Source organism: Labrenzia sp. THAF187b (assembly GCF_009363375.1).
Taxonomy (GTDB): domain Bacteria; phylum Pseudomonadota; class Alphaproteobacteria; order Rhizobiales; family Stappiaceae; genus Roseibium; species Roseibium algicola.
On record NZ_CP045344.1, the window covers coordinates 2,658,471 to 2,771,987 of the forward strand.

General features: G+C 60.1%; 105 protein-coding genes (2 of these 105 running past the window's edge). 49 read left to right on the forward strand and 56 right to left on the reverse strand.

The genetic code is table 11. The annotated features are described in order from the left end of the window. The 5 genes from FIV03_RS12165 to FIV03_RS12185 form a co-directional block, all read right to left on the reverse strand. Positions 1-857, reverse strand: the 5' portion of a protein-coding gene (locus FIV03_RS12165) for a DUF6638 family protein (protein ID WP_152509718.1). It extends 511 nt beyond the left edge of the window; 857 of the gene's 1,368 nt are visible here — the first part of the coding sequence; the start codon lies at positions 855-857; its stop codon lies off the left edge, out of view. Then, positions 854-2,803, reverse strand: coding sequence for an ATP-binding protein (locus FIV03_RS12170; protein WP_152509719.1), 1,950 nt, complete (start codon positions 2,801-2,803; stop codon positions 854-856). Before FIV03_RS12170 ends, FIV03_RS12165 begins: the two co-directional genes overlap by 4 nt. Positions 2,804-2,812: 9 nt before the next feature. Further along, a complete protein-coding gene (locus FIV03_RS12175; RefSeq protein ID WP_152509720.1) occupies positions 2,813-3,946 on the reverse strand; it encodes a hypothetical protein in 1,134 nt (377 codons plus the stop codon). 11 nt (positions 3,947-3,957) lie between these two features. After that, positions 3,958-5,034 (reverse strand): hypothetical protein, encoded by a 1,077-nt coding sequence (locus tag FIV03_RS12180; protein ID WP_152509721.1) that lies wholly within the window; start codon positions 5,032-5,034, stop codon positions 3,958-3,960. Positions 5,035-5,170: 136 nt separating this feature from the next. After that, on the reverse strand, positions 5,171-5,884 hold the full coding sequence (locus FIV03_RS12185; protein ID WP_152509722.1) for a hypothetical protein: 714 nt from the start codon (positions 5,882-5,884) through the stop codon (positions 5,171-5,173). A 343-nt stretch (positions 5,885-6,227) separates the two neighbouring features. Between FIV03_RS12185 and FIV03_RS12190 the strand changes: the two genes are divergently transcribed. Genes FIV03_RS12190 through FIV03_RS12210 form a run of 5 tightly spaced genes read left to right on the forward strand, consistent with a single transcriptional unit; the run spans position 6,228 to position 10,815 of the window. Beyond that, entirely contained in the window at positions 6,228-6,626 is a 399-nt protein-coding gene (locus tag FIV03_RS12190; RefSeq protein WP_205838374.1) for an acyltransferase, read from the forward strand. Further along, the gene (locus tag FIV03_RS12195) at positions 6,623-7,465 is read left to right on the forward strand and encodes a 3-keto-5-aminohexanoate cleavage protein (RefSeq protein ID WP_152509723.1); all 843 of its coding nucleotides are present in this window, start codon (positions 6,623-6,625) and stop codon (positions 7,463-7,465) included. The genes FIV03_RS12190 and FIV03_RS12195 overlap by 4 nt, the downstream gene beginning before the upstream one ends. Then, on the forward strand, positions 7,455-8,786 hold the full coding sequence (locus FIV03_RS12200) for a glycosyltransferase (RefSeq protein ID WP_152509724.1): 1,332 nt from the start codon (positions 7,455-7,457) through the stop codon (positions 8,784-8,786). Before FIV03_RS12195 ends, FIV03_RS12200 begins: the two co-directional genes overlap by 11 nt. Next, positions 8,783-9,700: a Gfo/Idh/MocA family oxidoreductase gene (locus FIV03_RS12205; protein ID WP_152509725.1), complete on the forward strand. Its 918-nt coding sequence runs from the start codon at positions 8,783-8,785 to the stop codon at positions 9,698-9,700. Before FIV03_RS12200 ends, FIV03_RS12205 begins: the two co-directional genes overlap by 4 nt. Then, the gene (locus FIV03_RS12210) at positions 9,697-10,815 is read left to right on the forward strand and encodes a DegT/DnrJ/EryC1/StrS family aminotransferase (RefSeq protein WP_209009959.1); all 1,119 of its coding nucleotides are present in this window, start codon (positions 9,697-9,699) and stop codon (positions 10,813-10,815) included. The genes FIV03_RS12205 and FIV03_RS12210 overlap by 4 nt, the downstream gene beginning before the upstream one ends. A 31-nt stretch (positions 10,816-10,846) precedes the next feature. Here FIV03_RS12210 and FIV03_RS12215 read toward each other — a convergent pair whose 3' ends face one another. Next, the gene (locus tag FIV03_RS12215) at positions 10,847-12,820 is read right to left on the reverse strand and encodes a tetratricopeptide repeat protein (protein ID WP_152509727.1); all 1,974 of its coding nucleotides are present in this window, start codon (positions 12,818-12,820) and stop codon (positions 10,847-10,849) included. 49 nt (positions 12,821-12,869) lie between these two features. Continuing rightward, positions 12,870-19,181, reverse strand: coding sequence for a hypothetical protein (locus tag FIV03_RS12220; RefSeq protein ID WP_152509728.1), 6,312 nt, complete (start codon positions 19,179-19,181; stop codon positions 12,870-12,872). 411 nt (positions 19,182-19,592) lie between these two features. Between FIV03_RS12220 and FIV03_RS12225 the strand changes: the two genes are divergently transcribed. From FIV03_RS12225 to FIV03_RS12350, 26 genes are all read left to right on the forward strand, one after another. Beyond that, entirely contained in the window at positions 19,593-20,552 is a 960-nt protein-coding gene (locus tag FIV03_RS12225; protein ID WP_152509729.1) for an NAD-dependent epimerase/dehydratase family protein, read from the forward strand. Between the two features lie 190 nt (positions 20,553-20,742). Beyond that, positions 20,743-21,924 (forward strand): LacI family DNA-binding transcriptional regulator, encoded by a 1,182-nt coding sequence (locus tag FIV03_RS12230; protein WP_209009960.1) that lies wholly within the window; start codon positions 20,743-20,745, stop codon positions 21,922-21,924. Positions 21,925-22,149: 225 nt separating this feature from the next. After that, positions 22,150-23,469: an extracellular solute-binding protein gene (locus FIV03_RS12235; protein ID WP_152509730.1), complete on the forward strand. Its 1,320-nt coding sequence runs from the start codon at positions 22,150-22,152 to the stop codon at positions 23,467-23,469. A gap of 201 nt (positions 23,470-23,670) precedes the next feature. Continuing rightward, positions 23,671-24,618: a sugar ABC transporter permease gene (locus FIV03_RS12240; RefSeq protein ID WP_152509731.1), complete on the forward strand. Its 948-nt coding sequence runs from the start codon at positions 23,671-23,673 to the stop codon at positions 24,616-24,618. Then, complete coding sequence (locus tag FIV03_RS12245; RefSeq protein ID WP_023003182.1) at positions 24,615-25,556, forward strand: carbohydrate ABC transporter permease; 942 nt, start codon at positions 24,615-24,617, stop codon at positions 25,554-25,556. Before FIV03_RS12240 ends, FIV03_RS12245 begins: the two co-directional genes overlap by 4 nt. After that, positions 25,556-25,744, forward strand: coding sequence for a hypothetical protein (locus FIV03_RS12250; protein WP_035908047.1), 189 nt, complete (start codon positions 25,556-25,558; stop codon positions 25,742-25,744). The genes FIV03_RS12245 and FIV03_RS12250 overlap by 1 nt, the downstream gene beginning before the upstream one ends. A gap of 5 nt (positions 25,745-25,749) precedes the next feature. Continuing rightward, entirely contained in the window at positions 25,750-26,847 is a 1,098-nt protein-coding gene (locus FIV03_RS12255; protein WP_152509732.1) for an ABC transporter ATP-binding protein, read from the forward strand. Then, on the forward strand, positions 26,840-27,835 hold the full coding sequence (locus FIV03_RS12260) for an ABC transporter ATP-binding protein (RefSeq protein WP_023003185.1): 996 nt from the start codon (positions 26,840-26,842) through the stop codon (positions 27,833-27,835). The genes FIV03_RS12255 and FIV03_RS12260 overlap by 8 nt, the downstream gene beginning before the upstream one ends. Positions 27,836-27,846: 11 nt before the next feature. Continuing rightward, positions 27,847-29,493: a dihydroxyacetone kinase subunit DhaK gene (locus FIV03_RS12265; protein WP_152509733.1), complete on the forward strand. Its 1,647-nt coding sequence runs from the start codon at positions 27,847-27,849 to the stop codon at positions 29,491-29,493. Positions 29,494-30,056: 563 nt separating this feature from the next. Next, positions 30,057-31,097, forward strand: a complete 1,041-nt coding sequence (locus FIV03_RS12270) for a TRAP transporter substrate-binding protein (RefSeq protein ID WP_023003188.1) — start codon at positions 30,057-30,059, stop codon at positions 31,095-31,097. Between the two features lie 66 nt (positions 31,098-31,163). After that, complete coding sequence (locus FIV03_RS12275) at positions 31,164-31,751, forward strand: TRAP transporter small permease (protein ID WP_023003189.1); 588 nt, start codon at positions 31,164-31,166, stop codon at positions 31,749-31,751. Continuing rightward, positions 31,748-33,064, forward strand: a complete 1,317-nt coding sequence (locus tag FIV03_RS12280) for a TRAP transporter large permease (RefSeq protein ID WP_023003190.1) — start codon at positions 31,748-31,750, stop codon at positions 33,062-33,064. Before FIV03_RS12275 ends, FIV03_RS12280 begins: the two co-directional genes overlap by 4 nt. An 88-nt stretch (positions 33,065-33,152) precedes the next feature. Beyond that, complete coding sequence (locus FIV03_RS12285) at positions 33,153-33,917, forward strand: SDR family NAD(P)-dependent oxidoreductase (RefSeq protein ID WP_152509734.1); 765 nt, start codon at positions 33,153-33,155, stop codon at positions 33,915-33,917. 10 nt (positions 33,918-33,927) lie between these two features. After that, on the forward strand, positions 33,928-34,695 hold the full coding sequence (locus FIV03_RS12290; protein ID WP_152509735.1) for a crotonase/enoyl-CoA hydratase family protein: 768 nt from the start codon (positions 33,928-33,930) through the stop codon (positions 34,693-34,695). A 4-nt stretch (positions 34,696-34,699) separates the two neighbouring features. Beyond that, positions 34,700-35,185, forward strand: a complete 486-nt coding sequence (locus FIV03_RS12295) for a MarR family transcriptional regulator (protein ID WP_152509736.1) — start codon at positions 34,700-34,702, stop codon at positions 35,183-35,185. 25 nt (positions 35,186-35,210) lie between these two features. Further along, positions 35,211-37,025: a feruloyl-CoA synthase gene (locus FIV03_RS12300; RefSeq protein WP_152509737.1), complete on the forward strand. Its 1,815-nt coding sequence runs from the start codon at positions 35,211-35,213 to the stop codon at positions 37,023-37,025. Positions 37,026-37,041: 16 nt separating this feature from the next. Beyond that, positions 37,042-37,914, forward strand: coding sequence for an amidohydrolase family protein (locus FIV03_RS12305; protein ID WP_023003195.1), 873 nt, complete (start codon positions 37,042-37,044; stop codon positions 37,912-37,914). Beyond that, positions 37,911-38,366: a DUF3237 domain-containing protein gene (locus tag FIV03_RS12310; RefSeq protein ID WP_152509738.1), complete on the forward strand. Its 456-nt coding sequence runs from the start codon at positions 37,911-37,913 to the stop codon at positions 38,364-38,366. Before FIV03_RS12305 ends, FIV03_RS12310 begins: the two co-directional genes overlap by 4 nt. 213 nt (positions 38,367-38,579) lie before the next feature. After that, the gene (locus tag FIV03_RS12315) at positions 38,580-40,154 is read left to right on the forward strand and encodes an acyl-CoA dehydrogenase family protein (protein ID WP_152509739.1); all 1,575 of its coding nucleotides are present in this window, start codon (positions 38,580-38,582) and stop codon (positions 40,152-40,154) included. A 179-nt stretch (positions 40,155-40,333) separates the two neighbouring features. Further along, positions 40,334-41,242, forward strand: a complete 909-nt coding sequence (locus FIV03_RS12320; RefSeq protein WP_152509740.1) for a LysR family transcriptional regulator — start codon at positions 40,334-40,336, stop codon at positions 41,240-41,242. Positions 41,243-41,315: 73 nt separating this feature from the next. Continuing rightward, positions 41,316-42,137, forward strand: a complete 822-nt coding sequence (locus tag FIV03_RS12325; protein WP_152509741.1) for a putative hydro-lyase — start codon at positions 41,316-41,318, stop codon at positions 42,135-42,137. A 25-nt stretch (positions 42,138-42,162) separates the two neighbouring features. After that, entirely contained in the window at positions 42,163-43,200 is a 1,038-nt protein-coding gene (locus FIV03_RS12330) for a TRAP transporter substrate-binding protein (RefSeq protein WP_152509742.1), read from the forward strand. A gap of 17 nt (positions 43,201-43,217) precedes the next feature. Then, positions 43,218-43,766: a TRAP transporter small permease subunit gene (locus FIV03_RS12335; protein ID WP_023003201.1), complete on the forward strand. Its 549-nt coding sequence runs from the start codon at positions 43,218-43,220 to the stop codon at positions 43,764-43,766. Continuing rightward, entirely contained in the window at positions 43,766-45,049 is a 1,284-nt protein-coding gene (locus tag FIV03_RS12340; RefSeq protein WP_075281884.1) for a TRAP transporter large permease, read from the forward strand. The genes FIV03_RS12335 and FIV03_RS12340 overlap by 1 nt, the downstream gene beginning before the upstream one ends. 108 nt (positions 45,050-45,157) lie before the next feature. Further along, positions 45,158-45,643: a DUF992 domain-containing protein gene (locus FIV03_RS12345; RefSeq protein WP_209009961.1), complete on the forward strand. Its 486-nt coding sequence runs from the start codon at positions 45,158-45,160 to the stop codon at positions 45,641-45,643. A 120-nt stretch (positions 45,644-45,763) separates the two neighbouring features. Next, entirely contained in the window at positions 45,764-46,351 is a 588-nt protein-coding gene (locus FIV03_RS12350) for an exopolysaccharide biosynthesis protein (protein WP_152509744.1), read from the forward strand. A 158-nt stretch (positions 46,352-46,509) separates the two neighbouring features. Here FIV03_RS12350 and FIV03_RS12355 read toward each other — a convergent pair whose 3' ends face one another. Together FIV03_RS12355 and FIV03_RS12360 are read right to left on the reverse strand one after the other, a co-directional pair. Continuing rightward, entirely contained in the window at positions 46,510-47,439 is a 930-nt protein-coding gene (locus tag FIV03_RS12355) for a PRC-barrel domain-containing protein (protein ID WP_152509745.1), read from the reverse strand. Between the two features lie 127 nt (positions 47,440-47,566). Then, a complete protein-coding gene (locus tag FIV03_RS12360) occupies positions 47,567-47,752 on the reverse strand; it encodes a PLD nuclease N-terminal domain-containing protein (RefSeq protein WP_023003206.1) in 186 nt (61 codons plus the stop codon). Between the two features lie 158 nt (positions 47,753-47,910). On the opposite strand from FIV03_RS12360, the gene FIV03_RS12365 reads away from it, so the two are divergent. Further along, positions 47,911-48,081, forward strand: a complete 171-nt coding sequence (locus FIV03_RS12365) for a DUF1328 domain-containing protein (RefSeq protein ID WP_023003207.1) — start codon at positions 47,911-47,913, stop codon at positions 48,079-48,081. A gap of 145 nt (positions 48,082-48,226) precedes the next feature. Here the strand turns inward: FIV03_RS12365 and FIV03_RS12370 are convergent, their stop codons facing one another. From FIV03_RS12370 to FIV03_RS12380, 3 genes are all read right to left on the reverse strand, one after another. Next, entirely contained in the window at positions 48,227-49,537 is a 1,311-nt protein-coding gene (locus FIV03_RS12370) for a DUF2254 domain-containing protein (RefSeq protein ID WP_152509746.1), read from the reverse strand. A gap of 160 nt (positions 49,538-49,697) precedes the next feature. Next, positions 49,698-50,252 carry a sigma-70 family RNA polymerase sigma factor gene (locus FIV03_RS12375; RefSeq protein WP_152509747.1) on the reverse strand — a complete coding sequence of 185 codons (555 nt, stop codon included), beginning with the start codon at positions 50,250-50,252 and terminating at the stop codon, positions 49,698-49,700. Next, the gene (locus FIV03_RS12380; RefSeq protein ID WP_023003210.1) at positions 50,249-50,455 is read right to left on the reverse strand and encodes a NepR family anti-sigma factor; all 207 of its coding nucleotides are present in this window, start codon (positions 50,453-50,455) and stop codon (positions 50,249-50,251) included. Before FIV03_RS12380 ends, FIV03_RS12375 begins: the two co-directional genes overlap by 4 nt. Positions 50,456-50,640: 185 nt before the next feature. On the opposite strand from FIV03_RS12380, the gene FIV03_RS12385 reads away from it, so the two are divergent. Further along, on the forward strand, positions 50,641-51,441 hold the full coding sequence (locus tag FIV03_RS12385) for a response regulator (protein WP_152511916.1): 801 nt from the start codon (positions 50,641-50,643) through the stop codon (positions 51,439-51,441). 155 nt (positions 51,442-51,596) lie between these two features. Here the strand turns inward: FIV03_RS12385 and FIV03_RS12390 are convergent, their stop codons facing one another. After that, a complete protein-coding gene (locus tag FIV03_RS12390) occupies positions 51,597-51,794 on the reverse strand; it encodes a CsbD family protein (protein WP_023003212.1) in 198 nt (65 codons plus the stop codon). 179 nt (positions 51,795-51,973) lie between these two features. Between FIV03_RS12390 and FIV03_RS12395 the strand changes: the two genes are divergently transcribed. Further along, positions 51,974-53,776, forward strand: coding sequence for a PAS domain-containing protein (locus FIV03_RS12395; RefSeq protein WP_152509748.1), 1,803 nt, complete (start codon positions 51,974-51,976; stop codon positions 53,774-53,776). A 65-nt stretch (positions 53,777-53,841) separates the two neighbouring features. Here FIV03_RS12395 and FIV03_RS12400 read toward each other — a convergent pair whose 3' ends face one another. Then, positions 53,842-54,078: a hypothetical protein gene (locus FIV03_RS12400; protein ID WP_152509749.1), complete on the reverse strand. Its 237-nt coding sequence runs from the start codon at positions 54,076-54,078 to the stop codon at positions 53,842-53,844. A 112-nt stretch (positions 54,079-54,190) separates the two neighbouring features. Continuing rightward, entirely contained in the window at positions 54,191-54,706 is a 516-nt protein-coding gene (locus FIV03_RS12405) for a DNA starvation/stationary phase protection protein (protein ID WP_055656126.1), read from the reverse strand. A gap of 357 nt (positions 54,707-55,063) precedes the next feature. Between FIV03_RS12405 and FIV03_RS12410 the strand changes: the two genes are divergently transcribed. The 4 genes from FIV03_RS12410 (at position 55,064) to FIV03_RS12425 (ending at position 57,473) form a co-directional block, all read left to right on the forward strand. Continuing rightward, on the forward strand, positions 55,064-55,324 hold the full coding sequence (locus FIV03_RS12410) for a Rho termination factor N-terminal domain-containing protein (RefSeq protein ID WP_152509750.1): 261 nt from the start codon (positions 55,064-55,066) through the stop codon (positions 55,322-55,324). A gap of 200 nt (positions 55,325-55,524) precedes the next feature. Beyond that, entirely contained in the window at positions 55,525-55,869 is a 345-nt protein-coding gene (locus FIV03_RS12415; protein ID WP_023003218.1) for a DUF883 family protein, read from the forward strand. Continuing rightward, a complete protein-coding gene (locus FIV03_RS12420) occupies positions 55,869-56,297 on the forward strand; it encodes a hypothetical protein (protein WP_023003219.1) in 429 nt (142 codons plus the stop codon). Before FIV03_RS12415 ends, FIV03_RS12420 begins: the two co-directional genes overlap by 1 nt. A gap of 42 nt (positions 56,298-56,339) precedes the next feature. Next, the gene (locus tag FIV03_RS12425) at positions 56,340-57,473 is read left to right on the forward strand and encodes an AI-2E family transporter (RefSeq protein ID WP_152509751.1); all 1,134 of its coding nucleotides are present in this window, start codon (positions 56,340-56,342) and stop codon (positions 57,471-57,473) included. 327 nt (positions 57,474-57,800) lie between these two features. Here the strand turns inward: FIV03_RS12425 and FIV03_RS12430 are convergent, their stop codons facing one another. After that, positions 57,801-58,106, reverse strand: coding sequence for a hypothetical protein (locus FIV03_RS12430; protein WP_152509752.1), 306 nt, complete (start codon positions 58,104-58,106; stop codon positions 57,801-57,803). 186 nt (positions 58,107-58,292) lie between these two features. Between FIV03_RS12430 and FIV03_RS12435 the strand changes: the two genes are divergently transcribed. Then, on the forward strand, positions 58,293-58,655 hold the full coding sequence (locus FIV03_RS12435) for a response regulator (RefSeq protein WP_152511917.1): 363 nt from the start codon (positions 58,293-58,295) through the stop codon (positions 58,653-58,655). Positions 58,656-58,713: 58 nt separating this feature from the next. Here the strand turns inward: FIV03_RS12435 and FIV03_RS12440 are convergent, their stop codons facing one another. The 11 genes from FIV03_RS12440 to FIV03_RS12490 all read right to left on the reverse strand — a co-directional run bounded on the left by FIV03_RS12440 (position 58,714) and on the right by FIV03_RS12490 (position 68,481). Beyond that, entirely contained in the window at positions 58,714-59,460 is a 747-nt protein-coding gene (locus FIV03_RS12440) for a Crp/Fnr family transcriptional regulator (protein ID WP_152505682.1), read from the reverse strand. Positions 59,461-59,711: 251 nt separating this feature from the next. Beyond that, the gene (locus FIV03_RS12445) at positions 59,712-60,155 is read right to left on the reverse strand and encodes a DsrE family protein (RefSeq protein ID WP_286202288.1); all 444 of its coding nucleotides are present in this window, start codon (positions 60,153-60,155) and stop codon (positions 59,712-59,714) included. 87 nt (positions 60,156-60,242) lie between these two features. After that, positions 60,243-61,364 (reverse strand): c-type cytochrome, encoded by a 1,122-nt coding sequence (locus FIV03_RS12450; protein WP_152509753.1) that lies wholly within the window; start codon positions 61,362-61,364, stop codon positions 60,243-60,245. Beyond that, entirely contained in the window at positions 61,348-62,622 is a 1,275-nt protein-coding gene (gene soxC, locus FIV03_RS12455) for a sulfite dehydrogenase (protein ID WP_152509754.1), read from the reverse strand. The genes FIV03_RS12450 and soxC overlap by 17 nt, the downstream gene beginning before the upstream one ends. A 33-nt stretch (positions 62,623-62,655) precedes the next feature. Continuing rightward, a complete protein-coding gene (soxB, locus tag FIV03_RS12460) occupies positions 62,656-64,350 on the reverse strand; it encodes a thiosulfohydrolase SoxB (protein ID WP_152509755.1) in 1,695 nt (564 codons plus the stop codon). Between the two features lie 212 nt (positions 64,351-64,562). Then, entirely contained in the window at positions 64,563-65,393 is an 831-nt protein-coding gene (gene soxA / locus FIV03_RS12465) for a sulfur oxidation c-type cytochrome SoxA (protein ID WP_082809675.1), read from the reverse strand. A 173-nt stretch (positions 65,394-65,566) separates the two neighbouring features. Continuing rightward, a complete protein-coding gene (gene soxZ / locus FIV03_RS12470) occupies positions 65,567-65,893 on the reverse strand; it encodes a thiosulfate oxidation carrier complex protein SoxZ (RefSeq protein WP_023003230.1) in 327 nt (108 codons plus the stop codon). A gap of 97 nt (positions 65,894-65,990) precedes the next feature. Then, on the reverse strand, positions 65,991-66,440 hold the full coding sequence (gene soxY, locus FIV03_RS12475) for a thiosulfate oxidation carrier protein SoxY (protein ID WP_023014500.1): 450 nt from the start codon (positions 66,438-66,440) through the stop codon (positions 65,991-65,993). A gap of 23 nt (positions 66,441-66,463) precedes the next feature. Beyond that, a complete protein-coding gene (gene soxX / locus FIV03_RS12480; protein ID WP_152509756.1) occupies positions 66,464-66,943 on the reverse strand; it encodes a sulfur oxidation c-type cytochrome SoxX in 480 nt (159 codons plus the stop codon). Between the two features lie 177 nt (positions 66,944-67,120). Beyond that, positions 67,121-67,714 (reverse strand): thioredoxin family protein, encoded by a 594-nt coding sequence (locus FIV03_RS12485; RefSeq protein WP_152509757.1) that lies wholly within the window; start codon positions 67,712-67,714, stop codon positions 67,121-67,123. A 32-nt stretch (positions 67,715-67,746) separates the two neighbouring features. Beyond that, positions 67,747-68,481: a cytochrome c biogenesis protein CcdA gene (locus FIV03_RS12490; RefSeq protein WP_152509758.1), complete on the reverse strand. Its 735-nt coding sequence runs from the start codon at positions 68,479-68,481 to the stop codon at positions 67,747-67,749. Between the two features lie 92 nt (positions 68,482-68,573). Between FIV03_RS12490 and FIV03_RS12495 the strand changes: the two genes are divergently transcribed. The 3 genes from FIV03_RS12495 to FIV03_RS12505 all read left to right on the forward strand — a co-directional run bounded on the left by FIV03_RS12495 (position 68,574) and on the right by FIV03_RS12505 (position 70,641). Beyond that, on the forward strand, positions 68,574-68,948 hold the full coding sequence (locus tag FIV03_RS12495; RefSeq protein ID WP_152509759.1) for a transcriptional regulator: 375 nt from the start codon (positions 68,574-68,576) through the stop codon (positions 68,946-68,948). A 91-nt stretch (positions 68,949-69,039) separates the two neighbouring features. Next, positions 69,040-69,390, forward strand: coding sequence for a metalloregulator ArsR/SmtB family transcription factor (locus FIV03_RS12500; RefSeq protein ID WP_023003236.1), 351 nt, complete (start codon positions 69,040-69,042; stop codon positions 69,388-69,390). A 144-nt stretch (positions 69,391-69,534) separates the two neighbouring features. Next, positions 69,535-70,641, forward strand: coding sequence for a YeeE/YedE family protein (locus FIV03_RS12505; RefSeq protein WP_077291947.1), 1,107 nt, complete (start codon positions 69,535-69,537; stop codon positions 70,639-70,641). Between the two features lie 25 nt (positions 70,642-70,666). On the opposite strand, the gene FIV03_RS12510 is transcribed toward FIV03_RS12505, so the two are convergent. Then, on the reverse strand, positions 70,667-71,605 hold the full coding sequence (locus tag FIV03_RS12510) for an MBL fold metallo-hydrolase (protein ID WP_152509760.1): 939 nt from the start codon (positions 71,603-71,605) through the stop codon (positions 70,667-70,669). 125 nt (positions 71,606-71,730) lie between these two features. Here FIV03_RS12510 and FIV03_RS12515 point away from each other — a divergent pair, with 125 nt between their 5' ends. Then, complete coding sequence (locus FIV03_RS12515; RefSeq protein WP_152509761.1) at positions 71,731-72,837, forward strand: YeeE/YedE family protein; 1,107 nt, start codon at positions 71,731-71,733, stop codon at positions 72,835-72,837. A 50-nt stretch (positions 72,838-72,887) separates the two neighbouring features. On the opposite strand, the gene FIV03_RS12520 is transcribed toward FIV03_RS12515, so the two are convergent. The 4 genes from FIV03_RS12520 to FIV03_RS12535 form a co-directional block, all read right to left on the reverse strand. Further along, the gene (locus tag FIV03_RS12520; RefSeq protein ID WP_152509762.1) at positions 72,888-74,330 is read right to left on the reverse strand and encodes an SH3 domain-containing protein; all 1,443 of its coding nucleotides are present in this window, start codon (positions 74,328-74,330) and stop codon (positions 72,888-72,890) included. Between the two features lie 134 nt (positions 74,331-74,464). Further along, positions 74,465-75,910, reverse strand: coding sequence for a caspase family protein (locus FIV03_RS12525; protein WP_152509763.1), 1,446 nt, complete (start codon positions 75,908-75,910; stop codon positions 74,465-74,467). Then, the gene (locus FIV03_RS12530) at positions 75,907-77,511 is read right to left on the reverse strand and encodes a caspase family protein (protein WP_152509764.1); all 1,605 of its coding nucleotides are present in this window, start codon (positions 77,509-77,511) and stop codon (positions 75,907-75,909) included. Before FIV03_RS12530 ends, FIV03_RS12525 begins: the two co-directional genes overlap by 4 nt. 10 nt (positions 77,512-77,521) lie before the next feature. After that, positions 77,522-78,508: an OmpA family protein gene (locus FIV03_RS12535; RefSeq protein ID WP_173013830.1), complete on the reverse strand. Its 987-nt coding sequence runs from the start codon at positions 78,506-78,508 to the stop codon at positions 77,522-77,524. A gap of 220 nt (positions 78,509-78,728) precedes the next feature. Here FIV03_RS12535 and FIV03_RS12540 point away from each other — a divergent pair, with 220 nt between their 5' ends. Next, positions 78,729-80,000 carry a caspase family protein gene (locus tag FIV03_RS12540; RefSeq protein ID WP_152509766.1) on the forward strand — a complete coding sequence of 424 codons (1,272 nt, stop codon included), beginning with the start codon at positions 78,729-78,731 and terminating at the stop codon, positions 79,998-80,000. A gap of 147 nt (positions 80,001-80,147) precedes the next feature. Here FIV03_RS12540 and FIV03_RS12545 read toward each other — a convergent pair whose 3' ends face one another. Beyond that, entirely contained in the window at positions 80,148-80,816 is a 669-nt protein-coding gene (locus FIV03_RS12545; protein ID WP_152509767.1) for an OmpA family protein, read from the reverse strand. A gap of 182 nt (positions 80,817-80,998) precedes the next feature. On the opposite strand from FIV03_RS12545, the gene FIV03_RS12550 reads away from it, so the two are divergent. Then, positions 80,999-82,627 (forward strand): hypothetical protein, encoded by a 1,629-nt coding sequence (locus FIV03_RS12550; protein WP_152509768.1) that lies wholly within the window; start codon positions 80,999-81,001, stop codon positions 82,625-82,627. On the opposite strand, the gene uxuA is transcribed toward FIV03_RS12550, so the two are convergent. The 9 genes from uxuA to uxaC all read right to left on the reverse strand — a co-directional run bounded on the left by uxuA (position 82,624) and on the right by uxaC (position 91,535). Further along, positions 82,624-83,811 (reverse strand): mannonate dehydratase, encoded by a 1,188-nt coding sequence (uxuA, locus tag FIV03_RS12555; protein ID WP_152509769.1) that lies wholly within the window; start codon positions 83,809-83,811, stop codon positions 82,624-82,626. The genes FIV03_RS12550 and uxuA overlap by 4 nt on opposite strands. Continuing rightward, positions 83,808-85,262 carry a mannitol dehydrogenase family protein gene (locus FIV03_RS12560; protein ID WP_286202289.1) on the reverse strand — a complete coding sequence of 485 codons (1,455 nt, stop codon included), beginning with the start codon at positions 85,260-85,262 and terminating at the stop codon, positions 83,808-83,810. Before FIV03_RS12560 ends, uxuA begins: the two co-directional genes overlap by 4 nt. Further along, positions 85,252-85,980, reverse strand: coding sequence for a 2-dehydro-3-deoxy-D-gluconate 5-dehydrogenase KduD (gene kduD / locus FIV03_RS12565; RefSeq protein ID WP_152509770.1), 729 nt, complete (start codon positions 85,978-85,980; stop codon positions 85,252-85,254). The genes FIV03_RS12560 and kduD overlap by 11 nt, the downstream gene beginning before the upstream one ends. Continuing rightward, complete coding sequence (gene kduI, locus FIV03_RS12570) at positions 85,977-86,801, reverse strand: 5-dehydro-4-deoxy-D-glucuronate isomerase (protein WP_055656091.1); 825 nt, start codon at positions 86,799-86,801, stop codon at positions 85,977-85,979. Before kduI ends, kduD begins: the two co-directional genes overlap by 4 nt. 27 nt (positions 86,802-86,828) lie before the next feature. Further along, entirely contained in the window at positions 86,829-87,146 is a 318-nt protein-coding gene (locus FIV03_RS12575; protein ID WP_062487450.1) for a cupin domain-containing protein, read from the reverse strand. A 10-nt stretch (positions 87,147-87,156) separates the two neighbouring features. Next, positions 87,157-88,437 carry a TRAP transporter large permease gene (locus tag FIV03_RS12580; RefSeq protein ID WP_055656087.1) on the reverse strand — a complete coding sequence of 427 codons (1,281 nt, stop codon included), beginning with the start codon at positions 88,435-88,437 and terminating at the stop codon, positions 87,157-87,159. Position 88,438: 1 nt separating this feature from the next. Beyond that, positions 88,439-88,936, reverse strand: a complete 498-nt coding sequence (locus FIV03_RS12585; RefSeq protein WP_088665314.1) for a TRAP transporter small permease — start codon at positions 88,934-88,936, stop codon at positions 88,439-88,441. A gap of 152 nt (positions 88,937-89,088) precedes the next feature. After that, positions 89,089-90,069 (reverse strand): TRAP transporter substrate-binding protein, encoded by a 981-nt coding sequence (locus FIV03_RS12590; protein ID WP_023003254.1) that lies wholly within the window; start codon positions 90,067-90,069, stop codon positions 89,089-89,091. A gap of 23 nt (positions 90,070-90,092) precedes the next feature. Continuing rightward, complete coding sequence (uxaC, locus tag FIV03_RS12595; RefSeq protein ID WP_152509771.1) at positions 90,093-91,535, reverse strand: glucuronate isomerase; 1,443 nt, start codon at positions 91,533-91,535, stop codon at positions 90,093-90,095. Between the two features lie 92 nt (positions 91,536-91,627). On the opposite strand from uxaC, the gene FIV03_RS12600 reads away from it, so the two are divergent. The 3 genes from FIV03_RS12600 to FIV03_RS12610 all read left to right on the forward strand — a co-directional run bounded on the left by FIV03_RS12600 (position 91,628) and on the right by FIV03_RS12610 (position 94,095). Next, positions 91,628-92,320: a GntR family transcriptional regulator gene (locus FIV03_RS12600; RefSeq protein ID WP_055656081.1), complete on the forward strand. Its 693-nt coding sequence runs from the start codon at positions 91,628-91,630 to the stop codon at positions 92,318-92,320. Positions 92,321-92,322: 2 nt separating this feature from the next. Further along, positions 92,323-93,261, forward strand: coding sequence for a sugar kinase (locus FIV03_RS12605; RefSeq protein WP_209009964.1), 939 nt, complete (start codon positions 92,323-92,325; stop codon positions 93,259-93,261). 171 nt (positions 93,262-93,432) lie between these two features. Beyond that, entirely contained in the window at positions 93,433-94,095 is a 663-nt protein-coding gene (locus tag FIV03_RS12610; RefSeq protein WP_152509773.1) for a L,D-transpeptidase, read from the forward strand. A 396-nt stretch (positions 94,096-94,491) separates the two neighbouring features. On the opposite strand, the gene hpaI is transcribed toward FIV03_RS12610, so the two are convergent. Genes hpaI through FIV03_RS12650 form a run of 8 tightly spaced genes read right to left on the reverse strand, consistent with a single transcriptional unit; the run spans position 94,492 to position 102,192 of the window. Continuing rightward, complete coding sequence (hpaI, locus tag FIV03_RS12615) at positions 94,492-95,280, reverse strand: 4-hydroxy-2-oxoheptanedioate aldolase (protein ID WP_152509774.1); 789 nt, start codon at positions 95,278-95,280, stop codon at positions 94,492-94,494. 11 nt (positions 95,281-95,291) lie between these two features. Continuing rightward, the gene (hpaH, locus tag FIV03_RS12620) at positions 95,292-96,098 is read right to left on the reverse strand and encodes a 2-oxo-hept-4-ene-1,7-dioate hydratase (protein WP_209009965.1); all 807 of its coding nucleotides are present in this window, start codon (positions 96,096-96,098) and stop codon (positions 95,292-95,294) included. Continuing rightward, on the reverse strand, positions 96,095-96,949 hold the full coding sequence (locus FIV03_RS12625; protein ID WP_152509775.1) for a fumarylacetoacetate hydrolase family protein: 855 nt from the start codon (positions 96,947-96,949) through the stop codon (positions 96,095-96,097). The genes hpaH and FIV03_RS12625 overlap by 4 nt, the downstream gene beginning before the upstream one ends. Further along, positions 96,946-98,364 carry a pyridoxal-dependent decarboxylase gene (locus tag FIV03_RS12630; protein ID WP_152509776.1) on the reverse strand — a complete coding sequence of 473 codons (1,419 nt, stop codon included), beginning with the start codon at positions 98,362-98,364 and terminating at the stop codon, positions 96,946-96,948. Before FIV03_RS12630 ends, FIV03_RS12625 begins: the two co-directional genes overlap by 4 nt. Before the next feature lie 29 nt (positions 98,365-98,393). Next, positions 98,394-99,374: a 3,4-dihydroxyphenylacetate 2,3-dioxygenase gene (gene hpaD / locus FIV03_RS12635; protein ID WP_152509777.1), complete on the reverse strand. Its 981-nt coding sequence runs from the start codon at positions 99,372-99,374 to the stop codon at positions 98,394-98,396. A 20-nt stretch (positions 99,375-99,394) separates the two neighbouring features. Beyond that, a complete protein-coding gene (gene hpaD / locus FIV03_RS12640; protein WP_152509778.1) occupies positions 99,395-100,249 on the reverse strand; it encodes a 3,4-dihydroxyphenylacetate 2,3-dioxygenase in 855 nt (284 codons plus the stop codon). A 41-nt stretch (positions 100,250-100,290) separates the two neighbouring features. Beyond that, positions 100,291-101,802: a 5-carboxymethyl-2-hydroxymuconate semialdehyde dehydrogenase gene (gene hpaE / locus FIV03_RS12645; RefSeq protein ID WP_152509779.1), complete on the reverse strand. Its 1,512-nt coding sequence runs from the start codon at positions 101,800-101,802 to the stop codon at positions 100,291-100,293. Between the two features lie 3 nt (positions 101,803-101,805). Next, complete coding sequence (locus tag FIV03_RS12650; RefSeq protein ID WP_152509780.1) at positions 101,806-102,192, reverse strand: 5-carboxymethyl-2-hydroxymuconate Delta-isomerase; 387 nt, start codon at positions 102,190-102,192, stop codon at positions 101,806-101,808. Positions 102,193-102,294: 102 nt separating this feature from the next. On the opposite strand from FIV03_RS12650, the gene hpaR reads away from it, so the two are divergent. Beyond that, complete coding sequence (gene hpaR, locus FIV03_RS12655; protein WP_152509781.1) at positions 102,295-102,747, forward strand: homoprotocatechuate degradation operon regulator HpaR; 453 nt, start codon at positions 102,295-102,297, stop codon at positions 102,745-102,747. A gap of 174 nt (positions 102,748-102,921) precedes the next feature. Here hpaR and FIV03_RS12660 read toward each other — a convergent pair whose 3' ends face one another. The 6 genes from FIV03_RS12660 to FIV03_RS12685 form a co-directional block, all read right to left on the reverse strand. Further along, complete coding sequence (locus tag FIV03_RS12660) at positions 102,922-104,715, reverse strand: hypothetical protein (RefSeq protein WP_152509782.1); 1,794 nt, start codon at positions 104,713-104,715, stop codon at positions 102,922-102,924. Continuing rightward, on the reverse strand, positions 104,694-105,791 hold the full coding sequence (locus FIV03_RS12665) for a glycosyl hydrolase family 8 (RefSeq protein ID WP_152509783.1): 1,098 nt from the start codon (positions 105,789-105,791) through the stop codon (positions 104,694-104,696). The genes FIV03_RS12660 and FIV03_RS12665 overlap by 22 nt, the downstream gene beginning before the upstream one ends. Position 105,792: 1 nt before the next feature. Next, positions 105,793-108,075, reverse strand: a complete 2,283-nt coding sequence (locus tag FIV03_RS12670; RefSeq protein ID WP_173013831.1) for a cellulose biosynthesis cyclic di-GMP-binding regulatory protein BcsB — start codon at positions 108,073-108,075, stop codon at positions 105,793-105,795. 11 nt (positions 108,076-108,086) lie between these two features. Beyond that, complete coding sequence (bcsA, locus tag FIV03_RS12675) at positions 108,087-110,342, reverse strand: UDP-forming cellulose synthase catalytic subunit (protein WP_152509785.1); 2,256 nt, start codon at positions 110,340-110,342, stop codon at positions 108,087-108,089. A gap of 25 nt (positions 110,343-110,367) precedes the next feature. Next, positions 110,368-111,510, reverse strand: coding sequence for a LuxR C-terminal-related transcriptional regulator (locus FIV03_RS12680; RefSeq protein ID WP_152509786.1), 1,143 nt, complete (start codon positions 111,508-111,510; stop codon positions 110,368-110,370). A gap of 844 nt (positions 111,511-112,354) precedes the next feature. Continuing rightward, a protein-coding gene (locus FIV03_RS12685) for an aminotransferase class III-fold pyridoxal phosphate-dependent enzyme (RefSeq protein ID WP_152509787.1) crosses the window boundary here: on the reverse strand, positions 112,355-113,517 show its 3' portion. 193 nt of this gene lie beyond the right edge of the window; only the last 1,163 of its 1,356 coding nucleotides appear in the window; its start codon lies off the right edge, out of view; it ends in the stop codon at positions 112,355-112,357.

A 113,517-nucleotide genomic window follows, 5' to 3' on the forward strand; every position in this document is an offset into this window, starting at 1 on the left:
ATGACGATGAAGTCCAGTTTCTGTTTCAAAAGGCTCTTGGCGACGCTGCCGCCTGCATCGAGGATAGGCTCCACCAACTGGTTTCGATTGAGGAAATCGGCCACCTCGTAGCGGTCTTCCAGGCTGAAGAGGTGCTTCACGGGCAGGTCGACGACAATGTCCATGCGCCTGGAGGCGATGCATGCGGTTTCCTTCACATCGCGAAAGATGTAGAGGCCGCCGAAATGGGAGGTATGGAAATTTCCCTGCTCATAGCTTTTCGAACTGATCGCCAAGGGGGTGCGGATGATGTCGCCGGTGTGCTTGGAAAGCTCGATCATGTCCGCGATCAGCACATCGTCCCACCAGCCGTCGGGCTCGCTCATGAAGGCTTCGATCTTGTCGGCCAGTTCGTCACCTGCTTCGGAATGCCCGCCGACGGTGTCCGCCTCCACCTCGATCGCCCTGATATAAAACAGGTCCTGCGGCGAGGTGATGGAATAGATCGAGTTGACCAGTTCACCGACGACGCAATCGCGGATCGAAAGCGCAAAGAGCTGTTCCTCATTGTCCTCGATGAAGCGTTTCAGGATCGAACGCGACGTGGAGAACCGCGCGTTCAACAACGGTGCGGTCTTCTGTTCGATCGACAGCAGAATGAACTGCCGATTGCAGCCGTGCGGATTGAGGTAGTGGATGTCGTCCAGTTCATCGCCGATCTCCGGGGAAAATCCGGAGATGTCGACGTGAAAGGCCTCGAGCGCCGTTCGCTTGCCGGTCAGGTGCTCCAGCGCGCGGTTGTAGCGGGCCACCATGGACGGTGCGGAGACCTCGTAGAGGTTACCGAACATCAAGCCATGTTTGACGAGCCTCATCATATGCGCGTGATTTCCATGTAGCGGCGCTTGGCTTCTTCCATGCGCTGCATCTCGCGCACGGCATTCTCGATGGCAACCTCGTCCGACTTGTCCGCATAGCGGAATTCGCTGTCCGCGTAGCGGTTGATTTCCTGGATGACCATATCGACGGTGATCGGCTGCGCCAGGTCGGCGATCATCGCCTTCTTGGTCTCGTAGTCCTTGAACAGGAATAGTTCCGGATCTTCCATCCAGGCATCCGGCAATTCGAAGTCCATCGCCCGCACTTTCACGGCATCGGTGATGTTCTTGATCGCCCGGCCGGTGAAACGTTCGTCCGCTTGCTGGATGGCCTTCAGGTAGGTACCGAGCTTGGCGATCGTGTCCAGGTCACCGATTTCAGCCCGTACGTTGTCGAACACCTTTGTCAGCGCATCTTCCTGTGGCCGGGAGTGACGCTCGTAGGACGCCGCAACGGCCTTCTTCAGGGCCTGGGCCTCGAAAAGATCATGGTCGCCGACTGGAATCGAGTGGTTCTTGCCCATCAGCAGATGCAGGATGTCGATGTAGTCCTCGCGGCTTTGCGGGCCGTCGACCAGGAAGCGGGCACCGGCGCGCTGACGCAGGGCGTCATCGACGTTCTCCGGATAGTTGGAGAACATGCCGAACGTGCAGTTGCCGCGCACCACCGTGTTGGCACCGGCAAAGCTCTCCATCAGGACCGCTGTAATTTCCAGCTGTCCGGCGGAGGACTGGCGATCGCCGCGCTTGCCGGCAAGCTGGTCTATGTCGTCGATGGTGCCGAAACCGATCACATTCGGGTCGGTGACATTGCGGATGAAGGCCTTGGCATTCTGGGCAGACTTGCCCTGGTAGCTGTCGATGCTTTCCGTGGAGAGGTTCTGATAGCGGAACGGATAGCCGGCGACCTGACAATAGTCGTTGACCATGCCGGCCATCATCTGGATCAGGGTTGTCTTGCCGGTGCCCGGTTTGCCGTCGCCCATGAAGGTGAAGATGAAGCCGCCGAGTTCCGCGAACGGGTTGAGCTTGCGGTCGAAATCGTAGGCCATCAGCATCTTGGCAAGCTTCATCGCCTGGTATTTGGCGATGTGGTTGCCGACGACTTCTTCCGGCTTCTTGAACGCCATGGCGAGCGTGGTCGAGTGCGCGCGTGCGGAAGGCGTGAAGCCGGTGATCTCGAAATTGTCCGCTTCCACGCGGTAACGGCTTTCCGAGAATGCCTGCAGCACGCTGACGCCTTCCGCGCGAAGTGTCACCTTTTCCATCAGCTGTTCGCAGAAGGACGTCACCAGGCCGATCAACTGGGCATCGGTTTCAATCGCGGCGGCGGCAATTTCCTGGTCCAGCTCCCAGAGAACACCATGAAGGGCGAGCTGGTCGTTGTCGAAAAGGATTTCCTCGACGTCGCGGCACTGGACTTCGGTTTCACCGGTTTCGGCTGAGAGCCCCGACAGGAGGAAGTCCGTCATGTTGGCAAAGACGTGCAGCGCAATCATGGCCGTTGCCGACAGAAGATCCTGGAACCGCATCTTCTGCGAGGCGTCCAGCGTTCCGGCAAGATTGGCGCGCTTTAGCTCGGCAAGGCCGGTCTGGTCGGCAAACTGGTCGGACGCCACCTGGGCGACAGCCAGCGCCCGGCGCAGGGACCGCAGAACGCTCGCCTGAAGCGGGGTGGTCAGAGCATCGTCGTCGCATTCCAGAATGCGGTTTGAAAGTTGCACACCTTCGGGACGGGCCGTGGAGCGCGTGACGAGGCCGGGCGTCGTGGAGCGGAACCGCCGGCGGGCGCCGAGGCCGGGCGAACGGTCCTGTGCAACGGGTGCATCCGACTTCTTGGCGATACGCGGGGTGTGGTCGAAGCCCTGGAGCATTGCTTCCGCAAAGGCGTATTTCTCGCGGATCTTGTCTTCTTTCAGTTCCATGAGGTCGTTGGAAAGGGTCACGCGAAAAACCTATTTGTAACTGAGGATCTTGCCCGAAGGGCTGACGACATACTTGCGGATATTGGCGAAGCCCGGCGGGTTTCGCTCTTCCAGAATTTGGTAAGGCCGCTGCGGCAGGATCAGCGACCGCTGCTGGTGTGTATGGCCTGCGACTTCCTGTGACGCCGGATTGTGTGCCGACAGCGGATCGAGTTGGTAGATCTGCCGCTCGACAGACGAAAAGAAGCCTGCGGATTCGAACTCGGAGCCGGAGGCGACCAGGGTTTCGGTCGTCCAGGCCAGGGCCCAGTCTTCCCCAGGGCGACCGGTGGCTTCGGCAAGGACGTCGCGTAGCGGACCGGACTGTTGGGTAAAGGTGTGGCTGTACATCGGCCCCAGAAAGAACCGGCGCAGGCGCTTGGGATGCAGGTCATCGAAGTCGCGGTCGAAGCCGCGGGCGATGGTCACCAGCTTCAGGGACGCCGAGGATTGGGCGGTCAGATGGCTCTGGACGCGCGGCCAGCGGCGCTCGTCCTTGGCCAGAGGCCACTTGCCGCTGTCTTCCAGGTCGAGAATGTAGATCAGCGGAATGTTCTGCTGACTGTCATAGACGGCCCAATGCAGCCTGTAGAGGCGGCGGTTGTCGACGACGTTGCCCATCCAGGCCAGACGTGGATCGTTCCGTGCCCAGAACAGGTCGCCCTTGGCGAGCTCTTCGTAATACTGGCGCTGCGAGGCGGCAAACTGCAGGTTGGTCGGCGAGGACTGTTCACGCAGGATATGGTTGACCATCTCCAGCTTGAGTTCGCGCATTGCCGGCAGCGACCGTAAATGCTTGTCCGCCTGCATGGCGTCGTTCGCCATCTGCAGCAGCTCCTGATAGATCGGGAAGCCGCTGTCCTGACGGTCGATGTTCAGAAGCGAGGGCAGCATGTCCGACACGCGGCCCGCCAGCAGATATTTGTAGGAAAGCGCCGTGAAGGTTCCCGACAGCGCTTCCAGGTACTCTTTCAGAACCGGTATTTCCGAAGCGAGCGCGGTGTTCTCGTTGATGACGCTTTCCGCCACCCCTTGCAAATGCGAGATGATCCGCTCGAACTTGGCGAAGTAGCGCCGTGTTTCATGCGCTTCTTCCAGGGTTCTGTGGTCCAGGGTCAGATCCACGGTTCAGACCCTCAGGCCCCGTACGTGTTCTTGTCGTGCTTCTCGACGATCTGCTGGAACCGGCGCGCGAAACGCTCGTCCGACTTGGCCTTTTCCTCCAGCACCTTGCGGGCGAACACCATGTGGTCCTCATGGGCTTCCATCATGTCGGCCATGCGCTGGTTGGTTGCCGAGCCGATGGCGGCCATGGCGGACTGGGCTTCCTTGTCGGTGGCCACGCCGATCTCGTTGATCTTGTGGGCGATATCCTGCTGCTGGGCCGTCTTGAGGGATTTCACAAGCGCATCGTAAAGCACGACGCGCTGTTTTGTGTCCGTCTGCAGCTTGTTGATCAGCACCATCTGGGTGGCCGCCTGGTTCTGAAGGCTGTCGACCCAGGTCTTGCCCTTTTCGATGTAGCGTTCCAGCGTCTGGCTCTCGGCCAGCTTGACCTGCTCTTCCTGGGCCAGGCGGTTGTATTCGGCATTCATCTCCGCCAGCTGGCTCTCCAGCTTGGTGCGCTCGGAGGCATCGGTCTCCACGGAAATCTTGTTTTCCAGAGCAATCACATCCGGATCCATGGCCACAAGCTTGGCCTTGATTTCTTCCAGGGTGCCGACTGTCTGTTCGCGCTGGCTCAGCGTTTCGCTGAGGTTGGTTTCCACGCGCTGGGAATGTTCGTTCAGCGTGTTGAGCTGTTCCTGCAGCAGCTGTCCGATGACATTGGACTTGGTGATCAGGTCCTGAAGCTTGTCGTCGATGCTGGCGGAGCGCATGCGTTCCTGGCGGATGCTGTCGGAGCGCTGCTTGGAAAAGATGCCGATGAAGCTTTCCCATCCGGTCTTCGTGCGCATGGCATCGAAGTCCTTGGAGAAGGTCGCGGTAACATCGTCAAGACCCATGATGAGCTCGGCGATGTTGGCGCCCATGAGCTCGGTGTGCTTGTGAACATCGTCCAGGGACGCGTTCTCGATGTCGATGGAAATGTCCTGCCCGGTGTCCAGCTTGGACTTCGCGGTTTCGATCTTCGAGGTCAGCTCGTCGATCTTCTGCCTCGCGGCGGCAACTTCCTTTTTCGACTTTTCAATCTGAGCGCTGAAATCCGCCATGGGCCCCTTCCGGATAAAAATTTTTCAAAGTGATTCTTATTTAGCAAGTCTTCTTGGAAATACAATTACAACGCGCTTGCCGAAACGTCATGGTTCCACATGCTTGCGGCGTGTTTCGTGGACGGCGTGAAGCTGCTCAGTCTTGAAGACGGCCGGGAAAGCCGATGCTGGATGCCCGTTGTACCCGCAGCCAGAGTTGTCCGTCGAAGGCCTTCCTGTCTAGAAAATCCACACGAAGTCCGAGACTGGTGCACTCGGTGTCGATCCAGGACTTGCTGTGGCGAACGATCCCCGGTTCATCGGAAACATGGCTGGTGCCGACCCATGCTGTGCCGTTGTAGTCCTCTTCCGGGGACCTCGCAGGGAGATAGGAAACGAGGAAAACCGCATTCTCGCTCGAGTTCTGGAGAAAACCCTCCAGCATCGTGCGGATATGAGACTTGCTGCAATGGGTCCAGATGGACCCCGCCAGAACCATGTCGAACTTTTTACCGAACACGAACAGGTCGAATTCGGCATTGTGGTCGAAACGCGGCTGTCTTTGTCGAAGGACCTGATCATCAAACAACAGATCAAGTCCCCAACGCACCCTGTCGCGGTGCGGTTCGATACCACAGTAGTTTCGCTCTCCAAGAAAGGGAATCAGCCAGTAGGCGGTCCGCAGACAACCGCAGCCGATTTCCAGCAGGCTCGTTTCCGGCGACAAGCCTTCGCGCAGGAGCTCTGCGAACTGACGTCTGCCACCTTCATCGAAGGTCTGGGTCGGCACGCCAAGAAATCCGTGGTCGAGCGCCATCTTCTCGCCAAGGCGCTGGACGTTTGTCTTTTCCTGATCCGATGCTGTCTTCATTGCCCTGTCTGTCTGCCCGCAACACGTTCCGTGTGAAGGTGTCAGGTCTCGCGGTTCGTGGTGTTTTTCCTGTCTGCACAGGACGGGAACGGGCATGTGGACTACCGCGAAACAGCACCTGCGGCAAAGGCGTATTTGAAAGCTTTTGACCTTTCACGCCGTCAACGGCTATGCCATTGTTCCGCAAACCTGATCTTCAAAAACAACAACAACAGCCCCGTCAAATCACATGAGCCAATCCGAAACGCCAGAAGAACGTTTTCCCGACGTGCTTTTTTACAATGCCTCACTCACGGAGGTGCAGGAAAACGTCAAAATAGGACCCGGTACACGTGTCGGTTCCATGACCATAATTCACAAGAATGCAAGCATTGGTTCTGGAACTACTATCGGGTCGCATTGCAATATTTGCGAATGTGTCATTGGCGATAACGTCTCCATTCAGACCGGCTGCCATATTACACGCGGGGTTACTGTTGAAGATGACGTCTTCATCGGCCCGCAAGTCGTCACGCTCAACGACAAGCTGAAAGGCGGACCGATGGTCTATCCTTATATCGAGCGCGGAGCGAAGATCGGTGGTGGCAGCCGAATTCTTCCGGGTGTTCGTGTCGGCGCAAACGCAGTTGTCGGTGCGGGCAGTGTTGTGACCAGAGACGTTCCTCCGGGTGCCCTCGTGGTTGGTAATCCGGCTCGTGTCAGATCTGACGGACAGGACAGGCAAGCTCAGAAATCCCCATGAAGGACCTGATCCTGAATCTTGCACCCACGGGAATGGTGCCGACCCGTGCCATGTCGTCGGCCGTGCCGCTGTCGCCGGACGAGATCATCGCCGACTGCCGCCTGTGTGCGGACCTTGGCGCGACGATCCTGCACATTCATGCAAGAGACGAGGATGGCCGGCCAACATTCCGGAAAGACATATACGGGCGGATCATTGCAGGTATCCGGGAAACGCACCCGGATGTGATCATCTGCGTGTCCCTCAGCGGTCGGAACTTCCCGGAGTTCGAACAACGTTCAGACCCCTTGCTGCTGACAGGGGACCTAAGGCCCGACATGGCCAGCCTCACGCTGTCCTCGCTGAATTTTGCCCGCACCGAAAGTATCAATGCACCGGACATGGTTGTCCGTCTTGCAAAGACCATGGGAGACCGCGGCATTCGTCCCGAGCTGGAGGTCTTTGATGCGGGCATGGTGAATTATGCCAGGTATCTTGCAGACCGCGGGATATTGAAGCCTCCCTTCTATTTCAACCTGCTGCTCGGAAATCTCAGCAGTGCACAGGTAACGCCCCTGCATCTGGCGGCGATCACGCAGGATCTGCCTCCAGAATCCGTCTGGTGTGCAGGCGGGATCGGCGAAAGCCAGCTTGCCGCCAACACGCTGGGGCTCTTGTTCGGAAACGGTGTGCGCACCGGTCTGGAGGATTTTCTGTGGCTTGACGCGGACAGAACGCAACCGGCTACGAACGAGAAACTGGTTAGCCGGGTAGGCGAGCTCTGTACGCTCCTTGGCAAGCGGTTTGCCTCTGCCTCCCAGGTTCGCGAAGCGCTTGGGATGACGCCTCATGCAGGCTGACCGTCGTCCGCTCCGGATCCTGATGACCAACAACACGCTGGATCAACCAGCCGGGTCGGAGCTTTATCTCAGGGATCTGGCGCTGTCCCTCATGCGGCGCGGGCACTTCCCGGTCGCCTACAGCCAGAGCCTTGGCCCGGTTGCCGACCGTCTCCGAGCGGCGACCATTCCTGTCGTTGACGACCTGCGGGACCTGTCCGCGGTGCCCGATGTGATCCACGGGCAGCATCATCTGGAAACGATGACGGCCGCGCTTCGTTTTCCGCAAGTGCCGGTCACCTATACCTGTCACGGCTGGATTCCCTGGCAGGAATGGCCACCGGTCTTCCCGAACATCCTGCACTATGTCGCGGTTGATGACCTGTGCCGGGAACGTCTTCTGACCAGTGCGGGCGTACCGGCTGACCAGATCTCGGTCCTGCATAATTTTGTCGATCTCGACCGCTTCAGAAAGGTGCGGGACCTTCCGGACAAGCCGAAGTCCGCACTTGTCTTCAGCAATTCTGCGGCTCAGGTCCCGAAGGCGATACGAGACGCCTGCACCCGCATGGGTATCGAACGCGTCGATATCGTTGGACAGAACTCCGGTCGGTCTGCCGTGCACCCGGAGACCATCCTGGCGGACTATGACGTTGTCTTTGCAAAGGCGCGCGCTGCAATCGAGGCAATGGCATCCGGATGCTCCGTTGTCGTCATGGATTACGGTCAACTTGGCGGACTTGTCAGCTCCTCCAATCTGCAAAGCATGCGCGGATTGAATTTCGGCATCCGAACCTTGCAAAACCAGCTTTTGCATCAGGACAAGATCGAGCGTGAACTGGAGCGTTACGACGCATCGGATGCGCGCGTGGTGACACAGTGGGTCAGGGCGAACGCCGGCCTGGAAGCAGCCGTGGATCGATGGCTGGAAATCTACTACAGGACCATTGAACGCTGGAGTGATGTTGGCGGTACGCTGCACGATGGCGAGAGACTGACCTCCGCATCGCGCTATGTCAGTCAGCTTGCACCGCGGGTGAAGGCAAAGGAACAGGCGGAACATTGCAAAAACCTGGCCGATGCAGACCTCAGGGCGGCGAAAGCTCAGTTGGAGCGGGATGCGGCAGTAGCTGCCAACAATGATGCGCGACACAAGGCGAGGATCGCTGAACTGGAACGAGAAGTGCCGGGCCTGAAGAGGGAACTGCAGGATCTGAAGAGGGAACTGGAAAGACACAGATTTCCAGGATTGGCTGTCCGGATGGCCTGGCAGGGGTTTGAGAAGCAAGTTCTCAAGCCGTGCCGCCGGCAGATCGCGTCCTTCAGGAAGCCGAAATCGTGACCCTGCATCTTGCCGAAATTGTCTCCGAGGAACCATTGCGCGTGCTGCTGGTTGGTCTTGGCAAGATGGGCCAGCTCCATCTGGAATGCCTGACCAAAATGCCCTGCGTTTCTCTTGTCGGTATCGTCGATGAAGACGAGGGCAAAGAGATTGCTGCAAACGGGATCCCCTTCGCGCGATCGGTCGATGGTCTCGCCAACGACTTTGCAGCTGCCGTTATTGCGGTCCCTGTCGAAAGGCATGCCGAGGCTGCCATTCCGTTGCTCGCGCGCGGCATCGATTGCCTTGTCGAAAAACCTTTGTCCCTGTGCCCGGGAGAGATAGAGACGATGATTGCCGCGGCTCGCGCCGGCGGCGCCAGGCTATCGGTCGCGCAGGTCGAACGTTTCAACCCGGCCATCGAAAGCACCATGGCCGCCTTGCGCAAGCGTTCAGGCAAGGTGCGCGTACAGCGGCTGTCCAGGATGCAAAGCGTCGCCGGCGGCCCGGACGTGATCGCCGACCTGATGGTGCATGATCTGGACTGGATCGTGAAACTCGAGGGAACAAGCGACTGCGAGATAACGGTGCTGGAGTGCCGCAGGACGGCAGGCTGCCTGGATTATGTCTGCTGCCGTCTCGGTTTTGGCGACAGATCCTATGAGCTGGCTGCGGTTCTTGGAGCCAGCGAACGGAAGCGCAGCCTTGATGTCTGGCTGGACGGAGATGAAACGCGCTGTTTCGACCTTCTTGCGTTGTCGCCAGACGGGCGGCCGGATCCGCTGACGCGGCAGGCCGAAGTTTTTGTCATGAGCAGAGCAGGTAACGCGGCTGAACTGGCGACAGCTGAAGAGGCGCTCGCTGTACTTCGACTGTCGGACGCAATCAGACGATGCACACTCGAGATCACAAGGCCACCGGGAGGTGCGGCGTGAAGGTGATTGTTCCCTTCGCCGATGTGGTTTCCGAATGGCAACCTGTCCGGGCCAAGGCTCTGGAAGGTATCGACAGGGTGTTCTCACATGGGCGTTTTGTCGGCGGTCCGGAAATTGCCGAGTTGGAACAACAACTTGCCGGGATAACTGGGGCAAGGTTTGCAGTCGCCTGTGCGTCGGGAACGACGGCCCTGCAAATGGCCATGATGGCTCTCGGTATTGGGCCGGGTGATGAAGTCATTGTTCCGGACTTTACCTTTGTCGCGCCGGCTGAAGGCGCTCTTGTGCTCGGTGCGGAGCCGGTTCTGGTAGACGTCCTGCACCCGTCCGGCCTGCTTGACCCGGATGAACTGGAAACAGCGATTTCCAGTCGCACAAAGGCCATCGTCGCGGTCTCGCTTTTTGGACTGCCTGCCAACTTCGAAGCCATCAATTCGATTGCCGAAAGGCATGGAATCCCGGTGATCGAAGACGCTGCCCAGAGCCTGGGGGCGGGGTTGGAAGACAGGCGGAGCGGCAATCTGGCGGGGCTCGGATGCACCAGTTTTTTTCCGACGAAGGTGCTCGGCGGGGCAGGGGACGGCGGAGCGGTCTTCACCAATGATGAGGCGCTTGCCTGCGTGCTTCGCGAGATCCGTGACCATGGACAAGGCGGCAAGTACCATCACCTGCGGCTGGGGATGAACGGCAGGATGAGTTCGATCGCCGCCGCTGCCCTGCTTGCACGGCTCGACCGGTTCACTAAGGCGTTGGATCGCCGCCGCAATATCGGTGCGCTATACGACAGGCTCCTCGAACCACTCCGGGAGACTGGTCGTTTGGATTATGTCCGCAGTCCGGACATGGCAGGCAGTGCCCGTTCGCAATATGCCGTCGTTCTGGAGGATCGCGAAGCGCTTTCCAGAGGTTTGCGCGAGGTAGGCATAGAAACGGCAGTTCATTATCCCGCTCCGCTGCACGACCAGCCGGTTCTGCAGCATTGCCGCCGGTCCGGTCGCCTCGAAACTGCGTCCATGCTGGCAAAAAGGATCCTGTGTCTGCCCATACATCCGGGATTGGCGGACGAGCAGGTGAACCTCACCGTGGAACGACTTGGCGCACTCGTCCAAGCCTGAACTCCCCACTCGTTCCCGAGGCTGATGTTGGTCAGGCCCCGGTAAAGTCCAGAAACCGGCGGCTGAACAATGGCCTTGCCTCGTGCCGTGCGATGAGAAGATCGCGCCAGTTGGCGGGATAATCGTCCACGGCCAGCATGTCTGTCGTTTCGTGGTCGATGCCGGTGGCAACTTCGAGCAAGGCGTCCAGATCGCTGAGATCGGGTTTTGGCAGCGTATTGCTGCGGCACGCCTGCCACATTTCAGCATAAAGACCTTCCAGTTTCGAAACCAGAAGCGGCGTGTCGAAGAGGAGGCAGTCGTCCCGGCTTTCGGTCAGGCGTTGACGAAGATCCCGCAGCGCTTGGCGGTCCTTGCCGAGGTCTGCTGCGCGTTTCACGTAATCCTCCGGCGTCGGACAGACGAGCTCCTGAAGACCGGCGGCGCTGACCAGGCTCGCACAGACCCGTGCGGCGAAACATTTTCCGGCAATCGTGAGGACCGGCACGCCCATCCAGAGGGCATCGGAGGCGGTGGTATGGGCGCCATAGGGGGTGGTGTCGAGGAAGAGGTCGGCAAGCGGATAACGTGCCAGATGGTCTGCGTTGGCCATCTTCCCGGCAAAAACCAGCCTGTCCGGAGCAATGCCTGCCGCTTCGGCACAAGCCTTGAGACGCTGGTCGGTTTCCGTGCCGCCGGTCAGCAGCCAGAGAACGCTTCCCGGTACCTTCTTCAGGATGGCGAACCAGCGGTCCAGGCAGAACCGCGTGATCTTGTGGCTGCCGTTGAAGCAGCAGAACACCGTGCCGTCTTCGGGCAGTCCGAAATCGGAGCGTTGCCAGATGCGCTCGGAAACGACGCGCTTGCGGTTGTTCGGCTGGTAGCAGGGCAGGCGCAGAACCTCTTCGGAGTAATAGATCTCGTGGTCCTGCGGAATAATGATGTCGTCGGCGACGATATAGTGATGGAACGGACTGGCCGTCGTGCCTGGAAAACCGAGCCAATTGACGATGACCGGAGCCGGACACAGTGCGACCAGCCGCGTGCGGCCTTCCCGGGTATAGCCGTTTACGTCGATCAGGATCTGGATGCCGTCTTCGGCGATCAACCGCGCGGCAGCTTCGTCGTCGATGCCGGAAATGGTGCGCCAGTTGTCGGTGGTTTCCCGGAAATTCCGGCTGAGCGGATCATCCGCTGCCGGGCCGCAATCATAGGCGAAGACCTCGACCTTGGACCGCTCATGCAGGCCGAACACTTCCGCCATCAGGTGGCCGACGGCGTGTTCGCGAAGATCGGACGACAGGTAACCGATCCGCAGCGGGCCGTCGTGCTCCATGGCCTTTGGCCATGTCTTCATGGGGGCGGAGGGCGTTCCGACGTCCTGGCGGCTGTAGTCGGCGCAAAGGCCAAGCTGAAACAGCGGGTCGTCGCTGAGGGCCGCGGCCGAAAGGGGCGACATGGCCCGCACCTGCTGTGAAGGCGTTACCCGTTCCAGCGGCTGCACCACCGGCCACTCGCACTGGCGCTGCCGAAGGGCAATGAAATGCTGCGCGACTTCCCGTTGGTGCGGGTCGAGTTCCAGGCTCTGGCGCAGCATGCTTTCGGCTAGAATGTCCTGGTTGGCGGCTTCCAGCGTGCGGGCAATCTGGTTGAGGGCCGTCAGCCGAACGGAGAGCGAAGCCGGCGTCACCGCAAGGGTCTGTTCCAGCACTGTGTTCCACTGGCCAACGGCCGCGCCAATATCCCCCTGCTGTTCCAGAACGCGGCCGAGGTTGATATGGGCCGCATGAAAGCTCGGATTGAGGTTCAGCGCCCGCTCCAGTGTCTCGCGCGCAGCCGCCAGCTTGCCGGTTTCGGAAAACAGCACAGACTGGTTGAAAAGCACTGCATACAGCAGTGGGTCATCCGGGTTCTGTGCCACCCAGGTGCCATAAAGAACTTCCGCGGCTCCAAAGGAGCCGTTGCCTTTCAGGGCCTCGGCCGCACCGATGAGTTCGACGATCGACAGGCTGGTTTCATTTGCCATTCGTGGCGGTCCTGGGTGTGTCTGGTGAGTCGGAATGATGGCGCAAGGATCAGGAGACCGCTACAGCCATGGCGGCGATTTGCTCAGGTGTCATGGTCGCGATCTGTGTCTCTGTGAAGTGTCCGATCTGGTCGGCGTCGAGCGCTTCGATCGACTGCGGGCCAAGGGCAGCGATCGCCTGCGCGCTGAGCGAACGGATCTGGGTTCCGGTGAGGCCGGACAGCTGGGCGTAGGACATGGCTCCGATGCGCTCCGGTGCCAGGGCACCAAGCTGCGTGACCGTCAGCGCTCCGACCTGGCGCGAAGTCAGTGCTCCGAACTGGGTAGAGGACAGGATCGAGATTTCACTGCTGGTCAGGTTGGAAACCTGGTTTGCACTGAGGGAGGCAATCTGGGATGGGGTCAAAGCCGTGAATTGCGCGTTTGACAGGGCCCGCAACTGTACACGCACGAGGCCGGCAAGTTGTGACGCGCTCATTTCGGCGATTTCATCCGGAGAAAGACCGGCCAGTGCGCTGGTGGAAATGGATCCGACCTGCGCAGCGCTCAGGCCGCTGATCTGGGTCAGGGTCAGCGCTTCTATCTGGTTTTCCGAAAGTCCCGCAATCGTCGACGGCAAAAGGGCACCGATCATGGTCGAGGTGAAGGCGGTGAACTGGTCTGCAGACAAGGCGCCAATCTGGGTTGCCGTCAGGCCGGAAACCGCCTCTCTGGCAAGTGCGAGAAGTTGTGTTGTCGCCAGACCGCCGATCTGGTCCGCGCTCAGACCGGAGATCGCCGACGCCGACAGATATTCCATCTGCGAGGTGGTGAGCGAGCTCAGTTGTGACAGCGTCAGGCCGGCAATGGCGGTGGCGGTCAGGGCTTCCAGTCCGGTCGAACCGAGGGCGCCAAGCTGTTCTGGGCTGAACTGCGAGAGCTGCGCTGCCGTCAGTCCCTTGATGCCGCTGGCCGAAAGGGCCGTGATCTGCGCGGGCTTGAGCGCGGCCAACTGGTCGGAGGTCAGGGACGCGATCTGCGCCCCGGTCAGGCCCTCGGCTGCGGCTGGCGTCAAAAGGCCGATGCGTGCGCTGGAAAGGGAGGCGATCTGGCCGGTGCTCAGTCCGCTGATCGCAGTGGCCGACAGGGCGCCGAATTGAGGATCTGTGAAGGTGGCAAGCGTCGTTGGCGAAAGCCCGGCAAGCGCTGCTCCGGACAATCCCTCGATCTGGCTGGTCGTCAGAGCTGTGAGTTGGTCTTCCGAGAGTGCACTGATTTGTGCCGCACTCAGACCGGAAACGGCATTTTGGGACAGGGCCGAAACCTGTCCTGTTGTCAGCGCGGCCAGTTGAGGTGCGGACAGGGCGCCGGCTGCCGAGCTGGAAAGGCCACCCATCTCGATCAGCGACAATTGAGAGACCCGCAGTGGCGTCAGTGTGCCGATCTGCGTTGCCGTCAAGGCTGCAGCCTGGGTGGCGGTCATGCTCGCCCATTGTCCGCCGGAGAAAGCTGCAAGGCTCGTTGCATCGAGTGCGGCAATCGTTGTTGTCGAAAGCCCGGCAACATGCTTTCCGCTGAACATGGCGAGCTGGCCGGCTGACAACCAGGAGAACTGATCGGCCCCCAGACCGGACAGGCCGGAAGGTGTCAGCGCCGCAACCTGACGTGTGCCAAGCGCTCCGATCTGATCCTGCGTGAGAGCACCGACTTGCGCTGCCGACAACCCCGCAATCTGTGTCGTTGCCAGTCCGGCTATCGTTGCGCTTTCAAGGGACGCGATCTGCGCTGGTTTGAGAGCCGCAAGCTGACCGGCGGTCAATGCGGAAAACTGCTCCCCGGACAATCTGGAAAGCACGGCAGTCCCGCTTCCTGCCAGGGCGCCGGGGGCAAGCGCGGCGACCTGATCCGGATCGAACCGGGAGATCTGTTCCGGTGAAAAGCTAGAGAGGACCGAGGACGAAAGTCCGCCGATACCGGCAGTCGACATTGCAGCGATCTGATTGCCGGTGAGGGCGGCGGCCTGGTCAGTCGACAGGGCACCTGTCTGCCTTGCCGTGAGGGCCTTTACCTGATGCGTGCTGAGGCTGGCGATCGTGCCCGGCGCCAGGCTTGAAATGACGCTCGTGGAGAGCCCCGTTATCTGCTCGGAAGTCAGCGACAGCAGTTTGCCCGGGCCAAGCTGGTCCGCCTGGGTCGGGGTCAGACCGGCAAGGGCCTTCGAAGACAGGCCGGAGATCTGCTTGTCGGTAAGAGCACCCAGTTGCTCGGCACTCATGGCGCCGAGACCTTCGGCGGAAAGCCGCTGCATCTGCGTTTTCGACAGGCTCTCGATCTGCGTGGTCGATAACGCACCGACCTGATCGCCGTTCAAAAGGCCGATGGTGATTGCGGCGAGGCTGGATATCTGGCTGGTCGAGAGCGCGGAAACTGCTGCCGGGGCAAGGCCTTTCCAGGCTGCGGCTGAAAGCGCGTTCAGTTGTGTTGTCGACAGGGAGGCGGTCGTCGCCGGGCTCAGGCCTGCAGCAGCGTCTCCGGAAATGGCGCTGACCTGGGTGGTGGTCAGCCCGGCAATCTGGCTGGTCGTGAAAGCGCCGATCTGATCAGCCGACAGCGATCCGATCTGAGTTCTCGTGAGCGCGCTGATCTGTGATGTGGAGAGGGAAGTGGTCTGTGTCGTGGTTAGTCCGGTCAGCGCCGCGGTGCTCAGACTGCTGATCTGCGACCGTGACAGCGCCGCGATCTGCTCACTCGAAAAGGCTTCAAGGGCTTCATCACCCAGGCCCGCACTTTGTGTGGTGCTCAGGGCTGCAAGCTGTTCGTTGGTGAGGGCGGCTGCCTGAGTGGCCTTGAGCGCGCCGATCGTTCCGGCGCTGAGACTTTTCACCTGTGTTACCGACAGGGCGGATATCTGGCCGGTGCTGAAAGACTGGATCTGCGTGGTGGCGAGACCCGCCATCGCCGTGCCGGTCAAGGCGGCCAGCTGGGCATCGCTCAAGGTTGCAATTGCGGTTCGTGTCAGACCCTTGATCCCGGTGGCCGAAAGGGCTGCGGTTTGGGTGGTGGTCAGTGCTTCCACCTGTGCCGTTGTCAGGCGGGTCACCTGCGCCGCGTTGAGACTGGCGATCTGGGCTGCTGTCAGCGCGGCGATCTGATCCGGCACCAGGGCTTCGAACTGGGTTGCGTTCAAGGCCTTCAACTGAATCCCTGTCAGGCCGTTCAACTGGGCTGTTGTCAGGCCCGACACGTCAGAGGCGGAAAGACCTGCAAGACCCGTTGCAGACAACGCGCCGATCTGCTTGTCGCTCAGTGCCAGGATCTGCTCGGGCGATAGCGCATCGACCTGTTCGTCGGTCAGGCCTTTCATCTGTGTCGTTGTCAGGGAGCCGAGTTGTGTCGTCGTCAGGGTGGCGATGGTCTCTTCACGCAAGCCTCCGATTGCGGCTGCCGTCAGTTCTCCAAACTGCACGTTCGACAGAGAGCCGAGTTTGGTCGCCGTCACCGCCGCCATCTGCGTCTGGGTCAGGGCACGCAATTGCACGGAGCTGAACTGGGCCAGCTGGTCCGCGGACAATGCGGCGATCTGGGTTGCGCCGAGAGATGCGGTCTGGGTGGCTGTCAGTCCGGCAATCTGGGTTTTCTCAAGCCCCGCAATAACGTCGCTGTTCAGGCCGACAAGCCCGGACGTCGACAGCGAGCCGATCTGTTTGGCAGACAGCGCGGCCGCCTGGGTCGAAGACAGCACTTCGGTCTGGGTGCTGTCGAGGGCGCCTAGTGCGGCAGGTGCAAGGCTTGCCACCTGTGTTGTCGACAGGGAGGCCATCTGGTCCCGGGTCAGGCCCTTGGCCTGATTGGCGACAAGGGATGTGATCTGCGTTGTCGTGAAGGCATCGAATTGCGCCGTGCTCAACTGGCCGACGGCGGTGCTGGAAAGAGCTGAAACCTGTGTGTTGCTCAGCGCGGCAATCTGGTCCGGTGTCAGAGCGGCGATCTGGCCGGAGCCGAGGGACGAAATGCCGGCTGCCGAAAGGGCGTTCAGGCGCTCGCCCTGCAGGGCGGAAACCTGAGCATCCGTCAGGCCGGCGGTGTTGCCGGCAAGGGCTGCAATCTGGGTGGTGGACAATGCCTGGAACTGATCGGACGACAGCGATGAAACCGCCGATGCGGTCAGGCTTTTCACCTGTGCGCCGGTGAGAGCCGCCACTTGCGTTATCGACAGCGCTGCAAGCTGGTCCGTTCCAAGGGCGGCGATTGCCTGGCCCGAGAGACCGGCAATCTGGGTCGGGGCAAGCTGGCTGAGCTGGCTCGTCGAGAAGAACCCGATCTGGGAGCCGGTCAGGCCCGACAGGGCAGTGGCAGTCAGGCTTTCCAGCCTGTCTGGCGTCAGGGCCGCGATATGGCTTTCACTCAAACCGCGGATCTGCGCCGGGGCGAGATCGGCAAGTTGCGTGTTGCCGAGCGCCGCAAACTGCTCGGCACTCAGGCTTGCGAAGGCGGTTTCGGTCAGGCTCCGCAACTGGCTGGTCGACAGGTTCGACAGGAAGCTGCCCGACAGCGCTTCCATCTGCTCCGGTCCGAGAGCGGCAATCGTGGTGGTGGAAAAGCCCTTGATGGCGGTGCTGTTGAAGGCGGCGATCTGGTCGCTGCCGAGCTGGCGAATTGTCGTGCCATTCAGGGCTAGCGCCTGAGCATAGCCCATCGAGCCGATCTGCTCGGTGCTGAAAGTTCGGAGCTGTCCGGAGGAAAAGGCCCGCATCTGGGGAGCGGTCAGCGAGCGGACCTGCAGCGAGCCAAGTGCACCGATCTGGGTTTCATCCAGTGCGGCGATCATCGTGGTGCCGATGCCGCGCACCTGGTTGACGCTCAAGGCGCCGATCTGGTCGGTCGACAGGGCGTCGAACTGGGTCTCGTTGAACCCCGCGATCACGAAACTGGACAGGGCGCTCAGGCGTGTGCCGGTAAGAAGCGCGATCTGGGTTTCCTTCAGTGCCTTGCCCTGGGTCGCGGTGATTGCGTTCAGCTGGGTCTCTGTCAGCGCCTTGAACTGGTCTTCGGAAAACAGCGACAGGTCGCCGGCGGTCAGTCCCTGGAATTGTGTCGTGGTCAGACTGGCGATGCGGGTTTCGCTGAGGCCGGAAATGACCTCGTTGTTGAGCGAGGTGATCTGCGTTGCCGAGAAAGACGCGAACTGGTCTGCAGTCAGTGCGGCGACCTGCTGAGCCCCGAGGGCAGCCACCGCCGTCCGGGTCAATTGGCCGATCTGTGAGAAGTTCAGCGCGCCGAGCTGGGTCTCGTTCAGGTAGCGCGTCTGGGTCTGGGTAAGACCCTGGATTTGGGCCTTGCTGAAATTTGCAATCTGGGGAGCCGTCAGCGCGCCGATCTGCGTGGTCGTCATGGCGCCGATGGAGGTCCCGGAAAAAAACCTGATCTGCCCGGGGCTGAAGGTCTGGATCTGGTCCTCGGAGAAGGACTGGACCTGCCTGGTCGACAGCACGGAGACCTGCTGGGCCGTGAGCCCGGCAAGCTGGGAGGACGTCAGCGCGGAAATTGCCGGCAGTGTCAGCCCTTTCACCTGGGTGGTCGACAGCGTGCCGATATGGGTGGCGGTCAGGGCGCTGAACTGGGTCGTTGTCAGTGCGGCGATGCTCTGGCTGCTGAGGGCCCGGAACTGGGTGCTGGCGAGCGACAGCAGCGTGTCGACGCTGATCGCCTTCACCTGCGGCATCGTCAGGCTGCCCATGTGGGTGGTCGTCAGCTGGCCGGATTGTTCCGCCGTCATTGCCGCAACCTGGTCCACGGTCAGATTGCGGAATTGCGACACGCTCAGCATGCCAAGCTGGGTGCTGGCCATACCGGAAAACTGTTCAAGGCTCAGGCCCGCCACTCTCGCGGGTGAAAGAGCCTTCACCTGCAGGCTGGTCAGTGCGGAAATATCGTCAGAGCCGAAATGCGAAAACTGGCTGTCGGAAAACCCGGCAAGGACGGATGTCGCAAAGCTCTTGACCTGACCGGGCGAAAACGCCTCGATCTGTGTTCCGGAAAGCTCCTGGATCTGGGTGGCCGAAAGGGCGGCGATCTGGGGTGCCGTCAGTGCCTGCAACTCGCTCGCGGAGAAGGCGGCAAGGTCCTCTGCCGTCAGTTGCCGGATCTGGGTGGTGGTCAGCGCACGGATATGGTCCGCGTCGTCCGAGCTGACTTCCTGGTAGGTGATCGCGTCGTAACTGGCGAGCGTCTGGGGCGAGGTGAGGGTGCTGGTTCCAGATCCCGTCGTCGTTTGTCCGGAAGTTGTATCGGAAGATGGCTCGTCCGTGGCCGGAGACACCGACGTGCTTGCAGGTGAGACGTAGAAGGTTGCCGCGCTGGGCGTGGCGTTGATTGTCGTCACTTAAGGAGGTTCCAGAAAGCCCCATAGCGGGCCGAAGGCTGCTCAGCAACTTCCGTGCCAGTGGCTGTTTTGGCGAAAAACGCTGATTTCTCCTGTTGAATGGATGCTGACTGTTGGTCGCTTTGGACAAAGCCTGCCGCTTTCGCCAGGCAAAATTCGCCCGGTGCTGGTGGTGCGCTGGGCAGGAAATGCCATGGCGCGGCCATGCCATGGGCCGGCATTGGCGGAGGGGGCTCCGAGCAAACGCAGCTTGATGGAGAAGCTGTCTGGCGGAATTGGCCGAGAGTTTTTGATCCGCAGCAGCTTTGTGATGCTGCCGGGCGTCTTTGGCACGGCGCGTGCTAGGCGCGATTTAACGGCCGAGCGGGTAGGCGGCCGGGCTTTCGCAGCTACCCTGGAACACACCACATCATGTCCCTTCCCATACTGATCACCGGAAGTGCCGGCCTTATCGGGTCCGCCCTTGTGGACACGCTGACGGCGCTGGGCCGTCCCGTCCGCACGTTTGATATTGCCGAGGCTGGGCAGGACAGCCGCAACGGCACTGCTGTTGAAGACGCGGTGCGGGGCTGCGGCGGCGTTATTCACCTTGCAGCGGTGTCCCGGGTGCTTTGGGGCGAGCATAATCCCGTGCTGTGCCGGGACGTGAATGTCGGGGGAACCCGCAACGTCCTTGCAGCTGCTGCAAGTAGCGGGAGCCGTCCCTGGGTTCTCTTCGGCAGCAGCCGGGAAGCGTATGGGCCGGTAACGCGGTTTCCGGCAGATGAAGACACTGCGCGCTGCCCGATGAATGTCTACGGACGGTCGAAGCTGGCAGGCGAAAAGCTGGTGGAGGCGGCCCAGGAGGTCGGTGTCAAGGCCGTGATCCTGCGGTTCTCGAACGTCTATGGCCGGATTTCCGATCATGCGGACCGCGTTGTACCCGCCTTCGCAAGAGCCGCCGCCGAAGGGCGGAGATTGCAGGTCGAGGGCCGCAATCATGTCTTCGACTTCAATTATCTGGATGATGTCGTTGACGGTATCCTGAAGATGGTCACTTTCATCGAGGCGGAACGGAAGGCGCCGCCACCTGTGCAATTCGTCTCCGGTGTCGGCACCAGCCTGACCGAACTTGCCGAAGCCAGCGTACGGCTTGCCGGAACGGCCGCCGAAATCCACCATGTCGGGCCGCGCAGCTTCGACGTCAACGGCTTCGTCGGGTCGGGGGAAAGAGCACGGCAATTGCTTGGCTGGCAAACGAAGACAAGCATAGAGGAAGGGCTTGCGCACATGGTCCGGGCCTTTGCGGATGCAAATGGCGAGGCTCCGCTTGCAGAGCCTGCATGTGCCTACAGTGCAGGTGCTACTGACCCCGGTCTGTCCGCTGTTTGATTGCCTTTCCTTGAGCTGGTGCCGGTTGAAACGACCGGCCTGGCTTGCCCTGTTGCCATGAATCGGATTAGCTGCAGGAAAGCGTGGCCAATGGCGCCGTCTTGCTTCTGCAAGGCTTGCCCGCGATTTGCAATTGCCTGATATCCTTGGGGAAATTTCTTCCGTCAATCGCCGTAAAGCGGATTTTTGATTGACGTATGTCAGAATGCTGCGCGACATTGTCTCCCTGTCGATCAGCGGGTGTCCGGTCGGTCCCGCGGGAGCGCCCGGACGCAGATCGGCGTTGAAGTGGTGGATCATCTTGTCTGTGTTCACGAGAACGCGGGATGGTCCGGGAGACGTGATGGTCAAGCCTACCGTACACGATATCGCCCGGGAGGCCGGGGTCAGCCTGTCGACCGTCGACCGGGTCTTGAACGGGCGTGCGGATGTGCGCCCGAAGAACGCGGAGCGGGTGAAGGAAGCTGTCCGCAAGCTCGGCTATGTGCGCGATACCAATGCGGCCAATCTTGCCAGGCAGCGCCAGTACAAATTCGTTTTCGTTCTTCCCGAAGGGCCCAATCATTTCGTCGAAACGCTGGTGGCCGCGGTCGAAGAAGCGTCCGGTGCGCAGGTGGCGGACCGGACCGACGTCAGCGTCCTGTTGGTCGACGCCGCCGACCCGCACGCGGTTGTCGACAGGCTGAAGACCCTGGACCTGTCCGAACTGGACGGCGTTGCCATGATGGTTCCGGAAACACCGCAGGTGCGCGATGCCATTGCGCATATCAAGAGTGCAGGTGTTTACGTCGTCGCGCTGGTGTCTGACCTGCCGAACTCGAAGTGCCACTATTTCGCAGGTGTCGACAATTTCTCCGCCGGCAAGACCGCAGGGGCGCTGTTGGGCAAGTTTTTGCGCAACGAGACCGGCAGCATCCTGGTGGTGACCAATTCCATGGTGGCGCGCGACAGCATCGAGCGGCGCTTCGGTCTGGACGAAGTGCTGTCGCGGGACTTTCCGCAACTGAAAACCCTGCCGACGATCGAATTCTACGACGATCCGGACCGGATCCATGAAACCCTTGACCACGCGCTCAAGGCACACCCGGAGCTGAAGGCGGTTTATTCCATGGGGTCGGGCAATGCGGCCATGCTGGATGCATTGCGTGAGCATGGCGTTGCCGGACGGTTTGTGGTGATCGCTCACGATCTGACGCCCGTAACGCGGCAGGCTCTTGCCGATGGCGAACTTGATGCTGTCATCGCCCAGAATGTCGGGCATCTCGTGCGCAGTGCCCTGCGGGTCTTGCGGGCCAAATGCGACGGCACGGACATCTATGAGGCGCAGGAAAAGATCCGGATCGAGATCATCATGCGCGAAAACCTCTATTGAGGCTGGCCGTTCCGGCCAAGAGTTCTGTCCCTTAAAAATAAGCAATATCAATATCATGCCCTGTGTTGTCGGCATGGTTCAGGTCTGATTGATCTCGAAAAGAAAGACGTATGTCAGTTTTTTGATTGACGTGACATACGTATGTCAGATAGCGTGAGCCTGCACTTGGAGGAGTGCTGCGGTCCGGCATGCGCCGGCGCGCGACCATTCGGGAGGACTTCACCCATGAAAACTGCGAAACTTCTCGCGGCAACCGCCATTGTTGCGGTTAGCGGACTATCTGTTTCCAATGCGCAGGCCGATGAGCTGACGCTGTGCTGGGCGGCCTGGGATCCGGCCAACGCGCTGGTCGAGCTGTCGAAGGAATTTGAAGCCGAGTACGGCCACACCATGAATTTCGAATTCGTGCCCTGGCCGAACTTCGCCGACCGCATGCTGAACGAGCTGAACTCCGGCGGCAAACTGTGCGATCTGCTGATCGGCGACAGCCAGTGGATCGGCGGCGGTGCGGAAAACGGCCATTACGTCAAGCTGAACGACTTCTTCGAGAAGGAAGGTATCAGCATGGACGATTTCGCTCCGGCGACCGTCTATGCCTATTCCACCTGGCCCAAGGGCGAGCCGAACTACTATGCGCTGCCGGCCATGGGCGATGCCAACGGCTGGTTCTATCGCAAGGACTGGTTCGAAATGCCGGAAATTCAGGCTGCCTTCAAGGAGAAGCACGGCCGCGACCTGGCTCCGCCCAAGACGCAAGCTGAGCTTCTGGAAGTCGCACAGTTCTTCCAGGGACGCGAGATCGACGGTCAGACCCGGTACGGCGCGTCCATCTTCACCGAGCGCGGCTCGGAAGGCATCACCATGGGCGCGACCAGTGCGCTTTATCCGTTCGGCTTCAAATACGAGATGACACCGGGCAAATACGACATGGAAGGTGCGGTCAACTCGCCCGAGGCCGTGGCGGGACTGGAGTTCTACAAGGAACTCTACAAGACCGGCACGCCACCGGGCTACACCGATAGCTACATGGAACAGTCCCTCGATGCCTTCAAGTCGGGGCAGGTGGCCATGGCCATGAACTGGTTCGCCTTCTTCCCCGGCCTTTATGCCGACCCGGATGTGGGCGGGGACAAGATCGGCTTCTTCGTCAATCCCGGCCAGAACCGGGAAGCCTCGACGCTCGGCGGGCAGGGCATCTCCGTGGTGGCCTATTCCGACAGGCAGGATGCGGCGCTTGAGTACATCAAGTGGTTCGCACAGCCGAGCGTTCAGAAGAAGTGGTGGGATCTCGGCGGCTATTCCTGCCATGTGAGCGTTCTCAGTGACCCGAGCTTCCCGGACAGTGCGCCGTTCGCGTCCGACTTCCTTCTGGCCATGGATAACGTGATGGATTTCTGGCAGGAGCCGGCTTACGCCGAACTGCTGCTGGCGATGCAAAAACGCCTTCATGACTATGTGGTTGCCGACCAGGGCACCGCGCAGGAAGCGCTCGACAAGCTGATCGCCGACTGGACCGAAACCTTCGAGGACGAAGGCAAGCTCTGACGGCTCCAGGCGAACCCTGACAATGCCAATGCGCTTGTCAGGGTTTGACCTGCCCTTGTCTCAGCGGGTGGCCGGTATTCTGTCGGCCAAATCCTGATCCTGCCTCTGCGGACGGCCCGCCTTCTGGCGGGCTGTCTCACCCTGAAAGACCGACCGGCCCGGCCCGTGCTTTCCGGAACCGTTTCTCAAGAAGAGCGTCTCATGTCCGACACCCCGATAGACCGAGTAGCCAAGGCAACGCCGCCCACCGTTGCCGCGAAAATCCGAGGGCTTTCCGACCGTACGATTGCCTGGCTTTTTGTCGCTCCGACAATTTTCCTGCTGCTTGCGGTCAATATCTTCCCGCTGATCTGGACGATCAATCTCAGTTTCACGAATTTCCGGGCCAATCGGCCCAACCGCGATGTCGAATACATCGGCCTGCGCAATTACGAGCGCATCCTGACTGATGGCGACATCTGGCTGACCATGCAGGCGACCGCGCATTTTCTGTTCTGGACCATCGTCCTGCAGGTGCTGATCGGTTTCACCCTGGCCTGGCTGATCAACCGGAAATTCAGGGGCAACGATCTGTGGACCACCCTGATCGTGCTGCCGATGATGTTGTCGCCGGCCGTTGTCGGTAACTTCTGGACCTTTCTCTACCAGCCGCAGATCGGTCTCTTCAATTACGGTGTGTCCTTCTTCACCGGGGTCGATCCGGCATCCTTCCAGATGATCGGCGACGTGGCGCTCGCGCCCTGGGCCATCGTGATCGTCGATACCTGGATGTGGACCCCCTTCGTGATGCTCATCTGTCTGGCAGGCCTCCGATCGATACCGGACTATATCTACGAGGCCGCGGAAATCGATCGGGCCAGCAAGTGGCGCCAGTTCTGGACGATCACTGTGCCCATGGTGCTGCCCTTCCTCATGCTGGCAGTCCTGTTCCGCGGCATCGAGAACTTCAAGATGTTCGATCTTGTGGTGCAGCTCACGGGCGGTGGCCCCGGCTCCGTGACTGAGCTCACCTCCATCAACCTGAAGCGTGAAGCCTTCGAGAAGTGGCGCACCGGCTATGCCTCCGCCTACGCGATCGTCCTGTTCGTGACTGTCTTCGGCCTCGCCTCGATCTATGTCAAAGCCCTGAACAAGGTGAAGGAAAGATGAGCAGCTATTCCATCACAGAACCGTCTTCGCGGCAGAAGTGGGTGGCCGGGTCGCTGGTCATCGCCTACGCGGTCATCACCCTGCTGCCGCTGGTCTGGATCCTGACAACAGGGTTCAAGTCTCCGGTCGATGCCATCGCCTATCCACCGAAGGTGCTCTTCGAGCCGTCGCTGGAAGGCTACGTCAACCTCTTCACCACCCGCACCCGCGTGTCGCCGGAACAGCTTCAGGCGCTGCCGCCGCCCGCTACCTGGTACGAGGAAATCGTGCGCAACCGCGACATGGTGATCGCGGGCCCCTCCCGCTACGGCGAAAGGTTTCTGAATTCGGTCATCATCGGCTTCGGCTCCACCTTCCTGTCGGTGTTCCTCGGAACACTCGCCGCCTATGCCTTTTCAAGGTTCAAGGTGCCGCTGAAGGACGATCTGCTGTTCTTCATCCTGTCGACAAGAATGATGCCACCTATCGCGGTCGCGATCCCGATCTTCCTGATGTTCCGCACCCTTGGTCTGTCGGATACGCACCTGGGCATGATCCTTCTCTATACGGCTGTCAATATCTCGCTTGCGGTCTGGCTGCTGAAGGGCTTCATCGACGAGATCCCGCGAGAATACGAGGAAGCGGCGCTGATCGACGGCTACACCCGCTTCCAGGCATTCTACAAGGTGGTGTTGCCGCAGGCGGCAACGGGCATCGCCTCGACGGCCATCTTCTGCCTGATCTTCTCGTGGAACGAATATGCCTTCGCGGTGCTGCTGACCTCCGGCACGGCACAGACGGCTCCCCCCTTCATTCCGACCATCATCGGCGTCGGCGGCCAGGACTGGCCGGCGGTCGCGGCAGGGGCAACCCTGTTCCTGGTGCCGGTCATGGTCTTCACCATCCTGCTTCGCAAACATCTCCTGCGCGGCATCACCTTCGGAGCGGTTCGCAAATGATCAGCGATTTCATGAGCGGCCTCGTCCGCCTGCGCCGCGGGTCCTGGGAAATGCTCGCATCCCTTCTGATCGCCATTGGGGTGATCATGCTGATGCAGCCGGTCTTCCTGTGGGCCTACACCTATTCCTTCATCGTCACGCTGACCGGAACAGTCATGTTCATCATCGTCAGCCACTTTCCGGAGTGACTGTCTTGGCAGAGATTGTAATCAGAAACCTTCGGAAGGAATTCGGCGACTTCACCGCCGTGCAGTCGTCTTCCTTCAAGATCGAGGACGGTGAGTTCTTCATGCTGCTCGGCCCGTCCGGCTGCGGCAAGACCACCACCTTGCGCATGATCGCCGGGCTGGAACTGCCGACGTCGGGCGAGATCTATATCGACGGCGAGGAGGTCGGCCAACGGCCGGCAAGCCAGCGCGATATCGCCTTCGTCTTCCAGATGTTCGCCCTCTACCCGCACATGAATGTGCGCAAGAACATCTCCTATCCGCTGGTCAGCCAGGGCATGCCAAAACATCAGGTTGCCGAGAAAGTTGCGGAAGTTGCCCGCATTCTCGGCATCGAGAACATCCTCGACCGGCCCGTGGGTGGGCTTTCCGGCGGCGACCGTCAGCGTGTCGCTCTCGGCCGGGCCATCGTCCGGGATCCGAAAGCCTTCATGATGGACGAGCCGCTCGGTGCGCTCGATGCGGAGTTCCGCGAGCATATGGCCGAGGAGCTGCGGGCCCTGCATGACCGCATGGGCGCCACCACTGTCTATGTCACCCACGATCAGCTGGAAGCCATGCAGATGGGCGACAAGATCGTCGTCATGAACCACGGCGTCATCGAGCAGTTCGGCACGCCGCAGGATATCTACGACAAGCCGGCAACCATGTTCGTTGCCGACTTCATCGGCTCGCCGCCGATGAACTTCCTGCGCTTTCACGGCGAGGTCCATGCGGGCGCGTCCAAGGTGATGATGCATCACGAGGAACTGGACGTGCCGCGGCTGATGGAACCCTTTGAAGGCGACATGGTCTTCGGCATCCGTCCGGAGCACATCACGCTCAACGACAGCGGATCCTACCGGGGCGAGGTTCTGGCAGCCGAATATCTCGGCACCACTCAGATCGTCACGTTGAAGACAGCCTCCGGTGAGCTGAAGGCCCGCATTCCCTCAGACCAGCCTGTTCGCGCCGGCGAATTTGTCGGCCTCGAATTCAACGGATCAACGGTGACGCTGTTCGACAATCAGTCGGGGCGGGCGCTGCGGTCGGAACTGAACGAGGGAGTGCTTGCTCATGGCTGAAGTCAGGCTGTCAGGCCTCACCAAGCGTTTCGGCGATACGCTCGCTGTCGATGAGGTGAGCATGAACATCCCCAACGGCGCTTTCGTGACGTTGCTGGGGCCGACGGGGGCCGGAAAGACCACCATCCTGCGTCTGATCGCGGGACTGGAACAGCCGGACGCGGGCGACGTCGTCATCGCGGGGCGATCGGTGGTTGGCGACACGCCGGCGCAGCGAAACGTCGCCATGGTGTTCCAACAGTATTCGCTCTATCCGCACATGAGCGTGCGGGAGAACCTGGCGTTTCCGCTTCGCTCGCCCTTGCTCAAGACGCCTGCGGACGAGATCGACCGCAAGGTTGCCGAAGTGGCTGAAGTCTTGCGCATTTCGCACAAGCTTGCCAACAAGGCGACCAACCTTTCCGGCGGCGAAATGCAGCGGGTGTCCATCGGCCGGGCACTGGTGCGCGATCCGTCCATCTATCTGATGGATGAACCGCTTTCCTCGCTTGATGCCAAGCTGCGTTCGGACCTGCGCATCGAGTTGAAGCGCATTCAGGAAAGCCTGGGGGCAACGTTGCTTTACGTGACCCATGACCAGATCGAGGCCATGACCATGGCAACGCACGTCGGTGTTCTCGATCATGGCCGCCTGGTGCAATTCGGATCGCCGCGCGAGATCTACGAGAACCCGGTCAATCTCTATGTCGCCGGGCGTCTCGGCCAGCCACGCATCAACGTGCTGCCGGCCGATCTTTTCGCCGGTGCGCCGAGCGGCGCCAAGACCATCGGTCTGCGCCCGGAGCATATCGCGCAAGGCGAGGGCAAGGTATCGGAAGTTCGCCGGGTCGAACATCTGGGTGATCAGACCCGGCTGCATCTATCTCTGGATGGACATTCCGTCGTAACGCTGTCAGACAGCCACACCGCCCTGGAACCGGGCGACACTCTCGCCATTCAACCAAGAAATCCGCTTTTCTTCGACGCCAGCGGCGCTCGCATTTCCTGAGGAGACGGGACATGAAGCAATTCATCAATACCAAGGAAACGCTCGTCACCGAAGCGATTGACGGCATGCTGCGCACAGCCGGCGGGCGGCTCGCCCGTCTCGACGGCTATCCGCATATCAAGGTGGTGGTGCGCACCGACTGGGACAAATCCAAGGTGGCGCTTGTCTCCGGCGGCGGCTCTGGTCATGAGCCGAGCCATGCAGGTTTCGTTGGCCAGGGCATGCTCACGGCGGCCGTCTGCGGCGAGGTGTTTGCATCTCCCTCTGTGGATGCGGTGCTGGCGGGCATTCTGGCCGTTACAGGCAAGGCCGGCTGCCTGCTGATCGTCAAGAACTACACCGGCGACCGGCTGAACTTCGGTCTTGCGGCCGAGCGGGCCCGCTCCTTCGGACTGAAGGTCAACATGGTGATTGTCGATGACGACGTTGCCCTGCCGGACCTGCCGCAGGCGCGCGGTGTCGCCGGTACGCTGTTCGTGCACAAGATCGCCGGAGCGCTTGCCGATCAGGGCGCGGATCTGGAGACCATTACCGATGCAGCGAAGAAAACCATCGGCGGTGCAATCTCGATCGGCATGTCGCTGGACACCTGCACGGTGCCGGGGTCGCCCAAGGAAGACCGGATTGCTCATGGCAAGGCAGAACTCGGACTTGGCATTCACGGCGAGGCGGGGATCGAGCAGGTTGATTATTCGAATGCCCGCGCCGCCATGGCCATGGTGGTGGACCGGCTTGCACCGAACCTCGCACCCGGACCTCATGTGGCGATCGTGAACAACCTGGGCAGCACGACACCTCTTGAAATGTCGGTGCTTCTGGAAGAACTCACGGCCTCGCGCATCGGCAGCCAGATCCGCTGGGTCATCGGCCCCGCGGCGATGATGACCTCGCTCGACATGCATGGGTTCTCCGTGTCGCTGCTGCCCGTCGGCAAGACGGAAGAAGCCCTGCTGCAGGCGCCGGTCGCACCCTGGGCGTGGCCCGGCTGTCTTGCGCTTGGCGCTGTGTCGGTGCTGCCGCTGCCGGACGGTCTGACGCCGATCCAGCCGCTGCCGTCCAAGAACCCGGAGACGCGTAAGTTCATCGAGCGGTGTTGCGACATCCTGATCGCGGCCGAGGACGATCTCAATGCGCTTGATGCCAAGTCGGGCGACGGCGATACCGGCAGCACGCTTGCCACCGCCGCCCGGGCGCTGGTGAAGGCGCTCGACCGGTTGCCGCTGGCGGATCTCACCCAGCTTTATCGCGCCATCGGTCTGGAACTCAGCCAGACGATGGGCGGGTCTTCCGGTGTCCTGCTGGCGATCTTCTTTGCCGCTGCCGGCGATGCGTCCTCCAGCGGCCGTGGGGCCATTGGAGCGTTGAAGGCCGGTCTTGACCGGATCATGCAGGTGGGCGGCGCCCAGCCGGGTGACCGCACCATGATCGACGCCCTTCTGCCGGCGCTCAACGCTCTGGAAAACGGCGTCGAGGCGGCAGCCGCCGAAGCCCGTCAGGGCGCAGACGCCACGTCGCGGATCACGCGGGCGCGCGCGGGCAGGGCATCCTATGTCTCGGAGGCGAGCCTCTCCGGTCACAACGATCCGGGCGCGGAGGCCGTCGCCCGGCTGTTCGAGCAACTGACCCTCTCACCGGCCCTTACCTCCAAGTCCGCGTAGGCCGGCACCTGACCGGCAGGCCGGGCTTCGAGCTCACGGCCTGCCGGTGCTTTCCCTGATTTTCCATTCTATTCAACCGACCCCTGGTCGAGTGTTCGCGCCAATGGTGTTCCGTCGTACGGATAGCCCGCAAGGCCCGGGACGTTGCGACCTCCGGCATGCTTTCCACAAATTCCCGTTGGCTTGATGTTACTGCCTTGATGCCCTTGCGTTAGGTAAGGTGCCTGTCGTCATGCCGGCTGGCGGGTCTTCCTTTGCAGGAAGTGGCAGGGTTGATGATAAAGACGTTTTCTGTCCATTCTTCTCACGGAAACCCTTGCCTTCGGGATTGATCCATCACAAACTCCGGCAAATTTTACGGGATCTTGTGATGCTTTTGCGGCTGACCAGAATGTATAACTTTCCGATTGGTCGCCTGCATGCAAAGCTCAAGGCGAAGGGAGTGAACCAGGTCGCCAAATAGAGCTTGAAAAAAGTTATGTAATATAACTATTATAGATCATCATCTGATCGGAGGGAGGAATCCGGTCAGGTTTTGAAGTTGATCGAACAGGGAGGAAACCATGATCAACTTGCATAAGCAGTTTGCCAAACTGGCTGTGGCTGCGACTGTCTCCGCAATCGCACTTGGCGGGAGCATGTCGTCCACACTTGCGCAGGAAGTCACGCTGCGCCTGCACCAGTTTCTGCCGGCTCAGGCCAATGTACCCAAGAACGTTCTCGACCCCTGGGCCGACAAGATCGAAGCGGAATCCGGTGGGCGCATCAAGATCGAGCGTTATCCGGCCATGCAGCTGGGCGGCAAGCCGCCGGAGCTGATCGATCAGGTGGTCGATGGTGTCGTTGATATCGTCTGGACCGTTGCCGGTTACACCCCGGGCCGCTTCCCGCGCGCAGAAGTGTTCGAGCTTCCGTTCACGATGACGGATGCGGAGACCATGTCCCGCGCCTACTGGAAGCTTGCCGAAGAAACGATGATGGATGAGGACTTCGCGCGCTTCAAGCCGCTGGCCCTCTGGGTTCATGGTCCCGGTGTCATCCACTCCAGCAAGCCGATCGTCGCACTGTCTGACCTGAACGGCGTCAAGCTGCGTGCACCGACCCGTGTCACCAACAAGCTGTTCTCCAATCTGGGTGCAACGCCGATCGGCATGCCGGTTCCGGCCATTCCGGAAGCGCTCAGCAAAGGTGTTGTCGATGCGACGGTTATTCCGTGGGAAGTCGTCGGCGCGCTGAAGGTGAACGAGCTGGTCAAGAACCACACCGAGTTTCCGGGCAAGGCGCTCTACACCACGTCCTTCATCTTCGGGATGAACAAGGACAAGTACGACAGCCTGCCGGACGACCTGAAGGCCATCATCGACGCAAACTCCGGTGAGGAATTCTCTGCCTTCGCCGGCAAGCAGATGCAGGCCGATGATGCCGGCCCGCGGGCCGCAGCCGTGGAGATGGGCAACAACATCATCACGCTGACAGACGAGCAGGCTGCCGAGTGGGAAGCCGCCGCTCAGGGCACCATCGACGAGTGGTACGCCGAAATGGATGCCAAGGGCATCGACGGCAAGGCGCTGCAGGCCCGTGCCGAAGCGCTGATGGCCAACTGACCGTCATGAAGCAGCCCTCCGGAACCAGGTGTTCCGGAGGGCATCCTTCGACAGGATACACGTAAAATGCTGCTCACTCTGGTGGAGCGTCTCGCGCGCTTCATGGCGATCCTTGGCGGTCTGGTTCTGACGGCGCTGATCGGGCTGACCTGTGTCAGCGTGCTTGGCCGCGGGCTGAACACATTCGGCCATTCCGAATTCATGACCTCGCTGTCCGAAAGCGCCGCCAACGCGCTGATCGCGACCGGTGTCGGTCCGGTTTCCGGCGATTTCGAGCTGGTCGAGGCGGGGATCAGCTTCACCATTTTCGCCTTTCTGCCCATCTGCCAGCTTAAGCGGGGGCACGCCACCGTGGACGTCTTCGCCGGCAGTTTTCCGCGCTGGATGAACCGGTGGCTGGAAGTCGTGTGGGAGGTTCTCCTCAGCTTGCTGATTTTCCTGATCACCTGGCGGCTGTTCGTCGGGATGGAAGACAAGATGCGCTACAACGAAACCACCTTCCTGCTGCAGTTTCCGATCTGGTGGGCCTTCGCGCTCAGCTTTGCCGCCGCCGCTGTTGCCTCCGTCGTCGCGCTGTACTGCGCCGTCGCCAAGGTGCTTGAACTGATCACCGGCCGGCGTTTCACGCCCGATGCCGAGGGAGGGGTCCATTGAGCCTGCTTGAACTCGGCTACCTGTCGTTTCCCGTTCTTCTGCTGCTGATCTTCCTGCGGGCGCCGATCGGCCTTGCCATGATGATCTGCGGTCTGGGCGGTCTCTATCTTGCGACCGGCAGTTCCAACATCATTCTCGCCAAGCTGAAGTCGGAAACCTATTCCACCTTCTCCAGCTACTCGCTGACGATCATTCCGATGTTCCTGCTGATGGGACAGTTCGCGACCCACTCCGGCATGTCGTCGTCTCTCTTCAAGGCCGCCGAAAGCTGGCTCGGCCATCGCAAGGGCGGTGTTGCCATGGCTGCGGTCGGGGCTTGCGCGGGCTTTGGCGCCATCTGCGGATCGTCGCTGGCAACCGCCGCCACCATGAGCCGTGTCGCCCTGCCGGAACTGCGCCGCTACGGCTATTCCGGCGGCTTTTCGACGGCAACGCTGGCCGCCGGCGGCACGCTCGGCATTCTCATTCCGCCGTCGGTCATCCTGGTGATCTATGCCATCCTGACCGAGCAGAACATTGCCAAGCTGTTCCTGGCTGCCTTCATTCCGGGCATTCTGGCGGCCATCGGCTACATGATCACCATCTCGATCTATGTCCGCCTCAATCCTGGCTCCGCCGGAACGCGTGAGCCGGTGCCTTATGCGGAGCGCATGCGTGCGCTGATGGACGTCTGGCCTGTGCTTCTGGTGTTCGGGCTCGTTGTCGGGGGTATCTATCTGGGCTGGTTCACCCCGACCGAGGGCGCTGCCGTCGGTGCGGCCGGAACGGGCATCATCGCGCTCATTTCCGGTAACCTGACCTGGAAGGTCTTTGTCGACAGCATGATCCAGACGGCCATGAGCACGGCGATGATCTTCTTCATCGTGCTCGGTGCCGGCTTCTACAACAGCTTCCTGGCACTCAGCCAGCTGCCGCAGGAACTCTCCGGCTGGGTCGTCGGCCAGGGCTTCAGTCCGCTTGTCGTTCTGACGCTGATCCTGCTGTTCTACCTGGTCTTCGGTTGCCTGATGGACAGCCTGTCGATGATCCTTCTGACCATCCCGATCTTCTTTCCGGTGATCAGCGTGCTCGACTTCGGCATGAGCCCGGAACACGTTGCCATCTGGTTCGGTATCCTGGTGCTGATCGTTGTCGAGGTGGGGCTGATTACACCACCCGTCGGCATGAACCTTTTCATCATCAATGCGATGGATCGGTCGACGCCGATGAAGGAGACCTACAAGGCGGTTCTCTGGTTCGTAACGTCCGACATAGTCCGCGTGATCCTGTTGGTCCTCTTTCCGTCAATCACCCTGTTCCTTCTGGCTGGCTAACCCAGCCGGAAGGAGTGCGCCCTTTCGGTGTATCAAAATAGGTATGAGATATAACAATGATGACTAAAACCAATTCAGGGGCTGTGCCATGCTGATATCCGGACAAGCGGCTTTCGTGACAGGTGGCGGCAGTGGCCTCGGGGCCGCGACGGCCCGTCATTTTGCGAGCCAGGGCGCGAAAGTTGCGATCCTCGATTTCGATATCGACCGGGCCCGCACTGTGGCGGAAGAAATCGGCGGCTTCGCCGTTCAGGCCGACGTCAGCGACGAGGCAGCCGTAGGCGCTGCCCTCGACGAAGCCATCGGGTTGCTCGGTAAAACGCCGCGCGCTGTCGTCAACTGCGCGGGCGTCGGCTTTGCCGCGCGCATCGTCGGCCGGGAAGGCAAGCTCTCCTTCGATACGTTTGAAAAGACGCTGAAGGTCAATCTCTTCGGCACATTCAATGTCATGAGCCATGCCGCAAGACGCCTCATGGACGTGGAGCCGCTGGAAAACGGCGAACGAGGCGTGATCGTCAATACGGCATCGGTCGCCTTCGAGGACGGCCAGCTGGGCCAGGCTGCCTATTCGGCGTCCAAGGGCGGCATTGCTGCCATGTGTCTGCCGGCAGCGCGGGAGTTTGCCCAGCACGGCATCCGCGTGATGGCCATTGCGCCGGGCCTGTTCAGAACGCCGATGATGGAAGGCCTGCCGGAAGAGGTCTCAGCCAAGATCACTGCCAACATTCCGTTCCCGCCACGTCTTGGCGAGCCGGAGGAATTCGCCCTGCTTGCCGGGCACATCGTGACCAACCCGTTCCTGAACGGCACGACCATCCGCCTGGATGGCGCCGTGCGCCTGCCGCCGCGCTGAGGAGACACCGATGACAGAACCGATCCTGAAAATTGAGATTTCCGACAGCGTCGCGACCCTGACCATGAACCGTCCGGACAAGCGCAACGCCATGTGCGACGAGCTGCTTGGAGCCATTGACGGCTTTTTCCTGTCTCCGCCCGCCGAGGTGAAGGCCGTGGTCATCACCGGCACGGCCGGGCATTTCTGCTCCGGCCTTGATCTGTCCGAGCATGTGGCCCGCGACGCGGAAGGAACCATGCGCCATTCGCGTGGCTGGCACCAGGTGATGGACCGGATCCAGTTCGGCGGATTGCCGGTGGTGTCCGCCATGTTCGGCGCCGTCATCGGCGGCGGTCTGGAACTGGCCAGTGCCACCCATGTGCGCGTTGCCGAAACCTCCGCGTTCTTCCAGCTGCCGGAAGGCCGCCGGGGCATCTTCGTCGGTGGTGGCGCTTCCGTGCGCGTGGGCCGCATACTGGGCGCGGACCGGATGACCGAGATGATGCTGACCGGCCGCAAGTACAATGCGGACGAAGGCCTGGGTCTGGGCCTTGCTCATTACACCGTCGGCGAGGGAGAGGCGCTGGCCAAGGCACAGGACCTGGCAGGCCGGATCGCTTCCAACGCGCCGCTGTCCAACTACATCATGATCCAGGCGCTGGCGCGCATTGCGGACATGTCCAAGACGGACGGTCTCTTTACCGAGAGCCTGTGCGCCGCCATTACGCAGACCAGCCCGGACGCGCTGGAAGGCCTTGCCGCCTTCCTGGAAAAGCGCAACCCGACCTTCAGGTGATCTCATGAGGAAAACCGCGATGGAACCGGAGAGCGAGACCGGAATTGTCAACGTCAGCGACAGGACCCTGCGCGCGCTCTACGGCTATCAGATGAAGCGGACGTTCAACGTCATCCAGTCGGACCTGAGCCGCACCCTGAAGCCGTTCGACCTGCGCATGCTGACCTATACCGCCCTGGTGCTGATCGTCGACAACCCGGGCCTGCGCCAGTCGCAACTGGCCGAGGCCATGGATATCGAACGGCCCAACCTGGTCGTGATTGTCGACGAACTGGAGCGGCGTGACCTGATCATCCGTGACCGGTTGCCGAGTGACCGCAGGGCCTATGCGTTGAAGGCGACACTGGCCGGTCGCCGGCTGTGTGAAAAGGCAATCGCCGCGGTCATGGAGCACGAGAAGATGCTGCTCAACGGTATCAGCAAGGACGCATTGAGTGTCGCCACCAAGGTGATGCAACTGATTGAAAGCAACCGCCAACGGGAAGACTGACATGAAGTTTCGGGAGGAGACGATCATGAAGCGCACCACGGAATTTCTGCGCCACTCGGTCGAGCGGGAAGACCGTCCGGATGGCAGCATTCTGCTGCAGTCCACCTATCCGCTGAGCCCGGTGGCCGAGCGGACGGGAGACTGGCTGCACCAATGGGCGAAGGAAGCACCGGACAGGGTGTTTCTGGCCGAACGCAGCGGTGCCGGCTGGCGCGAGGAAAGCTATGCGGGCATCCTGGAAAAAGTGCGGGCGATCGGTGCCGCGCTCCTGGCAAGGGGCATGGGGGCGAATACGCCGATCCTGATCATGTCCGGCAACGGTGTCGATCACGGCATTCTTGCGCTTGCCGCACAGTATGTCGGAGTGCCGGTGGTGCCGGTGGCCGAGCAGTATTCGCTCATTCACGGTGCCCATGGCCGCCTGCGCGAGGCGATCAGCCTCATCAAGCCGAAAATGGCCTATGTGGTCGATGCGGACCAATACGGCGAAGCGTTGAACCTGGAAGATCTTGCGTCGGTCGAGATTGTCGCCAGCCGCCCGGGAAGCCGGAACGTTACCGCCTTCGCCGATCTTCTGAAGGGAGACGGCAGCGTCGACGTCGACAGCGCTTTCGCGGCCGTCACGCCGGATACGGTCGGCAAGATCCTGATGACCTCCGGCTCGACCTCCAGCCCGAAGGGCGTTCTGACCACCCACCGGATGATGTGCGTGAACCAGGCCCAGCTTGCCGACTCCATGCCGTTCCTGCGCAAGCGCCCGCCGGTGATCGTCGACTGGCTGCCCTGGAACCACGTCTTCGGCGGCTCGCATAATTTCAACATGATGCTGGCCAACGGTGGAAGTCTCTACATTGACGACGGCAAGCCGGTGAAGGGCCTGTTCGAACGGACGGTGGAGAACCTGTCGTTGAAGACCGGCACGCTGGTGTTCAACGTGCCGCTTGGCTTCGGCATGCTGCTGAAGGCACTGGAAGCGGACGCGGACCTGCGTCAGCGCTTCTTCGAGGATCTGGACCTGATCTTCTATGCAGGTGCCTCCCTGCCGCAGGAAGTCTGGTCCGGCTTTGAGCGCATGGCGATGGAGGTCAAGGGCGAGGTGCCCTTGATGACGTCTTCCTGGGGACTGACCGAAACAGCGCCCTCGGCCCTGATGCAGCAGGAACCTGCACCGCACTCCGGCATTGTCGGTGTTCCGGTGAGCGGCGTCACCGTCAAGCTTTTGCCTGATGCGGACATGCGCTGCGAAGTCCGGGTGAAGGGCCCCAACGTGATGCCCGGCTATCTCAACGATCCTGAAAAGACCGCCGCGGCCTTCGATGAAGAAGGGTTCTTCATCACCGGGGATGCGATGCTGTTTCTTGATCCGGCAGACGCAAACAAGGGCATGCGCTTTGACGGCCGGATATCGGAAGACTTCAAGCTGCAGTCCGGCACCTGGGTGCGGGCGGCGCAACTGAAGCTGGACATGCTGTCCCGTCTCGCACCGCTTGCCGCAGACCTGATCATCACCGGCGCCGATCGGAAGCAGATCGGGGTTATGATCTTCCCGAATGTTGCGGAGCTGACCCGGGAAGGCTTTGACCTCAACGATGATGACGGAGCTTTCCGCTGCAAGCTGCTGCAGGGCGAAATCCACCGCCGGCTTTCGGCGCGCGCCCGCGAGATCAGCGGCAGCTCGACACTGGTGTCCCGCGCCATCGTGCTGTCTCAGCCGGCTTCCATGCCCGAAGGCGAGATGACCGCCAAGGGCAATCTGAACATCCGAAAGGTTCTGGCGCGCCGCGAGGCCCTGCTGGAACGGCTTTACACCGACGATGACCCTGCTGTGGTCACACTCTGATTGAGGAGCGCTTGAAATGGTCGACATCACCAAGGTTCGCGCCATCGACATCCACACTCACGCCGAAGAACCCTGCGGTTGTCATTCCGACGATGGCTATGACGACTTGCAGGCCACGATGGCGAAATACTTCCGCGCGCCCTGGAGCCATCCGCCGACCGTACCGGAAACGGCAGCTCATTACCGCGAACAGAACATTGCGGCGGTAATCTTTCCGGTCGATGCCGAACGCGAGACCGGCTACCGCCGTTACAAGAACGAGGAAGTGGCGGAGCTTGCCGCCGAAAACGACGATGTGCTGATCCCCTTCGCCTCCATCGATCCGCACAAGGGCAAGATGGGTGCGCGCGAGGCGCGGCGTCTGATGAGGGATTTCGGCATCAAGGGTTTCAAGTTCCACCCGACGATGCAGGGTTTTTACCCCAACGACCGCATGGCCTACGAACTCTACGAGGCGATTGCGGAAGAAGGCTCCATCGCGCTCTTCCATACCGGCCAGACAGGTGTCGGCAGCGGCATGCGCGGTGGCAACGGCATGCGGCTGAAATATTCCAACCCGATGTATATGGACGATGTCGCGGTCGATTTTCCCGACATGAAGATCATCCTCGCGCACCCGTCCTTCCCCTGGCAGGAGGAAGCCCTGGCGGTCGCCCAGCACAAGCCGAACGTCTATATCGACCTTTCCGGCTGGTCGCCGAAGTATTTCCCGGAAATCCTGGTGAAATACTGCAATTCGATCTTGAAGAAGAAGGTGCTGTTCGGCTCCGACTGGCCGATGATCACACCGGAACGCTGGCTGGCGGATTTCGAGAAGATCGCCATCAAGGACGAGCTGCGGCCGGACATCATCAAGGGCAATGCGGCAAGGCTGCTGGGGCTGGCATGATCACTCCGGAGCTCACCCATTTCTGCGATCTTGAGGTCGAACTTGGCCCTGTCCGGGAGATGGGGCAGGGCAGAGCGGGAACGCGGCGGATCATCCCGATTGTCGGTGGCCGGGTGTCTGGTCAGGTGTCCGGAACGGTGCTCGACATGGGCGCCGACTGGCAGACGATCCTGGCGGACGGTGCGGCCGACATCGACACCCGTTATGCCTTCGAGACTGAAGACGGCGCGGTGATCGAGATCATCAACAAGGGGGTTCGTCATGGTCCGCCGGACGTGCTGCAAGCGCTTGCCCGCGGCGAGGATGTCGACCCTGCACTCTATTACTTCCGCACGGCGGCGAGGCTGGAGACGGGAGACCCGCGTTATGACTGGGTCAACAATACTCTCTTCGTCGGCACCGGCCGGCGTCTTGCCTCCGCCGTGCTTGTGTCCTTGTTTCGGGTGGGGTGAGGGAGCAACAACTTGGCCTTGGACGCCTCTTTGCCAGAAGCCTTTGTCCGGCTGCTTCCTCATCCTGAGGAGGGCGACAGCCCGTCTCGAAGGATGGGCGGCAATCTCCGGCGCAAGCGGCCCATCCTTCGAGACGGACCTGAAGGTCCTCCTCAGGATGAGGGGGAATACAAAGCGAATATCCGATTGAGTATCTGTTGAAAGCCTGTAGCCATGAAACCCTTTGCCGCACCGCTTGACGATATCCTGTTCTGCCTGACCCATGTTGCCGGGGCAGCCGATCTGCCGGACTTCGATGCGGATCTTGCCGCCGAGATCGGCGGTCATTTTGCTGCCTTTGCAGAAGAGCAGTTGGCCCCGTTGAACGAACCGGGCGACAGCCAGGGTTGCCGGCTGGTGGACGGACGGGTGCAAATGCCGGACGGGTTCCGCGAAGCCTATGCCGCCTATGCGGAACAGGGCTGGCCGGGATTGACGATCCCGGAAGCACTTGGCGGGCAGGGGCTTGATGCAGGCGTACTTGCGATCACCTCGGAAATCTTCACCGGCGCCAACCACAGTCTGCAGATGGTGACGAGCCTTGCTGCGGGTGCCGCCCGCACCCTGCTGGCCTTTGGCACGGAAGATCAGCAAGCGCGCGTGATCCCGCAATTTGCCTCCGGCGAGGCACTTGCCACCATGTGCCTGACCGAACCGGATGCGGGATCCGATCTTTCCCGCATCCGTTGCCGGGCTGTGCAGAGTGGCGATGGCTGGTCAATCAGCGGCGAGAAAATCTTCATCTCCGGCGGCGATCAGAACATGAGCGAGAAGATCCATCACCTGGTGCTGGCCCGCACGTCAGACGACGGCGTGAAGGGTCTGTCGCTGTTTCTATGCCCGTGCACCCGCGCGGACGGCAGCCGCAATGCGGTAACCGTTACCCGTATTGAGGAAAAGATGGGTCTGCATGCTTCGCCCACCTGCCAGCTTGCTTTCGACGGCGCCGTCGCCGAACTGGTCGGCCGGGAAGGCGAAGGCCTGAAGGCGATGTTCACGATGATGAACCATGCCCGCGTGGACGTGGCCTTGCAGGGTGTTGCTCATGCCGCCCGCGCTGCGGATATCGCCAGCACCTATGCGGCGGAACGCAAGCAGGGCCGGGATGCCGCGGGCAAGCCAGTGACGCTGGATGGTCATGCCGACGTACGTCGCATGCTGGACGAGATCGATACCCTTGCCCTTGGCGGACGAGCAATCGCGCATCTGGCGCTGGTCACGGTTGAGGCAGGCGAGAACCGGGCGCTGGCGGAATTCCTGACACCGATCGCGAAGGCTTACTGCACGCAAGCCGGCATGCAGGCAACGGAGCTTGGCATGCAGGTGCTCGGCGGGTACGGCTATCTGAAGGAATACTTCCTGGAACAGTGCTACCGGGATGTGCGGATCACCGCGATTTATGAAGGTGCCAACGCCATTCATGAAAGAGCACTGGTCACGCGTCTGCTGCCAGGCAAGGAAAGCAAGGCATTCGAGGAATTCCTGCGGGACGAATGTCTGCGGAACGACAAGATTTACCCGCAACTGGGCGAGGTTGTTGCCAACTGGTGCCTGGTGAGGGACCGGGTGTTGCAGAGCGAGGACCCGGCAGCCCTTGCCCATGACTTCATGAAACTGACGAGCAAGACGCTGTTGAAGGTCCTGTGGGCACGCAAGGCAGAAAAGGCTGACCTCCATCCTGACCCTGAGCGGATCAGGCGGCTTGCAGGGAAAGTGCTTGCAGGGCCCGAACTGGCGCTGAGCGCCTGAGCCTAAACTGTAACGAAACTCTTTCCTTCAACGAGCCCTGGGGCAGCAATGTCTCGCGAAAAAGGCCGGGGATGAGGTTCTCTCTCGTTCTGCTTTTGCACGCCGGTCTTTTCCCGAAACCTTTTCAATGTCCGCAGCTTCGCGCAATGTAGCTCAAACCGATCACGCCGGGACGTTGCATGCATCCGCTCAATCTCGATCAGCTGAGGGCCTTTCTGGCCGTTGTCCGCCATGGCGGCGTCAACAAGGCCGCAGGCAGTTTGAACCTGACGCAGCCGGCGGTGACGACGCGGATCAAACGGCTGGAAGAGGCGCTGGGAACCGAGCTGTTTGAACGCTCTCCCGGCAGGCTGAAGCTGACCAAGCGCGGCGAGCTGCTGCAGACATTTGCCGAGCAGTTCGAACGTCTGTCGGACAAGGTCGAGGAGACGGTGGTCTCCCGTGAGGGGATTGACCGGCATCTGCGCATTGGAGCCTCGGAAACCATTGCACAGTGCTGGCTGCCGGATCTGGTTGCCGCGCTGCGGGCCGATTTTCCCAGCCTGATCGTGGAAATCAACGTTGATATCTCGGTGAACCTGCGCTCCGGTTTGCTCGACCGGGAAATCGATCTGGCCCTGTTGCTGGGGCCGATTTCGGAATATTCGGTCGACAATATCGAGCTGCCCGGTTTCGACCTCGGCTGGTATGTGGCGGCGGACAGTCCGGCCGAAGGAGCGCATGCCGAGGCGCTTTTGCGGGAAAAACCCGTGATTACCTACGCCCGGCACACGCGGCCTTACCGCGAGCTGAAAACACTGTTGTTCGAACGGGTTGCACCGGACGTGCAGATGTTCCCGTCATCGTCTCTGTCTGCCTGTTTCAGGCTGGTGGAAGCAGGGCTCGGGGTCGCGGCACTGCCGAGGGCGCTGGCACGGCCCTATGTCGAGGGAGGAAGCATCGTCGAGTTCGATCCGGGATGGGTACCGGATGCCCTGAGATTTTCGGCGAGCTATCTCGGTGACCCGCGCAGCCACATCGTGGCGGCTGCTGCGAAGAAGGCGCTGGAGGTTGCGGTCGCCTACTCTGGCTATAAAAATTATTTATAAGATCTGCTAAAATCATTCAATTTGAGTTTATAACCGCAATGCGGGAGCCTTTCTCCAATGGAGGAGAGCCCCAGTGCTGCAATCTTATGAAACCCTTCGGCAGGAAAACATCGAGACGCTTCGTGCGCAGATAAGGTCCGGCAGCTATCGCTCGCACACGGCGGGGCTCGGCAAGAACCTGCTTCAGGCAAATCTGGCGATCATTCCGGAAGCCTATGCGCTGGATTTCTTGCGCTTCTGCCAGCGCAATCCCAAACCCTGTCCGCTGATCGGTGCGTCAGACACGGGAAACCCCCTCCTGTTCACCCTGGGACACTGCCTGGATATTCGTACCGACGTACCCGCCTACAACATCTATCGCGATGGCCGGCTGGAAGGCTCGGTGACGGACATAAGCGCCTTGTGGTCCGATGATCTCGTTGCCTTTGCGCTCGGCTGTTCCTTCACCTTCGAACATGCGCTAATCGAGGCGGGGATCGACCTCTGGCACATTTCAAACAATGTCACCGTGCCGATGTACCGCTCGAACCTGGAAACGACACCGGCAGGGCCGTTCCGGGGAGCGATGGTGGTTTCCATGCGTATGATCCCGGATGAGCGGGTGCGGGACGCGGTTGCCATTTCGGCCCGCTTTCCGCTGGCGCACGGATCACCGGTCCATATCGGCGATCCAGCGGCCATCGGCATTTCCGATCTCGACAATCCGGACTGGGGCGATGCGGTGCCGGTGTTGGCCGGTTACACGCCCGTCTTCTGGGCTTGCGGAGTGACGCCGCAAGCCATCATCCAGAACGCTGCCCTGCCGCTGCTGATTACCCACAAACCGGGACACATGCTGATCACGGACATCCCGGATGACGCTGAAATTCCAATCATAACAAAAAAGACGCTGTAAGCTCGAACCTTCACGGAGTGGACACATGAAAAAGATTATGACTTTCCTAATGGCCGGTGTCGCCATGTCCTCGGCCGCCGCTGCGGAAGACCTGTCGGTCGTCGGCAGCTGGTCCAGCCTGCCTCTGCACCAGGACTACGAGGCGCCGTTCTGGCAGACCGCCTTGCCTGAAGCATCCGGCGGTACCATCAGCACAACCGTCACCACTCACAACCAGATGAACCTCGGCGTTGGCGAAGTGTTCCGCCTGCTCGGCCAGGGTGTTTTCGACGTCGGCATGACGGTGGGCGATTATGCAGTTGCCGATGCACCGGAACTGGAAGGTCTCGATGTGCCGCTGGTGGCCATGTCTGCCGACAAGGCTCATGCCGCGGTCGATGCCGCCCGGCCGATGGTCGAGGAGATCTTCGAAAAACGCTTCAATTCCAAGGTGCTTGCCATTGCGCCCTATCCGCCGCAGGTGGTGTTCTGCAACGCTGAAGTTGGCTCGCTGGACGACCTGAAGGGCAAGAAGATCCGTGCATCCGGGCGCATGACGGCCAAGTTCCTGGAAGCGCTCGGAGCAGAAGGCATTACGGTTGCCTTTTCCGAGGTGCCGGGTGCACTGCAGAAAGGCGTGGTTGATTGTGCCGTGACCGGGGCAGGCTCGGGCTACAGCGCCGGTTGGTGGGAAGTCAGCACGCATCTTCTGCCGATCCCGCTTGGCGGCTGGGACCCGGTGGTGACGGCGATCAATCTCGACAAGTGGAACGCTCTGTCCGGCGAGACCCGGGCTTTGATCGAAAAGGAAATTGCCGAGAAGTTCGAAGCCCCCGCATGGGCATCGGCTGAGGGTGCGTTGACCAATGACATCGCCTGCCTGACCGGCAAGGGCGAATGCGCTTCGGGCGACGTGCGGGACATGGTTCTGGTCGAAGCCAGCGACGGTGACATCGAGCGCGCACGCCAGATCCTGGAAACCGATGTTCTGCCCGAATGGGCAGAGCGAGCCGGTGGCGACTGGGCTGCGCGCTGGAACGACAGCGTCGGCGCCGTCGTCGGTGTGCAGATCAAGACCAACTAAGCCCGGGAGACATCGAGGTGGCGGAGAAACTCCTGTCAATCCTGTCGAGGATCAACCGGGCGATAGCGATTTCGGTCGGCGTTCTGTTCCTCACCTGTGCAGGTCTTGTTCTGATTGATATCTGTCTCCGCCGTGTCGGTGCCTCCTTCGGCGGCACCGACGAAATCTCCGGCTACGTGATGGCCATCGGCACGGCCTGGGGCATGGCTTTCGGATTGAGCGAACTTTCGCATATCCGGATCGATTTCCTACGCCGTTCGGTTGGACTGCCAAAATGGCGGGCGGTGCTGGATCTTCTGTCGATCTTCGCCCTGTCCTCGACCGTCTCCATCGTCGCGCTGAAGTGCTGGCCGGTGGTGGAGACGACCCTGCGCAATTCCTCAAGGGCGAACACCCCCCTGGAAACCCCGCTCGCCCTTGTGCAATTGCCCTGGTTTGCCGGGTGGGTGTGGTTCGCGGTTACCGCATGGCTGACCTTTGTTGCCGGTGTACTGCTGGTCCTGCGCGGTGAATTTGCAAAATCCGAGCAGGCGATCGGTGCCTTTCCGGAAGGGGAGACGGCCTGATGCTTTCCTTCGTTTCCGTCGGCCTACTTGGGCTCCTCAGCCTTTCAATTCCTGTCGGCATCGTGCTGTTCCTGCTGGGGTTCGGTATCGATCAGTTCTTCAGCGCCTTTCCGCTGACACGCGGTCTCGGGTCGATGGTCTGGTCGACGTCGGAAAATGCGGCGCTGATCGCCATTCCGTTCTTTGTGCTGCTGGGCGAGATCCTGGTGCGCACCGGCATTGCCGCACGCACCTACTCGGCGCTCGACCGCTGGGTCTCCTGGCTGCCAGGCGGGCTGGTGCATGCCAATGTGGCAACCGCCACCATGTTCTCGGCCACGTCCGGCTCGTCGGTGGCGACCGCTGCCACGGTGGCGACGGTGGCGATGCCGCAGGCCGATCGGCTGGGCTACGACCAGAAGCTCTTTTCCGGTGCGATCGCCGCCGGAGGCACGCTCGGCATCATGATCCCGCCGTCGATCAACCTGATCGTCTACGGTTTTCTGACACAGACCTCGATCCCGCAGCTTTTTCTGGCAGGGCTTCTGCCCGGCATCCTGCTGGCGATGGCCTTTCTGGCAGTGACTGCGCTTGTTTGCCTGGTCAATCCGAAGCTCGGCGGGGCACGGCGGACGTTCCCCTTGCGGGAAATGGCACTCGGGCTCGCAGATCTGCTGCCGATCATTCTTCTGTTCAGTGCCATCATCGGCTCGATCTACAAGGGCTGGGCGACGCCGACCGAAGCAGCCTCTGTCGGGGTTGCCGGAGCGCTGGCGATTGCCGCGCTTTTCGGTGGGCTCAACACACGCATGATCGGCGAAGCGCTGATCGGCACAGTGCGGGTCACGGCGATGATCATGCTGGTGGTTATCGGGGCGTCGTTTCTCAACTTCACGCTTTCGGCTGCCGGCCTGTCGCAGGAATTGCGCGGCTTTCTGGAGGGGCTCGGCTTCGGTCCCCTGCAGACGCTGCTGGTGATCGTCGCGATGTATATCGTGCTTGGTTTCTTCATCGAGACCCTGTCGCTGATGGTCATTACCATTCCGATCGTTGTGCCGATCGTCATCAGCCTGGGATATGATCCGGTCTGGTTCGGTATCCTGATGATCGTGCTGATCGAGATGGCGCTGATCACACCGCCGGTGGGGCTCAATCTCTTCGTCGTCCAGAGTGCGCGACGCGGCGGATCCATAGCCGAGGTGATGCTGGGAGCCATTCCCTATGTGCTGGCGATGCTGGCCATGGTCGCGGCGCTGATCGCCTTGCCGCAGATTGCGCTTTATCTGCCGATGGCCATGCGCTGAGGGGACAAGAGCAGAATTATTTTGGAACTGACGGACCATGCAGACGTTTCCACCGTGATGAAGGCGGACCGGAGCAATCCGGAGGCCACATACACGAAGGAGACATTGATGAAACGGTTTACCAAACTCGCCCTGACCCTGACGGGAGCAACGCTTCTTGCGACCCCTGTGATGGCCCAGGACAAGCCTGCTGGCGTCGAAGTTGGCAAACTGACATGCGTTGTCGAGCAGGAAACCAATTTCATCGTCGGTTCCAAGGCCGTCATGAACTGCACCTTCGACCGGGTCGGTGACGGCCCTGCCAGCTACTACACGGCGACCGTAAGCGAATACGGGCTTGATATCGGGACCACCGACTCGGCCACGCTGATATGGGGCGTCGTTGCACCGACTGCCGACCTGGAGGTGGGCGCTCTTGAAGGTGAATATGCCGGCGTGACCGCAGGTGCCAGCCTTGGTGCGGGTATCAAGGCCAATGCCCTTATTGGCGGTTTCGACAAGTCGATTGCGCTGAACCCGCTCAGTGTCGAAAGCCAGACGGGCACGAACATCACGGTGGGTGTCAGTCGGATGTCACTGGAAGCGATCAAGTGAACACAGTGACATAACGTCAAGAAGGGTCGGCTTTGCCGGCCCTTTTTGCTTTTTCGGACGCAGGTTTGGCCGGAAAAATGTGGCACGTCCGACGATAATGCGAACTGGAGGGATACCCGGATGGCGACAGGTCAGTCGGAGACAATCAAGGGCGTTCTTACAAGCTGGGAAGACGAAATTGAAAAGGAAGGCCGCGCCGATGTCGGCTCGTTGTTGAATGCGTCCGGCAGCCGTGCGGCGGGGCCTCTTCTGTTTCTGCCGGCCCTTGTGATGATATCTCCCATCGGGGCCATACCAGGTGTCCCGATTGTTCTCACAACATTGACGCTTCTGGTGGCGGGACAGCTTGTCCTTGGCAGAACCTCGATCTGGTTACCGTCTTTCGTGCGCAATCGCGGGTTTCCCAAGCAGAAGGTGAAGTCGATCATCGACAAGCTCACCCCCTATGCCGAACGCGCCGACGGTTACCTCGGGCAGCGCCTGGCCATCTTCGCCGGCGAAACCGCGAGCCGGATCGTCGCGGCGTTTTGCATCTTTCTGTCTGTTCTTGTCTATCCCGCCACCCTGTTGCCCTTTGCTGTCGCCTTGCCCGGTTCGGCAATACTTCTCCTGAGCCTCGGGTTGCTGGTGCGCGATGGCATCGTGACGCTGGTGGGGCTGATGGTGGCCTTGGCAGCGGTCGCCACTGTCGTTTATTGGCTTGCCTGAGAGCTTCTCGACACATTTTTCCCTTGTCCTTCCACCTTGAAGACAACCCATGCGCCATGAAGCCAGCTCATCCTTACAGGTAGAGCCATGACCCCTGGGTACGCAAAAAAACGGGCCGCCGAAGCGACCCGTTTCCTTGGTGTCTTTCAGATAGCCGTTCAGCCTTTCAGCAGAACCGCATCCGGATTGGCCTTGTAGGTGGCAGGCTCATAGGTCTGCGCATTCTCAAGCTGTTCCTTGGTGAAGGGGGCGGTGACCAGAAGGTCGCCGTTTTCCGTTTCGAACATCTTCAGGCTGTTGAAGGCAACGGCAACCGGCTTTGCGTTGAAGCCAAGGAAACCGCCGACATCGATGACAACAGCCTGGGCCTTGCCGTCCTTGCCGATCAGGACCTCGGCGACTTCACCGATGTTTGTGTCCTGGTTGGTGTAGACCGTTGAATCGATCAGCTCGTCCGTGGACACGCTGGTTGCATCGACCTCGGTCTTTTCCTCAGTCCAGCCGTCGGACATGGCGTCATCCAGCTGCTGTCTTGCGGGGTCGATGGCCTCCTTGCGCACGGTCTCATAGGTGGACTTGGCGTTTTCAGTGACCTTGTCCATTTGCTCGCGCGCACCTTCCGTCGTCATCCAGTACGGGATGTAATCCGGGCGCTCATAGGCGGTTGCCGCTTCCAGTTCCTGGCGCGAGACATCACTGACGACGATGAGCCGTTTGTCCTCACCAGCCACGAAGTTGAGGCGGGCGAAATCGAGGGCGACTTCCTTTTCGCCGATGCCGAGGAAACCGCCGACACCGACAATCACCGCATGCACGGAGCCGTCGCGGCCGAAGACCACGTCGTTGATGTCGCCGATTTCTTCCCCTTCAGCATTTCTGCTGGTCACCACAGGCTTGCCGACCATGTTGGTGGCGAGAATGCCGGTGGTGGTATCCGGTGCAAGAGTGTGGAGTTCGAATTCGTATACGCCGGTGTCATCACTTGCACCGGCCTGACCGCCGTCTTTCATCGCAGCGGTCTCACCGGCAACAGCCGCCGTTGAAATGGCTGCTACGATTGCGGTGGTGGCGAGTAGATGGCGAAGCATTTCAGCAACTCCCTTTCGTGTTCTGAAAAGTTGAAAGTGCAGTAGGTAAATGGTTGAACTTTCGGGAAGTTCCGGGAGAAGGCGTCACGGCTGCGCCTGACATTGCGCGAAGCCGTGACGCGAAAAATCAGGCGAGTTTTCCCGCGCTTTTCGGACCGGCCAGCAGCCAGACAATGAAGCCAACGACCGGGAAAATCAGGATCCCGAGAACCCAAAGCAGCTTTGCCCCGGTGGAGGAGCCGCTTCCGAGGACCTGAATGATCGCGTAGACGTCCAGGATGAGGATCAACAGGCCGACAATTCCATATTCCATGACAGATCTCCGATGCTGGTGACTGTGACGGAAACGGCCGGGCGCGAAGAAGGTTCCCTGCAGTGGTCTTGAAGTTTTCGAGATAAATTTCAAAATTATTGGGAACGATTTCGAAAACGAGGCGTTTCATCTCCGTATCTCAAATATCGGAGGTTGCTATGCTTTCCTGGGCATTGTTGTTCTTGGTGGTTGCTATTGTTGCAGCCGTACTTGGTTTTGGCGGTATTGCCGGTACTGCGGTTTCCATTGCCAAACTGATCTTCTTTGTCGCCATTGCGCTGTTCCTGATTTCGGCAGTCGCACATGCCATCAGAGGCCGCAGGGTCTGACACGAGAACAAAACGGGCGCTTCGGCGCCCTTTTTTGTGCCTTCCCCAACAGGCATTCAGGCGACGTCAAACGCCTGACAAGACAGCGTTTTCCTCGTTCAATGATATAGTTGATGCAGCGGGCTTGCCGGCAGGCATCCAGTGGCTAGCGGGCCTCTGCCTGAATGCGCAGCGTATTGCGCGCAGTCCAGAGCCGTCGGGCGATCTGTTGCCTGTCCGGTCTGCTCTGGATCGAGAAAACTGCATCCTGGGCTATATTGAACAGCTGCCTCGAGACAAGGTGCAGGTGCTCCTTGCGGCAGACCAGGGACGCCTTTTCCAAAGCGCAAATGAGGTGGTCGAGCACCAGGATGTTGCCTCTTGACGCCTGCCTGAGCGGACTGATCGCCGTGTCCAGGAGATCGTGCACTTCCAGGATCGTCAACCACAGGCGAGGGGTCTCGTCGTCATCCGTGATGAGCGAGCTGGGGGCGCCGCGCTGCAGGATCCGCGCGGCGGAGGCCGACAGGTGATCGATCGCGCTGATCGCGGTGTAGCTGTCGTTGACGCCGGGGGAGAGCGCACGCAGCGCGATCTCCACCATCAGGTGGACCGAAAACTGGATATCCCCTTCGGGAGCCCGGGCCTTTTCGATCTTGAAGGTGCCGCGCAAGGATTTCAGATCAGGGTCTTCGGTCTCCGTGCGCACCTTTGCGATCGGCATGCCTTCGATGACGTAGGTTCCGGGAATGACGGACACTTCGATGAAACCGTCGAGAGACTTCGCGATGTCTATCAGCCGTTCGCTGTCGATGAAGGTGATGTAGCCGCTGCGCACGGCTTTGAAGGTGCAGACCGGCAGGTCGGGTATCTCCTCGCGGTCATTCGGCTTTTCACGCGGTTCGTGCGCCAGAAGCTCGTCGATCGAGGATCGCAGCGCTGCATGAATGCGGCCGATTTCGGCGTCGACCCGGATACGGCCGGCAACGTCGTTGACGAAATAGACCAGCCAGAAAAAGCTGCTGGAGGCGAGGATTATCGAGAGGATGACGGAAAACCGGAGATCCTTGGTGTCGTCGACACCGAAAAGGACAAGCATGGAATAAAGGAAGGTCGCGCCCAGAAGACCGATGGTAATCTGGGTGGTTCTGTTGCTGGCGAAGGTTTCCAGCAGGCGGGCCGAAATATTGCCCGCGGCGAGTGTGAATACGACCAGCGTCAGGGAATAGACAAGGCTGATCACCGACATCATCGCGCCGGCAATGGTCGACAGGACCGAGCGGGCACCATCGATGCTGATGGAGCTGTAGCCGAAAAAGTCGAAGACACCGGTCAGGAGTTGCAGGTCATCGATCAGGAAGGCCGCAAATGCGAGCACGGCCCCCAGAAGTGTGATGCAGACGGGGATGAACAGAAAGCCCTTGGCCAGACGGACGAGGGCTTGTTCGCGGGCATTTTCCCGATAGGCCAGATCCATTCCCGTTCCCCCTCAAACCGGCAGAGTTCCATCGTCGATGGAACTCTGCCGGTCATTGTTAGCTGTCGTGCGCCAACCGGCTTGCCTGATCACACCGGATGCAGTGCGCCGGCCTGTGACGGACGCAGAAGCGGAAAGGTTCCGGTGTGGATGAGAATGATCAGACGGACAGGGCGTCCCTGATCAGGGAGGCGGATTCGGCGGCGGCGATTTCGGACCGTTCAAATTTCTCGGTCCCGTTCATGAGGTCATCCAGACGAAGGCGTGCACGGGAGACGCGGCTTTTGACCGTGCCAACCTTCACGCCGAGGATGTCGGCTGCTTCTTCATAGGAAAAGCCGCTGGCACCGATCAGGATAAGGGCTTCACGCTGGTCGTCCGGAAGAACCTGAAGGGCGCTCAGGAAATCCTTCAGTTCCAGATGGCCTGCCTGTTGCGGTTTGCTTTCCAGGCTGGCGGCGTGTTCACCGTCAGGGTCGGCAACCTCGCGCTGCATCTTCCGGCCAACGGAATAATACTGGTTCCGGAGAATGGTAATCAGCCAGGCGGTGAGGTTGGTGCCTTCGGTGAACTTGTCTTTGTTGGCGATCGCCTTTGCCAGGGTTTCCTGGACCAGATCGTCCGCACGGTCGCGGTCACCACTGATCGATCTGGCAAAGGCGCGCAATCGCGGTATGGCGTCGACCAGATCCTGCTTGAGCTTTGCGACGTTCATTCGGCGGCCTCCTCGTCAGAGCCTCTGTCGTCCAAGGCGGACAGCAGGTCCATCATGTCATCCGGTATGTCTTCCGATAGGGCCTCGTCGTAAACCTTCTTGAGCTGGTTGCCGATCCAGTCTTCTTTGGACTTGGCTCCGGCGGCTGGTGTTATTACACCAAATCCGGCGTTGGGCCGACTTGGGTTAAGCTTGCTTGCCATGGCAGATTCCCGATATTTGCGTCTTCGACGATAGGCTGATTTGCGACGTAAACGCGGCGGCAAAAAAAAAGTTCCTCGAGTATGGAACTTTTTTTTGCCGAATGCATTTCCAACTTATGGGTGCGCTTGATGCGGGCCCTTCGACCGCTTTCAGGCGGCAACTATTGAGGAACTAATTTATGTCCGTGAGCCTTTCGGAAGAAATCGCGCCGCTCCTGCCGTATCTGCGTAGATATGCAAGAGCACTGGCGGGAAGTCAGAAAAGTGGCGATGCCTATGTCAGGGCCTGCCTGCAGGCACTGGTGGCAGATCAGACCATTATCGATACATCTCATGGCGTGAAAATCGGTCTTTACCGGCTTTTCCATGTCCTTTGGAACGCAAGCGTCGTTCCGCCCACCGCGCATGACGGGACGGTTTCCATCTTCGAGCAGACTGCTCAGCAGCGGCTTGCGACCATGGCGGCCGAAAGCCGGCAGACCTTGTTACTGTCCACACTGGAAGGGTTTTCGCTTCCCGAGACCGCCCTCATCATCGAGCGTAGCGAAGAGGAAGTGACCCAGCTCGTTCAGGATGCGATCGCGGAAATTGACAGGCAGACCAAGACGGATGTGCTTATCATCGAGGACGAGCCGCTTATTTCCATGGATCTGATCCAGATTGTTGAGTCGCTCGGTCATGGCGTTACTAGCGTTGCCCGGACAGCGAGCGATGCCATCGCAGCGGCAAAGGCTCAGACCCCGGGTCTTGTGCTTGCCGATATCCAGCTTGCCGACGGGTCGTCCGGCATTGATGCGGTCAAGGATATCCTTGCCGAAATGTCGGTTCCGGTCATCTTCATCACGTCGTTCCCCGAGCGTCTTCTGACAGGCGAACGGCCGGAGCCGACGTTCCTTATCACCAAGCCGTTCAATCCGAATACGGTGAAGGCGGGGATCAGCCAGGCGCTGTTCTTCAAAGGGGTGGAAGAGGTGGCCGCTGCCTGAGGGCAGCGCTGCGTGATGAGCACAGGGGGCGTGTTCCACTGCATTCGTTCCACGAGAGCGAAGCAAGATGCCGTTTTCGGCGTCTGCCCTTCGGTGCGCGATAACGACAGATCCCAAAGCGGGAGGAAGAGGCGGGCAGTGCCCGCCTTCTTCCATCAGTGCCGCGAGATCCAGGTATCGATTTCCCGCTCGGCTTCTTCACGGGTCTTGCCGTATTTCTGCTGGATCAGACCTGCGAGTTCGGTCCGTTTGCCGGCAACACGATCCACATCATCGTCGGTCAGCCTGCCCCATTGGGTGATGGCCTTGCCTTTGAATTCTTTCCAGTTTCCTTCAATCCGGTCCCAATTCATCGGTCGTTTTCTCCTTGTCTTTCTGACATCTGGAAAACGGTTCCTGAGGTCAAAGGTTCCGAATGAATTGCGGTTGCTGCCAGCTTTGACTGTTTGCTGGCGCACCGGCGCGGGAGCGGCTTTTCCGATGCGGGACGGCCGTGAAAGTTTATATGCCCGGATGACGGAGCAAATTCGAAATGTCTGAAATCGTGTCCTATCTGTTTGGTGCGGCCTCCTTCATGCCGCATGGATACTGCCTGCTCTGGCGTCCGGATCTCGTGGCGATTCATGCGATCTCCGATGCCCTGATTGCGCTGGCCTATGTTGCCATTCCCCTGATGATCTTCGGGTTTCTGCGCAAGCGTCCGGACATTCAAGGCAATTCCCGCAAGATCGGTTACCTGTTCATCGCCTTCATTCTGGCGTGTGCGCTGACCCATCTGACAGCCCTGGTAACGCTCTGGTGGCCGATCTACGGCGCACAAGGTCTGATCAAGCTGGTAACAGCCCTTGTCTCGGTGGCAACAGCAGTGGTTGTCTGGCGGGTGCGGCCGATGCTGCTGGCCATTCCCTCGCTCAAGGATCTGGAGCGGGCCAATGATGTTCTGAAGGCTGAAAATCTCCAGCTTTCCGACAAGGTCGGCAGATCGCGGCGGGAGATAAGACGGATCAACGAGCGGTTCGAGACCGCGTTGACCGGATCCAACATCTCCGTTTTCACCCAGGACAAGGATCTGCGCTACACGTGGATCCACAATCCGCGGTTCGGCAAGGAAGCCGATGACGTGATCGGGTGTACCGATCAGGATCTGCTGCCGGAAGAGACCGCGGCGGAACTGGAACCGGTCAAGCGCCAGGTGCTGGAAACCGGCGAGACGGCATCTACCTTCTTCGCGCTCGACAGCGAGGAGACGGGGACGATTTCGCTGGACTTGATCGTTCATCCGACACGCGACAGCAGCGGCAACATAGACGGTGTGCTGTGTACGGCCATCGATATGACCGAGAAGAATCTCTATGAGATCCGGCTCGCCTCGCTGGCAAGTCAACTCGCGGAGGCAAACCGGCGTTACGAAAAGGCGCTCGACGGTTCGCTTACAACTGTGTTCGAACAGGATCTGGACCTGAAATATATTCATGTCGTCAATCCGTCGCCCGGTTTCAAACCGGATTTCTTCATCGGCAAAAGCGATGATGAGCTGTTTCCGGAAGAAGATCAGCTGAAACTCATTCCGGTGAAGAAGAAGGTCCTCGAGACAGGCGAAAGCGCCGTCATCGAATTCGACATGGACATGAACGGGGTCAATCGCAGCTACAACATGCGCATGGAGCCTTCGCGCGACAAGGAAGGCCGGATCACCGGCCTGATCGGCATCTCCATCGACCTGACCCACAAGCGGGAAAACGAACGCCAGATGCATCTCGTCATGCGGGAACTGACGCATCGCTCCAAGAACCTGCTTGCAGTCATTCAGGCGATGGCACGCCAGACAGCGGCGCGTTCGGACAACACCGAGGATTTTGTCGAAAGTTTTGCCGCACGGCTCCAGGCGATGGCGGCCAGTCATGATCTTCTGGTGTCACAGTCCTGGTACGGCGCTGACCTGAAAGAACTTGTGCTGGCGCATCTGGCGCAATCGATCGACCCGGGGAGCCCCCAGATCGAGATCGAGGGCGATCCGCATTCGATTACGGCGGATGCGGCCCAGAACCTTGGCCTTGCCCTGCATGAGCTGACGACCAATGCCGCCAAATATGGCGCCTTGTCAGTGCTCGGGGGGAAATTGTCGGTGTCGTGGACGACCGTAGACGGAAGGATCAGGCTGGTCTGGAAAGAACGTGGCGGTCCGGAAGTGGTGCCGCCAAGGCGCAACGGCTTCGGGCGGATGTTGCTTGAGCGTTTGGTGGGGCCGGCGCTCGACGGCGACGTTACCATCGACTTCGCTCCGGAAGGCGTGAGTTGCGTCATCGAGTTTCCTGTCAGGAAGACAACTTCTTAGGCACCCGTGCCGTTTGCTGCAGGCAGGGCCGATAGAGGTGTGTTATGTCCTGCGACGACGAAGCTTTATGACCCTTTGCCGAGCGAAGTCTTTTCGCGGCGAAGCGCCTTCAGGGCCTCGTCGATTTCTTCGATCAGTTCGGCTGGAGACCGGCCGTCCCGAGAAATTGCCCGAGGCGCCTTGCTCAGGCTGGCCCGCCAGGCCAGCAGGGCTGTCCGCTTTTGCTCATTCGACAGGTGCCGGTCTTCCAGGACGCTTGCAGGCGTCCGGAACCCGGCAAATCGTTTCGATACGCTGATCATGGTATCACACGGTTGAAACTGAGTTGGTGCATACGCCAAAGGCCGCCTGCCGTCTTGCGGCAGACGGACCTTTGTCGTCTTGCAAGTTACCCGGGATGCCGGTGAGGAACGGTCATTCGGTAATGACGGCCCTCAGCATCCAGGCTGCCTTGTCGTGGAACGTGATGCGCTGGGTCAGAAGATCCTCTGTCACCGGGTCGCTATTGTCTCCGGCGTAGGCTGCCATGTCGCGCATTTCGGCAGCGATCATTTCATGACTGCGAACCAGATCCTCGATCATTTCGAAGGCATTGGGCATGCCGCCGGCCGGCAGGCTGACGGTCAGGTTCAATTTGCCTTCGTCGACATTGACCGGCGCCCTGTGTCCAAGGGCACGAATGCGCTCGGCCAGGTCGTCTGTCGCGGCAAAGAGATTTTCATAATGCTCTTCGGTGAGATCATGGATCGACTTGAACAGCGGTCCAACGACGTTCCAGTGGTAAAGGTGCGATTTCACCGTGAGCATGTAGGTTTCGGCCAGAATGACCGAGAGATGCTTCGCCAGTTGTTCGCGCACCTCGGCAGAAACACCCGTTTTGATCGGGTCGACCTTCGGGGTTTCGATGTTCAGAACCTGAGACGTCGACATAGTTCTTCCTTTCGTGCTTTCGATTGGCGATCGATGTGTCCGGGTGTTCTGCTGACAAGAGCGTGGCCCGGACGTTCGATAGGAAAAGTCTTCAGCTCGTGCTCAGTTCCATGTTTTTGAAAATATTTCGATTTTTGACAGTATGGAAAATGTGATCTGAAATTATTTCAAGAATAGCATTTGTATTTTTTATGGGTCTGAGCTTCCGGGCAGCATAGTTCATTTTTACCCTGTCGATATAAAGCTATCTATCAAACTCTCTTATCGAAAAGATATTGGAACGATCCCGCGCGAGACGGCGTTTTCATTTGAGGTTGTTTTCGAAAACAGCGGAACAGCAAATGAAAGGACACGGGCATGGCTTCCAAAACCAGCTCCAGCATCAAGAAGGAAGACACCTACGACGCCCTGCGCGACAAGGGCTACAGCAAGGAAAAGTCGGCGAGAATTGCCAATGCGCAGGCAAACGACCACCAAGCGCCGTCGCGCAAGGGCGGCAAGGCCGCACCTTATGAAACCTGGACCAGGGATGCGCTTTATGAACGGGCACAGGAGCTCGACATCAGCGGCAGGTCCTCAATGAACAAATCCGATCTGATCGAGGCCTTGCGCGGCTGACAGGCGGCCGTGAAGACGGCGCTGCAACGATTCATGCTGTGTTGTCTGGAACCAAATGAGCGCAAGGCCGTTTACAAGCCAGACCGCGCAATTTGGTTCAGCGCGGTGTCCAAGTGTCCGAATTCCGGGCTTGATTCCATTCACGCGATGCGTGTCGCCCGTCATCAGGGCCTCACGCGATTGAAAACAGGAGCGACAAGATGGCAACTGCGAAGACTGCCACGGCATCGACCGCCAATCCTGCCAATGACACCGTTAGCGCTCGTGAGATCGAGGAAAACATCGAACGCATTCGCGGCGATATTGCCTCTCTCGCCGGCTCCTTGAAGAAGTACGGCGCGGGCAAGACGGATGAATACAAGACCAAGGCCGCCGAAGCAGGGCAGGATCTGACCAAATTGTCCCAGGACGCCTTGAGCGATCTGTCTGCTGAGCTGCAGAATTACGAACGCGCCTTCGTTGCTGAAGTGCGCCGTCGTCCGCTGCAGTCGATCGGCATTGCCGCCGGTGTCGGCTTCCTGATCGCAGCGCTGGTGCGCCGCTGATGCTCCTGCGCGCCCTTCCGCTGGCCTTCGGGGCTGTTTCGCGAGACTTCAATGGCATGGTTCACCGTGCCAAGCGCAATGCCGTGTTGGGCGGCATTGCGGCAGTCTGTTTCGCGACAGCCTATGTGGCCGGCGTGGTGGCAGCCGGCGCCTTTCTGGCGCCGGTGTTCGGCCCTGCGATGGCGGCTTTGCTGATTGCCGTCTTCATGGCCGTAACGGGACTGGTCTTCGTGGCGGTGCTCAGCTTCCTGAAGCACAAGGACCGAAGACGCAAGGCGCATAGTCAGGCCGCGCAGCGACTGGGCCTGGCTGCTGCCATTTCCGTTCTGCCACAGCTCACAAAATCAAAAGGCCTGATGATCACCGCCGCATTGGGCGGTCTGGCCTTTCTGGCAGCGCAGGCACGAGGTGACGAAGAGCGCGGCTAACCAATTGCCGCGCCTTCTTGCCGGCCACCGGAGCAAACAGTAATGACAGCGCAGCCAGACCGACCCGCAGTAACAGGACTTGTTCCCCCCGTCACAGTGGGTGAAGCTGTCAGATCGGACCCGGTTGTCCGCTACTCCGCGGCCATCCTGTGTGGCATCGTGGTGATTGCTTCCCTTGATCTTGCCCAAGTGTTTTTCGCACCGGTTTTCCTGTCGGTGGTTGTCGGCACGATCTTCGGACTTCCCATGGAAAGATTGTCTCGCCTGGGCGTGCCGAGCTGGCTCTCGGCAGGGGGGATGGTGCTCGTCTTTATCGCTCTGATCCTGACCGCCGGGGCGGCTTTCGTCGTGCCGCTGTCGGACTGGCTCGACAGGCTTCCGCTCATCTGGTCACGGCTGCAGGCGCAACTGGTCAGTTGGCAGGGGTTCTTTTCGTCTGTCGCGAGCCTGCAGGAAGACCTTCGCAGTGCCATGGGCCAGAAGGGCGGCATGCAGGTGAGTGTCGATGACAACTCCGCGGTAGAAAGCGTTTTCTATTTCGCACCGGCCTTCATGGCCCAGGTGGTCCTGTTCCTGGCAAGTCTCTATTTCTTTCTGCTGACGCGCCCGCATCTGCGCAGGGCAGCGCTCCAGCTGTCTCCCGACAGTGAAGGCAGGCGTTGCATTGTGACGGCGTTTCGGACAATCGAAGCGCGTCTTTCCACCTATCTGATCTCCATCAGCGTCATCAACGCGGGGCTCGGCGTGGCCGTGGCGCTGACCATGTGGCTGCTTGATGTTCCCTCGCCACTGTTGTGGGGGATGCTGGCCGGCGTCTTGAACTACGTCGTCTATCTGGGGCCGGCGATCATGGTCCTGGTGATGAGCGGCATCGGACTTGCGACAGGGTATACGGCGGTGGAGATCCTGACGCCGCCGCTGGCCTATCTGGTTCTCAACCTGATCGAAGCGCAGTTCGTCACGCCAACCGTTCTCGGCCGGACCATGACGCTGAACCCCTTTGCGGTTTTCCTGGCAATTGCCTTCTGGATCTGGATGTGGGGACCGATCGGCGGATTCATCGCCGTGCCGTTGCTGCTGGTTGTGGTCAGTGTGCTGGAGATCATCAACAACACAGACCAGTCCGAAGGGCCCGGGCGTTCCGAACCTGAGCCCGAGCCCGGCGCATCTCACTGACAATCGCAAGCCTGCGCGAACCCGCGGACATGACAAAGGCCACCCGTGCCGGCGTTCCAATGCCAGCGGGTTCAGCGTTGTCGCCGGTTTCTTCTTTCAGGAGCGGATGGAAGGTGACACCTAGGCGGCAAATGCCCCATGTCGTGGGTGAGTGTTGTGGTGCCTGTTCCAGGTTCCAACAGGTTAAACGGCCAATTTGTCATTTGCCGGATTGCATGCCGGGTGGGGCCATTCCAGCGGGGTCGTGTCGCTCGTCGTCATGGATCAAGACAAAATAAAAGCCGCCTGGAAAAGGCGGCTTTTCAACGATTTAGCGTCATGAACTCTTTACTCGGTATTGAATGCCAGCATGCCGTGGGAAATCGGCCAGCCGGTACAGGTGGTTACGCGCGTGCCGGAGACGCAGCGCATCGGGCGGCCATGCACGTCGGCAAGTTCAACCTTCAGGTCGCCTTTGGGAGCGGCCTTCTGTTCAACTTCTACCGGTGCGGGCGTGTTGCCGTTGTGAGCGGTTTCCGCGTCCGCTTCATTGGTGAAAAGGGGTTCAGCCACAATCAGGCTGGAAGCCAGAAGGGCGGCAATGGCGATTGCCGTAGGGGCGTTGGTCGGAATTCGTTTGCGATGCATGAACATGGTGTCTACCTCCGCCTAGTAAACTCCCGAGTTAAGAAAAGGTTTCACGCTTCTTTTCGACAACAGAAGACGCTGACATCAAAGTGGAAAATTAACTGCAGCGATAACTTATGTTAATGCGGAGCGATTGATTTCGTGTCATCGTGCGGAAAGTCAACAAGTCTGACGATGAGAACCCTCGTGACAATGGAATCCCCAAATGCCGTGCCGGTAATGCGCGGCGCTGCCTTGGTTGTCGAAGACAACCCGATCATCGCGCTCGATACGCAGATGATGCTGGAAGAGCTTGGGTTCTCGCCGGTGCAGACGCTCGCAAATCTTGCGGAAGCGGCGGAAACACTGGCAGCTCAGCTGTTCAGCTTCGTCATTCTGGATGTGAAGATCGGCGACGATACCAGCCTGGCTTTTGCCAGCCAGCTGCTGGAAAAGGGGACGAAGTTCATCTTCGCCAGCGGTTACAGCGATCTCGACCCGCTGCCCACGGCGTTCGAGGGGCAGGTGATCCTGAGCAAGCCCTACACAAAAGCCCAGATCGGCGCTCTGATCTGACGCCTCCGTTTTCGCTGGAAGTTGCCTTTCAAGCAAACGTGAAGATGGCGGCCGCCGCTCAGATGAGCGGGCGGCACTCATCGGCCATGCTCTCGTATGAGGCGAGTTTTTCCAGAGCATCCCTGTCCAGGATCCGGATCCGATCCTTCGCCCAGCTGATCAGCCCCTTTTCCTGAAGTTTGCGGAGCGTACGGCTGGTGTGGACCGGTGTGATGCCAAGCGCATCAGACAGGTGGCTTTGGGAAAACGGTGCATCCAGCGCCTGATTGCTCGCATAGCCGATGGTTTCCGCGCGGTCGTATAGATGCAGGATGAGATAGGCGAGCCGTTCCAGGGCAGAACGTTGACCCAGGCTGATGATGTGCCCGTCCAGGATCTGTTCCTCGCGGGCTGCGATCCAGGTCATTGAAAAGGCGAGGCTCGGGTAGTCCTTGAAGATCGACCAGACCCTGTCGCGCTGAAAGACGCACAAGGTGGTGTCGGTAAGGGCAGTGACCGTGTGCTGCATCTCGTTCAGGACGGCAAGCTGAAGGCCGACAAGATCGCCCGGAAGGGCAAAGTTCAGTACCTGCCGTCGGCCGTCCGCCAGAGCCTTGTGACGAAAGGCCCACCCATCCAGAATGGTGTAGAGATGCGGGCTCTTGTTCTCTTCCTGAACAATGGTTGCTCCGGCTTCGACCATCAGTTCACCGGTCTTGAAATCCGAAATGAAGTCCAGTTCCTTGTCTTCCAGCGAGCGGAATACGGATTTCCGTCTGAGGGGGCAGGTTTGGCAATTGGTTTGAAACGGGACTGTTTCGGTCATTCAAATGGCATCTCCATTGGCAATCCATCAAAACGCCTAGAACTGCTGCTGGTTCCCATTTGAGGCAGAAGAGCAGGGGAAAGCAAGTCCGTCCGATGCCGGACGCAAACGCTGCTTGCAAAAGAAAGTCCTGCAACGGCTGACAATTGATGGCGAGAATTCAAAAAGCCGGGCGTCCCGGCGGGCTGAATGCCGAAAGGGACGAGCCGTACGGACCTTGCAACTGTCCGCACGGCGGGTCTTGAGGCTGTCTAGGGCCGCAGGATGGTGTAACCGTCTTCGTCCAGCTCCATCAGAGTGACGGCACCGGCGGGAACGACTTCGACACCTTCCAGAAACTCGATGTCCTTGCCTTCGTTCCTGGCCATGGCCTGACGGGTGTTGTCGCAGGCCTCAAAGGCGACATTCGGCATGCTTTCCACGAAGGATTTCATGCGATCCGAAACGGGGGACGTATCCGCCCGGAACATGTGCAGGCCCGCATTGAAGGCAACAATCTTGATATCGGCCTCCTCGCCGATTTCAGAGTAGTGGCGCGCCACATTGGACGCGACGTTCAAGACGGTGTTCATCTTCTGCGGATCATTGTCGCTGATCTGCAGGGCAAGCTTGTGGATGCCGTCGTCTGCCAATACGGCAGAGCCAAGCATCAGCAGGGCCGAAGCGGCCATTGCCAGTCTTGAGAACATTCCCATCGTTTCCTCCTCCTTACGCCGCAGGATATCCTGCGGCGGCCTTGCGCGGGCGGCCTTTCTTTCACGGGCCGTTGCCGCAAAACGATGTCAGTCGACGCCTCCCATGCCGGAGGCCTCGTCGTCGTCGACGGACCCCGGGGTCACGTCGAGAATGCGGGCGCGCATGGTGATCTCGACTGCGCTGTCCTTGCAGTCGCTCATGCAGGGTTCGGCCTTGGCTGCATAATGCGTCTCTTCGGTGCGATCGTCAGCGATGAAGTTTTCCTCGTTGGGAAGACGGATCTCCAGGAAGTTGTCTTTCGACAATTCGAAGTCCTCGTCCTCGACGATGTCGTTCAGGTAAAGGAGGTAGGCCGTCAGCGCGTAGACGTCGTCATCCGACAGGGAACGGGCGTTGCCGTAGGGCATGGTGCGGCGGACATAGTCGTAGACCGTGGACAGATACGGCCAGTAGGAGCCGATGGTCTTTTCCGGGCGTTCCTCGGTCAGGGTGTCCTGGCCACCGGCCAGAACCGGCCAGCGGCCGACACCTTCGCCGAAGTCACCGTGACAGACGGCGCAGTTGTCCGTGAACAGCACTTCGCCATCGGCCACCGTGCCGGAGCCTTCCGGCAAGCCGCTGCCGTCGGGGCGGACGTCGATATCCCAGGCGGCGACCTCGTCGTCCGTTGCCACTCGGCCAAGACCGAAGATGCCGCCTTCACGGATTTCGGACACTGGTGCCGCTGGAGCCTCCGCTGCCGTGTCGGCGCTGGCGGTTTCCGTTTCAGTGGCAGCAGGTTCTGCGGCGCCCTGCTGGTCGGCAGGAGCGGCAGCACTGGAGAAGGTGGCCAGATAGGCAATCACATTGTCCAGGTCTTCCTGCTTCTTCAAACCGGCAAAGGCCATCTTGGTGCCTTTGACCATGTCCTTTGGCTTGGTCAGATAGGTCGTCAGTGTTGCCTCGTCCCAGACGAGCCCGCCACCACCGGCCTCGATCATCGCCTTGGAATACTTGTAGTCCTCAAGCGATCCTGCGGTACGGCCGAAAATCTCGTTCAGTTCCGGACCGACCTTGTTCTTTGCGCCTTCCCCGACCGCGTGGCAGGCAGTGCATTTCTTGAAGACCTTCTCACCTTTTTCTGCATCTCCCGCCTGCGCCGTCGCGGCAAGCAGGGGCAGGGTGGCGAGCACGGTTCCAAGGCTGAGGGCTTTAAGAAACTTCGACATTTTCCACCATTCCGTCTGCTTTGACATACCAGGTCTGGATGCCGTTGTTGTGGTAGATCGAGTTTTCGCCGCGGGCGGCACGCAGCTCGTTCTTGGTCGGCTGGAAGAAGCCGTGCTCGTCCATCGCGCGGGACTGGATCAGCATGTCCGAGCCGTCCCAGTCGATGTCCAGGTAGAAGCGGTGCATGGCTTTCGACAGGCTCGGGCCGTCGAGGCGGGCGGTTTTCCAGTTCCGGCCGCCATCAAGCGAGACATCCACCCGCTTGATCCGTCCGTTGCCGGACCAGGCGACACCGGAGATGACCATCGGTCCCTTTCCGTGGCTGATCGGGGCCTGCGGGCTAGGCGAGGTGATGACGGACTTGGGATCCATCACCCAGGTGAAGCGGCGGGCCTTGCCGTTCTCCAGAAGGTCCGTGTATTTGGACGTTTCCTCGCGCTGGTGCCAGGGTTCGTCGCCGACTTCGATCCGGCGCAGCCATTTCACCCACATGTTGCCTTCCCAGCCGGGCACGACCAGACGCAGCGGATAGCCTTGTTCCGGGCGCAGAGCCTCGCCGTTCATCCTGAAGGCGACCAGGCAGTCGTCGAGGGCCTTTTCCATCGGGATGGATCGGGTCATGGCCGAGGCATCGGCGCCTTCCGGCATCACCCATTTGGCATTGGTCTTCAGGCCTGCCTCTTCCAGGATCAGTTTCAGCGGCACGCCAGTGTACATCACGCAGTGAACCATGCCGTGGGTGTACTGACAGCCGTTGAGCTGGGAGCCACGCCACTCCATGCCGGAGTTGGCGGCGCATTCCAGGAAGTAGACCCGGTTCTCGCGCGGGAAGCGCTTCAGGTCTTCCATGGTGAAGACGAGGGGGCTGTCGACCAGACCGTTGATCATCAGCCGATGATCTGCAGGATTGATGTCGGCAATGCCGCCGTGGTGGCGCTCGAAACACAGCCCGTTGGGCGTGATGATGCCGTCCAGTTCGTGCAGCGGTGTGAAGTTCACCGAACTCTCGGTGGAGGCCGTCAGCCACTCCACGTCGCGGCGGACCACATGGGCCTCGAACTCCGACGGCGTGCCATAAGGGCGCGCTTGCACACCGTCACCGAGGTACCGGTTCCAGTCCTGTATCTCGGTGATCAATGGATCGCCAGCCGCGCGCGCGGCACCAGCCGTGCCAGCAACGGCGCCTGCGGCGAAGCCTGCTTTCAAGAGGGAACGCCTGGAAAGACCCGGCGTCTTGGAGTTGGTTTTGTCAGTCATGATCGTGTCCTCAGGATCTCTGAAGAAAAGGCATCATCCTGCCAGCTTGACGGACTGGTTGTCCGGCAGGCTGACCACGGGATTGCTGGTGAGATAGGCTTCAACGACTTCGGAGATGGGCGGGCCTTCCGTGCCCTCGTTGACCGAGGCCCAGCCGGCAACGACATATTCCCTGGCGGGGTCGATGGCTTCTCCGGTGGCGAGCAGGGTCATGCCCGAGATGCGCTCGCCGATTTCCTTGCCGGGATCGATGGTGTAGCCCATGCCGCCAACGCGGACCATGTCACCACCCTGCTGGTAGTAGGGGTCCTTGTTGAAGAGGTTGTCGCCGACATCCTCCAGAATGTCCTTCAGCATCTGGCCCGTCATCGACGAACGGTAAGCCGCAGGATAGGTCATGGCGCAGGCGTTATGGACATCCTCGAAGGTGATGTCCTGGCCCGGCAGAAGTGATGTCCCCCAGCGGAAGCCGGGTGAGAGGGCAATTTCGGCGTCGCGTTGGGTCAGGAGTGCCTGGCAGATCAGATCGTCGAAGGTTCCGTTGAAGTTGCCTCGCCGATACAGGAGGTTCTCTGTCTTGCCGAGAACGCGGGCGAGATCCGCTTCGTAAGGCGCGCGAACCTCATCGATGAGCGCAGCCATGTCCGCATCTGGCGTGATGACGTCGGAGAAGATCGGGATCAGGCGATAGGCGTACCCGGCCAGCTTGCCGTCCTGAACGTCGAGATCGACCCGGGAGACAAACTTGCCGTTGGAGCCGGAGGCGATCACCAGCGTGTCGTTGACGATGACCGGTTCCGGCAGGGCGTCGTGCGTGTGGCCCGTCAGGATGACATCGATGCCGTCAACGCGCGAGGCGAGCTTCCGGTCGACGTCAAAGCCGTTGTGCGACAGCAGCACGACAATTTCAGCGCCCTCGTCGCGGGCCTCTGCCACATGTTTGGCAATGTCTTCCTCGCGGATGCCGAAGGACCAGCCGGGGATCATCCAGCGCGGGTTGGCAATCGGCGTATAGGGGAAGGCCTGACCGATGACGGCGACCTTGGACCCGCCACGTTCGAACATCTTCCAGGCTTCGAACGCGGGCTCGTCCCATTCGTTGTCGTAGATGTTGGAGCCGAGGAAGGCAAAGGGCAGACTGTCGATGACTTCCTGCACCCGGTCGGTGCCGTAGGTGAATTCCCAGTGCCCTGTCATGGCGTCGGGCTCGAGCGAGTTCATGATCGTGATCATGTCTTCGCCCTGGGTGAGGTTGGATGTGTAGCTGCCCTGCCAGGTATCGCCGCCATCAAGCAGGAGAACGTTGTCGGCGCCGCGTTCGGCGCGAATGCGCTTGATCACGGTCGCGACCCGGTCCATGCCGCCCATCTTGCCGTAGCTCCTGGCAAGGGAGACGAAGTCTTCCGAGGTCAGCGCATAGGCATCCGGCGACCCGGCTTCGATGTTGTAGAGCTTCAGGAAATCGGCACCGGTCACGTGTGGAGGTTTGCCGTTGACGTCGCCGATGCCCAGGTTGATGGACGGTTCCCGAAAGTAGATCGGCTTCAGCTGGGCGTGGATGTCGGTGATATGCACCAGCGTGAGCTTGCCTTTCGGGTCCATCCCCAGGAGCTGGTCTTCCGTCAGGGCTTGCTGGGCCATCAGCCGCGACCACGATCCTGCCATGCCCGATCCGAGCAAGGCACTTGTCGCGGTTGCCGCCATCAGGAACTCACGTCTTGAGAACATCCTCAGTTACTCCAAACCAACGGCCGATGCCCGGCCGGTTGCACAGTTTTCCCGTTGAGGCACGACGACGCCGTGCACCCCGGTTATCCCACGTTCGGGACATTGATGTTTTCAGCCCTTTGTTTCCGCCTGCTGGCCGGGCGGGAATTCGCCGGCGACAGGAAAGAAACCGGCGCGGTGGCTGCGACCGCGCCGGAGGTTAAACGGTCAGCCTACTGGCGAACCGCCGGGGTTTCGATGCCGAGCCCCGAACCGCGCCAGGTCACATAGACCTCCAGAGCCATCAGCTCGTCGGAGAAGGCTGCCGGGAAGGCTGCCCGCGTATCGCGGATACATCCGCGGAAGCGGTTGTGCAGGGAGACAAGGTCCGCCTGCTTCAGACGATAGGTCGGGAACCCGTTGACGCTGCCCTGGCTGAGGTGGTCAGCCCGGATGTAGTTGCCGTTGTAGTTCTCGTGGCAGGTGGCACAGGACAGGTTCAGCTGACCCGTGCGGGTGTAGTAGAGCTCCTTGCCCTTGTCCCACCATGTCTGCATCTCGCCTTCGCTCAGATCGACTTTCATCGGCATGCCGAGCGACTGGTGCTTGATGTAGGTCGTCAAGGCCTTCTGATCGGCCGCGTCGAACTTGTAGGGCTCTGCCTGCATGTTCTGTTCGCGGCACTGGTTGATCTGAAGCTCGATGTTGAACGGCTTGCCGGCGTCTTCATTCCACTTGGGATAGCTGGCGCCGAGGCCCTTGAGGAACTCCTCGGAATCCTCGTGACAGGAGGCGCAGGACTTGCCCGCGGCACCGTCCACGGTGTTCCAGATTTCCTCGCCGCGCTCCACATAGAGCATACCCGGGTTCTGGAAGCTGTCGGCCTCCAGATCACGCGTTTCTTCCGTGCGGTAGTGCCAGCCCGAGATCAGTTCGTCGAACGGGTGCCCTTCCGGCGCCGGTACACGGGTCATGATCTCCACTTCCCCGTCGATAACGAGCTTTTCGTCAACCGGCCCCCCGGCCAGGCTTGCGCTTGTGCCGACCATCGTTACTGCGAACATGGTGGCTATGCGTTTCGTTCTATTGGCCAAATCGTCTCCTCCCGATTTGAGCGATCCCTGGAACATCCTGCCTTCAACCGACTGCAGATACGATGTCCCGACACTCTCGATGCACCCTGTCCTGGGCTTTTCAGTCCGTGCGGACGTCACAGCCGCGGATGCAGGGCCGCCGCCTATTCAACAGTGATCTTGTTCTCGGATTCGTAGACGCTGCCATCGTCATCGACCCAGGTGAACTTGAACGTGCCGGTTTCATTCACCTTGGCGCTGAACTCCATGTAGGGGTTCGCCGAGACGGCCGGGTCCATGTCACAGGAAAACACCACCTGTCCGTTGAACTCGCAGGTGAACTTGTTGATGATCTGGCGCGGAACGAGGTTGCCCTCCTTGTCCTTGCGCTGACCGGATTCCATCGGGTGGCTGATAAGCGTCTTGATGGTGATGACTTCGCCCGCAGCTGCCTTCTTGGGCACTTTCACGCGCGGTTTCGGATCTGCCATGATTTGGTTCCTTCGTATCCCTGATCTGCTTGCCGGGCGGCGTTTCGGCTAAAGGCCGGTGCCAGTCCTGCGGACAAGCCGCTTGCGCTGTTGCGGATTAGCCGCCGCAGCCGCCGATGGTGACTTTCACTTCCTTGCGGTCGATGAAGGTGGAGCCATCGTTCATCTTGGCGACCGCGATGACGTTCTGCGTCTTGGCGAGCCGGATGCGGGTCTTGGCTTCGGCAACACCGCTCATGGCAGTGAAGTGGAACGTGGCAACAGCCGGGTTGGGGTTGCCGTCGGCCAGGATCAGGACAGACTCAACGAAGCTGTCTGCCGTCATCGGGCTGTCGACGGATACGCCGACCGGCACCGTGTTGCCGTTCTCGGCAATTTCCGGCGTGTCGAGGGAAACAGTTCCCTCCTTGGGATCTGCTCCGCCGGTGAAAGCCTTGATGGCCTCTTCGGTCTGGTCGGTTGCGGCGAAGGAAACCCGCGATCCGGCGGCCACGAATGCAGCGGCTCCGATCGTGAGACCAAACACCTGGCGTCTTGTAAAGCTCATCTCTTGCTCCTTGAAACCCGAGATCAATTCTCTTTCAGCGTCATGAGATAGGCGACGACGTCCTCTACCTCTTGCGCTGACAGGATGGTTTTGCCGGCGAATTCCTCGTCGACGTTGATGCCCACCTTCAGGGTGTAGAAACCGGGCATGATGGTCTGTTCGCCGAAGACGTCCTTGCTGTTGACCACGATGGCGCGCAGTTGCGCCTCGCTCCAGCGGTCGGCGGCACCGTCGAGGACGGGGCCGACTTCGCCGTGGAACAGCTGGTCGTTGAGATCGGCATTGGCATGGCAAGCCAGGCAGTTGCCCTTCTTGCGATCGGCGAAGGCTTCGCGTCCGGCCTGCGGGTCTCCCTGAACGCCCGTCAGGGATTCGGACAGTTCCATATCGATGATGGGAACGCTGTCCGGAGCAACCGTTCCGGCGGCCGCTGCGGAAGCGGCCAGGACGGCTAGGCCGGCAAAGACCGCCGGCAGGCTGAAATGTGTCGCGCCCTTGAACATTGTGTCGGCTTTCCTCCTCAGTGCGGAACGGCCGGCTGTCGTGCCGTTTGCGTTCCTTCGGCAGGTCCGATTCCCCAGCCTGCCTGTCCTCCTCATATTAAAAGATATGATTTTTTGCATATGTTATGCAATAGGCCTTTTGCCGTATCTGGCATAAACCTGTTTTATCCGCTCTTCCTATTCCGCGTCGAGGCGGCCTTTTTCGCGCAACTCGTTGATTATGCGAGCATGATACTTCTGGAAATGCTCGTCACCTTCGTAGCCTTTTTCCTGAACCCAGCGAAACATGTTCAGGAAAGTCCACTTGCCGAAGGCGCCCGGCATCGTTGCAACGGCCGCTTCCGACACCGTTCCCTCGCTCGGAACCTCGTCCGGCAGGAACACGATTGTGGGTGTGAAGACATAGCCCCATTTGCGCGCGGCGGTCTTTTCGGTCAGTTCTTCGCCGTCCAGGTCGATGACTTCCTCGTCGCCAAACATGTTGTATTGCACGACCATGAAGTTCTCTTTGATGTAGTCGGTCACTTCCGGGTCGGCGAGGATCTTTTCGTGCATCTGGCGGCAATAGATGCAGCCGCGTTGTTCAAAGATGATTGCCAGGCGCTTGCCTTCTCCTGCCGCGGTTTCAATGTCTTCGCCAATGTCGCGGAAGGTTACGGTGAACCAGGGCTGCTTGTGCAGGCCGTCGTCGCCGAGCGTTGCGGCGAGCGCCGTTGTCGTCAGGGCCGCCAAGAGTTCGACCGCCAGCACCAATTGTTTCCAGATACGCATGTCATTGTCCTCCCTGGACCGGAAATGGCCGGTCAGCCGATTTGTGAGAAAACCGGGAATGTTTCGAGCAGCCAGAAGGCGATTGCCGACATTTGCCCGGTGATGAACAGCAGGCCGGTAAGCACCAGAAGGCCGCCCATGATCTTTTCCACCGTGCCCATGTGTTTGCGGAAACGTCCGGCCACCTTCAGGAACCGGCTGGCAAATGCTGCCGCCAGGATGAAAGGCAGACCGATGCCGAGTGCATAGACCGCAAGCAGCCCGGCGCCGTGCCAGGTGGTGTCCGACGATCCGGCAACGAACAGGATTGCCGCCAGAACCGGCCCGACGCACGGTGTCCAGCCGAACGCGAAAGCCAGGCCCATGACGAAGGCTCCAACCAGACCCGCGGGCTTGCGTTCCACATGAATGCGGGCTTCGCGGAACAGAAGGCCGATGCGAAAGACGCCGAGAAAATGCAGGCCCATGACGATGATGATCGCTCCTGCAACATAAGACAGGATATCGTAGTAGCGGGCGATCGACTGGCCGATGACGCTGGCCGTCGCACCAAGGGCGACAAAGACGAGCGAAAAGCCGAGCACGAAGGCGATCGCCGCCAGAATCACCCGGCGACCCGTTTCGGCCGTTGCCGTATCGCCCTTCAGTTCATCGACACTGACACCGGCCAGATAACACAGGTAGGGCGGCACAATCGGCAAGACACAAGGCGAAATGAATGAAAGCAGACCTGCCAGAAAGGCAGCTCCCAGAGAAACATCGAGCATTCATTTCCTCCCAGAGAAACTCGATCTTCGGTTGCTTTAAAATATTCAAAAGTTCCTATATATTGCAATGGAAGAAATGTGGAGACTGCAAAATGTCCGTCGCGACACGTGCGATGATCCTTGCCGGAGTGTTGGTTTCCGGCCTGTTTCAGGCGTTGCCCGCCTGGAGTGCCGAGCTGGTCATGCTTGAGCAGCCGGGGTGTGTCTGGTGCAAGCGCTGGAACGAGGAAATCGGCATCGCCTATCCGAAGACGTCGGAAGGCCGGCAAGCACCGTTGCGCCGCGTCGATATTACCGACACCTGGCCGCAGGACCTGGCCGGCATACCGAAAGAGCGGATGACTCCAACCTTCATTCTGGTGGCCGACGGCGTTGAAATCGACCGTCTGCGCGGCTATCCGGGAGAGCACTTCTTCTGGCCGCTGCTGACCGATATGTTGGGAAAGCTTCCGGACACGAGCAAGTGATGCTGTTGATCCGGTACTGAAGTTGAGGCATGAATCTGAAAAGCGGTTTTGTGCGCTGCAATGGCAATGCTGAAAAGGGTGTGGGTTCCGGATGATACTGCCGGCCTTTGACAAGAACCTGGATGCGAAGGACCTCGACCTGCTGATGGAGCAGGCGCGGAAGGCGAGCGATCTGCTCAAGGCCCTTTCGCACGAAGTGCGCCTTGTCATCCTGTGTCTGCTGTCTGAAGGCGAAAAGTCGGTTTCCGAGCTGGAAGAGATCCTGACAATGCCGCAGGCCGCCGTTTCCCAGCAGCTTGCACGGCTTCGCCTGGAAGGCCTTGTGCAGTCGCGGCGCGACGGGCGCATGATCTACTACAGCCTCATGAACGATGAGGTGAGTTCGATCATTTCGAGCCTTTACGAGCTGTTCTGCAAGGACGTGCGTGCACCTGAAAAATAAACGCAGGTAGCGCAACATACGGGCGTGCGATGCAGCAACGAGTTCGATTGCTGCAAATTTCGCTGCCTGCTACGGTTTGAAAAATCGCCGAAAGAGCGAGTACGGGAAACGCGGCCGGAATAACCGGCGGAGGGTAGGACGCGCATGGTCAATCTCGATCCGGCGGTGCTGACACCGCTTCTCGGTGTGCTCGCGGGGTGCGTGCTGGGGTTCGTTGCCAGGTCAAACCACTTCTGTACGCTGTCGGCACTGGAAAGGCACTGGTACGCGGGCGACAGCAGCGCGCTCAGGACCTGGGTGCTTGCTTCCGTATCCGCGCTGATCGGCACACAGCTACTCGTCGCCTTCGGCATGGCTGACACGGCTGCCTCCTTTTACCTGTCACCGGAATTTGCCTGGACGGGCGCCATTCTCGGCGGCTTCATGTTCGGCATCGGCATGGCGCTTGTCGGCACCTGCGGTTTCGGCGCGGTTCTGCGTCTGGGTGGCGGCAGCCTCCGGGCGCTCGTGGTGCTGACGGTCATCGGCCTGTCGGCACTGGCAGCCCAAAGGGGCATCGTCGGCATCGTGCGGGTGCCGATCGTCGATGATCTTGCCGTTTCCTTCACCGCAAGCGGCAGCCAGTCCATGGGCGACATTGTCTCGACCCTGGTGGGCATGAAGCTGCAGGGTGTGGTTGCCATTGTGCTCGCTTTGGCCGGTCTGTTCTGGATCTTCAAATCGGCGTCCTATCGCCGGCAATGGAGCAAGATCGGAACTGGTGTTGTGATCGGCAGCGTGATCGCCTTCGGCTGGTGGGCGACAACCTTCCTTGCGGGACGCTCCTTCGATCCGATCCAGATCGAGGCCGGATCCTTCGTGGTACCGGTCGGTGACACCATCATGCAGCTGATCACCTATACGGGGACCCTGCCGGATTACGGTGTCGGTCTGATTGCCGGTACGCTGGTCGGCGCCGTGGTCGCGGCCATGTGGAAACGGGATATCCGCTGGGAAGCGTGCGACGATGCACGCGAACTCGGCCGCCATCTTCTGGGTGGCACCCTGATGGGTGTCGGCGGGGTGTTTTCCATGGGCTGCACGGTGGGGCAGGGCATTACCGGCTTTTCCACGCTGGCGATTTCTGCGCCCATCGTGATGGTATCCATGGCACTCGGTGCGCGGGTCGGGCTTGCCTGGCTTGTGGAAGGAAACGTCCTTGCCGCCTTCCAGCGCAACCAGGGCAGTGCCCATCACTCGGCGGCGGAGTGAAACCCGTCACCTTTCATCCGGCAGTTCAGGCTGCAACGAAACTGTAGGCATCGCCGGTGCGTTCCACGTGCCCTCCACCGGGGTGGGGGAAGTGGTAACCGATGACGCGGGAGCCATCTTGCGCCAATCGGTCGAGCAGCGCCTTGCGCGTGGCAATGCCCATGTCGCGGTCCTGATCGGAGCCGGAAGCCCAGCCGGGTTTTTCGAACGAAATCACCGTGTTGGAAATCGCGTCGCCCACCACCAGCAGGCTCTCGGATCCGTCGTGCAGCATGTAGGACATGTGCCCCGGAGTGTGGCCCGCCGTGTCGACCGCCTCAACGCCTGGAAGCACTTCCTGGCCCGGCTTGATCATGTTCACCCGGTCTTCGATCACGTCGAAACGCGCCTGTGCCCCGACCACGAAACTCTTGCGCTCCTCCGGGGTCTTGGCGAGCGTGTCGTCAGCGCGCCAATAGTCCCACTCCGCCTGAGGGACCCAAATCTGGGCTTCCGGGTAAAGCGGATCGTCGAAATCGTCCAGGATGCCCCACAGATGGTCCGGGTGGGCGTGGGTGAAGACAATGTCGGTGATGTCCGACGGATCGATACCGGCTTCCGCCAGGTGGTCCGGCAACTCACCTGCTGTCGACTGGAAATTGGCACCTGATCCGACGTCGAAGAGGACTGTCCGGTCGCCGGTCCGGAGCAATGTGATGTTGCAATCCGGCGTCAGAGCGTCCGTGACAAGGCCATGGGGTTTCAGGAGCGCTGCGATCTCTTCTTCGCTTTGCTCTGGCAAAATGAAGTTCATCGGCAGGGTCAGATGACCGTCGGAAAAGACGGTGATGTCGTGCGCGCCGAGGGTCAGGTTCGCGGTTGCGAAGGCAGGCGTTATCCGACTGGCAAAACCCGCGGTCGCAAACGCGAGGCCTCCGGCAAGAACGTTGCGTCTCGTCAGATCTTTCCGAAATTGCCCGGACATGGCATCCTCCACATATTCAAACTTTTGAATTTATCTATGTTTCATTGAGAGAGGTCAATGCCCGTTGAAGCGAAAGGGCACCAAGCTGGTGGCAATCGAGGACGCAGTGTGCCCGGGAGGGGCCCATGGATCTGACATTTCTTCTGGACGAAATTTCCGAGCCCTGGTTGCTGGCAATCGGCGGGCTGGTTGTCGGCGTCCTTTTTGGCGCCTTTGCCCAGCAAAGCCGCTTTTGCCTGCGCGCTGCCAGCCTGGAATTCTCGCGCGGTGCGCCGAAGGACCGGTTGCCGGTCTGGTTGCTGACCTTTTCCGCGGCGGTTCTGTGCACGCAAGTGTTGATCCACCTGGGCGAGGTTCAGGCAAATGAAGCCCGCCAGTTGGCGTCGCCGCAAAGCCTCTCCGGAGCTTTGCTGGGCGGGTTGATGTTCGGCACCGGCATGGTGCTGGCACGCGGATGTGCCAGTCGCCTGCTGGTGCTTTCGGCCACCGGCAATCTGCGGGCGTTATTGTCCGGGCTTGTCTTTGCCGTCGTCGCCCAGGCGAGCCTGCGCGGCCTGTTGAAACCGGTGCGCGAATGGTTTGCAGGTCTTTGGACGACAGGGGATATCGGCGGCAACAATCTGACCGAGATGCTGGGGCTGAGCACATCCGTGACGCTTGGTTTCACGGCGCTCTGGCTGGTGGCGGGGCTTGTCTTTGCCTGGCGGTCGAGGGTGAAGGTCTGGCAACTGGTGGCCGCAGCGGGCGCGGGGCTGGCAATTCCCCTGGCCTGGTGGTTCACATCCGCCATGGCCCGGCAGGCTTTCGACCCCGTGCAGGTGGAAGGCGTAACCTTCACCGGACCGTCCGCCGATGCCCTGATGCTGGTTCTGTCACCACCGGGCGATCTGCTTGATTTCGATGTCGGATTGGTGCCCGGCGTCTTTCTGGGCTCGTTTCTGGCAGCTTTCGTGACGCGGGAACTCGCCTTGCAGGGGTTCGAAGGCGGCAAGTCGATGGCGCGCTACCTCACCGGAGCAACGCTCATGGGGTTCGGCGGCATGCTTGCCGGCGGCTGTGCCGTCGGGGCCGGTATCACGGGAGCTTCCATCTTCGCGCTGACGGCGTGGATCACCCTGACCGCCATCTGGCTGTCTGCCGGTGTTGCTGACCGCCTGCTGACAAGCTATGACGCCCGGCAGCAGACGATCGGTGGGTCTCCTGCAGCAGAACAGGTGAAAACCGCGGCCTGAAGACACAACAGGAAGAGGCCTTCCAGCCGGAGCTGACGGGTTCAGGGCCCCTATCGGCCTATCATGGTTTCTTCTGTTGCCGGACGGGTGAACTGGTCGAATTCGGAAACGAAGCGGGCACTGATCCAGCCGCCGGTGGACAGTTGATACCAGACACCTTGCGGCCCCGAGACGATACGGCAATCGGAAATCTTGACCTTGTCGCCAATCTGCACCCGGCCAACGGCTTCCGCGTCGAGAGAAGGGTTCTGGCGAACGTTGACGTCCCGCGCGATGGTGCGCTCCCACGAATTCCAGTCCGTCAGAACGGTCGGTGTTTCCTCGCCGATGTCGTAGTCGATGACATCGCTCGTCCAGTAGGCGTATTCGGTCGTCAGCGTGCCGCCGTGGCAACTGGCTGCGTCGGCAAGCAGCGCATTGGTCACTTTCGGCAGGGTATCGTCGAAAGGTCCCGGCATTGCGCACCATGTGGGGGTGCCAAATCCGCCTTCGGAACATGGCAGCGAACCGGAGGTGATGCGCATGCCGACGGTGCCGTCTTCGGAAAGTTCGACCGTGCAATAAGCAACGCCATTGTGGCTTGCGGCGATGCGGCGTGACCCCAGCTGCTGGATCAGATCTTCCAGCTTGGTTTCCTGCGGGTTCGGACCAGATCCGTCAATTGCGCCGAATTCATATTCGACTTCAGATTTCCTGATTGAATTGTCTGCCTGGAAAAGCTGCGTGCACATGGCGCCAACCGTGTCCATGTAAAGGGCGCTCTTGTTGATCGGGTCGGCAATAGTGCCGGCTGAAACCGGCGTCAGGCCCATAGCGTAGGACCGAATGCCGCCAGCCAGATAAAAGAAGCTGTCGGCAGTCCGGTGGGACAGGGCCTCTTGCAGCAGAATGGACGGGGCAATGCCGCCCTTGATCAGCTTGACGTAGGTCTGCGTCACTTCGTAGGCCAGGTTCATGGCTTCCTTGACCGCAACAAGCTGGTTGGCCTTCTCCTCCGGCAGGAACGCCATGTGGTAGCCGAGTGCCGCGCCAGCTTCCAGAAAGCGGATATCGCCGCCATAAACAGCGTTGCGCGGGGTAGCTGCCAGGGTGAAGGCGAGTGCGCAGGCGGACAGGCACTCGTTACCGTTGAGAACGAAGACACCGTTGAGATCCGGGTCCTGCGAGCCGACGTTGTATTGCAGATACTGGCCGATGCGGATGCCTTCCAGAAAGCTGCCGCCGGGGCTGTCGAAGACGATGAATTTGCCCCAGGTGCCGTCGAGAGCAGCCTTCAGCTTTTCCAGATCGCCTTTTTCGATGACACCGGAAATCAGGAATATCGTTCCCTGCAGTTCATTGACCACGCTGCCGGCAGACCGTTTGCCCGGATACAAAGGCTTCAATTGTGCCAACCGCGGTGCGAGATCGGGACGCTGTGTAATCTCGGCGGCGGAAAGCTGTGAAACCGCGAAAACCAGCGAAAGACAGAAAACGATGGATTTGAGCAACATGGGTACCGTCGACTGCTGTATGAAGCGGGCGCCGGGCCGCCCCGATGATCTTGACCAAACGAGGTCCGGGAAAGGGCCCGTTTGCGACGCCTGAAAGTGAAGTTTGAGGCCTGCTTGAGCAAGCCTGCAAGGGATTACTGCCGGATTTCATAATCCTGATAACCGGCCGCCCAACGGGCGCTGCGATTGGCGTTGTCCGCGGTCCAGACCTTGTTGAGGCGGCCGGAAAGTTCCTTCATGAAATCGATCTTGTCGCCGATCGGCTCGAATTCGCCGTTGGCAGCAAGAAGGTTTTCCAGGTCCACCGGATCCTCGGTCACGATCGCCAGCAGCTTGCCCTTGCCCACCGGTGCCTCTGCCTCGAAGCTGAAGCCGTAGGACGGGTCGGGAACCGTGAGTGCGGAGTTGGCGCGGATGCGGCCGGTCTTGCCGGCGGAGCGATCCTCATCGGTCGGGAACAGCAGCACCAGATCGTCTTCGACGGTCAGGTCGAAAAGGGTCAGGTAGCCATCGACCCCGCTGGTGAGCTGGAATTGCACCTCGTCACCGATCTGGTGCACGGAGCCGGGCAGGATGGAGACCTTGATTTCCTGCGAGGATTGCTCCGGAAGCACGTCGGAAACATCGTCGGCGGCATTTCCGGTTACCGTCTGGACAGGGCCTTCGGCCGATGCCGGTTGCAGAATGAAGGCTTCGTTGCGCGGTGACATGTTCGGCGTGAACTGCAGATCACGGCAATCTTCCACGCGCTGACACCATTGCTCGGTACGCGGACGCAGATAGTTCAGAAGTTCCGCGGTGGTGACACGGCCATTGCCGTTGAGGTCGGCCTCGCGCGTGCGCAGACCCCGGATCAGGTTCTGGGTAAAGATGCCCGATCCGTTGGTTTCCCAGGCAAGCTGGTGTGGCAGGGCAGCTGACAGGGTCAGATGCACGTTGGTTTCGCGTGCCAGAGGCTCTTCATCACGCACCACCGGCAGGGATCTGGAAACGCCCGAAAACGGCAGGTAACGCGCCTTCGCATCGAGACCCTTGGAAACAAGATCCGGCACGACATCGCGGTTGACCGTGCCTGAATGGCAGGAATCGGCGATCAGGATCACTTCGCGGCCCTTCAGCGTGGACAGCGCGGAGGCGATCTCGTCATCAGTGAGCATATCCTCGGCCCTTGCACCCCTGCGGCCGTAATCGGTCGGGACGAAGGTTTCATCGAGGCCGTCTTCCTCGTCGCCGTTGCGATCAGGAACCTGCGAGCCGTGACCGGAATAATAAATGATGACGCGGTCACCGGGGCGCGTTTCACTGGCGAGCCAACCGGTGATGGAACCCAGAATGTTGTTCTTGGCCGCGCCTTCTTCCACCAGGATGCGGACATCGGAGGATGCAAAGCCCCAGTCGCCCTTGAGGAAATCCGCCATCTGGCGCACGTCGTTCGCAGGGCCTGAAAGCTGCGCGTCCGGTTCCAGATAAGGGTAGACGCCGGCGCCGATCAGCAACGCCTTTTGCGCGGCATGAACCGTGCCGGCGGACAGGCACAGGCACATGGTTGCCGCGAAGGCCTTGAGGTATCCGGTTTTCACTGAAGGTCTCCCTTTGCGCGCGTATAAAGCCCGACCCAGTCCAGGCCGAAGGACTGGCCGTCGAGCGTGTGGCCGATTTCCTTCGCCAGGGCGGCGAGATCGTTGTTTTGTTGTGCGTCCTGAACCGCATCCACGAGATCGGGCATGGGGGACGGCGTGGTGATGGCGATGAGATGGTCGGCGCCGAAGGGCGGGATCACCGCGGATCGGAAGCTGTCAGTCCGGCCAGGCCGGAGCTTGCCTGCAGCCAGACCGCGCTTGCCTCTGCGAACGGGGCCGACCAGTTGAACTGCCCCGTTTGAAGCGAGGTTGAACAGGACCACATTTTCGTTGTCGGACGAGCGGATCGAGAATGTCACCTGCTCACCTTCGACATAGGTCCGGCTGCCGTCGGAGAGGTCCAGTTCCGGACTTTCAGTTTCGGCAAATCCGATCAGAAAGGCAAGGAAACGCCATTTGTCGACGGTCGCCTGCAGGGCTTCGGCGGAAGGCGGGGCGGGAAACGAGGCGATCACGTCGCCTGTCTTGTAGACCAGCGAAGCGCCGTCGCCGTCATAAATCAGATCGGCCTCCGCCTTGCTGTCGACCTTGCGGATGCCTGACAGGGCGGGAATTGTCTCGCCGGGTGGGGTGTAGAGCGTTAGTTCCGGTAGTCCGGCGCTCGGGGCAGGCGTACCGGCAGCATCATGCAGCAGGATTTCCAGGTCTCTGGATCCGGCATTGACCTCCGGCCGTTGCCGCCGTTCGGTATGGCGCTTGACCGAGCTGTTGACGTAACGCTTCAGCTCAGCCGTGTTCAAAACGCTGTTGCTGTCACCGTCCGCTTCACCCTCAAGAGCGCGGGAAAAGGCATAGGAGAGCGCACCGCGCAGCTCTTCGCCGATCCGCACTTCCTGGGTGACCTTGTTGCGGTCCTGGGCATAAAGCCAGATGACATTTTGAAGTGCATCTTCCTCAACTTCGCCAAGTTGCCTGACCCGCTCGGCGATCCGGTCCGAGGATTTGTCGACCCGAACATCGGCAACGCGCACATTTACTTCGGCGCGGAAATCGGCTGCCCGAGCCATATCGCCTGCAAAACAGCTGTCGGCGACGAAGACGACGGTTGCTTCCCTTTCTTCGGCCAGCAGATGGCCGACCTCGTTGTCGATGATGCGCTCGTTGACACCCGGGCCGGTTTCGTCGAAGCCCGCCAGCAGGAACATGTTGTCGAGTTCTTCGTGCCCGGGAAGGATCGCTTCCTGCCGGGCACCGTGACCGGCATAATGAAACACCAGCGTATCCCCCGGGCCGGCAAGTTCCGTCAGCTCCCGCCACGAGGCAAAGACGTTGTCCCGCGTGGCTTCGGCATCGGTCAGCAGGATGACCTTGCTGGCCTCCAGCTTTTCCAGTGTTCCGGCAACATCTCTGGCGTCATTGACGGCGCCCTTGAGGTCGGTGATGTGCTGATAGTCGTCAATGCCGATGACGAGGCCGTAGAGATTGCCGGCAAATGCGGGAAGCGGCGCGGCAAGGCCTGCTGCAAGCACGAGGGCAGGGGCAAATCCCGGCACCCGCTTTTTCAGGAAAGCCGCGGAGGCCGGCAGAATGGATCTGGTCATGCGGGCCGGCCTATTTCTGGACGAATTCAACACGTCGGTGCGCCTGATTGCGCACGTCCTCGGTGTAGAGGGATGGATCGTCGAACTGGAACGGCTGGCTTTCACCCATTCCAAGCACCTCGATGGAGCCGGAGTATCCCGCTGCCAGCAAGGCGCTACGTACGGCCTCGGCACGCTTCATGGACAGTTGCATGTTGTAGGCATCAGAGCCGACCGGATCGGTATGGCCGACGACCTGGATGTCCGGGGAGCCCTGCTTTTCCAGGGCCTCCTGCACGTCTTCAAAGCTGGTCCGGCCGGCTTTGGTCATGACATCCTGATCGTAGACGAACTGGATCGGAACCAGGGTTTTCTTGCGTTTGTAGCCACGCGTGGAAAAGCTGTATTGCGAGATCGACTGTCCGCTGCGGGTGACCGGGATCTTGATGTCTCCCGGTTCCTCTGAAATCTGGGCAACGACCACCGCCAGCTCATCCAGGCGGTCGCGCAACCGGGCAATCATGGCATGTGCCGGTTCCGCAGGGGTCAGCTCGGTGTCATCCACCAGACCAAGGGCTTCCTGATAGGCGCGAAACGCGGGCAGGGTTTGCTGTTGCTTGCGCAGAATTTCTCCGAGCAGATAGGAAATACGCCAGTGGCTGCCGAATTCCTGAAGGTCGGCCAGGTCCTGTTTCAGGGTTTCAAGGTTGCCGCTATAGCCTTCAAGATCCTGAAACGGCGCGATGACGTCGAGCCGTGCATCGATGATTTCCTTGCCGAAGCCTTCCACCACCACGCCGTCGCAATCGCTGTCATTGAAGGCCTGGTCGTAGATCCTGACGCGGTCTTCGTGACTGGCGCTCAGCGGCATCGCAAGCCAGTCCTTCTGAATGCTCTCGCATGAAACGAGTTGTGCTGAAGCGTCAGTGGTCAGGAGGGGCAGGGCGATGACGGCGGAGACGGCAAGACCCGCCAGATGCATAAGGCGGGCGGGTAAAACAGTTCGGGTAAGCGGCATGCTGGAAAATCTCTCCAACTCTTGCATGATAAATTATAAAATAGGTCGGTCTGGCGGGTGTTTGCAGCGAAAGGTTGAGGGGCGGTTGTTTCCAAGCTCGCAGACGTTGCAACTGACGCACCGGTGTAAAATCCCGGTTGCTTCTCCGTTCCTTATTGCGTTTCAATCTGTTCGCAAGACAACATCACGCAGGGTCGCTTGAGTCAATTGTCAGGGCGTCATGAGGTATTTCAAATTGATGATTTCCAAGGGTGAGGTTGCAGTGGTGCCGGGCGGTCAAATGTCGAGATGTGTCAGGCTTCTGACGTGGTTCTGCTGTCTTTTTCTGATGGCCACCGGTCTGGCGCAGGCGGACGAAAACCGCTTTGCGCTTGTTATCGGTAATTCGTCCTACGAGAAGATCGGCCGGCTCGGAAACCCGGGACGGGATGCGGATCTTGTCGCCAAGTCGCTGGAAGCGGTCGGATTCGAAGTTTCGGTTCATTTCGACCTAGATGAGGATGGTCTTGGCAAGGTCCTGGACGATCTTGCCGATCGTGCTCCGGACCTGGATGTGGCGGTGCTCTATTTCGCAGGCCATGGCATTCAGAAGGATGGTGAGAATTTTCTGATCCCCGTGGATGCGCAACTGAAATCTGCGACCTCGATCGAACGGGAAACGGTCAGTCTACGTTCGTTCATGGAGGTGATGGAAGAGGTGCCGATCAGTCTCCTGTTCCTTGACGCCTGCCGCAACAACCCGTTTGCCGAACATCTGTTGTCGCAGTCCTCCTCCGACGGACGGTCCGCCGGGATCACCCGCGGGCTTGCCCCTATCCGCACGGTTGGCGACATGCTGGTCACTTTCGCCACCCTGCCGAATTCCGTTGCAAAGGATGGTGCCGGACAGAACTCGCCTTTCGCCAAGGCGCTGGCCCGCCACGTTTCCACACCGGATGCGGAAGTCTCCGTCTTGATGAAGCGGGTGACGCGTGACGTGATGGCTGAAACCGACGGCGAGCAGCGGCCGCAGCAGCTGTCTCAGATGCAGACGGAATTCTATTTCAAGCGCACCAACGCAGCCGCTCCGGAGACAGATGATCAGCAGACCCTGCTGGCGGTCTATCCCGGCTCGGTCAGTGCCGGCGAGGAAGTCTCGGTTCTGGCGGATGTGCCGCAGCAGTGCGCACCGGATTTCTTTAACATAACACCGTCAAACCGGGTGACGCCGATCCCGACTTCGTACTTCAAGACGGTTGAACTCGGCGGCGGCAAGATCCGGTACGAAATCTCGCCCGGCTCGCGCTATGGCCTTGTCGTGGAAGAAGCGGACGAGAAGGGGGCGAATCGTATTGGCTTCTTCTGCTCAATGGGACCGGCTCTTTCCGATCAGCAGAAGAAGGAAGTGCTCAGGCGGATCAACGGACAGCTCGCGCAAAACGAGATGTCCGGAACCATCGGGTCCGACCCGGAACGGGTCGCCTATCATTTTGCCGAGTTCAAGATCAACTGACGCAGGAGAAGTGGCGGGCCGCTTTCAACGAAGATGCGTCTGCGCTCTGAAACCGAAAGGCCTGTGCATCCCCGAGCCCGGCCCGCGCTTCGATTGGCCGGGAGGACGTCGGGGAGGCGATTATGTAGGCAGGTCCTCTTGTGAGGATCAGTTGACCGGCAGCAGGACCAGCTGGACGCGGCGATTCTGTTCGCCGTAGGGATCGCTCTGGTCCTTCAGCCTGGAGGCGCCCATTCCGCTTGCCAGAACACGCTGCTCTGAAAGCCCACCCCAGGCTGCAACGAAACCTGCGACCGCCTGGGCACGCTGTTGCGAGAGGGCCAGATTGTACTGCGCACTGCCCTTTGCATCCGTGTGGCCAAGCAGCAGGAAGCGATAGTTCTTGAACTTGTCCTGGCTCAGAATGCGCGAGAGTTCGGCAATCTTCGCGGCCTGGTCCGGACGCAGCGAAGCCGAGTTGTAGTCGAACAGGATTTCCATGTCGATCGTCGGCAGTGGTGCCGATGACGCGGTTTCCGAAGAGCCGCCGACTGGTGGCGGGGTGACGGCAACACCTTCTCGATCGACAAGCCTGATATTGACTACATCGTCCAACGACAGGGCGGTGTTTGACTTGAATTCCGAGTTGCTGCAGGCGGCCTGATCAAGCAGGCATTTTTCCATCTCGGTCTCCGCCGGGGCACTGGCGTCACGCGAGGCGGAAGTTGCGGGTTTGGTGTCGCCGCCAAGATCGAAATCCTCAAGCGTGATAGTGCTTTGCGCCGCGACAGGCAGAGCCAGGGAAATATAAATCAAAAGAAATGCAAAAGGCTTCATGGCAATATCCCGAACCGTTACGTGGTCGTTTCTCGGATTGATCCGCTTCTACCATACGGTTGGCAAAAAATGAAAGTGGCCACTGCGTCAGTTGGATATTTGACGCTGTCCCATCATCCCTGCCACATTTGCGGCCTTACAAAATCAAATTGCAGACAACTGGATTGAATGAGGGGCTGATCATGTTGCGAAACGCTGTAGCGGCGGTGGCGGGAAAAGGCTTTGCCCGAAGCGTAATACAGACGCTTGCGTCGGTGGTTGTATGTTTTCCTGCCTTTTCGGCGGCCCATGCTGCGGAAATGCGTCTTCTCGACAGCAATCCTGCAGCAGCTGCCGGCTACCAGCTTCTGGACCTTGGGACGGTGAGCGCAGAAGCCGTCGGTCACGCCAAGGGCGTTGAAGACGGCTTCACATCGAAGAGCGCCGTCAAGGACGGATCATTGCCTTATTTCGAAAACGGCATCGCGGGCGATGGCGCACATACCTATGAGACACTGCATATCGTGCCGGCCTGGGGTGGGCTAAAGACGGGCAAGGTCATATCCATCGAGGGACAGATCCAGAAGGGGGACCTCGATCACCTGAAGGCTCTTGTGGAACGCAGCGGGTTTTCGGACTGCCTGAGACCCGGCTACTGCCCCTATAACAACGTGATTTCCCTCAACAGCCCGGGTGGCAACCTGCGCGAGGCGCTGGAAATCGGCAAATACATCGCAGAGCAGAACTTCATCACCCTGCTGCCGGAAAATGCCGTCTGCGAGTCCGCCTGTTCCCTGGTCTTTCTGGCGGGCTACACGCGATACGAGGGGTTCTTCTTTCCTCGCCGTTTTGCTCATGAAACCGCCCGTCTCGGCATTCATCAGCCTTATATCCAGCTTCCAGAGGGCAACTACAGCGCGGAGCAGGTCGGGCAGGTCGTTCAGCTGATCAATCGGGGCGTCAACGAGGTCACGGACTATTTCCTCAGCACAGGTATCGGCATCGGCTTCATGCGCAACATGTACGGCACGAAGCCCGGGTCCATGTATCACTTGTCGCTGGCGGAAATGGCGGCCGAAGGGATCTTCGTCGTTGGACGTCCGCAGGATCTGTCAAATCTCAGCCGCAGCCAGATGCTGTCCTATTGTTCCAGCCTGTATCAAGGACGCTTCAACACCGTGTCGCCGGACCTGCTGGCCAATCTGCAATCGAACGAACGCACTTTCCTGACCTATGTCACCGGGCAGAATTTTGTCTGTCTGGGCGTGAAGAGCCCGAATGGCGACAGCTGGCGGTCCTACGTCTGCGATGGCAGTTCGAAATGTCTGCTCGGCGACTTCGGGCAAGTGGCGCTGTTCGAGCTGGAAGCCAACGGCAAGCTTTCGGGGTTTCGCGACCGGGATGCGTCGGCCCTGATGAACATTGCCACAGGCATCGACAACACCGAGGTTGGCCTGGCACTGAAGGAGTACAATCACCGGGTGGCGCTGCTCTATTTTGTCGAGCTGTTCGCCGAAAACATGGGAACGTTCGAGACATCCTTCAAACGCATTCCGGCAAGCCTCGCCTTTGCCGAGGTGCCCCGGGAGTTCTGCGGTCAGGTCGATGAATATGATGCCGGTCTTGTGCGGCTGGTGCAGGCCGGTCTCAACAACAGCGGCATTGACGTGGGTACTCCGGACGGGTCGCTGGGCCCGAACACGCGCAAGGCCATCGGGCGGGCCAACAAGGATCTGCTGAACCGCTCCGAAACCGTTATCGATCCGTCTCTTCTGAAGGCGCTGGGCGTACCCGAAGACGAAGTTCGCGGGCACGTCCTGTGTAACGGCTAGGCCTGGACAGCGCGGCGAGCCGTCAAACCTGCGATCACGCCGCGCAGTTCCGCCAGTCCGCGCATTCGCCCGATCAGGGGATAGCCCGGATGCGCACCGCGGTCGGCGTCGCTCAGCAGCTCGTGACCATGATCTGGCCGGAAGACGATTTCGGCATCTTTACGGCCCTCGCGTCGCCGTCCGGCTTCTTCGCCAAGAAGAACGCCGAGCAATGCAGGCATGTCGGTGTCGCCGCCAAGATGCGCTGCTTCCTCGAACGAGCCATCCGGATCTTTCGCGACATTGCGCAGATGGGCGAAATGGATCTTGCCGGCAAAGCGTTCCGCTATTGCAGAGACATCGTTCTTCGGGTTGGCGCCAAGAGAGCCCGAGCACAGCGTCAGGCCATTGGAAGGGCTGTCCACCGCCGACAGGATCCAGTCGATGTCGTCCGCATCCGAGACGATCCGCGGAAGACCGAGCAGATCCCGGGGTGGGTCATCCGGATGCACCGCCAGTTTCAAGCCAAGCTCTTCGGCAGCCGGGACCACTTCCTCCAGGAAACGCTTGTGGTTTTGTCTGAGAGCCGCCCGGTCGAGTCCCTGATAGGGCACCAGAGCCTCACGCAGGCCGTTGGGGTCGTAACGATCATAGGCCCCGGGCAGACCCGCCATGATGGCCTGGGTCAAGCGGTCGAGGTCCGGCTGTTTTGCGGCATCAAACCAGCGTTTTGCCTCGACCAGAACCTGCTCGCAATAGTCGTCTTCCGCCTTGGGTCGCTTGACCATGTAGATTTCGAAGGCCGCCATCCTGGCAGCGGAAAACCGCAGGCAGGTACCGCCACGTGCCACGGGCGCGGCCAGGTCCGTACGGGTCCAGTCGAGCAACGGCATGAAGTTGTAGCAGATGACCTTTATGCCTTCAGCGGCCAGGTTTGCCATCGATTGCCGGTAGTTGGCGAAGAGTTCCGAAAGATCGCCTTCTCCGCGCTTGATGGCTTCGTGAACCGGCAGGCTTTCCACCACGGTCCAGTCGAAACCGGCAGCGTGAAGCCGGGTCCTGGTGTTCGCGATTGTGTCGCGAGGCCAGATCTGGCCGTAGGGAATTTCGTGCAGTGCCGTGACGATGCTGACAGCACCGGTCTGGGCGATTTCAGAAAGCGAGATGCGGTCATAGCCGCCATACCAGCGCCAACCTTCGATCATGACAGGGTTCCGATTGATTTGCCGACACCGTCAGCCTTCAAGGCAGCATAGGCGGCGGTGACGGGCGCCAGGATGGCAGCGGAGAGGCCGGGTTCGAAGACTTCGGTGACACCCAGAAGCGCTGCCACCTTGCCGGCGTCGCCATCGCTTTCTCCGACAAGAGACTTGAGGCGATCGCTTAGCGGATCGCGCACGTCAATCGGCTTGCCTTCAAGATCGGTGCCGCCGACATAGATCATCCAGGCGGCAATCGCGAGGCAAAGGCCCGGACAGTTTCGACCGTTCGTCAGGTTGTCGCGCACGGTGCCGAGAATGCGCTGAGGCAGTTTCTGGCTGCCGTCCATGGCGATCTGCCAGGTGCGGTGCCGGATGCCGGGATTTGCATAGCGTTCGAAAAGCGCATCCGCGTAGGCTTCCAGATCAACACCCGGCGGAGCCTCGAAGGACGGAATGATTTCCTGGCGCCACAGGTTTTTCACGAAACGGGCGAACAGCGGATCTGCAACGGTTTCGGCAATCGTCTCGTGCCCGGCGAGATAGCCGAGGTAAGCCAGCGAGGAATGCGTGCCGTTGAGCATACGCAACTTCATGTGCTCGAACGCGGTGACGTTCTCAACAAGCTCGACACCTACGGCACCGAGGTCCGGCCTGGCATCCGCGCCGTAAGCCGGGACAAAGTCATCTTCCACCACCCACTGGCGGAACGGCTCATGCAGCACAGGGGCTGCATCGTAGCGGCCGGTCTTGCGGGCCAGGGCGTCGATATCCTCGGGTTTTGTGGCAGGCACGATGCGGTCGACCATGGTTGCCGGGAAACGGCCTTCGGCTTCGATCCACGCGGCCAGTTCCGGATCGAGCTTCTCCGCAAGATCCAGCACAATCCGGCGGACCAGGCAGCCATTGTCCGGCAGGTTGTCACAGGTGAGCACTGTGAAGGGTGGCAGGCCTGCGGCCTTCCGCCTTGCGAGCGCCCGCACGAGGTAACCCGGAGCGGAGACAGGCAGCGCGGCTTTCAGGTCGTGTGTGATGTCCGGGTGATCGGCATTCAGTCTGCCGGTTGCCGGATCGTGGCAATAACCCTTTTCCGTCACGGTCAGGGTGACAATCCTGACGTCCGGATCCGCCATCGCGGCCAGCACGGCTTCCGGGTTTTCCCGTGCGACCAGCACATCCCGGATGATCTCTACCTGGCGAAGGGTTTCGCCTTCCGGGCCAAGTTCCTGCGCTGTGTAGACAAAGTCCTGCGGAGCCAGCTGGTCATGCATACGCGGGCTTTGCAGGCTGACGCCGATAATGCCCCAGTTGTTCTGTCCGGTGCCGCCAGAAGCCTTCACGGCTTCTTCTATGTAGATCGCTCCAAAGGCCCGGAAGAATGCTCCGAGCCCCAGATGAACGATGCCGGCTTTTGCCGCCGGTGTTGTTCTGGAAAGGCGCGGCAAGTCAGCGTGCAAGCCAGCCTCCATCCACATTGAGGACAGCACCGTGAATGTATTTTGCAGCCGGTGAAGCGAGAAAGACCGCGGCTTCTCCAATGTCGCTTGCTTCACCCCAGCGGCCGGCCGGAATGCGTTCCAGGATCTGCCGGCTGCGCTCGGGGTCGTCACGCAGGGCTTCGGTGTTGTTGGTGGCGATGTAACCCGGTGCAATGGCGTTGACATTGATGTCCCGCGCCGCCCATTCGTTCGCCAGCAGCTTGGTGATGCCGGCAACGCCATGTTTGGCCGCGGTGTAGGACGCGACCTTGATACCGCCCTGGAAGGACAGCAGCGAGGCAATGTTGACGATTGCCCCGGTCCGGCCGGCGTTGAAGGCAGCGTTGCCGAAAGCCTGGCAGGTGAAGAAGACGGACTTCAGGTTGACGTCCATCACGTCGTCCCAGTCGGCTTCGCTGAAGCTGTCCGCCGTGCCGCGGCGGATGATGCCCGCATTGTTGACCAGGATGTCGATCTGTTCCGCCTCGAACAGTGGCATCGCAGCCATCGGGTCGGACAGATCGAGGTGCACATGGCGGCCCCTGGTTATCTGGGCCAGCGTTTCGTCGCAGTCGCGCCGGGCCGCGCACAGAACTTCGGCGCCTGCCTTGCTCATGGCGATGGCAATGGCCTGGCCGATGCCGGTGTTGGCGCCAGTCACCAGGGCGCGTTTGCCTTCCAGGGAAAACGGGCTCATCGCAGATCTCCCATCGCGACCATGTCCATGTCGGTGAAGTCGACATTATCGCCGGCCATGGCCCAGCAGAACGTGTAGGCCCCCGTGCCGGCGCCGCAATGGATAGACCAGGGCGGGGAGACCACGGCGTCCTCGTTGGCCATCACCAGGTGCCGGGTCTCGTCCGGTTTGCCCATGAAGTGGAACACACGCTGGTCCGGGCCAAGCTCGAAATAGAGATAGGCTTCCATGCGCCGGTCATGGACATGGGCGGGCATGGTGTTCCAGACCGAACCGGGCGCAAACTGGGTGTAGCCCATAAGCAACTGGCAGCTTTCGGCGACTTCCGGATGCAGGAATTGCAGGATGACGCGCTCGTTGGAGGTTTCCGCCGAGCCGAGTTCCACCCGGCGCGCGTCCTTGACGGTGATCAGCCTGCTTGGGCAGGCCCGGTGCGCGGGCGCCGACAGGATGTAGAAGCGGCCCGGGCCGGAGAAGGTGACGGGTCCGGAGCCCATGCCGATGTAGAGCACATCTCCCTTGCCGACCTGATAGGTTTCCCCACCCGCCTTCACGGTGCCGGCCTCCCCGATATTGAGAATGCCGAGTTCGCGGCGATCGAGAAGGGACGGGGTGCCGGCTTCCTTCACTTCATCCAGAACGAGTTCGCCAGTTCCGGGGACGGCGCCGCCCAGGATCAGCCGGTCGTAATGGGTGTAGATCAGGTTGATCTTGCCATCCTGGAAAAGGCCGGCGGCGTGGAAATGTTTGCGAAGACCCGTGGTGTCGAGGGTCTTGGCGGTGTCCGGGTCGATGGCGTAGCGGGTTTCAACGGTCAGCATGGCAAAGTCCTTGGGTGCAGGCGGTGTTCAAAGAAAGTCGTCGCGGCGCGGCGTGAAGGTATCGACCAGTGTTCCCGGTTCCAGGCACACGCACCCGTGCAGGGCGTTGGAGGGGATGACGAAGCTGTCGCCGGGACTGACGTCGAAGGTCTCGCCGTCGATGGTGAAGCGGAAACGGCCGCTTTCGACATAGGTCGATTGTACGTGTGGATGATTGTGCAGCTTGCCTTCCGCGCCTTCCTGCTGGAAGCGGAAGGCGACGACCATCAGGTCGGGACTGTCGGACAGCACCTGCCGGCGGATGCCCGGATCGGCGGTCACTTCGGGAAAGGTTTTCACGAACATTGGTTTTGCCTCAATGGAACAGGGATGGCAGCCACAGCGACAGGGACGGGATGTAGGTCACCAGGAGCAATGTGAAGATGGCGGCACCGTAGAATGGCCAGATCGTCCTGATCGCATCCCAGACCGATATCCGGCCAACGGCGCAGCCGACAAAGAGCACTGTGCCGACCGGGGGCGTGCACAGGCCGATACCGAGGTTGAGGACCAGGATGACACCGAAATGGACCGGGTCGACCCCGAAAGCGGTGGCAACCGGCAGGAAGATCGGCGTGGTGATGACGATCAGCGGCGACATGTCCATGAAGGTGCCGAGGAAGAGCAGCACGATGTTGATCATCAGCAGGATGATCAGCGGGTTCTCGGAAATGCCCTTCATGAATGCCACCAGTTCCGCGGGGATGCGCAGGAAGGCCAGCAGCCAGCCGAAAGAAGCCGCACAGCCGATGACCAGCAGAACCATGGCGGTGGTGCGCACTGCGGCTTTCGTCGCGGCGACGAATTCCGGCCAATGCATGGTGCGGTAGGCAAGCGTGGTCACCAGCAGCGCGTAGACGGCCGCGATGCAGGAGCTTTCGGAAGCCGTAAATACGCCGGAGCGCACGCCGCCGAAGATGATGCCGATCAACAGCAGGCCCGGAATGGCGTTGATGAACATTGCACCAAGAGCCGACAGGCCGGGAAAGCGTTCCGTCGGATAACCGGCGCGGCGGGCAACGAACCAGGCAGTGACCATCAGCGAAACTGCAAGCAGGAGGCCCGGCAGGATGCCCGCGGTGAACAGGTCGGCGATGGAAAGACGCCCGCCAGCCGAGATCGAATAGATGATCATGTTGTGCGAGGGCGGCAGCATCAGCGCAATGATCGAGGAGACCACGGTGACGTTGACACCATATTCGACCGAATAGCCCTTTTCCTTCATCTGCGGGATCATCAGGCCGCCGATGGCGGTTGCATCCGCCGCGGCGGAGCCGGAGATGCCGCCGAAGAGCACGGAGGCGGTGATGTTTACCTGACCGAGACCGCCGCGCATATGCCCGACCACGGCCCCGGCGAGCGCCACCAGCCTTCGGGCAATGTCGCCGCGCACCATCAGTTCGCCGGCAAAAATGAAGAAGGGGATCGCCATCAGCGCGAAAACGGAGACACCCGAGTTCAGGCGCTGGAAGACGACGACGGGCGGCAGGCCCATGTAGAGCACGGTGGCCAGTGACGCTGCGCCCAGGCAGAAGGCAACGGGTGTGCCGATCAGGAGCAGGACCGTGAATGTGCCGAAGAGGATTACGGGTTCCATATCAAGCAGCCTCTTCGATGGGATCTTCGCCGAAGCGTGCGGTCGGCAGACCGGCTGCGCGACGCATCAGGCGTTCGATGGAAAAGAGAAAAACCAGGCAACCGCCGCCAACGAGCGGCAGGAAATCAACCGCGCCTGAAACGCCGAGCGACGGCAGTTTTACATCCCAGGCCGACAGCGCCAGTTCCGCGCCGTACCAGGCCATGCCCGCGCCAAAGGCGGCGACCACGGCATCGGAGATGCTGTAAAGCACCAGTTTGGCTCCCTGCGGCAGAAAGTAGAGCAGGACGTCGAAACTGAGATGGTAACCTTCACGGATGCCGACGGCGGCGCCCAGGAAGATGAACCAGCCCATCAGGATGACGGAAGCAGGTTCCGACCAGACGAGACTGTCGTTCATGACGTAGCGCATGAAGACCTGCGCCGTGATGAACACGGTCATGAGAATGAGGCCGCCTCCGGCAAGCCAGAGCGCTGCCGTGGAGACATGGCGCAACATCTGCGCGGTGAACTTGAGATGAGGCTGCACGTCGAGATCCTGAAGCAGGGAACCGGGTCAAGGCGGATCCTGAAAAACGGCCAGCAGCCAGCCGGGCCGTTCCGCGGTCGATGGACCGCGAAACAGCTTTGCCGGCTGCGGGCTTGCGAAGATCAGTCGGTCGCGCGGATGCGGGCGACGAGATCCTTCAGATTTTCGGAGGTCACGTGCTTCTCGTAGACGCTGTCCATGGCTGCCATGAACGGCTCCTTGTCGATTTCCGTGACGACTTCGACACCGGCAGCGCGGACTTTTTCTTCAGACGCCTTTTCGCGGGCCTGCCACTGTTCGCGCATGAAGGGGACCGAGTCCTTTGCAGCCTGGCGGACGGCTGCCTGGTCTTCCGGAGACAGATTGTCCCAGGACTTCTTCGACATCACCAGCACTTCCGGCACGATCAGGTGTTCGTCCAGAGTGTAGTAGCCAGCAACTTCGAAGTGACCGGAAGATTCGTAGGACGGCCAGTTGTTTTCCGCACCGTCGATAACGCCGGTCTGGATGGACGAATAGACTTCGCCATAGGGCATCGGCGTCGCGTTGGCACCGAGCGCCGACATCATGTCGACGAAGATGTCGGACTGCATGACGCGAACCTTCATGCCTTCAAGATCTTCAATCGATTTGATCGGTTTGACCTTGTTGTAGAAGCTGCGCGAGCCGCCGTCGTAAAAGGCAAGGCCGACATAGCCGTGCGGTTCGAACGCCGCCAGGATCTCGTCACCAATCGGACCGTCCATCACTGTGTGCATGTGATCGACGCCCTTGAAGATGTAAGGCAGTGAGACAACCTTGGTTTCCTCGACCAGGTTGTTGAACGGGCCCATGGAGACGCGGTTCAGGTCGATGACGCCGAACTTGGTCTGTTCGATGGTGTCCTTTTCCTCGCCAAGCTGCGCGGAATGGAACACTTCGACACAGATGCGGCCATCAGTGCGCTCTTCCAGCAGCTTGCCCATCTGCTTGACGGCCTCCACCGTCGGATAGCCGTCCGGATGGGTGTCGGACGATTTCAGTGTCACTTCGCATGCAAGCGATGCGGATGTGAGCGCGGCGGTGGCCAGAAGCGATGCCGCAAGGGTCTTCAATACTTTCATAGTCTCCTCCCGAAATTGGCTCGTCAGAGCCGATAGGCCTGCTTGGCAAGCCTGTAAGTGAGGTCGTGAGCGACCTCATATGCCTCGTCCTCGTCCAGCCTCCCGGATGTCACGAGCGATGCGAGGTAAGCGCAATCGACACGGCGGGCCACATCGTGGCGGGCCGGAATCGAGCAGAAGGCGCGGGTGTCGTCGTTGAAACCGACTGTGTTGTAGAAACCCGCGGTTTCCGTGGTCAGTTCCCGGTAGCGGCGCATGCCTTCCGGGCTGTCGTAGAACCACCAGGCCGGACCGAGCTTGAGCGTCGGATAGACGCCGGCAAGCGGGGCCAATTCACGAGAATAGGCCGTTTCGTCCAGCGTGAAGAGAATGATCGAAAGGTCCTTTTCCAGACCGACCACGTCCAGCAGCGGCTTGAGCGCCTTGACGTAGCTGGTCTGGGTTGGGATGTCGAAACCCTTGTCCCGGCCATGAGCTGCCATGATGCCGGACGAATGATTGCGGTAGCTGCCTGGATGAATCTGCAGAACCAGCCCGTCCTCGAGGCTCATTCGTGCCATTTCCGTCAGCATATGGCCGCGGAATGCGTCGGCTTCCGCTGGTGAGCAATTGCCTTTCAGGGCCTTCTGGAACAGGGCTTCAGCATCCGCAGCCGGCAGGTTCTCGGTGCGTGCGGTGGCGTGACCATGATCGGACGACGTTGCGCCGAAGGACTTGAAATAGGCCCGGCGCACCCGGTGGGCATTGAGGTAACCCTGCCAGCTTGTGGTGTCTTCACCGGCGAGTTCGCCGAATTTTTCGACGTTGGTGCCAAATCCCTCGAACTCCGGGTCGACAACCGCATCGGGGCGATAAGCCGTGACGACCCGTCCTTTCCAGCCGCTGTCCCGGATCTGTCGGTGCCATTTCAGGTCGTCCAGCGGTGATTCCGTGGTTGCGATCACCTCGATGTTGAAGCGTTCGAACAGCGCACGCGGCCGGAATTCCGGGCGGCTCAGGCAATCGGCAATGTGGTCGTAGGCTTCATCCGCGGTTTTGGCGGAGATCCGTTTGGTCCAGCCGAAGACTTCCTGGAAGGAATGCTCCAGCCACATGCGTGAAGGTGTGGCCCGGAAAAGATGAAAGTTCTCGGCAAAGGTTCGCCAGATCTTGCGGCTGTCGGTCTCGCTCAAGCCGCCGTCGATGCGCGGTACACCCAGTTGGCTGAGGTCGATCCCTTGCGAGAACAGCATGCGGAAGACGTAGTGATCGGGAACGATGAACAGCTGCGCGGGATCGGGGAAAGCTTCGTTTTCGGCATACCAGCGCGGATCCGTGTGTCCGTGCGGGCTGACGATCGGCAGATCCTTGACGGTGGCATAGAGCTCCGTCGCGATCTTGCGCGAGGTCGCATCGGCGGGAAACAGGCGGTGCGGGTCAAGGCCCTGTTCCGAAATATCCGGTGCATCCGCTCTTTCCAGTGACATTCGTTTCTCCCGTGGCGCCTTTGGGCAGGCTGATGTTGCTACTAGTAAACTGATATGCTAGTTGAGTAGACGAGTCAACGGAGACAACGCTGATGTCAGAAAGTAGCGCCCTGAAGGTGCTCGAGCCGATCAAGATCCCGACCGTCGCAGATACGGTGTTCGAGGAATTGCACCAGCAGATCCTGTCACTGGACCTGGCGCCGGGCACGCGCATGTCGGAAGCGGAAGTGGCCAAGGCCTTCGGCGTGTCTCGCCAACCCGTGCGCGATGCCTTCTACCGGCTGTCGCAACTCGGGTTCCTTTTGATCCGGCCTCAACGGGCAACGGTTATCTCCAAGATCTCGGAAGTTGCGGTGCTGAAGGCCAAGTTCGTGCGGACGGCGCTGGAAGTTGCCTGCATGCGGGCCGCCATCGAAGTGATCACGGACGCACAGATCGACGATCTGGACGAGCTGCTTGCACAGCAGCAGGCGGCGGTGGATGCGAACGAACGCCAGTTGTTTCACACGCTTGACGATACGTTTCACCGGAGGATCTGTGAAATCTCGGGCCACGACTATGTCTGGGCGCTGATCCGCGAGCAGAAAGCGCATATGGACCGGGTGCGGTTCCTGTCGCTGGCGTCCGGCGCGCAAGTCGCACTGGACGACCATTTCCGTATCATGTCGGCCATTCGCAGGCGGGACGGCAAACTGGCCGAATCCATGCTGACCGAACACCTGGGCCGGATTGCCACCATTCTCGGCCGCATCCGCGCCGAGAACCTGGACCATTTCGAGGAATGAGTATGCCGATGCGGTTTCTCGCCATCGGCGAATGCATGGTCGAGTTTTCACCGACACCGTCAGGAACCTACGCCGTCGGCTTTGCCGGCGACACGTTCAACACGGCCTGGTACGCGCGCCAGCTGACGGACACCGAAAAGCTGGATGTCGGGTACCTGAGTGCTGTCGGCGATGACGCACTTTCCGGACAACTGACGGATTTCATCGAAGCTGCAGGAATCAGGCCCCTGATGGCCACGGTGCCAGGTGCTGCGCCGGGCATGTACATGATCTTCCTCAGCGAAGGCGAACGAAGCTTTCAGTACTGGCGCTCGCAGTCCGCGGCCCGGCATCTTGCCGACGATCTCACAACACTGGAGACAGCCGGGGAAGGGGACCTGCTCTATTTTTCCGGTATCACCGTGGCCATTCTTGCCGAAACGGCCCGGGACCGGCTGCTAGCCGCCCTGCAGGCGGCTGCCGGGCGCGGCGCGGAAATCGTCTTCGACCCGAACCTGCGGCCGCGCCTGTGGCCGGCCAGTGACGAAATGTGCCGCTGGACGATGAAGGCGGCCAGCGTCGCCGGCATCGTGCTGCCGTCGTTTGAAGATGAAGCCAGCCATTTCAAGGATACCGACGAAGCGGCGACCGCGGCGCGCTATCTCGCCAATGGGGCGAGGCTGGTCGTGGTCAAGAACGGGGCGGGGCCGATCCTTGTGCGCGGGGCCGATGGCGACAGTTTTCAGTATCAGCCGGAACCGGCAAGCACGGTCGTCGACACGACGGCAGCAGGCGACAGTTTCAATGCGGCGTTCCTGGTCGAATACATGGAACGGGCAAGAACGCGTGAGGCCGTTCGTGCGGGCTGTGCCCTTGCCGCGCATGTGATCGGCAGCCGTGGAGCGCTGGTGCCTGTCACAAGAATGGACCTGATTGCCTGCCGCAACAGGTTGAGCGCCTGATTGTTTGCGTAACCTAACGGCAGAAAAGCCCCAATTTTAATCAACTGTTTACCATAAATATGTTGCTTTCGCTCCTGGATCGCGTGATGTGTCTTTAGAATTTTCTGATCCGGTCAGAACCGTATTATTGCAAGTTTGACGGTTCGAGCACGCCGCTGAAAGGACGCGAATATGGCTTCCACGATGAGCCGACGCACATTTGTTGCTGCAATACCCCTGCTGCTGGCAGCCTGCCAGAGCCAGCAGAGTTCAACCGTGCAGGCGGGGTTGACCCCGCTGGCTGACGGGACACCGGATTATGCGACGGCCTATGCCGCCAGAACCGATGGCGGGTTTTCGATACCGGCGATCCAGTATCAGAAGTTCGACCCGAAATATCTGCGCCAGGTGGTGTTCTATCCGAGCAAGTATCCATCCGGCACAATCGTTGTCGATCCCGGTAGCAAGTATCTCTACCTGATCCAGCCCGGTGGTCGTGCCATCCGCTATGGCATCGGTGTCGGTCGCGCCGGCTTTGCCTGGAACGGTGAAGCGGAAATCCGCTTCAAGCGCGAGTGGCCGAAATGGTTTCCGCCGGACGAGATGATCGAACGGGATCCGAAACTGGCAAAATATCGTGACGGGCAGGACGGCGGTCCGAGCAATCCGATCGGCGCGCGCGGGCTGTATCTGTGGCAGGGCAACAAGGATACGCTCTACCGCATCCACAGCACCAACCAGCCCTCCAGCATCGGTACCAATGCTTCCAGCGGCTGTATCCGCATGTGGCATCAGGACATCATCGATCTCTACAACCGCGTCGATGTCGGCGCCAAGGTGGTTGTGCTGGGCTAGGTTTTCGGCACGATCCCACGACGGCCTCATGTTTGAAGAGCCGCCAGGTCCCCTCAGATGGACTGGCGGCTCTTTTTCGTTCACGCGGCCCATCCTTCGAGACAGCGCTTCGCGCTTCCTCAGGATGAGGGGGCAGTTTGGGTTAAGCAGCTTTCCGGGTTGGTCAGTCCGATAGCGTGATCTGTCTGGCGTGGTGATCTGGATTCTGTGCAGGCAGACAGTCTGTTATCCAGCCGACCAAGGACATTTCAATCCACAGCCCTACAGCCTCATCCTGAGGAGGGCCAACCGGCCCGTCTCGAAGGATGGGCACCTTGTTCCGGAGTTACCAGTTTTCCGGCCCCGCCTCGCTTTGCATATGGACGGGACCCTACGGGGAGGCAGTGCCCGCAAGTGTCACCCTTCGACCGATCCAAGAAGCTCTTTTGCCTGCCGGGCAGCGCCGCGGATGGCCGCGGCATAGAGGGTGACGTCGATCGACGTGGCAACGAAGGTTGCGCCGAGCTCCAGACAGGTGCGGGCGAAATCCAGATTGGTGGTCAGGATACCCGGTGCCTTGCCGGCAGCCTTGATGCGTTTCATGGCGTCGAGGATCGCGGCAACGACTTCAGGATGCATCGGGTCACCGAGGTGGCCCATATCGGCGGCCAGATCCGAGGGCCCTATGAAGACACCATCAACGCCGTCGACCGACAGGATGCCGTCGAGGTCTGCCAGGCCAGCGCGGTTTTCCACCTGAATCAGCAGGCAGATCTCACCGTCGGCAGTCGCCAGGTAGTCGGGAATGGCGGAAAAGCCGGACGCGCGGGCAAGCGCGGATCCAACGCCGCGCACACCGACCGGCGGATAACGTACGGCACTGACGAGCTCTTCTGCCTGCGCCTTGCTTTCCACCATCGGGACCAGCAGCGATTGCGCACCGGCATCCAGGAACTGCTTGATCATCCAGGTCTCGCCGATGGGTACCCGCACGACCGGCTTGCTGGTGGAGGCCTCGACCACTTTCAGCTGCGCCATCATGGATCTGAGGTCGTTGGGCGCGTGTTCGCAATCGATCAACAGCCAGTCGAAGCCGGCACTCGCGGTAATCTCCGCCGTGTAGGCATCGGCAAGCCCGACCCAGCAGCCCATCTGCGGCTGACCGGAATTCAAGGCGGCTTTGAAGGCGTTTTGAGGCGCTGGCATGGTATTCCCTATTAGGCGAAGGAGCAGGATACAGACCCGAACGGGCCGAAGTCGGCGTGGACCTTCGAACCGGACGGGCATTCCACCGGCCGGATGAAGGATCCGGACAGAATAATCTGTCCGGCTTCGATTGTCTGTCCGTAATCGGCCATGCGGCGCGCCAGCCAAACGACGCTCTCGACCGGATCGTTGAGGACGCCCGCACCAAGACCGGTCTCCTCCACTTCACCGTTCCTGGTGACGATGGCGCCGGCCCAACGCAGGTCGAATGCGCCGGGATCATGCTTTTCGTTGCCCAGAACCAGGCCGGCATTGGCGGCGTTATCGGCGATGGTGTCGAAGATCTTGCGAGCCTGTCCCGTCTCCGGATCGACGCGCTGGATGCGTGTATCGAGAATCTCCAGGCTCGGGCACACGTGATCCGTCGCCACAAGTACATCCTCGCGCGTGACGTTGGCGCCACCGAGAGAGGCCTTCATGACAAAGGCAATTTCCGCTTCGATGCGCGGCTGGATGAACCGACCCCTGGAGACAGTGGCTCCGGTTTCAAACAGCATGTCGTCGAAGAGGACACCACTGTCCGGAATGTCGATCTTGAGCGCGTCCTGCATGGCTTTCGACGTCAGGCCGATCTTCCAGCCGATGGTCTTGCGGCCTTCGGCAAGCTTCGCCCGGGCAAGTTCTTTCTGGATTGCATAGGCCCCGTCCATGTCGAGGTTCGGATGGCGCAGGGTGAGAAGACCGATCTGCTCGAGCGTCTTTTCCGCGTTCAGGAGATCATTTGCGGCTTTGGAGATGTCTGCTTCGCTCAGGCTCATTTTTCGTCCTCCACCCCGTTCCGCAAGATGCCGATGCCATCGACCTCGATCTCGACCACGTCACCGGGTTTAAGATAGCGGGGAGGGTCGAACCGGGCGCCGGCACCTGTCGGCGTGCCGGTGACGATGATGTCGCCGGGCTGAAGTGTCATGAAAGTCGAGATGTAGGCGATTTCCTCACGGATCGGGAATGTCATGCGCTTCAGGTAGTCATCCTGGCGCAGCTCTCCGTTGACGCGGGTCTGAATGCGGGCCTCATCCAGTTGCTCGGCCTTTTCGAAAGGCACGAGCCAGGGGCCGATAGAACCGGAGCGGTCCCAGTTCTTGCCCTGGGTGACGTTGAATTTCGCGTGCCGGACCCAGTCGCGGATGGTGCCTTCGTTGCACAGGGTCAGGGCGCAGATATGGTCGTAGGCATCTTCCGCCTTGATGCGCCTGCCGGTCTTGCCGATGACGATGGCCACTTCGCCCTCGTAATCGAGCGTGTGGTTTTCGGGCGGCCGGATCAGCGGCCTGTCGTGGCCGGTGAACCCGCTGGCAAACCGCGGGAACAAGGACATGTATTTCGGTTGAGTGCTGCCGTCCTTGTACTCCGCATTGCGGTCGGGAAAGTTGACGCCGACACACAGGATCCGCGGCGCGTTCGGCAGCACCATTTCATATGCGAACTCGGAATGCGTAACCGGCTTGTCCTTTGCGGCAGTGACAAGGTCCTGCAGACCGCCGGCGCGGATGGCGTCGTAAAGCGTGGGCCACTGCGGAAAGTCCGGCGACAGGGCAATCATGCCGGTATCCGTGACGGCTCCGTAAAATTCCTGTCCGTCGGCGCTGTAGGTTGCGAGCCGGGTCATGCGGTCTCCATGTTTCTGGCAATTTCGGTAATGACGTCGAAGGCAAAGGCGACGTCTTCCTGTGTGCAGTCGAACTGCCCGACCTGGAAACGGACGACCTTGGCACCATCCAGCAGGGTCTGGGTCAGGTAGATCCGGCCATCGTCGTTGATGGTATCGACGAGGCGCTGGTTGAGCGTGTCGAGGTCCCTTGCACCTTCAGGGGCAAAGCGAAAGCTGAACAGGGAAAGGATGGGCTCGGAGGTGATTTCGAAATCCGGTTCTGCGCGCAAACGCTCGGCAAGAGCGGCCGACCAGTCGACATGGTTGCGCAGACGCCCTCGCAGGCCTTCCAAACCGTAGGAGCGCATGAGGAACCAGAGCTTCAACGCCCGGAAACGGCGGCCGAGTGGAACGGACCATTCGGAATAATTGACGATCCCGTCGTGGCCGTGGGTTTTCAGATATTCCGGCCGGATCGCCAAAGTGCGCACAAGGTCTTCCGGATCGCGGACGAAATGGGCGGAACAATCGAACTGGGCACCAAGCCATTTGTGCGGGTTGAAGACCATGGAATCGACGCCGTCGACGCCTTCCCAGAGCTCGCGGTACTCGGGGACGATCATCGCCGCACCTGCCCAGGCCGCATCAAGATGCACATAGAGACCGAAGTCCTTTGAGACGGTGACGACCGCTCCAACATCATCCGACGCACCAACGCCGGTGCCGCCGGTACAGGCGATGATGCCGGCCGGCCGGAAACCTGCCGCAAGATCGGCTTCGATGGCTGCGCGCAGGGCCTGCGGATCCATGGACCGGCGCGGACCGTTTACCGGGATACGCACCAGATTGTCCTGGCCGATGCCGGAGATCCAGATGGCCCTGTCGATGGAGGTGTGGACCTCGTTGGAGGAATAGACCCGCAGGCGCGGTTGCCCGCTGAGGCCGGCCTTGTTGCCATCCCAGGAAAGGGCGCGCTCGCGCATGGTCAGGACGGCGGCGAGAGTTGCGGTGGAGGCGCTGTCCTGGATCACTCCGGTAAAGGACCCGGGCAGACCGACGGCCTGGCGCAGCCAGTCCATCATCCTGGTTTCCATCTCGGTTGCCGCCGGAGAGGTCTGCCACAGCATGCACTGCGCCGCCATGGCGGTAACGAGATATTCCGCCAGCATTGACGGTGGAGATGCATTGGCGGGGAAATAGGCAAAGAAGCGCGGGTGCTGCCAATGGGTCATGCCCGGCAGAACGATCTTCTCGAAGTCCTCGAAGATCTTCTCCATCTCCTCGGCAAGTTCGGGAGGTGCCTCGGGGAGGGCGTTGAGGATTTCACCCGGCTTCACCTGGGCGCGGACAGGCCGCTGCCGCAGGGTCTGGTGATAGTCTGCGGCCCAGTCGGCCACCCTCCGGCCCCAGCCGGCAAAGTCAGTCCAGTTCATCGCATTCTTCCAACCGTTGTCTGTTTCACCTATGGCGCAACAATCGGTTGTGCGGCAAGGCTGGGGGCCTGAACTTCGGTTCCTTCGAACAGGGATCCTTCCTCGAACCAGCTCTTGGGAGCCGGCGCGCCCCAAAGGGTCTGCCGCTGCGGATCCTTCAGGTCCCACCTGATCGGTTCCAGATCCGGATCGACCGTCTGGTAGTCCGAGCAGTAGATCTCGATCCGGTGGCCGTCCGGGTCTCGAATATAGAGAAAGAAGGCGTTGGAAATGCCGTGTCGGCCCGGGCCGCGCTCGATATTGGATACCCAGCCAGTGGTTGCCATCAGGTCGAGCAGGTCGATGATATTGAGCGGGGTCGGCACCCAGAATGCCGTGTGGTGGAGGCGCGGGCCCTTGCCGTTGGTGAAGGCAATGTCGTGGACACCGCCCTTGCGGTGGGTCCAGGCGGCCCACAGACGGCCGGTTGCCTCGTCTTCTGTATATTCGGTCACCCGGAAGCCAAGCTCGTTGTAGAAGGCAACGGAGGCATCGACGTCCGGCGAGAAGCAGTTGAAGTGGTCGATGCGGAGCGGCTTTACGCCCTTGTAGAGCGCGTATTTCTGATGGATCGGCGGCAGGCGGTCCATCTTGGCGTAGAACTCCAGCGGAATGCCGTGCGGATCGCGGGTCCGGAATGTGCGCGACTGATAGGGCCGCTCGACCCAGTCGACCGGCAATCCCTTGCCCTTGAAGAAATGCGCGGCCTTGTCGAGGTTTTCCTCGTCGAACACCTTGAAGCCGAGATCACGGGCAGCGGCGTCCGCCGATTTGCGCAGGACAAGGCAATGGTGGCCGCGTTCTTCCATGGCGCGCAGATAGATCGCCTCATCGGATTCGTCCGTGACCTGAAGGCCGAGCGTGTCGACATAGAAGGCCCGGCTCTTGGCCAGATCCTTGACGCCCAGTTCCACATGGCTGAGCCGGATGATGTTGAAGGGTGGATAGAGATTGGGGGCCGGAATGGGCATGGAAGGCTCCTGCGATAAACCTATTGGACCGGGAAGATGACGTTGGTCTGTCCGGTACCGGAACTGGGGAAATAGTCGGTCACGACCTCGCATTCGGCGGTGTAGCTGTCCCAGCCGAGCGCGCCGTAGAGCATGGCGGTGTCGTGCATGGAGCCTTCGCCGCAACAATGGTCGGCATATTCCGGCAGCATCTTCAGGAAGGTGGCATGATCGCCCCTCCGCCACATGTCGAGGACATGCAGATCGACCTGCCGGTTGAACTCGGACGAGATGGTGAAAGTGCCGTTGTTGGCGGCATAGTCCTTGTTGGCCCAGATCTTGTGAGACAGGGATCCCGACGCAAGCAGCAGCACCTTCTCGTCACTGGCTTCGACTGCCGCCCGGATCGCCTCGCCGACGATACGGCTCTCGTCATGGCCGTGCACCGTGCACCAGGCGGCGACCGACACGACCTTCATGTCGTGTTCCCGGCTCATGAACCGCATCGGCACCAGCGTGCCGTATTCAAGTTCCAGGCTGTCGAGATGATGGGCGAGCGTGAAAGCGCCGCGCTCGGTTGCCTCTCTTGCGATGGCATCGCCCATCTCCGGGTTGCCCTCGTAGGCATAAGGCAGGTTCTGGATGAAATGCGGAAATTCGTTCGAGGTGAACAGGCCCTCGAACCGCTTGTTGGCATTGATGTGAAAGCCTGCGTTGATCACCCAATGCGTGTCGCAGACGATCGCCGTCGTCGCGCCAAGCGCTTTTGCCCGGCGCGCGATTTCGTAATGACCGTTGATGGCCGGCTGACGCTTGCCCTCCACAGGTCCGGGCTGTTCCGACATCAGCATGGTCGGCACATGCGTGACCTTGGCCGCGAGAACGATTTCTCCCATAGTCTCCTCCCGTTACTGCGATCTTATGTCGTTCACATTCCTCACGCACCAAGGCGCGGGATGGCGTGCTGGCCGGTCGCAAAGCCGATGTGTTTCTGCTCCATGTAGAATTCGAACGACCAGTCGCCGCCGTCGCGGCCGATGCCGCTGGCCTTGACGCCGCCGAATGGGGTGGGCAGGTGGCGGACGTTTTCCGAGTTCACCCAGATCATGCCCGCTTCCAGACTGTTGGTGAACCTCAGAGCCCTTGTCAGGTCGTTGGTCCAGACGTAGCCGGTCAGGCCGTAGGGAATGTCATTGGCGATCTGAAGTGCTTCTTCTTCCGAACCGAAGCGGATGGAGGTCAGGACCGGGCCGAAGATTTCTTCCTGGGCGATCTTCATGGAGTTGTTCGCACCGGTGAAGAGGGTAGGACGCACGAAGCAGCCTTCCGTCCCGACGCGACTGCCACCAGCGGCAATCGTTGCGCCGTCCTGGCGGGCGGTTTCGAAGTAGCCGGTCACCTTGTCGAAATGGGTCTTGTGGATGAGCGGGCCGATTTCGGTCTTTGGATCGAGGGGATGACCGACCTTGATGTTGTTGACGCGCTCGATGAGCCTTGCCTCGAATTCATCGGCAATCGTGTCCTGCACCAGAAGGCGCGAGGACGAGGTGCAGCGCTCTCCGTTGAGCGAATAGATCATGAAGATCGCCGCATCCAGCGCCCGGTCGAGATCGGCATCGTCGAAAACGATCACGGGGTTCTTGCCACCGAGCTCGAAATGCACCCGCTTCAGGGTTTCCGCTCCCTGACGCATGATCATGGACCCGGTGCGGCTCTCACCGACGAAGGCGATGGCCTTGATGTCAGGATGTTCTGTCAGGGCCTTGCCGGCTTCTTCGCCGAGGCCGTTGACCAGGTTCCAGACACCTTTCGGCAGACCGGCTTCTTCTGCAATTTCCATCAGGATGCGTGCGGTGACTGGAGAAAACTCCGCCGGCTTGTGGACCACGGTGCAGCCTGCAGCGAGCGCCGGCGCAATCTTCCAGGTCGACAGCATGAAAGGCGTGTTCCAGGGCGTGATCACGCCGACTGGTCCGATCGGAAGACGCGTCGTGACGTTCATGAGGGTCGGCGAAGGCAGGGCCTGGCCGTCGCGGGCACTTGGCGCCTTGTCAGCGAAGAAGCGGAAGTTCTCGGCGCCGCGCAGAGCAGCCTTCGACATGAAGCGCAGGGCCTGACCGGTATCCCAGCATTCGCAAAAGGCGATTTCTTCGGCGCGGGCGACAATGCCGTCGGCAATCTTGTGAAGGATTTTCTTGCGCTCCGTCGCGGCCAAATCGCGCCATGCAGGAAAGGCCTCCTTGGCGGCCCTGGCCGCAGCATCGATATCGGCAGCATCCCCCCTGGCAACCTTGCAGATCAGGCTGTCGTCCACCGGGGAGGTCGTTTCGAATGTCGCGCCGGAGGCTGCGGGGCAGGCCTTGCCGCCGATCTGGTTCAGCACGCCGGTCTCCCGGAACCTTGCGAGGTAGGTCTCAAGTTTTTCGATGTTGTTCTGAAGGTCAGACATGGGTCAGACAGTCCCCAAATGGTCGCGAATGGTGCCCGTCTTGGGCGAAAGGTCCGGGTCGATGTCGCGCATCTCTAGCGATAGCGCGAGCGAACTGGTGGCCAGGACCGGTTCCAGGAAAGCCTTTGCGGCATTGAACAGACGCTCCGCTGCATTGCGCTTGACGTCGTCCGGCCGTCCGGCGCGAAGGCGTACGGAAATGTCGATGAAGGCATGTTTCGGGTCGCCGTCGGCGATCGCATAGTGGTCGCACCGGATGGCCCGCACCCGCAGACCGGGCATGGGAAGGGCATCGATGGTCGCGGCCTGCGCACGCAGATGCTCGCACAGGGCCTTTATGTCGGCCCGCTGTTCCAGATTGGCGGAATATTCCAGCGATATGTGCGGCACGAGATTTCCTTAACAGTGCAATATTTGCTATGTTAAATATATGAGATCAAAACTGTCAAACTTTTTGTGTCTAATAATCTGCCAATTCGCTATGGACCTTGCATGATCGACGACACTGAACCCGCTGACGGCCCGGCGCTGCCGTCCACAAGACGCTCCATCCCGATTGCGCTGATCCGGGCGCGCGAGAAGGTCATGGGCCCGATCCGCGAGATGCTCTCCGACTGCGGCATCACCGAACAGCAGTGGCGCATCCTGCGGGTACTGGAAGAATTCGGTCCCCAGGATGCCTCGACCCTGGCCGACCGCGCCTGCCTGCTGTTGCCCAGTCAGACCCGTATCGTTCAGACGCTTCTGGAAAAGGGGTTGGTGACCCGCCAGGCGGACGAGAAGGACAGGCGCAAGCAAACGGTGGCGATTACGCCGGCCGGACAGGCAATCATCGAGGAGAAGCTCGATGACGCCAAGGCAATCGCAGCGCGCATAGAAGAGGTCATCGGCAAGGAGAAACTGGCACAGCTGCTCGACATTCTGGAGGATTTCCAGAAGCTGTAAGAGGCTTGTGACTAAGTCTGGGGCTGGGCCGGATTTGGGATTGAGGCCGGTTTTCGCGCTGAAGGCTCGGCACCGGATGCAGGCTATTGGCCGGAAACGGCCCGGGCCCCTTCAGCCTGTGTAGCTGGAAAGGAGCCCGGGCTTCTGGTCTCGTGCGGGAAGAGACCAATTGCTTTAGTTGTAGCGGTACATCTTCTTTTCGGAGAACCACTTGCCCTGCCGGGTTTCGGTCGTGGATCCCGCCTTGTCGGCTTCCGCGAAGAGCTTGTGCGCCTCTTTCGACCGGCCCGTGTGATACAGCGCCCAGGCCCGAAGCAGTTTTGCCTTGCGGCTTTCGCGCCCGCTCATTGCGTTTCTTTCAAGGTACGGCAGAGCGCCTGCGTAATCTCCGGTGCTGATCTCCTGTTCGGCAGAGCGCAGGTAGGAAGACCCGGAGGAGCGCGATCCGCCCGAGGAGCGGCTGCGAACTTCGGACGCGGATGCAAGCTGTGCGCCACCGAGGGTCTTGATCGCAGGGAACTTGGTTGACCATTGCGCGATCAACTGTCGTTCGCGGGCTTTCTGCTTCTTGCGCTGAGCAACCACGATCTGGCCGACGGCCGCGGATTCGTTTGGCTGGAACTCCATCGACTTGGCAAACCAGATTTCAGCTTCATCGAGTTCAAGCATGTTGTAGAAGTGCCAGCCGAACACCTGGGCGGCAATCGGCGATTGCGCATCCTGGACGACGTTCGCAAATCTCGACAGGCGCTTGAAATCCATCTCGGTGCCATAGCCTTCCAGAAGCTGGATCGAAACGACTTCCAGATATGCCTTGAGGATGAGCGGATCCTTGCGCCGGTTCTTGTAGGCAAGTTCCTCGGCTTCCTCGTATTCGCCATCTTCCTTCATGGAAACAACCATGCCTTCGATGGCCTTTGGCGATGGGCGAAGCTTGTAGGCTGTCTGGAACCATTTGGTGGCGGTCTTGAACTCTTCGCGGGAGTAGTAATACCAGCCAAGAAGTTCGGCATCGTTCGGGTTCTGGAGTTTTGCGGCCGAATTGGCGAGTGCGTCCAGATCCGACTTATCGACCAGCATGGCGGGATCGGTGGCGCCTTCGCCAACTTCACCACGCAACAGGTCCAGGTAGATTTCGTTGAACTCCGAGCGACCGTCCAGTCCGGTTCTGCCGTAGGAGACAAGCTGCTCCACCGCGTTGCGTGGCAGCACTTCGGCAGCCTTTTGCACGGTGGCCTTGCGCTCGTCCTCATTGGCGCAGTTGGCAAGGATGTACTTGTAGGCTTCGAGCGCCTTGACGTCCTGACCGGTCTCGTTGAGGGCCCTGGCTGTCCGCCAGATAATATCGATTTCCTGACAGGTCAGAAGATCGGTGTTCTTCACCGCGATCTTGATGACCTCCTGGGCGTTGCCCAGTTCGGACGCCTGAACGAGGGTCTTTCGCGCTTCGGCATTGATGATCTGTCGGCGCAATTCGGCTGAAGGCTCATAGCCGGGGTAAAGATTTATATATTCCCGGATCTTGGCGTAGAGTTCCTGGGTCCGGCCGGTGGCGAAGAGATCCCAGAGCGGCTGTTCGTTCACCTCGATCCGGTTGCGGTCGTAGATGTTTTCCGGCGGTTGCCAGTCCGGATGAAGAGACTTCAGCCGCTTGATTTCCGCAGACACACGGCCGATCTCGCCGTTTTGTGCGTAGTAGCGCAGGGCCGTTTCATCGACCTTGGCAGCCGCGGGGGCTGCCGGGGCCGCGGACTGTGCGGCTCCCGGCTGGGTGACCGAAAGCGCGAAAGGCGAAACATTGGCCTGCTGCACCGGCAATACACCGGTTTCAGGTGCCTGCAGGACAAACGGAGAGCCACTGGGCAGTTGTTGTTGCGGCGCGGCTTCCCACGGAGCGGACTGTGCCAGGGAACCGTTGGTCGCAAACGCCAGCGCGAAGGAGGCAATTACCATTCTGGTGAAAGACATTGCGGATACCTCTCTGCAATTGCGAGAATCGTGAAGATCTGAAGTGTCGTGGAGTAATAGTCGTCGGTGCCGATCTGCAGCAGTTCGGACGGGAATGGCTCGGCCTTGTCCATGCATCTGGTCAGGGCGGCAATTGCGCGAAAACCGATACCGCCCATGACACTCTTCGGCTCGCCCGTGACGATCTGCGTGACCGAAGGGCCGCGGGGATCGGCAAAGCCGCGTAGCGTTGAAAAGTCCGCCGCCTTTTTCACGCGCAGGGCATTTCTGGAAAGCGCAAGATAGAGCGGAACCCGGATGGCATTGTAACCGAATTCAGGTGTGAACTTTTCCGAAGGCACCAGCTTGAGGCCGCCGATATCGACCCAATCCGGCGGCAGGTAGCTTGGAGCTCTCTGGGAAAGGTCCAGGACGTCCTCTCCGACAACCGCAACCTCGCCCCAGTTCGCGGACGTATCGAATTCGGCAATGGTTTCCAGGGCCGGATAGACCCAGTAGGACGGGTTGACCGTGACGGTCTGATGATCGCCGGAGACGAACCCTTCACTGCCGGGAACAAGAACCGGTCCGAGGGCGGTTTGCTGAAGGAGCGTTGCCGCGATATCCGCCAGAACGACCTTTGCCGAGGCAAGGTCTTCAGGGTCTCCCCAGCTCTTGTAGGCCTCGATCAGCGCCCAGGCGATCAGCAGGTCCCCGTCCGTCGCGTTGTTGGTGTCGGCGACATTGGGACCTTCCGGCGTGTGCAGCACCTTCCAGGCAAACAGTTGATCCTTGCGCACCTGCAGGTTCTCGTAGGTGTAGTCGCGGATCAGCTTGAAGGTCTCGCGGTCATCCACCGCGACGGCCAGAACCATGCCGTAGCCCTGGCCTTCACTGTGACTGATGCCTTCATTGGCATCGTCGATGACGGCTCCTTCCGGGGTCATGTGGCGGCTCGTATAGTCCCGCCACGCCGACCCCAGCCAGAGCGACACGGCTTCCTTGCTGCGCGCGCTGGCACCGAACACCGGTTCGGCTTTGGCGGGGGCGAGCGACAGGAAAAGTGCCATGCCGGTTGTCATGCAAAGCCTCAGCATGTCAGCGTCCGGACCGTTTGAGGGAGACGTAGTAGCTGAAGCCGAGGATCAGGCAGAACGCCAGCATGAAGACGACGAAGTCGAGCATGTTGTGCGAGACCAATCCTGCCACGACGAGCCGGCTGTTCCTGAACTCGGACGGGTTTGCCAGCGAGGCAAAGTAGTTCGGATCGGACAGGCGTTCGGACGCAAACCGGTTGGTGGTCGCGTTATAGAGCGACGTGTCGCCGGTGAGCCAGGCAAGCCTGCCTTCGCGCAGCATCGTTTCCGTGCTGGCCTTGATGTCGTCACTCGTCAGGCCGGTCACGACGGTCCAGGTGTCCTGCTTGACCGGGGCTCCCATGAAGGCAACCCAGCTTTCCTTGGACGTCAGCGTCTTGGTGCGCTGTGCGATCAGGATGCTGTTGCCCTGCAGCGCGAAGCTGCGGTCGGACGGAACTTCGGAATTGAGCTTGAAACCGACGCTGCGCCAGGCGGAGCCGGCATATCGCTGGATGCTTGCCATCAGGCTGGTGTCGTTTTCGTCAACAGACTTCAGCCCGAAAAAGCGACCCACCTGACTGCGCGAGCCTTGCGTTCTTTCCGGATCGAGCGTGTCCAGATAGGCTTCCTTGGCCATGCCCGACAGGCGATTGACCGGAGCAACAATCAGCCCCGGCTGATTGCCGACCGAGGCGGAGGCCGTCGTGATGGCGATCGGCCGGACCTGCTGTGTGATTGCTGCCGTTGCCACGGCAAGCTGTGCAGCGGCCTCCAGGCTCTTCGGGTCGTCGGCAAGCACCTGAATGGTGGTCGGCCGGTTTTCTGCAGGATTTTTCGGCAAAAGGTCGGAAGGAGACAGGCTCGGTGTCACGCGCATTCTGGCAAGTGCATCGAACTCGATCGTCGACGTGTCCGCATCAAGCGACAGCCGGTCGCCGTTGAGGCCGGTCGCGACATCGCAGGTGGCATCATCTTCTGTCAGGGAAGACACTTCGATGCGCAGGTCGTTGAAGCCGGGCGAGAAGCCGCCAAGCGGGATATCGAGTGGATTGCGGGAAGAAATGCCCTCACGCGTCAATTCCGCAGACGCAAGTGCGGCACCATTGGCGAAGACCTGCAGCCGGTTGGCATTGGACAGGTTTGCCAGCGCATCGATGTTCAGGCTGAGTTTGGCCTTGCCATAGTCTCCGACGAAATAGTCGTCCGGCAGGCGGATCGAGAAGTCCTGCCGGAGAAGCCGGCCGTCGAAGCGTTTGCTGCTGACGCCGATCTTTGCCAGGGAAACCGTTTCGCCGGGTTCGATCTCGTAACCGAACTTGTTTTCGAAGGCGGCAATGCCCCGGCGGCTTCCCAGCATCGGCTTGGCCTGCAGGGCCTGTTTGAAGGCCTCGATGGACTTGTCCAAAGCCGGGCGGTTCTCTGCCGCGAGAAACAGGGAAACCCTGCCCGTATCCGGCCGGTGGACGATAGCAAGGCCGGGGATTTCCGAGCCCGTGTCGCCAACGGCAAAGCCTGCGTGCGAAAGCTCGGCCCGAGTGCCGACAATGATATCCAGGCCGGCATCGTTGCCAGGCTCGTTCCTGATCTGAATGTCCGGGTTATGGTATTTCCCGAATGCCGCGACAGTCTGTGCAACTGCCAGGGCCCGGTCCAGATTTCCGGCGCTCGCCGTGCCCAGTTGCAGCAGGCGCATGTTGGTGGCGCCGCTCTTGTCGTTCGGGACCGCGCGCAGGAGTTCAAGGCTGGCCGACAGTTTCGGTGAGTTGTCCGGGCCCGGATCGAACACGATACCCGTGTTTGCCGGGTTCAGCACCGTCCACAGTTCATAGGTGGCGGGGATCGTGCAGTCCACGCGGTGCTTGTGTTTCGCGACAAACCGGATTTCGTTGAACCCCTCGACCATCAGTCCGGGAGGGAGATCGAAGCTGCGCATGGAGCTTTGAGCGCCTGCGTTGAGTTCAATGTCGCCAACGGGCTGACCGTTGACCATGATGCTCATGCTGGAATGTTCCGGGGCGGTCGAGACCGCGGTCAGGTAGTCCACCTGAAGCTTGCGATAGAGAAGGACCTCGTCCCGCGGAGCGTAGACGGCAAGCCGGATTTCTGCCTGTTCGCCTTCCATCCGGAGCTGGTCGGCGGTTGCCGTCAGGCGGCGGATGGTGCTGCGGTCTTCGGTCTTGGTGTCGAGCACCGATACGTCGAGCTGCTGGGCAACTGCCGAAACAGGCAGAGCAATCAAGGTTGAGGCGACAAGCGCTGCCTTGAGGCAGGTTGCGGCTTTGAGGTGATACAGAGTTTTCATTGCTTCAATCCTCATTCTGCAGGTGCGAGGACGGATTCAGGCAGGTCCTGCTCGAGAGGTGCCGGCTTGCGTTTCAGGCCGGACCGCAGGGCTGTCATGAGGCCGAGGACCGGGACGCGAATGCCGTAGTAAAGTGCCCATCTGGTCAGGCGCATCATGCCCGCGACGACCGAGGATCCCGTCAGCTTCCTGTTGTGCAGGGCTCTCGGTATTGTCAGGTCGGCAAACATCACATCGCTGGAAACGATCGCTCGCGTTGCGACGGTATCGAGATAGGCGGCGCCGATCAGAATTCCCTTCGAGCCGGCCCGCTGGGAGGCGACACGAATGTTGATGCCTGTTTCGGCAAGCGCGGCGTCAGGTTCCGGCGTTGCATCGGCTGACCGGTCCAGAGATTGACGCGGATGGAATGTCAGGTGGCCTTTGTCGCCGAGCACGTTCCCCCATGCAGGTGCTCTTTCAAGCTGAATGAGCAGACCGTTGGTGTTGGATTCCACCAGATTGACGGGGATGGTTTCGTCGCGAAGGCGGAGCGTCGCCTTGCGATGGACCCGGATACGTGGTGCGGTTCTGACTTCCTTCCGTTCCAGGATGGCGCCAAGGGCTGCACCGGCAATGATCAGGTTGAAGACATGCCAGATGCCGACAACACCAAGCAGGGCAGTCTGGCCTGTGTCGTTCTGCAGGCGCCAGACCAGCACACCGGTCGTGAGGAGCATGACCGCGAAGACGATGATGTAGGGCCATGCGATGACCGACAGCTGTTCTTCTTCGAGTGTTTCACCCTTGGTCGTGACGTTGAACTTCGGCGCACGCGGGTTCATCAGCACGGAGAAGATCGCCGGGAACAGGTAGATTGACTGGATGTACTCGTAGAGTTCGGAGATCCAGGGCCACCTGAGCTTGCCATAGAGGCCGGACTGGATCGTCACCACCGCAAGGATGTAGGTCATCGTGTAGGCCAGGAATTCCTGTGGCGAGGCGATGTAGATCTTCATGTTGAAGAGGATGAACATCAGCGGCGCCAGCAGGAACACCAGCCGCGGGAACGGGAACAGCCAGAACATCGCGCTGGACATGTACGCGACGCGCTGCATGAAGCTCAGGCCCGGCTTGAACATCGGGTTCTTGAGCATCAGGATCTGCAGCATGCCCCGGCACCAGCGGGACCGCTGGCCGATGAACGAGGCGAGGGTGTCAGGCTGCAGGCCGGCGATCATCGGACGATCGACATAGGCGCTCTTCCAGCCGCGCGAATGCAGCTCGAGAGCGGTTTCACAGTCTTCCGTGATCGAGACGCCCGAGAAACCGCCGACTTCATTGAGGGCAGCACGCCGCAGGACGGCGCCGGAGCCGCAGAAGAAGGTGGCGTCCCATTTATCGAGACCCTTCTGGATCATGCCGTAGAACATGTCGTTCTCCGAGGGCATGATGTTGTAGGTGCGCAGATTGCGCTCGATCGGATCCGGATTGAGGAAGAAGTGCGGTGTCTGAACCAGGAACAGTTCGGGATCCTTGAAGTAGGCGACGGTTTCGCGCAGGAACTCCCGTGCCGGTGCGTGATCGGCGTCGAAGACCACCACGAGATCACCTTCCGACCGAGACAGGCCGTAGTTGAGGTTTCCGGCCTTGGCGTGTTCGTTGCGTTCACGTGCAAGATATGTCGCACCGAGATCTTCGCAGATCCGCTTGAATTCCTGGCTGCGCTCATAAGCGGCAAGGGCGGCCTTCTGGTCGGTGGAATTCAGCTTCTGAAGCGTTGCGCCATCGTCCAGAAGGAACACACGGAACTTGTCCTTCGGATAGTCCATGTTCTTGGCGGCGGCGATGGTGCAGGCGACGAGGCCCGGATCCTCGTTGTAGCTGGGAATGAACACGTCGACTGTCGGAGCATCGGCGTCGGAGTTCTGCACCTTGCGGGGACGCTCATAGCGGTCGGAGACGATGAGCGCCGACAGGAAGAACATCAAGATGCAGAAGAGCTCTGCAACAAGCAGCAGGACACCGGGAACGAAATCGTAAAAGTTCTCGATCGGCGGAACCGTCTGTGTCACGCGCCAGTAAACGTAACGGCCGACCAGCAACCCTCCGAGCGTCAGAAACGTGACGCGTCCCAGAGTGCCCGGCAAGACCTTCGTGAATTGCATGGCAACCAGAACGAAGAGGCCGAGAAAGAGTTGAACTTCAACCGAAAGCGGCAGCGTGACGATGAAGAATGTAGCGATGGTCGCTATCGTCGCGAATACGTATAAAAGTAAGTTCAGCATAGCCTAAGTTCCTGTACTTTGTACGTTATTGGTCTGGTGCTATTTGAATTGCTTTTGTCACCGAGTTGACGAGCTCTATTTGTGAGCTTGTTGCGGTTCTTTGCTGTGCCATCGCAAGGTGATTTCTTGCGGTGTTGTAGCTGATCCCGATTTCCTCGGCGGCTTGTCTTACGGTTTTGCCGTCTATTATTTTCTTGATGATGCGCGCCTGCTGATGCGTGACCCCGGTGGCGGCTTTGATCGTCTCGGCGCTTACCTCGTTGGAGGCGGTGTCCGCGGTGATCAGGACCTTCTTGCGGAAATAGGATCTGACGGGATCCCGGGTTTCCTCGTCGGACACCTGGGACGGGATGGCCTCCACGAAGTAGCGGGGGCCACCGGCAATGCTCATGACCCGTGCCTGTTCCTGCCGAGTTGATCCGGTGTTTGCCGGGGCATCGACGGGCAAGTCGCGAGAGTTGCGGGCAAAAAACGGTGCCAGGCTCAAAGGTGCCTGGATCCTGCCGTCGATGAGGCGAAGATCGCCGCCTTTCTGCAGGACCTTTTCCATCGCCGGGTTTTTGACAAGGACTGAGCCGTTGCCGAAGAAAACAAGCGCTGGAGACTTGATGTGTTTGATCCAGTATTGCGCGCTTGTCAGTTCAGTGCGGTTCCGCCCGTAAACGAGATCCTCGGCATAAGCCTCGAAGCCGCCGAAGATGTCATCCGCATAAGCAACAACACCTTGGAAAATACTGTCTGAAAAGCCGACTGGAACGTGGGCGGCAAGATAGAGCTGCAAACCCATTCCCAATTCGACCATGAGAACAGCCGCACGGTTGGTTTCAAGGGTTGTAGCGCGCGACAAACCATCCGGTGTTGTTGCGGTGCAATGCAGGATCTCGGTGTCGTGTGTAACGGGGGTGCAGGAGTTGGCTTTTACTTGGGAGAACGTGTCTATTTCGTTCCCAAGAAGATGTTCGGCTTCCCAGGCTTGACGATTGTCATCAATTGTATAGCAAATCTCGATCTTCTTCCTTCTTGCATCCAGAACAAAGATGCTGAAAAGAAGAAATTCAAATCGTTTGGCCAGTGCATATGGAAAGTCTAAATTGCTCCGGTTGCGGCGTTCTTTTGTCTGGCCACCGTATAAAACACTTTCGTTAAAGTCCCTTCCTGCAAAATACATTTTTTGCTCCCAGGTAGAAATGGATTTTATTCGTGGCGATGATCTAAGTTCTGGCTCGTTTCATTTTCAAAAATTGGATTTATCTAAATCGATCGATTGGTTTCTTAGGAGGTTAATAAATTATTAAACCTTTTATACCGGAAACTTCATGCCGTTGCTCTAGTGCAATTGCATCAATTTTAAAGCAACTGCAGTCTTGGTTAATTTATAACTCTAAGAAAATTGTAGAATATGCTTCAGCATTAAATGAGAAATATCGATGAATACATTAAGATCATCGAGTTGTAATCACGAGGTGGTTTTCGTTGAATTTGATAAATGCAAGTGGAGGTGGTGTGCATGCGTGTATTGCTGCGCTGCAGCATTTATCGTGTTTTTCGATTTCTACTGTTTGCGACGAAATGTCCCGAGGCGATTTCGCGAAATGCCCGGTGAAATCTGTTTGAGATAAAATTTTGTCTTGTTTGATTTAACTATTCAGATTGCCGACAAATTAGGCGGACTTGGCTAATTTGAGTTCAGGCTCAGGAATTGGGCGTTTTGCCTTCCCGGATTTGTGATCGAATTTTTCGAAACTTGATACGCGGCGACCAGATATGTCGCGCAATGGTTGAAAGTATTAGAGAAATTCGACCTGAAATAGGGGGGCGGCGGCTTGCTGGTGCGGCGAACAGAAGAGCCAGGGCGCGCAAATCCAGTTGGCTCTTTGCGCACCGAGTGCCGGTTTTCTGATGGCAATTGGCCTGCAGGGCATCCGAAGCCCTCGAGGTCTTGTGAGGGCTTCAGAGCAAGTTGACGGGGCCGGCCTTTGAGGCTTGTGCGTTACGGAGATGCTTCCGAGGGATTAGCCGGAAACGGCTTTCAGTCCGGTCTCGACTGCCGACAGGATTTTCGTGACGTTGTCCGATGTCACGATCAGCGGCGGCGAGAAGATGGCATTGTTTCCGGAGACCCGGATCATGACGCCGTCCTCATAGGCGGCCTGCTGCAGCTTCAGCGGGACATCCTTTGCCGAAGGTTTCTTGCTGGCGCGGTCGGAGACGAGTTCGATGGCGCACATCAGTCCTTCACCGCGCACGTCGCCGATCACCTCGAAACGTTCCTGGAGCCCCTTCAGGCCACCAAGAAGTTCCTTGCCGCGTGCGGCGGCGTTTTCATGGACCTTCAAACGTCGGATCTCTGAGAGGGCAGCCAGAGCGGCTGCGGCGCCGACAGGGTGGCCGGAATAGGTGTAACCGGTATCGATGGACGCGATGCCTCTGGTGTCCTTTTCAAAGACTTCGGCCACATGCCCGGCGATCATCACCGCCCCGAACGGGAAATAGCCGTTTGTGATGGCTTTTGCCGTGCACATGAAGTCCGGCTGTACGCCCCAGTGGCGTGCACCGCTCTCGCTGCCGGTGCGGCCGAAGGCGGTGATGACTTCGTCGGATATCAGGAGAATGCCGTTGCGGTCACAGATCTCGCGCACCATCGGCATGAAGCTCGGATGGGGAGGCATGACACCACCGGCGCCGAGGACGGGTTCCATGATGAAGGCGGCAATGGTGCCGGCTCCCTGGAAGGCGATCTCGTCTTCGAGGGCGGAAGCGCAGAGCTGGGCAAGTTTCGCCGGATCGCTCTCGTTGAACGGATTGCGGTAGGTGTAGGGAGCCGGAATGTGGAAGCAGCCCGGCAGCAGAGGTTCGTAAGCGTTGCGGAACTTGCCGTTGCCGTTGACGCTGGCGCCGCCGAAATGGGTGCCATGATAGCCTTTCTTCAGGCTGAGAAACTTGGTGCGGCCGGCTTCGCCGCGAATGCGGTGATACTGGCGGGCGAGCTTGAGGGCGACTTCGACCGAATCCGAGCCACCAGAGGTGAAGAAGGCGCGCGTCAGCCCGTCCGGGGCGAAGAAATCGGCCAGTTCGTAGGAAAGCTCGATGACCTTGTCGTTCGATGTGCCGCGAAAGATCGAGTAGTAGGGCAGGGCGTTCAGCTGGTCGGAGATAGCCTGTTTCACCGGTTCGC

What these genes read in the sequence shown, in the direction of transcription:
- FIV03_RS12180 (WP_152509721.1), bottom strand. Translation starts at nt 5,034, where the DNA reads ATGGCGGATTTCAGCGCTCAGATTGAAAAGTCGAAAAAGGAAGTTGCC.
- FIV03_RS12185 (WP_152509722.1), bottom strand. Translation starts at nt 5,884, where the DNA reads ATGAAGACAGCATCGGATCAGGAAAAGACAAACGTCCAGCGCCTTGGC.
- FIV03_RS12190 (WP_205838374.1), top strand. Translation starts at nt 6,228, where the DNA reads ATGACCATAATTCACAAGAATGCAAGCATTGGTTCTGGAACTACTATC.
- FIV03_RS12195 (WP_152509723.1), top strand. Translation starts at nt 6,623, where the DNA reads ATGAAGGACCTGATCCTGAATCTTGCACCCACGGGAATGGTGCCGACC.
- FIV03_RS12200 (WP_152509724.1), top strand. Translation starts at nt 7,455, where the DNA reads ATGCAGGCTGACCGTCGTCCGCTCCGGATCCTGATGACCAACAACACG.
- FIV03_RS12215 (WP_152509727.1), bottom strand. Translation starts at nt 12,820, where the DNA reads ATGGCAAATGAAACCAGCCTGTCGATCGTCGAACTCATCGGTGCGGCC.
- FIV03_RS12225 (WP_152509729.1), top strand. Translation starts at nt 19,593, where the DNA reads ATGTCCCTTCCCATACTGATCACCGGAAGTGCCGGCCTTATCGGGTCC.
- FIV03_RS12235 (WP_152509730.1), top strand. Translation starts at nt 22,150, where the DNA reads ATGAAAACTGCGAAACTTCTCGCGGCAACCGCCATTGTTGCGGTTAGC.
- FIV03_RS12240 (WP_152509731.1), top strand. Translation starts at nt 23,671, where the DNA reads ATGTCCGACACCCCGATAGACCGAGTAGCCAAGGCAACGCCGCCCACC.
- FIV03_RS12245 (WP_023003182.1), top strand. Translation starts at nt 24,615, where the DNA reads ATGAGCAGCTATTCCATCACAGAACCGTCTTCGCGGCAGAAGTGGGTG.
- FIV03_RS12260 (WP_023003185.1), top strand. Translation starts at nt 26,840, where the DNA reads ATGGCTGAAGTCAGGCTGTCAGGCCTCACCAAGCGTTTCGGCGATACG.
- FIV03_RS12265 (WP_152509733.1), top strand. Translation starts at nt 27,847, where the DNA reads ATGAAGCAATTCATCAATACCAAGGAAACGCTCGTCACCGAAGCGATT.
- FIV03_RS12270 (WP_023003188.1), top strand. Translation starts at nt 30,057, where the DNA reads ATGATCAACTTGCATAAGCAGTTTGCCAAACTGGCTGTGGCTGCGACT.
- FIV03_RS12275 (WP_023003189.1), top strand. Translation starts at nt 31,164, where the DNA reads ATGCTGCTCACTCTGGTGGAGCGTCTCGCGCGCTTCATGGCGATCCTT.
- FIV03_RS12285 (WP_152509734.1), top strand. Translation starts at nt 33,153, where the DNA reads ATGCTGATATCCGGACAAGCGGCTTTCGTGACAGGTGGCGGCAGTGGC.
- FIV03_RS12290 (WP_152509735.1), top strand. Translation starts at nt 33,928, where the DNA reads ATGACAGAACCGATCCTGAAAATTGAGATTTCCGACAGCGTCGCGACC.
- FIV03_RS12295 (WP_152509736.1), top strand. Translation starts at nt 34,700, where the DNA reads ATGAGGAAAACCGCGATGGAACCGGAGAGCGAGACCGGAATTGTCAAC.
- FIV03_RS12300 (WP_152509737.1), top strand. Translation starts at nt 35,211, where the DNA reads ATGAAGCGCACCACGGAATTTCTGCGCCACTCGGTCGAGCGGGAAGAC.
- FIV03_RS12305 (WP_023003195.1), top strand. Translation starts at nt 37,042, where the DNA reads ATGGTCGACATCACCAAGGTTCGCGCCATCGACATCCACACTCACGCC.
- FIV03_RS12310 (WP_152509738.1), top strand. Translation starts at nt 37,911, where the DNA reads ATGATCACTCCGGAGCTCACCCATTTCTGCGATCTTGAGGTCGAACTT.
- FIV03_RS12315 (WP_152509739.1), top strand. Translation starts at nt 38,580, where the DNA reads ATGAAACCCTTTGCCGCACCGCTTGACGATATCCTGTTCTGCCTGACC.
- FIV03_RS12320 (WP_152509740.1), top strand. Translation starts at nt 40,334, where the DNA reads ATGCATCCGCTCAATCTCGATCAGCTGAGGGCCTTTCTGGCCGTTGTC.
- FIV03_RS12330 (WP_152509742.1), top strand. Translation starts at nt 42,163, where the DNA reads ATGAAAAAGATTATGACTTTCCTAATGGCCGGTGTCGCCATGTCCTCG.
- FIV03_RS12340 (WP_075281884.1), top strand. Translation starts at nt 43,766, where the DNA reads ATGCTTTCCTTCGTTTCCGTCGGCCTACTTGGGCTCCTCAGCCTTTCA.
- FIV03_RS12345 (WP_209009961.1), top strand. Translation starts at nt 45,158, where the DNA reads ATGAAACGGTTTACCAAACTCGCCCTGACCCTGACGGGAGCAACGCTT.
- FIV03_RS12350 (WP_152509744.1), top strand. Translation starts at nt 45,764, where the DNA reads ATGGCGACAGGTCAGTCGGAGACAATCAAGGGCGTTCTTACAAGCTGG.
- FIV03_RS12355 (WP_152509745.1), bottom strand. Translation starts at nt 47,439, where the DNA reads ATGCTTCGCCATCTACTCGCCACCACCGCAATCGTAGCAGCCATTTCA.
- FIV03_RS12360 (WP_023003206.1), bottom strand. Translation starts at nt 47,752, where the DNA reads ATGGAATATGGAATTGTCGGCCTGTTGATCCTCATCCTGGACGTCTAC.
- FIV03_RS12365 (WP_023003207.1), top strand. Translation starts at nt 47,911, where the DNA reads ATGCTTTCCTGGGCATTGTTGTTCTTGGTGGTTGCTATTGTTGCAGCC.
- FIV03_RS12370 (WP_152509746.1), bottom strand. Translation starts at nt 49,537, where the DNA reads ATGGATCTGGCCTATCGGGAAAATGCCCGCGAACAAGCCCTCGTCCGT.
- FIV03_RS12375 (WP_152509747.1), bottom strand. Translation starts at nt 50,252, where the DNA reads ATGAACGTCGCAAAGCTCAAGCAGGATCTGGTCGACGCCATACCGCGA.
- FIV03_RS12380 (WP_023003210.1), bottom strand. Translation starts at nt 50,455, where the DNA reads ATGGCAAGCAAGCTTAACCCAAGTCGGCCCAACGCCGGATTTGGTGTA.
- FIV03_RS12390 (WP_023003212.1), bottom strand. Translation starts at nt 51,794, where the DNA reads ATGAATTGGGACCGGATTGAAGGAAACTGGAAAGAATTCAAAGGCAAG.
- FIV03_RS12395 (WP_152509748.1), top strand. Translation starts at nt 51,974, where the DNA reads ATGTCTGAAATCGTGTCCTATCTGTTTGGTGCGGCCTCCTTCATGCCG.
- FIV03_RS12400 (WP_152509749.1), bottom strand. Translation starts at nt 54,078, where the DNA reads ATGATCAGCGTATCGAAACGATTTGCCGGGTTCCGGACGCCTGCAAGC.
- FIV03_RS12405 (WP_055656126.1), bottom strand. Translation starts at nt 54,706, where the DNA reads ATGTCGACGTCTCAGGTTCTGAACATCGAAACCCCGAAGGTCGACCCG.
- FIV03_RS12410 (WP_152509750.1), top strand. Translation starts at nt 55,064, where the DNA reads ATGGCTTCCAAAACCAGCTCCAGCATCAAGAAGGAAGACACCTACGAC.
- FIV03_RS12415 (WP_023003218.1), top strand. Translation starts at nt 55,525, where the DNA reads ATGGCAACTGCGAAGACTGCCACGGCATCGACCGCCAATCCTGCCAAT.
- FIV03_RS12420 (WP_023003219.1), top strand. Translation starts at nt 55,869, where the DNA reads ATGCTCCTGCGCGCCCTTCCGCTGGCCTTCGGGGCTGTTTCGCGAGAC.
- FIV03_RS12425 (WP_152509751.1), top strand. Translation starts at nt 56,340, where the DNA reads ATGACAGCGCAGCCAGACCGACCCGCAGTAACAGGACTTGTTCCCCCC.
- FIV03_RS12430 (WP_152509752.1), bottom strand. Translation starts at nt 58,106, where the DNA reads ATGTTCATGCATCGCAAACGAATTCCGACCAACGCCCCTACGGCAATC.
- FIV03_RS12435 (WP_152511917.1), top strand. Translation starts at nt 58,293, where the DNA reads ATGGAATCCCCAAATGCCGTGCCGGTAATGCGCGGCGCTGCCTTGGTT.
- FIV03_RS12440 (WP_152505682.1), bottom strand. Translation starts at nt 59,460, where the DNA reads ATGACCGAAACAGTCCCGTTTCAAACCAATTGCCAAACCTGCCCCCTC.
- FIV03_RS12445 (WP_286202288.1), bottom strand. Translation starts at nt 60,155, where the DNA reads ATGGGAATGTTCTCAAGACTGGCAATGGCCGCTTCGGCCCTGCTGATG.
- FIV03_RS12450 (WP_152509753.1), bottom strand. Translation starts at nt 61,364, where the DNA reads ATGTCGAAGTTTCTTAAAGCCCTCAGCCTTGGAACCGTGCTCGCCACC.
- soxC (WP_152509754.1), bottom strand. Translation starts at nt 62,622, where the DNA reads ATGACTGACAAAACCAACTCCAAGACGCCGGGTCTTTCCAGGCGTTCC.
- soxB (WP_152509755.1), bottom strand. Translation starts at nt 64,350, where the DNA reads ATGTTCTCAAGACGTGAGTTCCTGATGGCGGCAACCGCGACAAGTGCC.
- soxA (WP_082809675.1), bottom strand. Translation starts at nt 65,393, where the DNA reads ATGTTCGCAGTAACGATGGTCGGCACAAGCGCAAGCCTGGCCGGGGGG.
- soxZ (WP_023003230.1), bottom strand. Translation starts at nt 65,893, where the DNA reads ATGGCAGATCCGAAACCGCGCGTGAAAGTGCCCAAGAAGGCAGCTGCG.
- soxY (WP_023014500.1), bottom strand. Translation starts at nt 66,440, where the DNA reads ATGAGCTTTACAAGACGCCAGGTGTTTGGTCTCACGATCGGAGCCGCT.
- soxX (WP_152509756.1), bottom strand. Translation starts at nt 66,943, where the DNA reads ATGTTCAAGGGCGCGACACATTTCAGCCTGCCGGCGGTCTTTGCCGGC.
- FIV03_RS12485 (WP_152509757.1), bottom strand. Translation starts at nt 67,714, where the DNA reads ATGCGTATCTGGAAACAATTGGTGCTGGCGGTCGAACTCTTGGCGGCC.
- FIV03_RS12490 (WP_152509758.1), bottom strand. Translation starts at nt 68,481, where the DNA reads ATGCTCGATGTTTCTCTGGGAGCTGCCTTTCTGGCAGGTCTGCTTTCA.
- FIV03_RS12495 (WP_152509759.1), top strand. Translation starts at nt 68,574, where the DNA reads ATGTCCGTCGCGACACGTGCGATGATCCTTGCCGGAGTGTTGGTTTCC.
- FIV03_RS12500 (WP_023003236.1), top strand. Translation starts at nt 69,040, where the DNA reads ATGATACTGCCGGCCTTTGACAAGAACCTGGATGCGAAGGACCTCGAC.
- FIV03_RS12505 (WP_077291947.1), top strand. Translation starts at nt 69,535, where the DNA reads ATGGTCAATCTCGATCCGGCGGTGCTGACACCGCTTCTCGGTGTGCTC.
- FIV03_RS12510 (WP_152509760.1), bottom strand. Translation starts at nt 71,605, where the DNA reads ATGTCCGGGCAATTTCGGAAAGATCTGACGAGACGCAACGTTCTTGCC.
- FIV03_RS12515 (WP_152509761.1), top strand. Translation starts at nt 71,731, where the DNA reads ATGGATCTGACATTTCTTCTGGACGAAATTTCCGAGCCCTGGTTGCTG.
- FIV03_RS12520 (WP_152509762.1), bottom strand. Translation starts at nt 74,330, where the DNA reads ATGTTGCTCAAATCCATCGTTTTCTGTCTTTCGCTGGTTTTCGCGGTT.
- FIV03_RS12530 (WP_152509764.1), bottom strand. Translation starts at nt 77,511, where the DNA reads ATGACCAGATCCATTCTGCCGGCCTCCGCGGCTTTCCTGAAAAAGCGG.
- FIV03_RS12535 (WP_173013830.1), bottom strand. Translation starts at nt 78,508, where the DNA reads ATGCCGCTTACCCGAACTGTTTTACCCGCCCGCCTTATGCATCTGGCG.
- FIV03_RS12540 (WP_152509766.1), top strand. Translation starts at nt 78,729, where the DNA reads ATGAGGTATTTCAAATTGATGATTTCCAAGGGTGAGGTTGCAGTGGTG.
- FIV03_RS12545 (WP_152509767.1), bottom strand. Translation starts at nt 80,816, where the DNA reads ATGAAGCCTTTTGCATTTCTTTTGATTTATATTTCCCTGGCTCTGCCT.
- FIV03_RS12550 (WP_152509768.1), top strand. Translation starts at nt 80,999, where the DNA reads ATGTTGCGAAACGCTGTAGCGGCGGTGGCGGGAAAAGGCTTTGCCCGA.
- uxuA (WP_152509769.1), bottom strand. Translation starts at nt 83,811, where the DNA reads ATGATCGAAGGTTGGCGCTGGTATGGCGGCTATGACCGCATCTCGCTT.
- kduD (WP_152509770.1), bottom strand. Translation starts at nt 85,980, where the DNA reads ATGAGCCCGTTTTCCCTGGAAGGCAAACGCGCCCTGGTGACTGGCGCC.
- kduI (WP_055656091.1), bottom strand. Translation starts at nt 86,801, where the DNA reads ATGCTGACCGTTGAAACCCGCTACGCCATCGACCCGGACACCGCCAAG.
- FIV03_RS12575 (WP_062487450.1), bottom strand. Translation starts at nt 87,146, where the DNA reads ATGTTCGTGAAAACCTTTCCCGAAGTGACCGCCGATCCGGGCATCCGC.
- FIV03_RS12580 (WP_055656087.1), bottom strand. Translation starts at nt 88,437, where the DNA reads ATGGAACCCGTAATCCTCTTCGGCACATTCACGGTCCTGCTCCTGATC.
- FIV03_RS12585 (WP_088665314.1), bottom strand. Translation starts at nt 88,936, where the DNA reads ATGTTGCGCCATGTCTCCACGGCAGCGCTCTGGCTTGCCGGAGGCGGC.
- FIV03_RS12590 (WP_023003254.1), bottom strand. Translation starts at nt 90,069, where the DNA reads ATGAAAGTATTGAAGACCCTTGCGGCATCGCTTCTGGCCACCGCCGCG.
- uxaC (WP_152509771.1), bottom strand. Translation starts at nt 91,535, where the DNA reads ATGTCACTGGAAAGAGCGGATGCACCGGATATTTCGGAACAGGGCCTT.
- FIV03_RS12600 (WP_055656081.1), top strand. Translation starts at nt 91,628, where the DNA reads ATGTCAGAAAGTAGCGCCCTGAAGGTGCTCGAGCCGATCAAGATCCCG.
- FIV03_RS12605 (WP_209009964.1), top strand. Translation starts at nt 92,323, where the DNA reads ATGCCGATGCGGTTTCTCGCCATCGGCGAATGCATGGTCGAGTTTTCA.
- FIV03_RS12610 (WP_152509773.1), top strand. Translation starts at nt 93,433, where the DNA reads ATGGCTTCCACGATGAGCCGACGCACATTTGTTGCTGCAATACCCCTG.
- hpaI (WP_152509774.1), bottom strand. Translation starts at nt 95,280, where the DNA reads ATGCCAGCGCCTCAAAACGCCTTCAAAGCCGCCTTGAATTCCGGTCAG.
- hpaH (WP_209009965.1), bottom strand. Translation starts at nt 96,098, where the DNA reads ATGAGCCTGAGCGAAGCAGACATCTCCAAAGCCGCAAATGATCTCCTG.
- FIV03_RS12625 (WP_152509775.1), bottom strand. Translation starts at nt 96,949, where the DNA reads ATGACCCGGCTCGCAACCTACAGCGCCGACGGACAGGAATTTTACGGA.
- FIV03_RS12630 (WP_152509776.1), bottom strand. Translation starts at nt 98,364, where the DNA reads ATGAACTGGACTGACTTTGCCGGCTGGGGCCGGAGGGTGGCCGACTGG.
- hpaD (WP_152509777.1), bottom strand. Translation starts at nt 99,374, where the DNA reads ATGCCCATTCCGGCCCCCAATCTCTATCCACCCTTCAACATCATCCGG.
- hpaD (WP_152509778.1), bottom strand. Translation starts at nt 100,249, where the DNA reads ATGGGAGAAATCGTTCTCGCGGCCAAGGTCACGCATGTGCCGACCATG.
- hpaE (WP_152509779.1), bottom strand. Translation starts at nt 101,802, where the DNA reads ATGTCTGACCTTCAGAACAACATCGAAAAACTTGAGACCTACCTCGCA.
- hpaR (WP_152509781.1), top strand. Translation starts at nt 102,295, where the DNA reads ATGATCGACGACACTGAACCCGCTGACGGCCCGGCGCTGCCGTCCACA.
- FIV03_RS12660 (WP_152509782.1), bottom strand. Translation starts at nt 104,715, where the DNA reads ATGTCTTTCACCAGAATGGTAATTGCCTCCTTCGCGCTGGCGTTTGCG.
- FIV03_RS12665 (WP_152509783.1), bottom strand. Translation starts at nt 105,791, where the DNA reads ATGCTGAGGCTTTGCATGACAACCGGCATGGCACTTTTCCTGTCGCTC.
- FIV03_RS12670 (WP_173013831.1), bottom strand. Translation starts at nt 108,075, where the DNA reads ATGAAAACTCTGTATCACCTCAAAGCCGCAACCTGCCTCAAGGCAGCG.
- bcsA (WP_152509785.1), bottom strand. Translation starts at nt 110,342, where the DNA reads ATGCTGAACTTACTTTTATACGTATTCGCGACGATAGCGACCATCGCT.
- FIV03_RS12680 (WP_152509786.1), bottom strand. Translation starts at nt 111,510, where the DNA reads ATGTATTTTGCAGGAAGGGACTTTAACGAAAGTGTTTTATACGGTGGC.